Genomic DNA, 113,285 nt, shown 5'->3' with positions numbered 1-113,285 from the left:
CGGGACGACGGGGGCGACCGGAGCGAGCGGCGCGGCCCTTTCCGGCGCGGGAGGCGCGGTATGAGCGCACGCGTGCTGGTGGTCGACAACTACGACAGTTTCGTCTTCAACCTCGTCCAGTACCTCTACCAGCTCGGCGCCGAGTGCGAGGTGGTGCGCAACGACGAGGTCGCACCAGGGCACGCCGGGGCGGGCTTCGACGGCGTGCTCCTCTCCCCCGGGCCCGGGGCGCCCGAACAGGCCGGGGTGTGCCTGGAGATGGTGCGGCACTGCGCGGAGAGCGGCATTCCGGTCTTCGGCGTCTGCCTGGGCATGCAGTCGATGGCCGTCGCCTACGGCGGCGTCGTCGAGCGCGCCCCCGAACTGCTGCACGGCAAGACCTCCGCGGTCTCCCACGAGGGCGCGGGGGTCTTCGCCGGATTGCCCTCCCCTTTCACCGCGACGCGCTACCACTCGCTGGCCGTACGCCCCGACACCGTGCCCGACGAGTTGGAGGTCACCGCCTGGACCGCCCCCGCCGGCGCCTCCGTGGACGGCGGCAAGCTGGTGATGGGGCTGCGCCACCGCGAACTGCCCGTCGAGGGAGTCCAGTTCCACCCCGAATCGGTGCTGACCGAAGGGGGTCACCGGATGCTGGCCAACTGGCTGGTGCGGTGCGGCGACACGGGCGCCGTCGAGCGCGCGGCACGGCTGGAGGCAGGCGCGCCGCGAGCCGGTCTGGGGACGGTAGCCGGGTGACCACCGGCTACGGGGACGGTGCCGAGCGCGGCGCGGACGCACCTCGGACGGAGTCCGGGGGAGGGCAGGAGGACCCGGACTACGACCCTTACCGCGCCGCCGTTGACGCGCTCCACGACCCGCTGACCGACCCCCTGCCGGGCCAGCGCGCGCCCGCCTCCCCGGCTGCCTCCCCGTCCGCTCCCGCGCCCGCCGCGCCCGCTCCGGCATCGTCCCCAGCGCCCGCTCCCGCGCCCACGCCCGTTTCCGCGCCCCCTCCCGCCTCCGCCGCCGCAGCCGCTTCCACGGCCCAGGGAGAGCCGGTGCCGGGTGCGAGTCCGGCTCCGGCTCCGGATCCCGACGCGGATGCCGACCGACCGTTCTGGGCGCAAGAGGCCGCGCAGGAGGCGCCGTTCTGGGCCCACGAGGCCGCGCAGCCCCGCTCCGCCCAGCCCCACGCGGCGGCGCCGTACGCGGCAAGCGGGTACGAGACCCGGGCGTACGAGAGCCCGACGTACGAGGGCTCGCCGTACGGCTCGCACGAGGCGACGGCCCCGGGCGCCCCGGCATCCGCGTCCTTCGGAGCACCGGCCTACGAGCGGCGGGCCCCACAGCAGCCCCAGCCCCAACAGCAGGCGCAGGCACACCAGGAGCAGGCGCAGCAGGATCGCGGGACCGTCGGGCTGCGGCGACCCCGGGAGACGGAGCTGGCACGCCGGGCGGTCTCCCGTACAGCCGCGGCCCCGCCGGCGCCGCCCGGCCGCGCGCTCCCCGAACGGCTTCCGGGGCCCACCCGGCTGGAGGCCCGCAGGGCGGCGCGGGCGCTGCGCCCCGGGCCGGGGATCATCGCGAGTCGCGCCATCGGTGAGGTCTTCATCACGTGCGGCGTGCTGATGCTGCTCTTCGTCGCCTACCAGCTGTGGTGGACGAACGTACGGGCGAACCAGCAGGCGGGCGGGGCCACTCACGACCTCCAGGAGCAGTGGGGCGACAAGAAGCCCAAGAAGAAGGGCATGGATCCCGAGCGCAAGGCGGGCGCCTTCAAACCGGGCCAGGGCTTCGCCATCATCCACATACCGAAGATCGACGTCACCGCGCCCATCGCCGAGGGCGTCTCCAAGAGCGCGGTGCTGGACAAGGGCATGGTCGGGCATTACTACAAGAAGCCGCTGAAGACCGCGATGCCCTGGGAAAAAGAGGGCAACTTCGCCCTCGCGGGCCACCGCAACACCCACGGCGAGCCGTTCCGGTACATCAACAAGCTGGCGCCCGGCGACATGGTCGTGGTGGAGACCCAGTCGAAGTTCTACACGTACAAGGTCACCCGTCAGCTGCCCTCCACCTCGCCGTCCGATACGGGGGTGATCGACCGGGTTCCGCCCAAGTCCGGCTTCACGAAGCCGGGCCGCTACGTCACGCTGACCACGTGCACGCCGGAATTCACCTCGAAATACCGTCTGATCGTCTGGGGCAAAATGGTCGACGAGCGCCCCCGCAGCAAGGGGAAGCCGGACGCGCTCATCGAGTGAACCACCGGCAGGCGGGTGGCAGGAGAAAAGCGGCGGAGGTTGGGGGTACCACCCGGCCGAAGGCTGGGAGGAATGGGTGACGAAGAGCGAGCGGCAGGCCGCCCGGGGGGCGGTCCGGCGGGGCGCCGGGGACGAGGAAGAGACCCCGGGCGGGAAACCGGAGGAAGCGCCCGGGAGCGGCAACGACATCTCCGAGAGCGGAAGTCGGTCCGGAAAGGCCGACGGCGCCGCGGGTGCGGACGACGGCGCCACCGGCAAGGGCGATGACGTCGCGGGCAAGAGCGAAGACGCCCCCGACGACGGCAACGACGCCTCCGAGCAGGGCGCGGGCTCCGCGGGCCCAAGTGGCGGGAGCGGCGCGATACCCGCTGCCTCCGGGAAGCCGGAGCCGAAGCCGGAGCCGGAGCCGGAGTCCCCTCGGGGGCGGGGTGCTGTCGCCACCGGCGTCGGGATCTTCGGCGAGGTGCTGATCACCGCGGGCCTGGTGCTCGCGCTGTTCGTCGTCTACTCGCTGTGGTGGACGAACGTCCTCGCCGACCGGCAGTCCAAGCGTCAGAGCGACCAGATGCGCGAGCACTGGGCCGCCGGCCGGGGGCCGGGGGATCTGAACACGAAGGACGGCATCGGCTTCCTGCACGTTCCGTCGATGTCGTCGCGGGACATCCTGGTCAAGAAGGGGACCAACCCCAAGGAGCTGAACCAGGGCATCGCGGGGTACTACACGAAGCCGGTCAAATCCGGGCTCCCGCAGGACCAGTCGGGCAATTTCGCGCTCGCCGCACACCGTGACGGGCACGGCGCGAAGTTCCACAACATCGACAAGGTGGACAAGGGCGACGCCGTCGTCTTCGAGACCAAGAACACCTGGTTCGTCTACAAGATCTATGCCACCTTGCCGCAGACCTCGAAGTACAACACGGATGTGCTGGACGCGGTGCCCAAGGAGTCGGGCAAGAAGAAGAGCGGGCGCTACATCACACTGACGACCTGCACCCCGGTCTACACCTCGCGCTATCGCTACGTGGTGTGGGGCGAGCTGGTGCGCACCGAGGACGTCGATGACAAGCGCACCCCGCCCCCGGAACTCCGGTAGTTCTCGCGGGCGTTGCGGCCGTGCTGGGGCAGTCACTCAGCCACGGGATCTTCAGCCACGAAGGTCCGTGGCCACGAAGGTCCTCGGCCCACGAAACCATGAAGGGGGTCCTCACCTGCGGTGAGGACCCCCTTCAGCCGTGTTCAGGAGCCGGCGGCTCGGCTCTCAGTGGCGGCCCAGGTTGCCGAACCAGCCTCCGCCGTTGCCGTTGCCGCCATCTCCTCCGTCTCCGCCTCCGCCTCCCCCGTCGCCGGGTCCGGCCGGGCGGGTGATGATGTCGATCTTGTCGCCCTGCTTGCCCTCGGAGTTGGCGGGCGGGGTGGTGGAGATGACGATGGCGTTGCCCCCCTGGTCGCCGTGGACGGTGCCGATCTCGAAGCCCGCGCCCTTCAGCTCGTTCTTGGCCTGGTTGAGCTTCTTGTTGGTGACATCGGGGACGGTGGCCGGCTGGTCGTCGGGTGCCTTGGCGACGGTCAGCTCGATCTCGGTGCCCTCCGCCTGCTTACCGGGGCCGGGGTTCTGGTTGGTGACCGTGCCGGCGGGCTTGGACTCGTCCTCCTCCTCGGTCTTCTTGACCTTGAAGCCGAGGGTGGTGAGCTGTTCCTGCGCCTCGTCGAAGTTCTTGCCGACGACGTTGGGGACGGTCGGCCTGGACTCGGTGGCCACCGTCAGCGTGACCGTCGCGCCGCGCTTGGCCTTCCGCTGGGCGGCGGGGGTCTGGTCCAGAACGGTGCCGGCAGTCTGCTCGGACTCCTGGTTCTTCTTCTTGACCTTGAAGCCCTGCTCGTTCAGCTTCTGCTTGGCGTCGGCGTAGATCTCGCCCTCGACGTCGGGGACGGCGCGCGGTGCTGCGCCCTTGGAGACGATCAGGCTGACGGTGCTGTCCTTGTCCACCTTTTCGCCTGCCGCGGGGTCGGTCTTGCAGACCCTGTTCTTCTGCTCGCCGCAGTACTCGCTCTGGCCCTTGTCGGCCTTCAGCCCGGCGTTCTGGAGCCGGTCGGTGGCCTCCGATACGGAGAGCCCCTTCACCTCCGGCACCTCGTTGGTGTCCGGGGGCGAGCTGAGCAGCGCCTTGCCGATGAAGATCGCGCCGACGAGCACCAGGATCACCGCGAGGACCAGCAGGATCGTGGAGACGGGGCTCTTCTTCGGCTTGCGCCGGCCGCCGCCGCGCTGGTCGTCGTAGTAGCCGCCGTCCTCCGGGCGCATGGGTGGCAGCATCGAGGTCTGCGGGTCCTGCGCGCGCATCGCGGCGGTGGGCTGGTCCTCGGGATAGCCGTATCCGGCGCCCATCGCGCTGGCGGCGACCGGCTGCCCATCCAGGCATGCCTCGATGTCGGCACGCATCTCATCGGCGCTCTGGTACCGGTAGTCCGGGTCCTTGACCAGGGCCTTCATGACGATCGCGTCCATCGCGGGCGCGATCTCGGGGTCGAAGGCGCTGGGCGGCTGGGCCTCCTCGCGGACATGCTGGTAGGCCACGGCGACCGGGGAGTCCCCGATGAACGGGGGCCGAACGGTCAGCAGCTCGTAGAGCAGGCAGCCGGTGGAGTACAGGTCGGAGCGGGCATCGACGGACTCGCCCTTGGCCTGCTCGGGGGAGAGGTACTGCGCGGTGCCGATCACGGCCGAGGTCTGCGTCATGGTCATGCCGGAGTCGCCCATGGCGCGGGCGATGCCGAAGTCCATGACCTTGACCTGGCCGTTGCGCGTCAGCATGACGTTCGCCGGCTTGATGTCGCGGTGGACGATGCCGTTGCGGTGGCTGTACTCCAGAGCCTGGAGGATGCCGACGCACATCTCCATGGAGCGCTCGGGCAGCAGTTTGCGGCCGGAGTGCAGCAGCTCGCGGAGCGTGGAGCCGTCCACGTACTCCATGACGATGTACGGGATGGAGACCCCGTCCACGTAGTCCTCGCCCGTGTCGTACACCGCGACGATCGCCGGGTGGTTGAGCGAGGCGGCGGACTGGGCTTCGCGGCGGAAGCGGGCCTGGAACGACGGATCGCGGGCGAGGTCGACGCGGAGCGTCTTGACCGCGACCGTGCGGCCCAGCCGGGTGTCCTGGGCGAGGTAGACCTCGGCCATGCCTCCCCGGCCGAGCACCGACCCCAGCTCGTACCGGCCGCCTAGGCGACGCGGCTCTTCCATAGTCTCCAGCCCTCTCCGGTCTTCCGTGCCGCGGCGCGTCGATCGTGCGGCCTACGACACGGCGGTGTGCTGCTCGGCATACGGTACCCGGCCACCCCTGCTTGCCCGGTGTGGCGGTGGTGACGAGGGTCACCCGCCCTGCTGGTACGCGTCACTGCTTTCCGTCGAGGACGGCTTCCATCACGCCCTTGGCGATGGGCGCCGCCAGCTTGCCACCCGCGATGTCGCTGCGGAGTGTGTCGGAACTCTCCACCACGACAGCGACAGCGACGGGAGATCCGTCACTCGTCTTCGCGTAGGAGATGAACCAGGCGTACGGATTGTCCTTGTTGTTCTCGCCGTGCTGTGCGGTACCTGTCTTGCCGCCGACGGTGACGCCGGGGATCTGGCCGGCCTTTCCGGTGCCCTGCTTGACGACCGTCTCCATGGCCGACTGGAGCTTCTGCGCGTTCTCGGCCGAGACCGGCTGGCCCAGCTCCTTGGGCTTGGTCTGCTCGACGACGTTCAGGTTCGGCGCGACGAGCTGATCGACCATGTAGGGCTTCATCAGCTTGCCGTCGTTGGCGATGGACGAGGCGACCATCGCCATCTGGAGCGGGGTGGCGCGGTTGGACGCCTGGCCGATGCCGGCCTGGGCGTTCTGCGGCCGGTTGTCCTTGGGGTAGACGCTGACCGCGGGCCGGACGGGGGTGTCCTGGGCGCCGCTGTCCAGCGGCCGGTTGAAGCCGAACTTCTCCGCCTGCTTCATCATCTCGGCGTTGGTCAGCTTGTCGCTCATCTTGGCGAAGACGGTGTTGCACGACCACTGGAGCGCGACGCGGATGCTGGCGTTCTTGCACTGCGGGATGTTGCCTTCGTTGCCCAGGTCGTAGGTGGACTCCGGCAGCCGGTAGGGGTCCTCCGAGTCGGTCTTGGAGTCGATGTCGTACTTGCCGCTCTCCAAGCCCGCCGCCGCCGTGACGACCTTGAAGGTCGAGCCCGGCGGGTAGGTCTGGCGCAGCGCCCGGTTGAGCGTCGGGTCGTCCGGGTCGTTCGTCTTCTGCAGGGCGTTGTACGCCTTGCTGTCCTTCTCGCTGTTGCCCGCGAAGACCGACGGGTCGTAGGAGGGCTTGTTGGCCAGCGCGAGGATGGCGCCGGTCTTCGGGTTGATCGCCGCGACCGCGCCCTTCTTGTCGCCGAGCCCGTCGTAGGCGGCCTTCTGCGCCTTGGAGTTCAGCGTCGTGACCACGTTGCCGCCCTTTTGGGGCTTGCCCGTGAGCATGTCGATGGTGCGGTTGAAGAACAGCCGGTCATCGTCGCCGGTGAGAATCGGGTCGTACAGCTTCTCCAGCTGGTTGGCCCCGAACGCCTGGGAGGCGTAGCCGGTGACCGGCGACCACAACTTGCCGTCCTTGTTGGTGCGCTTGTACTTGAAGTCGTTGCCGTTCACGATCGTCGAGCCGGTGATCGCCTTGCCGTCCACGATGATGTTGCCCCGCGGCTGGGCGTAGCGCGCGATGTCCACCCGGCGGTTCTTCGGGGCGGTCTTCAGCTCGTCGGCCTCGACGAACTGGAGCCAGTTGGACCGTACGAGCAGGGCCAGGACGAGCAGGCCGCAGAAGATCGCGATCCGGCGCAGGGGCTTGTTCATGGTCGGACCACCTGAGTCATCTCGGCATCGGGTGAGGGGGCGGGGGCCGGGGCCGGGCGCCGGGCGGTGTCGCTGATCTTCAGCAGCACCGCGATCAGGGCCCAGTTCGCGACCACGGACGAGCCGCCCTGCGCCATGAACGGGAGGGTCATACCGGTGAGCGGGATCAGGCCCATCACGCCGCCGGCGACGATGAAGACCTGGAGTCCGAAGCCCGAGGAGAGACCGACGGCCAGCAGCTTGCCGAAGGGGTCGCGGGCGGCGAGCGAGGTGCGGATGCCGCGCTCGACGATCAGCCCGTACAGCAGGATGATCGCCATGACGCCGCACAGGCCCAGCTCCTCGCCGACGGTGGCGAAGATGTAGTCGCTCTTGGCGGCGAAGTTGATCAGCCGCGAGTAGCCCTGGCCGAGGCCGGAGCCGAGCGTTCCGCCGGAGCCGAACGCCCACAGCGCCTGCATGGGCTGCTCGGAGCCGTCCTTGAACGCCTGCATCGGGTCCAGCCAGTCCTGCACCCGCTGCTGGACGTGCGGCTCGAAGCTGGCGACCGCGACGGCGCCCGCGGCGGAGAGGGCCAGGCCGAAGACGATCCAGCTGGTGCGCTCGGTGGCGACGTACAGCATCACCACGAACAGGCCGAAGAACAGCAGCGAGGTGCCCAGGTCGGTCTCGAAGACCAGGATCATCAAGCTGAGCGCCCAGATGACCAGGATCGGGCCCAGGTCACGGCCCCGGGGCAGGTACAGGCCCATGAAGCGGCGCGAGGCGAGCGCGAGCGCGTCCCGCTTGACCATGAGATATCCGGCGAAGAAGACCGCGATGATGATCTTCGCGAACTCCCCCGGCTGGAGGGATCCGACGCCGGGGATGGTGATCCAGATCTTCGCGCCGTTCTTGGCGGGGAAGAAGATCGGCGCCGCCAGCAGCACCAGCGCCGCCGCCATGGAGATGTAGGTGTAGCGCTGGAGGACGCGGTGGTCCTTGAGGAAGACCAGTACCAGCACGAACAGTGCGACCGCCAGCGTGGACCACATCAGCTGGGTGGGCGCGGCGGGCCCGCCGGTGGCGTCGTGGGTGATGCTCGGCTCCTGGTCGAGGCGCCAGATGAAGACCAGGCCCATGCCGTTGAGCAGGGTGGCGATGGGCAGCATCAGCGGGTCCGCGTAGGGCGCCCAGCGGCGTACGACCAGGTGGGCGACGCCGGCGAGCAGCCCGAGGCCGAGCCCGTAGCCGAGCATCCCGGGAGGGAGCGAATCCTCCTTGGCCAGGCCCACGTTGGCGTAGGCGAAGACCGGGATGAGGATGGCGAAGACGAGCATCGCCAGCTCGGTGTTGCGGCGGCTGGGAAGCCCGCCGGAGGACACCGTGGTGTTGCTGCCGGTGTTGGTGAGGTTGCTGCTCATGCCTTGTGCCGCCCCCTACGGCGCGGTGCACTGCTTGGCCAGCTCCTGCTGCTTCTCCGTGAGCTCGGGGCTCGGCGACGGAGAGCCGGAGGGGGCGGCAGTGATGTCGTGGGTGAAGGCGGTCCGGGTAGTCGTGCCGGCCGCGGCGGCGCCGTTGCCCGCTCCGCCCTGCCTGCTCGAATCGACCGGCTTGTTCTGGTCCTCCGGGCCGAAGCCCCCGTCGGATCCGCCGGACTTGTCCTCCGGCTTCTTCGGCTTCTTCGAGTCCTTCGGCTTCTTCGGGTGCTGCTTCTCCTCGGCGACGATCTTGCAGACCTTGGCCTGTTCGCCGAGTTCGTCGATCTTGCTCTTGGCCTCGGCCAGGTTGTTGAGGGCGATCGTCTCGCGCACCTGGTTGCGCTGGAAAAGGGGCAGGTACTTGAGTTCGATCTCAGGCCGGTCCTCGTGGACCTTGTTCAGCTTGACGCCCGCCAGCTCCTGGCTGATGCCGCGGTAGAGCGCCACGTGCTCGTCGTTGGAGCCGACGTAGTACTGCGTCTGCGTCCAGCGGTAGCCGCCGTAGAGCCCGCCCGCGACGACGGCCAGCGCGAGCGTGATCCACAACGAGCGCTTCAGCCACCTGCCCTTGGCGCGCGGCTTGGTGAAGTCCTCGTCGCTGTAGGGCCCGAACGCTCCGGCGGGGGAGGCGACCGGATCGCCATTGGGCGGACCGAAGCCCTCCGGATCTCCTGACTGGCCCTGCGGGGGCACGCCGCCCCTGCCCAGCTCGGCGGCGCGGGCCGCCGGGGTGCGCAGGGTGCCGGGGTCGCCGCCCAGCGGCTGCTGGGTCTCGGCGACCGCGCCGACGATCACCGGGGTGTCATTGAGCTGCCCCGCGTGGGTGTCCTCGCTGCCGAGGGTGTCCACGTCGAGGACGTCCGCGATGATGCAGGTGATGTTGTCGGGCCCGCCGCCGCGCAGCGCGAGCTGGATCAGCTCCTGGATGGTCTCCTGCGGGCCGTGATAGCCGCCGAGGGTCTCCTCCAGCGTCTGGTGCGAGACGACCGAGGACAGCCCGTCCGAGCACAGCAGATAGCGGTCGCCGACCCGCACCTCGCGGATCGACAGATCGGGCTCGACGTGGTCACCGCTGCCCAGCGCGCGCATCAGCAAGGAACGCTGCGGGTGGGTGGTGGCCTCCTCCTCGGTGATCCGGCCCTCGTCCACCAGCCGCTGCACCCAGGTGTGGTCCTGGGTGATCTGAGTGAGCTGGCCGTCGCGCAGCAGGTAGGCGCGCGAGTCGCCGACGTGGACGAGCCCGAGCCGCTGCCCCGTCCACAGCAGGGCCGTGAGCGTGGTGCCCATGCCCTCCAGCTGCGGGTCCTCCTCGACCATGAGCCGGAGCTGGTCGTTCGCGCGCTGCACGGTCGTGCCGAGAGAGGTGAGGATGTCCGACCCGGGAATGTCCTCGTCCAGCTGGACCATGGTGGAGATCACCTCGGAAGAGGCGACCTCGCCGGCGGCCTGGCCGCCCATGCCGTCGGCCACCGCGAGCAGCCGTGGCCCGGCATAACCCGAGTCCTCGTTGTGCTCGCGGATCATGCCGTCGTGTGATCCGGCGGCAAAGCGCAGTGACAGGCTCATGCGCACCTCGCCCGTCGGCTCCGGGTACATCCGCACGGTGCCCACCCTCCGGTCGTCATGTCGGTACTACTTCCGCAGCTCGATGACCGTCTTGCCGATACGGATCGGCGCTCCGGGCGGGATCGGCGTCGGCGTGGTGAGCCGGGTCCTGTCGAGATACGTGCCGTTGGTCGACCCGAGGTCCTCGACGATCCACTGGCCGTCACGGTCCGGGTAGATCCTGGCATGCCTGCTGGACGCGTAGTCGTCGTCCAGCACGATCGTTGAATCGTGGGCACGCCCGAGGGTGATGGTCTGGCCCTGAAGGGCCACCGTGGTACCGGTGAGCGAACCCTCCGAGACCACGAGCTTGGTGGGGGCGTTCCGCCCGCCCCCGCGTCCGCGCCGGCCACCGCCCCCCTGCTGCTGGCGCTGCGGCTGGGGCCGCTGCTGCTGCGGGCGCTGCGCTTCGGCGCGCCGCGCGGTGCGCTGGGTCACCCTGGTGCCGAACAGGTCACTTCTGATGACCTGGATGGACACGATGACGAACAGCCACAATACGGCGAGAAACCCCAACCGCATGACCGTGAGGGTCAGCTCTGACATTGCCCCCGCTTCACCCTTCGGCTTGCCGGTAAATGATCGTGGTGCTGCCCACAACGATGCGTGAGCCGTCGCGGAGCGTAGCGCGCGTGGTGTGCTGCCCGTCCACCACGATCCCGTTTGTGGAGCCCAGGTCCGCGATCGACGGGGGATTTCCCGCCCGGATCTCGCAGTGCCGCCGCGAGACTCCGGGGTCGTCGACCCGCACGTCCGCCTCCGTGCTGCGGCCCAGCACGAGGGTCGGACCGGAGATCTGGTGCCTGTTGCCGTTGATCTCGATCCAGCGCCGGGTCTCGGCTCCCGGCAGCGGCCCGGCCGAGCCCGAGGGGCCCGGCGCGTAGGCCGGAGGTGCGCCGGGCGGCCCCGACGGCACGGGAGGCGCCGAGCCGGGGCGGGGCGGGAAGCCCGCGGGCGCCGCACCGCCGGCGGGGTTCGGGGCGCCGCGCTGCCCCGGGGACTGGGCCTGGGGCTGTGAGGTACTGGAGGCGAGGGTGCGGCTGCGCACGCGGTACAGGCCCGTGTCGAGATCGTCGGCCTTCTCCAGATGGACCTTGATGGGGCCCATGAAGGTGTAGCGCTGCTGCTTCGCGTAGTCGCGCACCATGCTGGAGAGTTCGTCGCCGAGCTGCCCCGAATACGGGCTGAGCCGCTCGAAGTCGGGGGTGCTCAGCTCGACGATGAAGTCGTTGGGTACGACGGTGCGCTCACGGTTCCAGATCGTGGCGTTGTTGTCGCACTCGCGCTGAAGGGCACCCGCGATCTCCACGGGCTGCACTTCCGATTTGAACACCTTCGCGAAGGTGCCGTTGACGAGACCTTCGAGACGCTGCTCGAAGCGCTTCATAACTCCCACGGTGCACCTCCTTCCCAGATGCCCTCGGACCTAGTGCCACTTCCCAGTGTGTCGCCCCGGGTGCGGGCACGACGAGTCTGCGGTACTGCTTACTGATCGTATCCACGCGCGGGGAAATCAGCTGGTTCCCCAGTGGAGGCCCCCGGTCCAGTGTTGCCCCTCACAGTGCCTCGCACCGCCTCACACCTTCGCATGGATCGTAGAGGGCCCGCGCCGAGCGTCCGCCCGGGGCTGTGGAAAACGGATGTGAGTCCACCCCCGGCAGCGTGCTAATCTTCTGGATGTCGGCAGGGGCCCGCCACGGGCCAGGCGACAACACCCAATGCGCGGGTGGCGGAATAGGCAGACGCGCTGGATTCAGGTTCCAGTGTCCGAAAGGACGTGGGGGTTCAACTCCCCCCTCGCGCACAGTGAAGAGGCCCTCACCGGGTTCCGGTGGGGGCCTTTTTCGTGGGCTCATGAGCTTCCCTTCTCCGGTCACGGGCTTCGTCCTGTGCTCACGCTCTTCCGGCCGCGGTCTTCTGGCCGCGGTCTTCTGGCCGCGGTCTTCTGGCCGCGGTCTTCTGGTCACGGATCTCGCCGGGCTCGTCACGAACCGTGTGGTGTGTCCTGCCTGCGGCCCGGCGGACGGGACAGGGCGGGGATTCTCCGTGTGCGTGCCCGGTGTTGGTTGTGGCCGGGATTCGGCGGGCACTGGCCGGGATCCGCCGCGTATCTGGCCGAGATGGGCCCGAGACCGGTCCGAGACGGGCCCGGGGCGGGCTGATCGGCTGCGGGGCTGGCCGGTTGGGGTTGCCCGGCTGGGCGGTTGGCCGGTCACACGCCAGTGGATCGGCTCGGACGGGTCCGGCGAGCCGAGCGGGCCGAGCGTGCTGTTGCCCGCGGCCGGCCACTGGGTTGTGGCCGGCCGCAGACATTCGCCGGTGAGGGCGCCGGCGGACAGCGGGCGTGCCCGACGGCCGGGTGGCTACGCGGCGATGTTCGCGGCGAGGGCCTTGGCGCGGCTCTCGGCGGCTTCGTGCGCCTGGGTGCGGGACGCCTTCGCCAGGTCGATCAGCTCCTCCATGCCGGGCGTCGTCTCGGCGAGCGTCAGCTCGGGGACGATGAACTCGACGTCCAGCTTGAAGCCGCCCTCGCCGAGGACCTTGTCGAGGTAGGTCAGCACGAACTCGAAGCTCTCGCGGGGGGTGCCGGGACCGTAGCCGCCGCCCCGGCTGGCGACGACGGTGGCGGGCTTGCCCGCCGCGGACGGGGTGTCGCTGCCGGTGGTGCGGCCGACGACGATCACCTGGTCCAGCCATGCCTTCAGGGTGGAGGGAATCGTGAAGTTGTACATCGGGGCGCCGATCAGTACGGCGTCTGCGCGCTCCAGCTCGCTGATCAGCTCCTCCCGCAGGGCGAAGGCCGCGGCCTGCTCGGGCGTGCGGTCCTCGGGCGCGACGAAGCCGGCCGCGGCTGCCTGGCCGTCCAGGTGCGGGATCGGGGCGTCGGCCAGGTCGCGGTAGATCACCGTGCCGCCGGGGTGCTCGGCCTCCCATGTCTTGCGGAAGGAGGCGGCCACGTCCCGGGAGACGGAGGCTTCCTGCGGGAACAGGGACGAGTCGATGTGCAGCAGCGTGGCCATGGGGGGCTCCTAGTGCAGAGTAAGCAGGGGAAGTTTCCTACGTAACTATTTCTAACACAGGGACTTACTTTTCCGCACCTACTTGTGGAGAGCCAGTACCCTGGAGGCATGTCAGAGCGTGGAGAGCTGCGAGAGCTGCCGCCCGAGCGGTCCCCGGCTTCGGCCTGCACCGCACCCGAGCACGCCATCACCCGTGTCTTCCAGCTGCTGGGCAAGCGGTGGACAGGGGTGATACTGGCCGCGTTGATGAGCGGCCCCGGACACTTCGCCGAGCTGCGCCGGGCGGTCCCCGGCATCAGCGAGCGCATGCTCTCCGACCGGCTGACGGAGCTGTCGGCGGCCGGGCTGGTGACGCGCGCCGTGGAGGAGGGCCCGCCGCTGCGGGTCAGCTACAGCCTCACCGACTCGGGACACGCGCTGAGACCGGCCATGGTGGAGCTGACGCGCTGGGCGGACGGACACCTTCCGCATACTGCGGAAAAGTGCCCGGACGCGTTCAGGGAGTGAGGGCCGGGTCGGGGGCGGGGCGGCCTGGTGGCGGGGTCGGGCAGGGCCTGTCAGGGCTGGGCGAGGTTGGTCAGGGTTGGCCTGGAATGGTCAGTCCGGTTGTAGGCGATCATCCGGGAGCGCGGGGCCGGCTCCGTGGGGGTCGGCCGTAGGGTGGTGGCGATGAATGCCAACTCCCCTACGCCCGCGAGCGGCGAGCGCGAAGAGCCCGGTACCGAGCGGCTCGAAAAGGCGGTGCGGGCCGCGGAGACCGCGCTGATCGAGTACGAGATCGCGGTCGAGACCTTCCGGGTGGAGGTGGAGAACTTCTCGCGGCTGCACCACCAGCGCCTCGGCCCCGTCTACGCCCGCCTGGACGAGCTGGACGCCCAGATCGCCGAGGCCGTCGCCGCGCGTACCGGCGATCCGGAAGACATCCGCAAGGCCGAAGAGGCGCGCGGTGCCGTGTTGCCGATGCCGCAGGTCGAAGAGCTGTTCTTCGGCTGGATCGACTCCGAGGGCATGTTGCCCGAGGCCCAGGCGATGCTCAACGAGCAGCCCGTCAGCCCGCCCAGCCGGGTGCGGCCCAGCGAGGAGGCCCGTAAGGCGTTCCGCGACCTGGTCCGCAAGGCCCACCCCGACCTCGCGCAGGACGACGCGGAGCGCGAGCGGCGCGAGGCGTTTCTCGTACGGGTGAACAAGGCGTACGCGGAAGGGGACGCGGCCACGCTCCACGCGCTCGCCGAGGAGTGGGAGGCCGGGCCGCTGCCGGGGCCGATCGCCGCGCTGCTGCGCAGCGAGGAGTTGTACGCGCGCCTGGAGTGGCTCGCGCGGCGCAAGGAGATGCTTGCGGACGCAGCCGCCGAACTGGAGGGCGGCGCGATCGGCGCCATGCTGAAGATGGCGCCGGACGACCCCGACACGCTGTTGGAAGTGATCGCCGAGCAACTGCTCGGACAAGTGGCCGAGCGCGAGCGCGAGCTCGCCCGGCTGAGAGAGGGAGAGCAGGGATGAACGCCCTTCCCGGACAGGTGCCGCAGACAGATGTGGCCTCGCTGCCGTCCGAAGCGCTGCTGCTGGACGTCCGCGAGGACGACGAATGGGCGGCCGGGCACGCCGAAGGCGCGCTGCACATTCCGATGAGCGAATTCGTCGCCCGCCAGGGCGAGCTGACCGAGCGCCTCGGGGAGGGCGAGCGGGTGTATGTCGTCTGCCGGGTCGGCGGGCGCTCGGCTCAGGTCGCCGCGTATCTGCTCCAGCAGGGGGTGGACGCGGTGAACGTGGACGGCGGCATGCTCGCGTGGGAGAGCGCGGGTCGTCCCCTGGTCGGGGAGACGGAACGGGCGTTCGTGCGCTGAGAGTTGGTGCCGGTGGTGGTGCTGGTGCCGGTGCCGGTGCCGGTTCAGGTGGTGGTGCAATTGCCTGTGCCTGGTGGGCCGGTGGGCTCAGGCGGGCTGGTGGGTGGCGAGCAGGTCGCCCAGGGCTTCCTCGTGGGCGGCTGCCGGGCCCAGGGACAGCTCCCACTGCTTGGCCCAGGCGTGGAAGCGGTGCAGCGGATAGTCGGTGTCGGCTCCCATGCCGCCGTGCAGATGCTGGGCGGTCTGCACCACCCTGCGTACCCCGTCGGACGCCCAGATCTTGGCGACCGCCACGTCCAGGGGCGCCAGCCGCCAGGCGGCCTGCCAGAGCGTGGCCTCCATCGCCCGGACATCGATATAGCGGTCGGCGGTCTGGACGGCCACCGCCTGGAACGTGGCGACGGGAAAGCCGAACTGTCGGCGCTCGCTGACGTATGCGCTGGTCATCTCCAGCACCCGCCCGGCGAGTCCGAGCGCGAGCGCACAGGTACCGGTGGTCAGCAGGCGTTGCAGGTGGTCCGCGGCCTCCGGGGCGTCGATCAGGTCGCGCGCGGGGACGTGGGCCGCGGCGAGACGGATCTCCGCGTAGCGCTCGCCGTTGGTGGACGCCTGCCCGGCCAGGGTGACGCCGGGCACGTCCGGCGGGAGGAACGCCAGTACGGGTGCGCCCTGCGCGGTCTGCGCCGGGATCAGCGTCAGGTCGGCGGACTGGGCCCAGGGCACCGCCGTCTGCGTCCCCTCCAGGGACCAGCCCTCGCCCTCGCGGGTGGCCGTGACGGCCTGGTGGGGCGGTTCGTGCCCCGTGCGGCCGTGTGCTGCCGCCGTCAACGCCAGCTCGCCCGTCGCGATACGGGGCAGCAGCGCGGCCCGCAGCTCCGCGCTTCCGTACGCGCCGACGGTGAGCGCCGCCGCGCTGGTCTCCAGCAGGGGGACGCGGGCGAGCACGCGGCCGGCCTCGCGCAGCAGCAGGCACAGCGCGACCGGATCCAGCCCCGAACCGCCGTGCTCCTGCGGGACGAGGAGGCCGAGCAGGTCGGAGGCGGCCAGCCGTCGCCACAGCGCACGGTCGAAGTCGTCGGCCACGGCTTCCCGTACCAGCGCGGGGCTCTCGACCTCTTCGGGTGAGACCCCCGAGAAGGCGGCCTTCGCCGCTTCCTGGGCCGCCTGCTGCTCCTCGCTGAAGCTGAAGTCCATGGCTTCTCTCCCCTGCGTGCGCTGTCTGCCCGGCTGGTGTGCGGCTGCGCTGCGTTTTCCGGCGGCGACGTGCCCTTTGCTGACGGGGCGTCAGGTTAATGGCGGGGGGCGGACTTTGCCAGGGGGCGGGGTGTGAAGTGGGGGTGGGGGCCCGGCCCCGCTGCGGCGGGCGGATGGGCCCGGGGGTGGCGCGGGGCGTACGGGGCGCGTGTGGGGGCTATGCGTCGAAGTCCACTGTGACCTTCGGGGTGAGGGGGTGGGACTGGCAGGCCAGGACATAGCCCGCGTTCAACTCGTCGGGCTCCAGCGCGAAGTTGCGGTCCATATGGACCTCGCCCGTCAGCAGCCGTGCCCGGCAGGTGCCGCAGACGCCGCCCTTGCACGCGTACGGGGCGTCCGCGCGGTTGCGCAGCACTGTCTCCAGGACCGACTCACCGTCATCCATGGGCCAGGTCCCGCCGCGCCCCGCGAGCGTGGCGCTGACCGTCACCGGACCGGCGGGGACGGCCGTGCCGGGTCCGGCGTTCCTGCTCGTGCCCGGCTGTGTGCCCGCGTGGAAGATCTCCTGGTGGATACGGGATCTGGGCACCCCCAGGGAACGCAGCGCCTTGGACGCGTTCTCCACCAGCCCCAGCGGGCCGCACAGATACCAGCCGTCCATGGCCGGTATTCCGGGCGCGGACAGAAGCGCGGGCAGCAGCGCCGTCAGCCGTTTTTCGTCCAGTCGCCCGGAGGCCAGCCCGCTGTGCTGTTCCTCGCGGGAGAGGACCGTCACCAGCTGGAAGCGGTCGGGGTAGCGGTTCTTGAGGTCGGCAACTTCCTCCAGGAACATCGTCGAGGCCGTCGTCCGGTCGCTGCGGATCAGACAGAAACGGGCCTCGGGCTGCCGTTTCAGCAGTGTCGCCGCGATGGACAGTACGGGAGTGATGCCGCTCCCCCCGACCACCGCGGCGAAACGTCCGGCGCGCGGTTCCAGAATGAACCGGCCGGTCGGAGGCAACACCTCGACCGTGCCCCCCGCGGTCAGCTCCTTGAGGGCGTACGTGGAGAACTCGCCGCCCTCGACCAGGCGGACCCCGACCCGCAGTGTCTCCGGCGCGGAGTCTGCCGGGTCGCACAGCGAGTAGGTGCGGCGGACCTCCTCGCCGCGCTCGTTCGTTCTGCGCAGCGCGATGTGCTGGCCCGGCGCGTAGGCGTACATCGCGCGCAACTCGGGCGGGACTTCGAGGGTCAGCGCCGCGGAGTCGTCCGTGAGCTGCTCGACGGTTGTGACGCGCAGGGGATGGAACACCGCTCACACCTCCTTGAAGTGGTCGAACGGCTCTCCGCACAGCTCGCAGCGGCGCAGCGCTTTACAGGCCGTCGAGGAGAAGCGGCTGAGCAGGGCGGTGTCGGCCGAGCCGCAGTGCGGGCAGCGCACCGGGTCGGCGGGTGGGATGGCCGGGTCGGATGGGGCGGAGGAGGCGGGCCCGGTGCGGCGGGTGGGGGAAAGGGGCACGAGCAACGGGCCGTCGGCGCGGGCGGTGGGCCGTGGCGGGGCCACCCCGTGCTCGGCCAGCTTGCGCCGGCCCTCCTCGCTGATGTCGTCGGTGGACCAGGGTGGGGACAGGACGATCCGCACGGTGACCTGCTCGGCTCCGGCTCGGCGCAGCACGCGCTCGATGTCGGAGGCCATGGCCTCGATCGCGGGGCATCCGGTATAGGTCGGGGTCAGTTGGACGTCGAGGTGGCCCGGCTCGGGTTCGCTGACGGTGCGCAGTACACCCAGCTCTTCCAGGGTGATGACCGGAAGCTCCGGATCCGGGACCGAACCCGCCAGTCTCGCCAGGGTTTCGAGCCGTTCCTCACCGTCGGCCCGCACAGGGGCGGTCACCATGTCGCCCCCGGGTGGCTGCGGTGGAGGTACTGCATCTCGGCGAGCATCCGGCCGAACGGCTCGGTGTGCAGCCCCTGACGCCCGGCACCCGCGGTCCAGGCGCCCGTACGGGGGCTTTCGGGAACGGTCAGCCCGGCGCGGCCGAAGACATCTGCGATGCCGGCGCTCCACTCCTCCTCCAGCTCTTCCCAGCGCACATCCAGACCTTCGACTGGCTGGAACAGCTCACCCGTGAAGCGCCACAGCGCGTCGGCCGCTCGCTGGGTACGCGCGTGGCTCTCCACCGTGCCGTCCCCGAGGCGCAGCGTCCACTGCTCGGCGTGATCGCGGTGGTACGCCGTCTCCCGGACGGCCTTCTCCGCGAGGGGGAGCGCCGGGGCGAGCTGGGTGTAGAGCGGCTGCTGATAGGTGGAGAAGAAGAGCTGCCGCACGATGGTGTGAGCGAAGTCTCCGCGTGGCTGCTCCACCAACTGGCAGTTGAGGAACTCCCGTTCGTCTCTCAGATAGGCGATCTCGTCCTCGGTGCCCAGCTCTTCACGGAGCCCGGCGTAGAGAGAGCGGGCCTGGCCCAGCAGGTCGAGCGCGATGTTGGCCAGCGCCAGCTCTTCCTCCAGCACGGGTGCGTGGCCGGCCCATTCGCCCAGGCGGTGGGAGAGGACGAGCGCGTCGTCGGCGAGGGGGAGTGTGGCGAGGGCGGTCGGCGAGGCCGTGGGCGTCACAGGTTCTTCACCCCCTCCGGGACCTCATAGAACGTCGGGTGGCGGTATGCCTTGTCGGCCGCCGGGTCGAAGAAGGGGTCCTTCTCGTCCGGCGAGGACGCGGTGATCTCACGGGAGGGCACCACCCAGAGCGAAACGCCCTCGGAGCGGCGGGTGTAGAGATCCCGCGCGTTCCGCAGGGCCATCTGGGCATCGGGGGCATGCAGGCTGCCCGCGTGGGTGTGCGAGAGGCCGCGCCTGCTGCGGACGAAGACCTCCCACAGGGGCCAGTCAGCGCTCATCGGGCTCAGCTCCTCTCTGTCCGGTCGACTCGGTCCGCCCGGTCCGTTCGTTCCGCCCAGTCCGTTCGTTCCGCTTGTGCGGGGTCGGCGGCAGGGGCGTGGGCGTCACGGTGTTCGGTGGCAGCGCCCTGTGGGGTGCGGTCTTGCCTGGCGGCGCGTTGCTTGGCCGCGTGGGCGGCGGCGGCTTCGCGGACCCAGGCGCCCTCTTCGTGCGCGGCGCGGCGTTGGGCCAGCCGCTGCTCGTTGCACGGGCCGTTGCCCTTCAGGACCTCGTGGAACTCTCGCCAGTCGATGACGCCGAAATCCCAGTGCTCCCGCTGCTCGTTCCACTTCAGGTCCGGGTCGGGCAGCGTGAGGCCGAGCGCTTCGGCCTGGGGGACGCAGATGTCCACGAACCGCTGGCGCAGGTCGTCGTTGGAATGCCGTTTGATCTTCCACCGCATCGACTGCGCGCTGTGGGCCGACTCGTCGTCGGGCGGGCCGAACATCATCAGCGAGGGCCACCACCAGCGGTCCACCGCGTCCTGCGCCATGGTGTGCTGCGCCTCGGTGCCCCGGCTCAGGGCCAGCAGCAGTTCGTAGCCCTGGCGTTGGTGGAAGGACTCTTCCTTGCAGACGCGGATCATGGCGCGCGCGTAGGGACCGTAGGAGCAGCGGCACAGCGGCACTTGGTTGGTGATCGCGGCGCCGTCCACCAGCCAGCCGATGGCGCCGACGTCCGCCCAGGTCACGGTGGGGTAGTTGAAGATCGACGAATACTTCTGCCGGCCCGTGTGCAGCTTGTCGAGCAGTTCGTCCCGGCCCGCGCTCAGCGTTTCGGCGGCGCTGTAGAGATACAGGCCGTGACCTGCCTCGTCCTGGACCTTGGCCATCAAGATCGCCTTGCGCCGCAGGGAGGGGGCGCGGGTGATCCAGTTGGCTTCCGGCTGCATGCCGATGATCTCGGAGTGCGCGTGCTGGGCGATCTGGCGGATGAGGGAGAAGCGGTAGGCGTCGGGCATCCAGTCCCGCGGCTCGATGCGCTCGTCCGCGGCCACGGCGGCGTCGAATGCGGCCAGGAGGGCGGCCTCTTCCGCCTCACCCGTCCCCCCTGTCGCGTCATTCCCGACCAGCGTCGATGTCCCCGTTGCCATACGAGCCCCCTGATCTCCCGGTGATCTCCCGACGAATCCAGCCGACCGATCGTTCGGTCCAATGGTGTGCCGAGGTCTCGCGAGGTGTCAAGAGCGAATGCCACGGACCCACGGGGCCGGGCTCCCGCACCCCAGTAGTCTCTGAGAGTCTTCGAGGCGGACCGGCCCAGTCATGGGCATGGAGAACATGGGAGCAGGCAGGGCATGGAGCCAGCAGCGCACCAGGTGCCCGGGGCGGCGGACGGCGGAGCGAACCCGCCGGGTGGCGCGCAGGCGGACGGGGCCGACGGGGTGGACGGGACAAGCGGGGCGGACAGGCCGCGCGCGAAGTACGGGGCGGACGAGTCCGGCGCACCCGGCGAACACGGCGAACCTGGTGAGGCCGAAGGGCCGGTAGGAACGACCAGCCCGGAAGAGGCGGACAGGCCGGAAGGCGTGAACAGGCCGGAAGAGCCGACGGGCTCCGGTGAGGGGGCGGGCACAACTCCCCACCGCGACACGGAATTTCACGGGCGCGGTACCGCAACCGCCGCCGACCGGAGCCCGAAGGCTTCTGAAGGCATCGCGGGAGCCCCTGCCGTGGACGCCGGAGCCTCTGCCGTGGGCACGGGAACTCCCGCCGTGGACGCCGGAGCATCCCAGGGCGGCACCGAGGCCCCCGTTGCCGACGGGGCCAGGCCACCCGGCGGCCACGGTGCCGGGCTTCCCGAGGGCGAGGAGGCGGCCGGTATCGCCGCGCTCTCACTGCCCTCGCGGATCTTCGTAGCGATAGCCGTGGCCATCGTCACGGTCGGAATCGCTTTCCACGTGGCGATGGTCTTCTTCCAGACAGCTCCGGACAACACCATCAGCAAGCAGCACGCCGACGTCATCGACTCGTACGTGTACCCCGAATTCGAGCGGAACTGGAAGCTGTTCGCGCCCAACCCGCTCCAGCAGAACATCGCCGTGCACGCCCGCGCCACCGTCGCCAAGGACAGCGGCGACACCGAGACCACGGGCTGGGTCAATCTCAGCGCCATGGACGGAGAGGCGATCCGCGGCAACCCGGCGCCCAGCCACACCCAGCAGAACGAACTGCGGCGCGGCTGGGAGTTCTACGCCGACAACCATGACGAGAAGGGCCGGCCCATAGGGCTGCGCGGACAGCTTTCCGAGGACTACCTGAAGCGCATCGTGATGCGGCGCTTCGGGCCGGAGCTGAACGGCGGCAGCGTCGAGCGCATCCAGGTGCGCTCCGCCGTCACGCCGGTCGCCCCGCCGCCGTGGAGCCAGGAGCGCGTGGACATCAAGACGCAGTACGCCCTCCAGCCCTGGTGGCAGGTCAGCAGCGCCGACCTTCCGGGAGGCGGCCGATGACGGGCCAGGGGCGGTACCAAGCGACAGACCAGGGACGGTACATGGCCATCGGCAGCCCCCGCGCACGCGTCGAACGCGCGGTCTCCCGCGCACTGACCCGGGTCACCGCGCGCGCCCTGGGGCCGTACCAGTCGGCGATCGTACGGATCGGATTCGGCTGTGCCTGGTTCTTCTTCCTGTTGCGCGAGTGGCCGCACCGCCAGGAGCTGTACGGGCCCGACGGGCCCTGGAGCTGGGGGCTCGCCGAGCAGCTGATCGATACGAACCACTCCTTCACGGTGCTGATGTGGTCCAGCAACGACAGCTGGTTCCAGCTCGTGTACCTCCTTGCCATGGCCTCCTCGCTCGCGATGATCCTCGGCTGGCACACCCGGGCCGCGAGCGTGCTGTTCATGGTCGGCGTGCTCTCCTTGCAGAACCGCAGCGTCTTCATGGGCGACGGCGGGGACAACGTCATCCATCTGATGTCGATGTACCTGGTGTTCACCCGCTGCGCGCAGGTGTGGTCCCTGGACGCGCGCCGCCTCGCACGGGAGCGCGAGCGGAGCGGTACGGATGGCCGGACGGATGCTGGTACGGATGCCCGTACGGGCGGTGCCGGCGGGGTGGTGCTGTGGGCGCTGCTCGGCGCCGTGCTGCTCGGCAGCAGCTTCGCGGGCGGCTTCACGGTCGGCTGGGGGATCTTCTACTGGGCGGTGTGGGCCGTCCAGGGCCTGTGGTGGGTGCTCGTGAAGGCGGCGGCACGGAGCGGACGCACGGTGCGCGAGCTGCGGGATGTGTGCGATGTGCTCGCCAACCTCGCGCACAACGGCGTACTGCTCGTCATCATGGTCGAGGTCTGCCTGATCTATTCGACCGCCGGATGGTTCAAGATCCAGGGGACGCGCTGGCAGGACGGCACCGCGGTCTACTACCCGATGAAACTGGACTATTTCACGCCCTGGCCGGAGCTGAGTTCGGTGCTCGCGGGCAGCGGGCTCATGATCTTCCTGGTCACCTACGGAACCGTGGCCACCCAGGTGGCCTTTCCGTTCACCTTGCTCAACAGGCGTGTGAAGAACGTGCTGCTGGCCATGATGATCATCGAGCACCTGAGCATCGCGGCGCTGCTCGGACTGCCCTTCTTCTCGCTCGCGATGATCGCCGCCGACGCGGTATTCCTGCCGACGGTCTTCCTGGTCTGGTCGGGACGCCATGTCTCCGCGCTCGCGGGACGTGCCTGGGGCGCGCTGCCGGGCACGGGGCGTGCGAAAGAGCCCGGCGGGGCGCAAAAGGTCACCTGGGGCGCACGGGGATCCGGCGCACCGGATGAAGGCATACGGGGCGAAGACGTACAGGACGACGGCGTACGGGGCGAAGACGCGCCGGATGGACGGGCACCGGGTGGGCGGGTGCCGGACGGACGGGCACCCGACGGGGGCGTACCGGCCGGGGACGCGGGTCCGGATGCTGTCTCCCGCCACTGAAGGCCCACGTCAGGCGGCCGTAGCGGCCCGTAGGGTAGCCGGGTGACTGGTGGGACGGAATGGGAGAGGTACGCCACCGAGGGCGTGCTGCTGGACGGGTTCCACGCGCTGAAGCACGCGCTGCGCTTCGGCGCGCGGGTGCCCGTCGCGATCGCCAGGGACAAGGCCGCCGCGCTGGCGCTGGCCGCCGACCTGGCGCCCGATCTGACCGGCACCCTTGAGGAACTGCTGAACGAGGTCCCGGGGGAAAGACTGCGGGCCCTCGTGCCCCGCCCGCATCCGACGGGAGTCGCCGCGCTCGCCCTGCGCGACCCCGCACGCGGCGGCGTCCCCCGGGCGAGTACCGGCCGGGACGCGCCTGTCGTCGTCCTGGACAACCCCCGCAACCTCGGCAACGTCGGAGCCGTGATCAGGCTGGCAGCGGGCGCGGGAGCCGGTGGCGTGCTCACCACGGGCGACGCCGACCCCTGGCACCCCTCGGCCGTGCGGGCGAGCGCCGGGCTGCACTTCGCGACGGCCGTCGAACACCGGGAAGTGGCCGCGCTGCCGGAGGGCCCCCTCTATGCCTTCGATCCGGAGGGCGCGGATCTACGGAAGGTGCCGCTCCCCCGGGGCGCGATGCTCGCCTTCGGATCGGAGCGGCACGGGCTCTCGGACGAGGTCCGGGCCCGTGCCGACCATCTCGTCGCGCTGCCCATGGAACCGCAGGTCTCCAGCTACAACCTGGCCACCAGCGTCGCCATGGCGCTCTACCACTGGATGGCCCGCGACACCTGACGCGGCGCGCGGCCGAGGGGCTGACGCGCCGCGCGGCCGGGCATCCGGCGGCCTGTTTCAGTTCACAGGTATCCGGCGACCCGGTTCAGTTCACAGGTATCCGGCGACCCGGTTCAGTTCACAGGTATCCGGTGGCTCGGTTACGGACAGGTGCCTCTGGTCACAGGTAGGGGCCGCCGGTGCGGCCCTGCGCCTCGTTGGCGAGATCCTCCGGTACGGCGCCGGGCGGCAGTGCCCTGCGCATCTGCTCCAACTGCGCGCGCGCCGCCATCTGCTGGGCGAACAGCGCCGTCTGGATGCCATGGAAGAGGCCCTCCAGCCAGCCGACCAGCTGTGCCTGCGCGATGCGCAGTTCGGCGTCGGTGGGGGTGGAGTCCTCGGTGAAGGGGAGGGAGAGCCGCTCCAGCTCCTCGATCAGCTCGGGTGCCAGACCGTCCTCAAGCTCCTTGATCGAGCTTGTGTGGATCTCCTTGAGCCGCGCCCTGCTGGCCTCGTCCAGCGGGGCCGCCTTCACTTCCTCCAGCAGCTGCTTGATCATGCTGCCGATCCGCATGACCTTCGCCGGCTGCTCCACCATTTCCGTCACGGGGACCTCAGCCTGCTCATCGCCATCGCCGTCCCCGCCGCCCTTGGGCGCGGTATTGCTGAGAGCCATCCCGTCGGGGCCCACGACCAGGACCTGGGGGCTCTCCTGCGGCTGTTCGTTGCTGGGCTGTGTCATGCCCCCATTCTGCATCCTGACCCCCTCCACCCGCCGGGCGAGGGCGGGTTCAGCTCCGCCGCATGCGCAGGGCCAGAAAGCCCAGGCCGAGACCCACGAGCGTCATACCGGCGCCGAGCGGCAGCACGGGCAGCACCTGCCCGGACGGCTGGTCGGCGACACGCTCCTCCTCGTCCGCCTTGCCGGGGCGGGCACTGTCGGACTCGTACAGGTTGTGCCGCCCGATGGCCTGTTCGGAGGAGCGGGGCCGCAGGCGCGGGAACCGGACGGACGGGGGAGGTGCGGCAGGCCGCCGGCTCGCCTCGGGCCCCGGGGAGCGGCGGGGCGGGCCGGCGTCGGTGTCCTTGCGCTTCCCGGCCTTGTCCGCGCTCTGGTTCTTGCGTTCTCCGCGCTCTCTGCCGCCTTCCCGGTCGCGTTCCGCTTCGCGGTCTCTGTCGCCTTCTGTGCCGCGCTTCCGGTCGCGTTCCGGGTCGCTTTCCCTGTCCCGTTCTTTGCTGTCCACGTCCCTGTCCGCGTCCCTGTCCGCCCCGCTGTCCGCGTCCCTGTCCGCCCCGCTCTCCGCCGTGCCGGTACTCCCGAAGGGGCCGGGCGTCTTCGAGGGCGGGCCGGGCGGGCCCTGTCGGCCGCCGGGCGGGCGGGTGTCTTCGGACCGTCCCTCGTCCGGGTCAGGAACGCTGGTACGCCGGGGGCGGGGGGATTCGCCGGGTCGCCAGGCCAGCCATTCCTCCCAGGTCTCCCCCGTCTCCCAGCCCTGGTCGGGAGGGTCGAGACGGCCGAGACCGCCGGGGTGTCCGGAGCGGCCGAGCCAGTCGAGACCGTCGGCCTGCCCGGGGCCAGGGGGCCGCGCCTGGGGGCCGAGCCGGGCGGGCCGGGCAGGTGAGGCGGGCCGGTGCGAGAAGCCCGCACCCGGTCCGGCCGACGGCAGCCCCGGGCCGAGGAGCGGCACCGGAGGGCCGGAGTTCTTCCCGCGCGGCGGTGTCAGGTCCGACGGGTCTGACGCGGTTTCGCCCGCGGCCGGCGGGAGCGGAAGCGGCAGCTGCGGAGGCCGGGCCGATCCGGTGCGGCCCGCGCCTTTCGGTGGAGCATCCGGTACGAGGGTTCGCGGCGCACCGGATGCCGGGGACGCAACGGTGCGCGCGCCGGAGGCGCCCGTCCGCCCCGGGGCCGGTTCCGCCGTACGGGGGTGCCGGTCGCCCCTGCCGCTCTCCGGGCCCGCGTCCGGATCCCCCGCCTCCTGGCGGGCGGGCGCCTCCCGGAGGACGCGCACCGCTTCGCCGGTGGCCGGCCACGCGAGCGCGGCGGGTGCGGGGAGAACCAACAAGCCGCAGGTCAGCAGGGAAAATGCCAGGCGCCTGCGCTGAGTGTGCCCCACGGCCGTGACCCTCCCGAGCTGGATGGTCCAGAGACCTCACCAGCGTCACACGGCGTGACAAATGCGGCATTTCGGGCGGACTGGATGGGGGACGTGCCCCTCCTCGGCCTGTTCCCCCACGGCACAGCCCTCTGACCCGCCCGTGCTGCCGGCGGCCCTCGGGCCCGCAGTGCCCGTGTCATCGGCATCCAGCGTCTTGGCGTCGAGGTGCGCGTTCCCGGCGTCCCGGGTATTGGGGCGCCGGGGTACCCCGGGCTCACTGCCTCATGGCTTGGGGAGAACGTTGCTCACAGTCGGTTCACGGCGTCGCTCACGGCTCACGGGGTCACTCACGGTTCCCGGGGTCACTCACGGTTCACGGCGCGGCTCACGGCTTGAGGAGGATCTTGCCGATGTGGCCGCTCGCGTCCATCGCGCGGTGTGCCTCGGCCGCGTCGCGCATCGGGACCGTGCTGTCCACGACGGCCCGCACGCGGCCCTCGGCGATCAGCGGCCACACGTGCTCGCGTACCGCCGCCACGATCGCCGCCTTCTCGGCGGGCGGGCGGGCGCGCAGCGAAGTGGCCGTCACCGCGCCGCGCTTGGCGAGCAGCGCCGCGAGGTTCAGCTCGCCCTTGGTGCCACCCTGCATGCCGATGATGGCCAGACGGCCGTTCACCGCGAGGGACGTGACGTTCCGCTCCAGGTATTTCGCGCCCATGTTGTCGAGGATCACATCGGCACCCTCGCCGTCGGTGGCCGTGCGCAGTTCCTCGACGAAGTCCTGTTCGCGGTAGTTGATCAGGATGTCGGCGCCCAGTTCGGCGCAGCGTTCCAGTTTGGCCGCGCTGCCCGCCGTCACCGCGACCCGGGCGCCCACCGCCTTGGCGAGCTGGATGGCGAGGGTGCCGATGCCGCTGGAGCCGCCGTGCACCAGCAGCGTCTCGCCGGGCCGCAGGTGCGCCACCATGAAGACGTTCGACCAGACGGTGCAGGTCACCTCGGGCAGACCGGCCGCCTCCTCCAGGCCGACGCCCTCGGGTACGGGCAGCAGCTGACCGGTGGGCACCGGCACCTTCTCGGCGTAGCCGCCACCGCCCAGCAGGGCGCACACCTTGTCGCCGACGGCCCAGCCGGACACCCCGGGACCCACGGCGGAGATGCGCCCCGAGCACTCCAGGCCGGGGTACGGGCTGGCGCCCGGCGGCGGATCGTAGAAGCCCTGGCGCTGGAGGAGGTCGGCGCGGTTGACGGCGCTCGCCGCGACATCGACGAGGACCTCGCCTTCCCCTGGCTCGGGGTCCGGGACCTCCGCCCAGACCAGCGCCTCGGGACCGCCGGGTTCGGGAATCGTGATCGCATGCATACGGCCGACGCTACCCGCACGGGTGTCCGCCCGGTGCGCTCAGGCGGCACGGGTACGGCACTCAGGCCGCCGCAGGGGGACGGCGCTCAGGCGGCATAGGTGAAGCGGAGCTTCTGGTCCGGGGTCGGCACATAGCCGTGGTGGCAGCCCGAGCAGAACCAGAACCAGGAGTCTTCCTTGCCCGGTCCCGTCTCGCGGGTGTCCTTCCACAGCAGCCTGGCGGGGCAGTTGGGACAGGTGGGAGGCGGGTCCATCGCGTCATCGTCACGCGTGGCGACCCCGGACACCCGCGAGGCGCGGTACTGCCACCCGAAGGGGTGAGGCCGTCTACCGGAACTCCCCCCGCCGCTCGCCCGGTTCGGGGGTCGTGTGCGAGGCGCGGTGGATGACCACGACCCGGTCGGTGAGCTGGAGCTTGGCGGCCTCCGGGTCGTCGAAGGGCAGTATCCGGTGGCCACGGACGACGGAGACCACCAGGTCGGCGCAGTCGCGCGGCGCGTGGCCCGCCTCCGCCTTGGTGACGGGGCGCTCCTTGAGGTCGAGCCCGGTGCCCTGCTGGATGAGGTCCTCCATGACCGTACTGGCGTACGGGCTGAGCATGGCCAGGCCGAGCAGCCGGCCCGCCGCGCTCGCGCTGGTGATCACCGCGTCCGCGCCGGACTGCCGCAGCAGCGGGGCGTTCTCCTCCTCGCGCACCGCCGCGACGATCTTGATGCGCGGGTTGAGCTGCCGGGCCGTCAGGGTCACCAGGACCGAGGTGTCGTCGCGCTGCGGCGCGATCACGATCTGTTTCGCGCGCTGCACCTCGGCCCGGACGAGCACCTCGCTGCGGGTGCCGTCCCCCTCGACGCCGGCGAAGCCCTCCGCGTTCGCGGCCTTCACCACGTGGGTGTGCGAGTCGATGACCACGACCTGATTGCGGCCGAGCCCCGTCGAAAGGAGCGTCTGGGTCGCCGAGCGGCCCTTGGTGCCGAACCCGACGACGACGGTGTGGTCGCGCAAGGCGGACCTCCAGCGGGAGAGGCGCCACTGCTGCCGGGTGCGGTCCGTCAGAGCTTCGAGAGTGGTGCCGATGAGGATGATCAGGAACAGCACGCGCAGCGGCGTGATCAGCAGGGTGTTGACGAGCCGCGCGCTGTCGGAGCCGGGGGCGATGTCGCCGTATCCGGTCGTCGAGAGCGTGACCGTCGTGTAGTAGAGGCAGTCGAGGAACGACACATGGTGGTCCACGTCGTCGACGTAGCCGCCTCTATCCAGGTAGACCAGCAGGACCGTGATCCACAGGACGGCGAACGCGGCGAGCAGCCGCCGGACGACTTGCAGGATCGGGCTGACGTCGGGGCGCGGCAGCAGGACCTGGCGTTGGGGCTCGGAGGCGCTGTCCTCGTCCTTGGAACTGCGCAGCCGCCTCACCACGGCAACTCCAGAACCGGTACGTCCGTTCCCGGAGCCGCGCCGAGCGGCGGGATGACGGCGAGCGCGTCGGCCGAGGCGATACCGCGCAGCATGGCGGGCCCCGCGAAGCGCAGCGGACGGATGCGGGCCCGGATACCCGAGCCCTCACGGAGGACGGGCACCAGCCGGGTGTCGTGCGGGTGGCCGGGCACCTCCTCGCCCAACGCGGCCTGCTGCGGCACGGGTTCGGCACGTCCGGCGAGCGCGCGCAGCAGCGGAGCCGCAAGGGTCACCAGTCCGGAGAGCGCCGCGAGCGGATTGCCGGGCAGGCCCACCAGATGGGTGCGGCGCGGCTGCCGCTCGCTGCCCTCCGGGGCCGGGCGGCCGGCTTTCCGTGCTTCATCCGGCAGCGCGGCCAGCAGCATCGGGTGGCCGGGGCGTACGCGTACGCCCTGGACGAGCAGTTCGGCCCCCAGCCGCCGCAGCGTGGGCCGGAGGTGATCGACGGGGCCCGCCGCCGTCCCTCCGGTGGTGAGGACCACATCGGCCGTGGTCGTCGCGATCGCCTCGTGCAGCGCTTCGGCGTCGTCGCCCAGCCGCCGGGTGGCGGTCACCTCGGCGCCCAGAGCTGCCAGCCACGGCCCGACCATCGGGCCGAGCGCGTCCCGGATACGGCCGTCGTGCGGGAGCCCGCTGGGGAGCAGTTCGTCGCCGAGGACGAGGATTTCGGCGCGGGGCCGGCGCACGGCATCCAGTGCGTCGTAGCCGGCGGCCGAGGAGAGGCCCAGCACGGCCGGGGTGATGAGCACGCCGCTGGGGAGCAGTTCGTCGCCCTTGCTGCACTCCTGGCCGCGTGGCCGTACGTCGGTGCCCGGTTGGGGCGGGCTCGCGGTGCGCAGCCGCCCGTTGCCGGTCGGTTCGGCGTACTCGGACCGCAGGACGGCGCTGGTGCCGGCCGGTACGCGGGCGCCGGTGGCGATACGGACCGCCTTCCCGTCGGCCAGCGGCGGCGGCTGGGACATGTCGCCCGCCAGGATGCCGTGGCCCTCGGCGCCCTCCGGCCCGTGGACCAACTCCCATGGCCCGGGCCCGGAGACGGCCCAGCCGTCCATCGCGGAGGTGTCGAACGAGGGCAGGTCGGTCAGGGCCCGCAGGGGCGCGGCCAGGGTGTGGCCCAGCGCGCGGTCGAGCGGCAGCGTGGTACGGGGGAGTGGTGCTGCGGCGCGGAAGGCCAGCGTGACGGCCTCGGCCCACTCCGGACGCGGAGGCTTCCATGCATCCGGCCGCATACCGGAGTCTCCCGTTCCGCCCTGGCATCCGGTCGTGCGCGAAGTGGCGCCCGGGTGGGCTCCGCCGTGCGGCTCCGGATGACGCGGGGGCGCATCGAAGGTGTCATCGACGTCGTACACGTCCCCGTCGCGCCGGACGCCGCCGGAGCCCGGGCCCGAGTCCCCTCCGGAGGCCGGGCGGGAGCCGGATCCCGGGCGGGAGCCGGATGCCGAGCCGGGGCCGGGGTCGGTGCCCGATCTGGGCGCGGGAGCGTATCCCGTGCCGGGGGCGACGCGCCGGGAGGCGCGCTCGGCCCCCTCGTCGAGCGCTTCTTGCTGGTCCTCGCTCCACTGGATGCGCCGAATCCGCTTGAGCCGGGGCGCGGGCGGTGCCGGGGGCCGGGTCCTGCCACTGTTGGCCAGGGCGATGGCTTCGTCGAGTTCGTCGGACCCGCTCATCGTTCGTCTTCCGCGTCCTGGGAGTTCGCCCGTTCCGCGCCGGTGTGCTGGGAGCGCGCCGAATCCGATTCCGTGCTCCGGGCGGACGAATCCGTGCTCTGGGCGGGCGTTGGGGGACCCTGGTCCTCGTCCGACCAGCGGCGGGCCAGCTCCGCCGCCTTGGCCGCCGCGCGTGCGACATCTTCCGGTGCGCCACCGGCACGCCCTGCCGCGTAGCCCACCAGGAACGTGGTGAGGGGCGCCGCCGGACGCGCCACCCCGTGCGCGGCGTCGCGGGCGAGGTCGAGCAGCGTCGCGGCATCGACCTCGGTCTCGATGCCCAGTTCGGCCTTGACTGCGGTGATCCATTCATCCAGCACGGTGCCATGCTCCCTGATACGGGCGCGCGCTGTGGCGATGTCGTCCCAGGTGTCGCAGTCCAGCGCGGCGGCCACGGCGGAGGGAGAGGTCACACGGTGAAGCTTCAGCCCCGACAGCAACAAGCGCAACGGCAGCCCCGAAAGGTATCCGTACTCGGTACGCAGCAGGGCGAGTTCGCGGCGCAGCGGCTCGGCGCGGTAGGCGGCCAGCAGCGGCTGGTCGCGGCCGTCATGGACGACGGCGCCCTCGTACCCCGGGGGAATGTCCAGCAACTCGCGCACCGTATCCGCACCCAGGAACGGCAGATCCGCCGAGACGACCAGCACGGGGTCCACGGGGGCCCGGTGGGTCACGGGGATGTGCCCGCCGCTCGCGGCGCGGGCTGCCCCGTCCGCGCTGTCGGCTCTCCCGGCGCCCTCGCGGGCTCCGGGCTCATCGAGAGCGCCGAGGCGGCTCAGACCGGCGTACAGGCCCGTGAGCGGGCCACCGCCCGGCGGGTCCTCGCGCGCCCACGCGACCGGGCGGCAGGTCGGCCGACGCGGGCCCACGACGACCGTCACCGAGGCGTCGGCGCAGGCGCTCAGTACGCGGTCGAGCAGCGGTCGGCCGCCGACCGTGACGGCCGGTTTGTCCGTGCCGCCCAGCCGACTGGCTCCACCGCCCGCCAGTACCAGCGCGCCATAGGCCCGCCGTGGCTCATCCGCGCCGGGCGTTACGGGTGGGGTGCGCGGGGGTCCGGATGCGTGGGTCACGCATCAGAGCGTACGGAGAAGCATCGCCGGCCGCTCCACGCAGTCCGCGACATGGCGCAGGAAGCCGCCCGCCGTGCCCCCGTCGCACACCCTGTGGTCGAAGGTGAAGGAGAGCTGGACGACGTCCCGCACCGCGAGTTCACCCCCGGCCACCCAGGGTTTGCGGGCGATACGTCCGACGCCGAGCATCGCCGCCTCCGGATGGTTGATGATCGGGGTGGACCCGTCCACGCCGAAGACGCCGTAGTTGTTGAGCGTGAAGGTGCCGCCGGTCAGTTCGGCGGGCGAGAGCGTGCCGGTACGCGCGGCCTCGGTGAGCCGGGCCATCTCCATCGACAGCCGCTCGGCCGAGAGCGTGTGCGCGTTCCGCACGACGGGGACGACCAGCCCTCTGTCGGTCTGCGCGGCGAAGCCGAGATGCACCTCGGGCAGGACGACGATCTCCCGGGCCTCGGTGTCCACGGTCGAGTTCAGCTCGGGGAACCGGGTGAGCGCCGCCGTGCAGACGCGCGCCAGGAGCGCCAGCAGGGAGATCTTGGGCCGTGCCGCGCCGTCCGGCCCGCCCGCTTCACCGGATGCCCGTGCGGATGCCGGTCCCGGCGCTGATGCGGATGCCGATGTCGCGGGCGCTCCGTGCCCCGGCGGTGCGTTCATCTCCCGGCGCAGGGCGAGCAGTTCACTGGCGTCCGCGTCCACCCAGCAGCTCGCGTCGGGGATCTCGTCGCGACTGCGGGACATGCGCTCGGCGGCGGTGCCCCGGATGCCGCGCAGGGGGATACGCCGGGCGCCGTGCCGCGCGGCGTACCCGGAAGGCACACCGGGTGCCCCGGCACCCGAGGCAGGCGAGGCATGCGGGGCAGGCATGGCGGGCGTGGCACCGGATGCCGGCTGCGCAGGGGCGGACGCCTCCTGTATGGCGCGTTCCACATCGGCGCGCAGGATCAGCCCGTCCGGGCCCGTGCCCGTCATCTCGTCGAGATCGACTTCGTGTTCGCGGGCCAGACGGCGTACCAGGGGCGAGATGACCGCGAGGGGGCGGCCCGGTGCTGCCTCGGCGCTGTCTCCGGCGCCGTGCTCGCCGCGTCCGGCGGGGGTGGGCGCGGCGGCTGGTGCGGGGCCGGCTGCGGGGGCCTGTGCGGCGTCGTACCGGCCCGTGGCCGGCCGGGACTCCCCGGCGCCCGCTCGCGGACCCGTGCCCGCTCCAGGGCCGGCTGCCGCCCCTGTCCCCACTCCTGTTCCCGCTCCCTGTGCGCGCACGGTGGCCTGGGGGCGCCGTTTCGGGGCCGGGCCGGTGCCGTAGCCGACCAGTACATTTCCGGAGCCGCCCACGTGTTCGGGCTCGGGGGAGCGGCCCGCCCCAGTGCCCGCAGCCGCGCCGGTATCCGTCCCGGTATCCGTCCCGGTGGCCGTTTCGAGGCCCGCCCCGGCGCCTGCCACATCGGCCACCTCGGGGCCGACCGCGACCGTGATCAGCGGGGCGCCCACGGGCACTTCGGCGCCCTCCGCCGCGCTGTGCGAGGTCACCACTCCCCCGTACGGGCAGGGCACGTCCACCAGTGCCTTGGCGGTCTCGACCTCGACGACGGGCTGGTCCACCCGCACCGTGTCGCCCACCGCCACCAGCCAGCGGACAATTGTCGCCTCCGTCAGCCCCTCCCCCAGGTCGGGGAGGGTGAATTCGCGGACCTCACCCATCAGCGCACGCCTCCGTCCGGATGCCGGGTGCCCGGCCCGTTCGCCGGGCCCTCGGTCCATCGGCTCTCCCACTGGAGGCGCGCCACCGCGTCCAGAATCCGGTCCACGCCCGGCAGATGATGCCGCTCCAGCATCGGTGGAGGATACGGGATGTCGAATCCGGCGACGCGCAGTACGGGAGCTTCCAGGTGGTGGAAGCAGCGCTCGGTGATCCGGGCGGCGATCTCCGCACCGGGGCCCGCGAATCCGGGCGACTCGTGGACGATGACCGCGCGCCCGGTGCGGCGTACGGAGGCGGCGGCCGTCTCCTCGTCGAAGGGCACCAGGGAGCGCAGGTCCACCACCTCCAGATCCCAGCCCTCGGGCTCCTCCCGGGCCGCTTCGGCGGCCTCCAGGCAGACCTGCACGGAGGGGCCGTAGGTGAGGAGCGTCGCCGAGGTGCCGGGGCGGCGTACGACGGCCTCGCCGATGCCGGGGACCCGCTCGGGCTCCTCCGGATTCCAGTCGGCCTTCGTCCAGTAGAGCCGCTTGGGTTCGAGGAAGACCACCGGATCGTCGGAGGCGATGGCGGCGCGCAGCAGCCCGTAGGCGTCCGCGACGGTGGCAGGGGTGACGACGTGGATGCCGGGCGTCGCCATGTAGTACGCCTCGGAGGAGTCGCTGTGGTGTTCGACACCGCCGATGCCGCCTCCGTACGGGATTCGCACGGTCACCGGCATGGGGAGGCCGCCACGGGTGCGGTTGCGCATCCGGGAGACGTGCGAGACGAGTTGCTCGAAGCCGGGGAAGGCGAAGGCGTCGAACTGCATCTCCACGACCGGCCGCAGCCCATACATCGCCATCCCCACCGCGGTACCGAGGATCCCGGCCTCGGCCAGCGGGGTGTCGCCGCACCGGTCGGGCCCGAAGCGCTCGGCCAGCCCGTCGGTGACCCGGAAGACCCCGCCCAGGGTGCCCACGTCCTCGCCGAAGACGTGCACCTCCGGATCCTCGGCCATCGCGTCCCGCAGCGCGCGGTTGAGCGCCTGGCCCATCGTGGCGGGCTTGCGGGCCACCGCGCCCGCCTCCTTTGGCGGCCTGCGCACCGCTGTGCTCATCGGGTCTCCTTCCCCGCCCCGGCACGGCCCGCCGACTCCTCGGCCGCCAGCTCGGCGCGCAACTGGTCCTCCTGCTGCCGCAGTTGTGCGGTCTGCCCGGCGTAGACGTGGCCGAACAGCTCCCACGGATCCGGCCGCGGATCCTCGTTCATCCGGTCGCGCAGCGCGGCTGCCTGCCGGTCGGCGGCCTCCTCGGCCTCCCGTACGGCCCTGTCGTCCAGGAGGCCGCGCTCTCGCAGTTCGCGCTCCAGGAGTGTCACCGGATCGTGTGCGCGCCAGGTTTCGACCTCGGCGTCGGCGCGGTAGCGCGTCGCATCGTCCGCGTTCGTGTGCGCCTCCAGCCGGTAGGTGACGGCCTCCACCAGCGTGGGCCCGCCGCCGGCGCGCGCGTGCTCCAGAGCGCCGCTGAGCACCTCGTGGACGGCCGCCGCGTCGTTCCCGTCCACCAGCCGCCCCGGCATGCCGTAGCCGACCGCCTTGTGGGCCAGGGACGGTGCGGCCGTCTGCTTGTCGAGCGGTACGGAGATCGCGAAGCCGTTGTTCTGCACCAGGAAGACCACGGGTGCCTGCCATACGGCCGCGAAATTGAGCGCCTCGTGGAAGTCGCCCTCGCTGGTGCCGCCGTCCCCGACCAGCGCGAGCGCCGCGAGCCGGTCGCCCTTGAGCCGGGCGGCGTGCGCCAGGCCCACGGCGTGCGGCAGCTGGGTCGCCAGGGGAGTGCACAGCGGCGCGACCCTGGTGGCGCGGGAGTCGTACCCGTGGTGCCAGTCGCCCCGCAGCAGGGACAGCACCTCGACGGGATCCAGCCCGCGTGCGACGGCGGCGAGGGTGTCGCGGTAGCTGGGGAAGAGCCAGTCCTCCTCCCGGAGGGCCAGCGCGGCCCCGACCTGGCACGCCTCCTGGCCCCTGGAGGACGGGTAGACGGCGAGCCGGCCCTGCTTGGTGAGCGCCGTCGCCTGCTCGTTGAACCGGCGGCCGTGCACCACCGCGGTGTGCAGGCGCCGCAGCAGCTCGTCATCGGGCCGTGCCCCGCCCCGCGCCGGACGGCCGCCCTGCTCCGCCGCCCGGGCATCCATCGCGCCGAGACCGAGCACGCGGTACGGCACGGCATCCGGGAGGAGGGGCTCCGGGTCCGTGCGAGGGCGCCAGGACGGCGGCGGCGCGGGGGTGTAGGCACCGTGCTGCTCCAGGACCGTCATGTGAGCACCTCCTCGTGGGGCGGGTCGCGGCGTGGTGCACCGGCGAGCCGGGGCAGGCCACCGGCTGGCCGGGCGGGACGGCCCGCCGGGCCGCCCCCTACCGATTGTTCGGTCGCCGGCGCATTTTGGCTATGGGGGGCCCTGGCCTGTGGACAAATGGCCCGCAGGACCGTTCGATGACCGCAGGGCGTCCACCAAGGGGAGGCAGGGGGCTGTGCCGGATGAACAGATGGCCAGTGGACCGGGAGCGCCCGGTGCCGGTGGGGACACCGGCTCCGCCGCGCGCCCTCTCGACTCGATCGACCGGGACATTCTGCGGCTGCTCCGGGCCGACGGCAGAGCCTCGATACGCTCCGTGGCCGAGCGGGTGCACGTATCCCGGGCCAACGCCTACGCCCGTATCAACCGGCTCATCGAAGACGGGGTCATCCGCGGCTTCAGCGCCCGGATCGACCAGGAGCGGGCGGGCTACGGCGCCTCCGCCTACATCACGCTCAAGATCGTGCAGGACTCCTGGCGCAGCGTGCGCGAAAAGCTCGAAGAACTGCCGGGCGCCGCACATGTGGCCCTGGTCAGCGGGGACTTCGATGTCCTGCTGCTGGTGCACACCTCCGACAACAGGGCGCTGCGCGACCTCGTGCTCACCCGCATCCAGTCGATACCCGAGGTGCTGAGCACCCGCACGCTGCTGGTGTTCGAGGAGACGGACCTGGAGCCGGAGCCGTAGCACGCGGCACGCGGCACGGGGGCGGGCCGAGGGGTCGGAAGGGGCAGGGCTCAGTGGGTGCGCAGGCCCGCGAAAGCCGTACGGACGACGGCCTCGGCGACCTCGGCACTGGTGCCGGTGCCCGCACCGCCACCTGATGCTTGCGCTCCGTCACCGCTCGCCCGGTCGGGGCGGTACCACTCCGCGATCGAGTTGATCATCCCGAACAGCAGCCGGGTGGCGAGCCGCGCGTCGATGTCCCCGCGCAGATCCCCCTCGGCTGCGGCCTCCTTGACCAGCTCCGCCACCCGCTGGTCGAACTCCCGGCGGCGGCCCATCGCCCAGACCTCGGTGCCGGTGTTGCCGCGCACCCGCAGCAGCAGCGTCACATAGGGGAGTTCGGTGATCAGCACCTCGACCGTGCGCCGCGTGACGTGCTCCAGCCGTTCCACCGCGCGCCCCTCAAGCGCCGACGGCTCCTCCAGCACCCCGAACAGGCCGTCCAGGGCGCGGCTTATACCCCGGCGGAGCAGCTCCTCCTTGCCGCGCACATGGTGGTAGATCGAGGACTTGGAGATCCCCGCCGCCTGGGAGAGGTGCTCCATCGAGGTGCCGTCGTAGCCCCGCTCATTGAACACCCGCACGGCGACGGAGAGCAGGGAGTCGGGCGTGTAGGTGTCGCGCTTGACCGTGGGCATGCGGCCGATGCTAGTTCCCCTCCCGGTAAGCCTTGCCCTGTCGCGCCGCCCGGCACGCACTCTCCCGAGCTCTACGAGCAGGGGGCGCCCCCAGTGGCGTTGGCCACAAGCCCTGGCAGCTCCTTCCCCAAGCTCTCAACTCCTCCCCCGGCCTTCGGCCGGGAGGTGCCCCCCCAGAGCAGGGGAGACCCCAATCCAGGACTTTCGGCCGCCTTGCGCTCGCACGCTGCCCCACGCTCGGCTCCGCTCGCGCGGGCGGTGCCCCCACGACGACGCTCCTCGACGGGCAAACATTGCCGGTCACGGCACCAGCCCGGCGCCGAGAGGAGTTATCCACAGGTTCACCGACCCCCTTGCACCGAACGATCGGTCGGTTGCAGTATCTATCACACGGGCGGGCACGGCAAAGGCCCCCGACCGTGACCACGCACTCCCCCGCCCGTTCCTTCCTCTGTCCTGTCCACCGTCTTCCCAGCTCAGCGAGGAGTTGGTCCGCGTGACCACCGGTAACGGATCCACCACGGCGCAGCTCATCACCAAGCACCGTCCGACCCTGGACCGCGCGCTGGACGCGATCCGCACCAGAGAGTTCTGGACGCCGCACCCCGAGCACCCGAAGGCGTACGGCGAGGGCGCGCCCGAGGAGGGGAAGGCCGCCTTCGACGCGCTGCGCGGCAGCCGCTTCGAGGTGCCGGGCCAGCCCGTGTCCGGTGAGTGGACCGCCACCGAAGTCTCCCCGTACGGCCTGGAGATGGGCATCTCCTATCCCCGTACGGACGAGGGAGCCATCGACGCACTGCTGCCGGTCATGAGCGGGGGCCTGCCGGGCTGGCGCCAGGCCGGGCCCGAGGGGCGCGCCGCGGTGTGCCTGGAGATCCTGGCGCGGATCAGCGCACGCACCCACGAGTTCGCCCAGGCCGTGATGCACACCAGCGGCCAAGCCTTCATGATGGCGTTCCAGGCGGGCGGGCCGCACGCCCAGGACCGGGGCATGGAGGCGGTGGCCTACGCCTACGCCGAGCAGACCCGCACCCCGGAGCGGGCCGTCTGGGAAAAGCCGCAGGGCAAGCGCGACCCGCTTCGGGTCACCAAGGAGTTCACCGCGGCCGGGCGCGGTATCGCCCTGCTGATCGGCTGCAACACCTTCCCGACGTGGAACGGCTTCCCCGGCTTCTTCGCCTCCCTCGCCACCGGCAACGCCGTGCTGGTCAAACCGCACCCGCGCGCGGTGCTGCCGCTCGCCCTGACGGTCCGGATCGCGCGCGAAGTGCTGGCCGAGGCGGGATTCGCCGCCGACCTGGTGGCGCTGGCGGCCGAGGCGGAGGGCGACGGCATCGCCAAAAATCTGGCCACCCGCCCCGAGATCAAGGTCATCGACTACACCGGGGGCTCGGCCTTCGGCGAGTGGCTGGAGGCCAACGCCCGCCAGGCGCAGGTCCACACGGAGAAGTCGGGGGTCAACACCGTTCTCCTCGACTCCACCGACGACTACGCGGGAATGCTCTCCAACCTGGCCTTCTCGCTCTCGCTCTACAGCGGCCAGATGTGCACCACCCCGCAGAATCTGCTGATCCCCGCCGGGGGCGTCGCGACCGATGCGGGGCACAAGTCCTACGACGAGGTCGTGGCGGACCTCGGTGCCGCCGTCAGCAAGCTGCTGGGCGACGACGCACGGGCGAACGCCCTGCTGGGCGCGATCGTCGGCGACCAGGTGCGCGAGCGGCTGGAGTCGGCCTCCTCGCTGGGCGAAGTCGCCCTCCCCTCACGGGCGGTGGAAAATCCCGAGTTCCCCGACGCGACGGTCCGCACCCCCGCGATCGTCAAGCTGGACGCCGCCAAGCCCGAAGCCGAGGCGGGCTATCTCGCGGAGTGCTTCGGGCCGGTCTCCTTCGCGGTGGCCGTCGGCTCGACGGAGGACGCGCTGACGCTGCTGCGGCGCACGCTGAGGGAGAAGGGCGCGATGACCGTCGCCGCGTACACCACCTCGGCCGAGGTGGAGCGCCAGGTGGAGGAGGTCTGCTTCGACGAGTCGGCGCAGCTCTCGCTGAATCTCACCGGCGGCGTGTACGTCAATCAGACGGCCGGCTTCTCCGACTTCCACGGCTCCGGCGGCAACCCGGCCGCCAACTGCACGCTGTGCGACGGGGCGTTCGTGGCCGGGCGGTTCCGCGTGGTGGAGGTGAGGCGCATGGCGGCTTCCTGACCGGCGCCGGGGCCCTGATCGACTCCGGGGAGAAGCGCCTGACATCCGGAGGCTGCTCCTGACATCTGGAGACTGCTCCTGACAGCCGGAGGCTGGGCCCGGCATCCGGAGGCTGCGCCTGACGTCCGGGAGAGGGGGGTGGGGCCGGCGACGGGGCAGCGCGGAACCCGGCCCCGGCAAAACCGGCCCCGGCCCCGGCAAAGGATGGGCCGGGGCCGGTGGCGGGGGTCAGTTCGCGGGCTGGCCCGAGGAGACCGTCAGATCGACCTTGTCCTTGCTCGGGTCGAAGTCGTCGAGGTCACTCGGGTTCTGGTCCAGCACCGTGTTCTTGCCCCAGACGTTCTCGTCCTCGGTGGTGACATCGCCGAGCTTCCAGCCCGCCGCGCGCAGGCACGCCTTCACCGAGGTGAGGTCCTTGATGGTCAGATTCGGGATCATGACCTTGCTCTTGTCGTCATAGGACTTGGTGGCGTCGGTGCACTTGCTGGAGTCGATGGTGCGGCTCTTGTCCGGGCCCTTGAACTTCTTGTCCGAGCCGCCGCCGTCGCTGCCGCCGGAGGTGGTGTCCCCACCCGGGTCCACGGACTGTGTGCGCTTCTTGTCGGGCTTGTTGTCGGCCTGCTGGCCCCCGTCGTCGCCCCCGGCGTTCACGATCACGAGGACCAAGGCGACGATGACGGCGAGACCGGCGATGCCGATCCCGGCCAGGGCGCCCGGCGACAGCTTCTTGCCGTTGCCGCCCTGCCCGCCGTGACCCCCCTGCCCACCGTGCGCGCCGTGTCCGCCCTGGGTGGGCGCGAGGTTGTAGGGCGGCGGGGTGGCGGGGCCGCCGGACGCGGCATAGGGCGAGGAAGCGGGCGACGGGGTGGAAGGCCCGAAGCCGGGCTGCCCCATCACGGGCTGCGTGGGCGGCGGGGTGGAAGGGCCGAAGCCCCCGCTGTTGTACGGCCCCGGCTGGTACGGCTGCTGTACTCCGCCCTGCGAGGGCGGGGTGCCCGCCTCGACGGGCGGGAAGACCGCCTGGCCCACGCCCGCGCCGCTGTTGGCGGGCGGGCCGCCGCTGATGATGATCGGCGAGGCGCCCGAGGCGACGCCCGAGCCGCCGATGCGGGCGCACTCGTCGTGCATCGCTTCGGCGGACGGGAAGCGCTCGTTGGGGTTCTTCTTCAGCGTGCGCGCGACCAGGGCGTCGAGGGCCGGCGGCACGGACTGGTTGATGGAGGAGGGCGCGACCGGCTCCTCCTGGACGTGCGCGTAGGCGATGGCCAGCGGCGAGTCGGCGTCGAAGGGGAGCCGCCCGGTGAGCAGCTCGAAGAGCATGATCCCGACCGAGTACAGGTCGGAGCGGGCATCCACACCGCGGCCCAGCGCCTGTTCGGGGGAGAGGTATTGCGGGGTGCCGACGACCATGCCCGTCTGTGTCATGGACGTCACACCGGACTGCATGGCGCGGGCGATGCCGAAGTCCATGACCTTGACGACGCCACGCTTGGTGAGCATCACATTGCCGGGCTTGATGTCGCGGTGGACCAGGCCCATCTCGTGGCTGACCTCAAGTGCCGCCAGCACATCGCCGGTGATCTTCAGCGCCCGGTCGGCCGGCATCGCGCCGAACTGCGCGATGTCCTCGTCCAGCACGGTGCGCAGGGGCTTGCCCTCGACGTACTCCATGACGATGTACGGCACCATCGCGCCGTCGATCTCGTCCTCGCCGGAGTCGAAGACGGACACGATGTTGGTGTGCGTCAGCTTGGCCACCGACTGTGCCTCGCGCCGGAAGCGCTCGCGGAAGGACTGTTCGCGGCCCAGCTCCGTGTGGAGTGTCTTGACCGCGACGTGCCTGTCCAGTACGGAGTCGTAGGCGAGGTACACCGACGCCATTCCGCCCGCACCCAGCAGTGAACGGAGCTCGAAGCGCCCCCCGCCGACCATGCGGCCCAAGTAGTTACCGGCCGCCTGTGCGCCGTCCTCGCTCATCTGACTGCTTCCCCCTCGGCGGCGCTGCCCCCGTGCAGGTACGTTGAGTGATCCATAGACCTGATACTGGCCCAAGTTTGCCCGAGGGCTTGCTCACGTCAAGCTCGTTGCCCGTTCCGTGACCGGATGCGCATACGGCCTTCGCGAGCGCCGCCATCCAGCCGCTTCCGGCTGTTTCACCGGGCCGGGCCCCTGGGCGGGAACGGTGCCGAGTGCGCCGTCGCGTAGCGTCTCGCGGGCCCGGCGAGTACGACTCTGCGCGTCCTTCCGTGTACACGCGGTCGCTGTCTGCGAACTTGCGAGGCCGGTGTTCCAACTTGTTGGATGGCCCCTCTTCCTAACTCTTCCGGAATTCCGTCCCCATCCATGTACCCCCCGCGTGCCTGTAGCCTCCATGGGGGGAGTACGCACCGCGTGAACGTCCGCGGATTCGAATCGACGGCGAGGACTGATGGCACAGACGCAAGCCGCCGGGGGCCCTTCGGACCCCGACGCGACGGGCGGCGGCTCCATGCCCGATTCGCCGGAGTTGTGGGGCAACAACGGCCTCGTCGGCGACGGCAGATACCGCCTTACGCACCGCCTCGGCCGAGGCGGCATGGCGGAGGTCTTCGGCGCCGAGGATCTGCGTCTCGGCCGCACGGTCGCGGTGAAGCTGCTGCGCTCCGACCTCGCCGAGGACCCGGTCTCCAAGGCTCGCTTCACGCGTGAGGCCCAGTCCGTCGCGGGTCTCAACCACCACTCCGTCGTCGCGGTCTACGACTCCGGCGAGGAGATGATCGGCGGCAACATCACGCCGTACATCGTGATGGAGCTGGTCGAGGGCAGCACGATCCGTGACCTGCTGATGACCGCCGAGGCGCCGCCCGCCGACCAAGCGCTGATCATCGTCTCCGGCGTGCTGGAAGCGCTGGCCTACAGCCACCAGCACGGCATCGTGCACCGCGACATCAAGCCCGCGAACGTGATCATCACTCACGGCGGCGCCGTCAAGGTGATGGACTTCGGCATCGCCCGCGCGCTGCACGGCGCGTCCAACACCATGACCCAGACCGGCATGGTCATGGGCACCCCGCAGTACCTCTCCCCCGAGCAGGCGCTCGGCAAGACCGTGGACACCCGCTCCGACCTGTACGCGACGGGCTGTCTGCTCTACGAGCTGCTGACGCTGCGCCCGCCGTTCACCGGCGAGACGCCGCTCTCGGTGGTCTACCAGCACGTCCAGGACGACCCGGTGCTGCCGTCGCAGATCAACGACATCGTGCCGCCCGAGCTGGACGGGCTGGTGATGCGTGCGCTGGCCAAGGATCCGGACGACCGCTTCCAGTCGGCCGAGGAGATGCGCGGGCTGACGCAGTTCGCGCTCCAGATGCTGCACGAGCAAGGCAGCCACACCGGCGGCCTGTGGAACACCGGCCCGGTCGCACACGGTGGCGCCTCGACGCCCGCCATGGGGGTCCCGGGCGCCAACGCCCGCCCGCACCCCTCGCACTCCGAAACCTCGCAGATGGGCGCGCCCATGCTGCCGGGCGCGCGGGACGACGACGGCGGCTTCGACGGCGGGAGCCGGCGCGGCGGTGGCGGCGGCAGGGGCGGCAACGGCCTCAAGTACGCGCTGGTTGCCTTCCTCGCGGTCATCGCCATCGCGGGCGGCGTCGCCTTCGCGCTCAAGAGCGACACGGGCGGCGACAACAAGCCGGACAAGCCGTCCCACTCCAGCTCGGAGACCAAGAAGGAGAAGAAGCCCAAGGAGCCGTCGGACACGCCGACCGAGACCGAGAACGAGACCGAGAACGAGAACACCGGTGCCGGCACGGACAATCCGGGCGACTGGCAGCCGACCGAGACGTCGTCGAACTCGGTGCCCGACCGGCCCCGGCCCACCACCTCGCCGACCGGGGGACCGAACGACACCCCGACCGGCAGCGGCCACGGCGGTGGCCGTGGCGGTGCGTCGAACGGCAGCGGGAACGGCGGGAACACGCCGACCAAGCCCCCCACCGAGTCCGGTGACGCGGACCAGGGCGGTATCACCGAGGGTGGCCAGTCGGGCAACAACGACGGCGGCGAGGGCGACTGAGCCGCCCCGCCGGCGCGCTCGGCTCCCCGTCGGCGCCCTCCACTCCTCATCGGAGCCTCCCGGAGCCCCTCGGTGCCCTCGGCCCCTGTCGGCGTCTTCGGCCGCCTCGGCCCGGGAGGGGCTGACCGCGGTGGTCAGTTGGCGGTGCGGTGGCCCGAATCCCCTACGGCGCAGGCGGATTGACCTTGCTCTCGGCCGACTGTCGTACGAGAGTGACGAGTTGACCCGGGCCGGTTGACGGTTTGATGTTCGTCACTCTGGTGCCGACGTCGCGGAGTCAGTCGCTCCGTTTCCTCTACGATGCGGCTCGTGCAGCCGTCATCGCCCGCCCTCACCGAGAGCACCCTCCGCTCCCTGGTGCGGCGGTACGACGTGGGAGAGCCGCTGTCGTGCGAACCGGTGTCGCAGGGGCTGCTCAACCGCGGCTACCGCCTCGCCACCACGCACGGCAGCTATTTCCTCAAGCACCACCTCGACGGCGACCCCGCCGACCCGGCCGGACTCGCCCGTATCGAGGGCCAGCACCGGGCGACGGCCCAACTCGGGGCGCTCGGGCTGCCCGTGGTCTCCGCGCTGGCGTGCCGCGGGGGGCGCACGGTAGCTGTGGTCGGCGGGCGCTGCTATGCGCTGCACCCCTGGGTCGAGGGCAGCCACCGGCACGGCAGTGAACTGTCGGCCGCGCAGTGCCACCGGCTGGGCGCCCTGCTCGGGCAGGTGCACACCCGTCTCGCGCAGGTCAAACCCCAAGTGCCGGACGCGACCCATGAGAGCGCCGACCTGTCCGCGACCTACGAGGTGATCGGGGAGCTGCTCGTCCATGTGCGGGCGCGGCGGCGCCGCGACAGCTTCGACGAACTGGCCGAACACCGGCTCACCGAGCGCCGCGAACTGCTGCGCCGCTACGCCGACGCCCGCCCGCCCGCGGTGCCCGGCACTTTCAGCGGCTGGGTGCACGGGGACTTCCACCCGCTGAACCTGCTCTACGCGACGGCGGGCCGCGAGCCGAGGCCCGTGGCGATCCTGGACTGGGACCGGCTGGGGGTGCACCCGCGCGCGGAAGAGGCCGTGCGCGGGGCGGCGATCTTCTTCGTACGGCCTGACGGAACGCTCGATCTGCGGAAGATCCGGGGCTTCGCACGGGCGTACCGGTTCTTCGCCGGGGCCTCCCGCGCGGAACTCGCCGCCGCTGTGCACCGGGTGTGGTGGGAGCGGCTGAACGACTTCTGGATGCTGCGCTGGCGCTATCAACTGCGGGACGTGCGCGCGGACCCCCAGTTCCCGGCAGCGGCCGCACTGGTGGTGTGGTGGAGCGCCCGCTACGAGGCGGTGCGGTCCGCGTTCTGCGACTGACCGGATGCCTGGCGGGAAGTCCGGCTGGATGGCTCACCGGATGGCTGAACGGGCGCCCGTCCGGATGCCTGCCGGGATGCCTGTCCGGATGCCTGACCGGAGGGGGCTTCGGAGGAGCGGGTGTGCTGGGGCGGGACGCGCGGGGGGCGGGTGTCATCCGGGGCGAAGCTGTCATCCGGGCCGCGGGTGTCACCTGGGCCGTGGCGCGACCGGCCGGGCGGGCCGGGGACGCCGCTGAGCCGGTGGACGGTCACGAACTCGGGGTCGATCCGCAGATACGCCGGGTCGAACCGCTGTCCGTCGGCCCGCTCGGTCAGCGGCCCGAAGCACCCCAACTGCTCCTCGCTGGGCACGATGAGCCGGGCCTGCCCCACGAACTGCACGGACCAGACCTCCGGGGCGCCCGACTCCACGTTTCCCGCCTCGAAGGCGACAACGTTGCCATCGAGCGCGGAGTGGTACTCGAAACCTCGGTGGATGCGTATGAGCACGCTCTCGCCGTCCACGATGTGCCGGGCCACTGTCACGAAGGGCAGCGCGTGCTTGCTCATCGCGACCCGCCCGTAGCGGATGCTCGGCAGCAGCGTCAGCGCCTCTTCGCGTTCCGGATCCGGTGGCATGCCCACACCCTGCCCCTGTCAGCGGTCCCGGACCAGGGTGATCAGCCCCTATTCGAGGGCCCTTCGGCCCCTTGCGCTCCGGGGAGTGACAGCGGCAGGACGGCGGGGGAGACCGGCGGGGCGGGCGCTCTCGCCGGTGCGGGAGGGGCGCGCAATCGCCGTGCGCGGGGGCGGGCGCGCTATCGCCGTCTGCCGGCCTGGAGTCGGGCCACGTACGCCGCGGCCTGGGAGCGGCGTTCCATGCCGAGCTTGGCCAGCAGGCTGGAGACATAGTTCTTGATCGTCTTCTCGGCGAGGTGCAGTTGCTCGCCGATGGCGCGGTTGGTCATGCCCTCGCCGATCAAGTCGAGGATCTTGTGCTCCTGTTCGGTGAGCGCGTTGATCCGCTCGTCCCCGTCGCCTCCACCGTGGTGCCCGTCCACGGCTCGGCTGCTCCGTCCGTTGCCGGAGCCCTGGCCACTCCCAGCTCCCTGGCCGCTCCCAGCTCCCTGATCACTCCCGGAACTCTGACCACTACCGGCTCTCTGACCACTACCGGCGCGCAGCCGGTCCAGTACGCGCCGGGTCGCCACCGGGTCCAGCAGTGACTTTCCGGCGGCGACGTCCCGTACGGCCGTCAGCAGTTCGCTGCTGCCGATCGCCTTGGGCGCGAACCCCGAGGCACCGGCCATGACCGAGTCGAAGAGTGCCTCCTCGTCCGAGAAGGAGGTCAGCATCAGACAGCGGATGTTCTCGTCGCGCGAGCGGATCTCCCGGCAGACCTCCACGCCACTGCCGTCGGGGAGCCTGATGTCGAGGACTGCCACGTCCGGGTGAAGGGCGTCGATGCGAGCGATCGCCTCGGCGGCGGTACCGGCCTCGCCCACGACCTCGATGTCGGATTCGACCGAGAGCATGTCGCGCACTCCCCTGCGGACCACCTCGTGATCATCGACCAGGAATACGCGGATTCTTCCGTTTTCGGCCACCCGTTCAGTCTCACATACTGATCCTCTCTCCACTCTTCCCGGGCTTCGGCACCCCGGGTTAACGTGCGAGGGTCCGCGGCTCGCGAAGCCGTGACCAGTGATGTCCCTGATTCTTCGCGCAAGTGCTTGGACTTCCGTGTTCTTAGTTGGATATCCGAGCAAAGTTGCAGGTCAGGGGCGCCTCGTGCGTCTATGGAGATACTGGCCATGGCTAGGGGCGTTCCCGACTGAGGTCAGGACGAGCGGGCCGCGACCGGGACAGCAGTCACCGCCCGGTGCCAACCGCGACGCTCCCACCCCGTGCGCCGCACGGGATCGGGCGAGCCTCCCCCCGCCATTGGGCGGGGGAGCCCCAGGCCACCGGCAACCCCGGGGGCCGGACAGACGGAGGAGCACACGTGACCGTGGAGAGCACTGCCGCGCGGAGCGACGCGCGCCGCAGCGGCACCGGACGAAAGAGCGCTACCCAGGCGGCGGAGACCGCCGGGACGGGTAAGGCAGCCGCTACGACCAGCACGGGCGGCCCGAGCGGCGCCCGCAGTACGACGGGCGGAGCGAGCGGCGCCGACGGCGCGACCGGCGCACGCGGGGAGGCGGGCGACCGCAGCGCACGCGCTGCGGCCAAACCGCGCAAGGCCGCGGCGAAGACCCCGGCGAAGGGTTCAGCGAAGGGCCCCACCAAGACCCCGGCCGCGACGACGGCGAAGTCCCCGGCCAAGGGCCCCACGAAGGCCCCGGCCAAGACGTCCGCCAAGTCTCCGGCGAAGGCCCCGGCCAAGACGTCCGGCAAGTCTCCGGCGAAGACCTCCGGAACCAAGGCGTCCGCCAAGGCCGCCGCGTCGGCCGCATCCACCGCATCCACCGCATCCACCGCGTCCGCCGGGACCAAGAGTCCCCGGCGCTCGAAGGCCGTGACGGCGGACGCCCCCGTGGAGACCGGCGCGGTCACCCCCGGTGGCCCCGCGAGCACCGAGCTGGTGCAGCTGCTCACCCCGGAAGGCGAGCGCGTCACCCATCCGGACTACGACGTGGACCTCTCGGCGGAGGAGCTGCGCGGCCTCTACCGCGACATGGTGCTCACCCGCCGTTTCGACTCGGAGGCGACGGCCCTCCAGCGCCAGGGCGAGCTGGGGCTGTGGGCCTCACTGCTCGGCCAGGAGGCCGCCCAGATCGGCTCGGGCCGTGCGCTGCGCGCGGACGACTACGTCTTCCCCACCTACCGCGAGCACGGCGTCGCCTGGTGCCGTGACGTGGACCCGACGATGCTGCTCGGCATGTTCCGCGGCGTGAACCACGGCGGCTGGGACCCCAACAGCAACAACTTCCACCTCTACACCATCGTGATCGGCTCCCAGGTCCTGCACGCGACCGGGTACGCGATGGGGGTGGCCAAGGACGGCGCCGACTCCGCCGTGATCGCCTACTTCGGCGACGGCGCCTCCAGCCAGGGCGACGTCGCGGAGGCGTTCACGTTCTCGGCCGTCTACAACGCGCCCGTGGTGTTCTTCTGCCAGAACAACCAGTGGGCCATCTCCGAGCCCACCGAGCGCCAGTCCCGGGTGCCGATCTACCAGCGTGCCCAGGGCTTCGGATTCCCGGGCGTGCGCGTGGACGGCAATGACGTGCTGGCCTGTCTCGCGGTCACCAAGGCAGCCGTCGAGCGCGCCCGCGCCGGCGAAGGGCCCATGCTCATCGAGGCGTTCACCTACCGCATGGGCGCCCACACCACGTCCGACGACCCCACGCGCTACCGCTCCGACGAGGAGCGCGCCTCGTGGGAGGCCAAGGACCCGATTCAGCGGCTGCGCTCCTACCTGGAGAAGGAAGGGCTGGCCGACGCCGCCTACTTCACCTCCATCGAGGAGGAGAGCGAGGCCATGGGCAAACACGTGCGCGAGGCCATCCGCACCATGCCCGACCCCGACACCATGGCGATCTTCGAGAACGTCTACGCCGACGGGCACGCGCTCGTCGATGAGGAGCGCGCGCAGTTCGCGTCGTACCTCGACTCGTTCGCCGACTCGGACTCTCACGAGGAGGGCCGCTGATGGCCACCACCACCGCCGGCCCCGCCCCGAGCCGCAGCGAGGCGGGGCACGCTTCGAGCACCGGGAACACCGCGAACACAGCGGGCGCTCCGGGCCCGAAGAAGCTGCCGCTCGCCAAGGCGATCAACGCCTCGCTGCGCACCGCGATGGAGAACGACTCCAAGGTCCTGGTCATGGGTGAGGACGTCGGCAAGCTCGGCGGCGTCTTCCGGGTGACCGACGGGCTCCAGAAGGACTTCGGCGAGGGCCGGGTCATCGACACCCCGCTCGCCGAGTCCGGCATCGTCGGCACCGCGATCGGGCTGGCGCTGCGCGGCTACCGTCCCGTCGTCGAGATCCAGTTCGACGGATTCGTCTTCCCCGCCTACGACCAGATCGTCACCCAGCTCGCCAAGATGCACGCGCGGGCGCTGGGCAAGATCAAGCTGCCGGTCGTCATCCGTATCCCGTACGCGGGCGGCATCGGCGCGGTCGAGCACCACAGCGAGTCGCCCGAGGCGCTGTTCGCGCACGTCGCGGGCCTCAAGTGTGTCTCGCCCTCGAACTCCTCGGACGCCTACTGGATGATGCAGCAGGCCATCGAGAGCGACGACCCGGTGATCTTCTTCGAGCCGAAGCGCCGCTACTGGGAGAAGGGCGAGGTGGACACAGCCGCCATCCCGGCCCCGCTGCACACCGCCTCCCTCGCACGGCAGGGCACCGCGCTGACGCTCGCCGCCTACGGGCCGATGGTGAAGGTCTGCCTGGAGGCGGCAGCCGCCGCCGAGGAGGAGGGCAACTCGCTGGAGGTCGTGGACCTGCGTTCGATGTCCCCGATCGACTTCGACACGCTCCAGCGCTCGGTGGAGAAGACCGGCAGGCTGGTCGTCGTCCACGAGGCTCCCGTCTTCCTGGGCACCGGGGCGGAGATCGCCGCCCGCATCACGGAGCGGTGCTTCTACCATCTGGAAGCACCGGTGCTGCGCGTCGGCGGTTTCCACGCGCCGTATCCTCCGGCCCGCCTGGAGGACGAGTACCTGCCGAACCTGGACCGGGTGCTCGATGCCGTCGACCGCGCGCTGGCGTACTGAGGAGAGCCGTGACGATGACTGAAAGCGCCAGCAACGCCGGCAGTGCCGGCAGCGCCGCTCGTATCCGCGAGTTCAAGATGCCCGACGTGGGCGAGGGGCTGACCGAGGCAGAGATCCTCAAGTGGCACGTCCAGCCCGGTGACACGGTCACGGACGGGCAGGTCGTGTGCGAGGTGGAGACCGCCAAGGCGGCGGTGGAACTGCCTATTCCGTTCAACGGCGCCGTACACGAACTGCGCTTCGACGAGGGCGCGACCGTCGATGTCGGCACGCCGATCATCACCGTCGATACGGGACCTGTCGGCGCCGGACAGGAGTCCCGGCAGCCGGACGAGTCCGCGCGCGAGGCCGCGTCCGCGCCGGAGGCCGAGTCCGTGCGGGCCGAGGAGTCCGAGCAGGACGAGCAGCCGGCGGGGCGGCAGCCCGTGCTGGTCGGCTACGGGGTCTCGGCCGGCTCCACCAAGCGGCGGCCCCGTAAGCGCCCCGAGGGCGAAGTCCCGGCCCCGGCCCAGCCGCAGACTCCGGCCCAGCCGCAGGCACCGGCCCAGCCGCAGGCACCGGCCCCGTCGGCGGCACCGGGCGTCAACGGGCATGGTGCGGCGGCGTCCGCCGAGGGGGAGCGCGCGGGACGTCCGGAGCGGCCACTGGCCAAGCCTCCGGTGCGCAAGCTCGCCAAGGACCTCGGCGTGGACCTGAACGCGGTCACCCCGACGGGGCCCGAAGGCGTCGTCACCCGCGAGGACGTCCACGCGGCTGCGGCTCCCGCGACCGGCCTCGCGGCGCCCTCGGCCCCGCCGGGAGCCCCGGCGCCGGGCGCGGCCCCGGACTCCGTACGGCAGGCCCCCGCACCCGGGCTCGAACCGGCGGCGGACGCGGCAGACGCGACGGCGAACGGCGCCCGGGAGACCCGTATCCCGGTCAAGGGCGTCCGCAGGGCGACCGCACAGGCGATGGTCACCAGCGCGTTCACGGCGCCGCACGTCACCGAGTTCGTGACGGTGGATGTCACCCGGACGATGAAGCTGGTCGGCGAGCTGAAGCAGGACCCCGACATGGCGGGCGTCCGTGTCAACCCGCTGCTGTTCGTCGCGAAGGCGTTCCTGCTGGCGATCCGCCGCCATCCGGAGGTCAACTCCGCGTGGGACGAGGAGCGTCAGGAGATCGTCCGTAAGCACTACGTGAACCTCGGCATCGCCGCCGCGACCCCGCGCGGGCTGATCGTTCCGAACATCAAGGACGCGCAGGACAAGACCCTTCCCGAACTGGCGTCCGCGCTCGGGGAATTGGTGAGCACCGCCCGCGAGGGCAGGACCAGTCCGGCGGCGATGAGCGGCGGCACGGTGACGATCACCAATGTGGGGGTCTTCGGTGTCGATACCGGCACCCCGATCCTCAACCCCGGCGAGTCCGCGATCCTCGCCTTCGGGCAGATCCGCGAACAGCCGTGGGTGCACAAGGGCAAGGTCAAGCCGCGCCAGGTCACCACGCTCGCGCTCTCCTTCGACCACCGGCTGGTGGACGGGGAGCTGGGCTCCAGGGTGCTGGCCGACGTGGCCGCGGTCCTGGAGCAGCCCAAGCGGCTGATGACCTGGGGTTGATGCCTCGGGCTGATGGCTGACGGCCTGGGGCCGGTAGCCCAGGACCGTTGGCCCGAGGCCCGAGGCCCGAGGCCCTGGGCTGACCTGGGGCTGAGCCCGTTCCGCAGGCTGAAGGCGCCGTCCGTATCGTGGACGGCGCCTTCGCTTGGATCTCTGTTGTATCTATGGTGTGCACATGTCTTCCGCTGCCGCCGTCAGACAGCCCCCCGCCGCCGAACGTGTCTACCACCACGTCAAGCAGGCCGTCCTGGAACGGCACTTCGAGGGCGGCATGCTCCTGACCGAGGGCGAGCTGGCCGAGGCGGTCGGGGTGTCCAGAACCCCCGTGCGCGAGGCCCTGCTCCGGCTGGAGGTCGAGGGACTCATCCGCCTCTACCCCAAGAAGGGCGCGCTCGTCCTGCCCGTATCGGCGCAGGAGATCGAGGACGTGGTGGAGACGAGGCTGCTGGTCGAACAGCACGCCGTACGCCGTGCGGTGCCTGTCTCCGATGCGCTCGTCTCGCGGCTGGAGGAGCTGCTGGAGGAGCAGCGCGCACACGCCGCCACCGGCGATCTGGCGGCCGTCTCCGTGGCCGACCGCTGCTTTCACGCCACCATCGTCAAGGCGACCGGCAACCACATCCTCACCCGGCTCTACGACCAGCTGCGCGACCGGCAGCTGCGCATGGGCGTCGCGGTGATGCACGCGCACCCCGACCGGATCGCCAAGACCCTCACCGAGCACGGCGACATCCTGCGCACCCTGCGCGAGGGCGACACGGAGGCGGCGGCGCTCGCCGTCCACCAGCACGTCAGCCGCGTACGGCACCTGGTGCGCGGCGAGGACGGGCTCCGCGCGGAGGGGCGCGGACTCCGGGCGGACGGGCACGGGCTCCATGACGGGCGCGGACACGGGCACGACCACGGCAACGGGCTCGCGGGCGGGTCCTGGGGCGGTGCGCTGCGATGAGTTCAGCCGACTCGACCGGCATACGCCTGCCCGGCGACCCGCCGGGCGGCACGCGCGCGATGTGGGTATGGGGTATCGGCGTCGCGGTCTACTTCGTCGCCGTCACCTACCGCACCAGCCTCGGCGTGGCCGGAATCGACGCGGTCGACCGGTTCGGCATCAGCGCCTCCGCGCTCTCCAGCTTCTCCATACTCCAGCTCCTCGTCTACGCGGGCATGCAGATCCCGGTCGGCCTGCTCGTGGACCGCTGGGGCACCAGGCGCATCCTGCTGCTGGGCGTCGTGCTGTTCACCGCCGGACAGTTCGGCTTCGCGGTCTCCGGCTCGTACGCCATGGCGCTGGCCTCCCGCGCCCTGCTCGGCTGCGGGGACGCGATGACGTTCATCGCCGTACTGCGGCTGGGCGCACGGTGGTTCCCGGCCCGGCGCGGCCCGGTGATCGCGCAGGTCGCGGCGCTGATGGGGATGGCGGGCAACCTCGTCACCACGCTGGTGCTCGCGCGCCTGCTCGACGTCTTCGGGTGGACCCCGACGTTCGCCGGCAGCGCGGCGGGCGGTATCGCGATCCTGCTGCTGGTGATCTTCTTCCTCAAGGACCACCCGGAAGGGTTCGCGCCCCCTGCCCGCGCCAGGGAGGAGGGCGGTGCGCCCGGGCCGGGCTTCATCCGGCGGCAGATCACCGAGGCGTGGCGCGAGCCCGGCACCCGGACGGGCATGTGGGTGCACTTCACCTGCCAGTTCCCCGGCATGGTCTTCCTGCTGCTGTGGGGCATGCCGTATCTGGTCGAGGCCCAGGGGCTCGATCGCGGGACCGCGGGTGAACTCCTCACCCTGGTGGTGATCTCGAACATGTGCTGCGGCCTCGTCTACGGCCAGGTCATCTCCCGCCACCATGCCGCCCGCACCCCGCTGGTGCTCGGCACCGTGCTGGCGACGGCCGCCGTGTGGGCCGCCACCCTCGCCTGGCCGGGACGGTCCCCGATGTGGCTGCTGGTCGTCCTCTGCGTCGTCCTGGGAGCCTGCGGGCCCGGTTCGATGATCGGCTTCGACTTCGCCCGCCCCGCCAACCCGCCCGAGCGGCAGGGAACCGCGTCCGGCATCGTCAACATAGGAGGCTTCACGGCCTCCATGACGACCTTGCTCGCCGTCGGCGTACTCCTCGACCTGACCGGCGACAACTTCCGTATCGCCTTCGCCGGAGTCTTCGTTCTCCAGGCGCTCGGCCTCGCCCAGGTGCTCCGGCTGCGGGGGCGCGCGGTGCGGCGCGAGCGTGAGCGCGTCGTGGCCAGCAGGGTCGAGGCGGTACACGTGCCGGTGTGAGGCGCACATGAGTCAACGGGGGCACACCAGCCGCGAGGCGTGTGCCGAACCGCGAGGCGTGTGCGAACCGCGAGGTGTGCGCCGTCAGGGCGTGACGGAGAAGTGGGTGAGGATCGCGGTCGCCAACTCGGCGTCCCCCTCGGTCTTGACGCGGTCCGCGACCGCCTCGGCACGCACCCGCCCGGTGGCCAGCCGCAGATACGTCTCCCAGTCCAGCGACAGCGTCGCCTCTGGCCCCAGCGAAGGGCTGCCGCCCACGCTCGCCTTGCCGTTCGCGTCCACGCGCACGGTCCGCATGAACTCCACCGGGCCGCTCACATCGAAGACCACCGCGGAGTTGGGCGGCGCCCCGGCGTCCTTGCCGACGACCTTGGGCAGGCCCGCCAGCAGCACGTCCCGCGCCACGTGCGCGCCCGCCGAATCCAGGTTGCCCGGCGTGTTGAGCGCGCGCCGCAGGTCCTGTTCGTGCACCCAGACATCGAACGCGCGCGTCATCAACAGCCGCTCCAGGGGCACCTTCCGGGGCCCGAACGGCACCACGGTGTTGATCTCGGCCTCCGGCCCCCGCTTCTCGTTGCGCAGCTGCCGGGAGCGGCGGATGAACGTGTACTCGAACTCGCTGGTCATCTCCGGACCGGTGTGGTGCCGCCGGACATCGACCTGGACCTCCATGTGGCGGCTCGTCTCGTCGCGCACGTGATAGATGTCGCGAGGGAGTGTGTGGATCGGGCGGGGGTCGCCGAGCAACTCGCACTCCAGGCCGATGATGTGGGAGACCACATCGCGAACCGACCAGCCGGGGCACTCGGTCCGCCTGTTCCACTCCCCTTCGGCGAGCGGGGTGACCAGCTCGGATATTGCTTCCATGGACTGCGTCCAGGCGTCAACGTAGGGCTGAAGGCTTGGGTGGTCGGTCACGGAACCCCTCGGCGTTACGGATCGTTCGCGGGCTGGGTGCTCTCAAGTTACGCTGCGCGCGGGCACCCGGCAGTGCTTTTGGGACGATGCTAGGCCCAATCGCCCCCCTCGATCGCATGGACGGTGGTACGGTGCGCGCTTCTCTTCTCCAGATCCAGGTAGACCCGGACGAGTCGGTCAATTCCCGCCGCGAGCGGGTCGCTTCGCTCGTACGCGCCCAAAAAGGTGCGGACCTGGTGGTGCTGCCCGAGCTGTGGCCCGTCGGCGCCTTCGCCTTCGACCGCTTCGCCGCCGAGGCCGAGGACGCGGACCCGGCCGCGGGGCCCACCGCGCTGGCCATGTCGGCCGCGGCGCGGGACGCGGGAGTGTGGCTGCACGCCGGGTCGATCGTCGAGAAGGGCCACGAGGCCGGCGCCCTCTACAACACCTCCCTGGTCTTCTCCCCCGCCGGTGAACTGACCGGCACCTACCGCAAGATCCACCGCTTCGGCTTCGACCGGGGCGAGGCCACGCTGATGACGGCCGGCACCCAGCCGGTGACCGTGCCGCACCCGCAGGCCACACTCGGCCTGGCCACCTGCTACGACCTGCGCTTCCCGGAGCTGTTCCGCGCGCTGGTGGACGCCGAGCCGGAGGGCGCGCGGGTGATCGTCGTCCCGGCGGGCTGGCCCGCCAAGCGCGCGGAGCACTGGTCGCTGTTCGCACGCGCCCGCGCCGTGGAGAACCAGACCTTCGTGCTCGCCTGCGGCACGGCCGGCAGCCACGCGGGCGTCGCCCAGGCCGGCCGCAGCGCGGTCATCGACCCGTGGGGCGAGGTGCTCGCGGCGGCCGACGGCGCGGAGGAGACGGTGGTCACAGCCGACCTCGACCTCTCCCAGATCGACAAGGTCCGGGAGTCCTTCCCGGTCCTGAAGGACCGCGTCCTCTGAGCCCTGGGTCCGGTTCCGGTCCTGGTTCTGGTCCCGGCGGGCGCTTCGCCGGGGAGGTGGCAGGCTGGGGGTATGAACGACCCCGCCGCCACACCCGCCCCTGCCGCCACCCGCCGCCCCCGGGTCCGCGCCCCCGAGCTGTCCGGCGCGGGCGGCTGGCTGAACACGGGCGGTGAGCGGCTCGACCTCGCCTCGTTGCGCGGCAAGTGCGTGATCGTCGACTTCTGGACGTTCTGCTGCGTCAACTGCCTGCACGTCCTGGACGAGCTGCGCGAGCTGGAGGAGCGGCACAAGGACACGGTCGTGGTCGTCGGCGTGCACTCGCCGAAGTTCGTGCACGAGGCCGAGCACGCCGCGGTCGTGGACGCGGTCGAACGCTACGGCGTGGAGCATCCGGTGCTCGACGACCCGGACCTGGCCACGTGGAAGCAGTACGCGGTGCGCGCCTGGCCCACCCTCGTCGTGATCGACCCCGAGGGCTATGTGGTGGCGCAGCACGCGGGCGAGGGCCATGTGCACGCGATCGAGCGGCTGATCGGGGAGCTGGAGGCCGAGCACGAGGCCAAGGGCACACTCCGCCGCGGCGAAGGCCCCGCCCTCCCGTCACCCGACCACCACCCCTCAATGAGCCTCGCGCCCCTGATCCCGGAGCCCGCCGCGACCGACCTCCGCTTCCCCGGCAAGGTGCTCGCGCTGCCGGACGGCGGCTACCTCGTCTCCGACACCACCCGCCACCAGTTGGTGGAGCTGGCGGCCGACGGCGAGAGCGCGCTGCGCCGTATCGGCACCGGAGAGCGCGGCATGGCGGACGGCGCACCGGATGAAGCGCGGTTCAACGAGCCGCAGGGGCTCGCGCCGCTGCCCGACGGCACTGTCCTCGTCGCCGACACCGTCAACCACGCGCTGCGCCGTCTCGACCTGACGACCGGCGCGGTGACGACGGTGGCAGGCACGGGCGCGCAGTGGTGGCAGGGCGCCCCCACCGAGGGCCCCGCGCGCGAGATCGCGCTCTCCTCGCCCTGGGACGTGGCCTGGTTCGCCGACCGCGCGTGGATCGCGATGGCGGGGGTGCACCAGCTGTGGACGTACGACCCGGAGAGCGGGACGGTCCGGGCCGAGGCGGGCACGACCAACGAGGGCCTGGTGGACGGCCCGGCGGCCGAAGCCTGGTTCGCACAGCCCTCCGGGCTCGCCGTCGCACCGGATGGAGCGAGATTGTGGTTCGCCGACTCCGAGACGAGTGCGCTGCGCTGGGTGGAGCGCGCCGACGTACCGGACGATGCGGACGCGACGCGGGGCGGCGGTGAGGGCCGGTTCGTCGTCCGTACCGCCGTGGGCACCGGGCTGTTCGACTTCGGTCACCGCGACGGCCCCGCCGACCAGGCGCTCATGCAGCATCCGTTGGGCGTCACGGCGCTGCCGGACGGTTCGGTGGCCGTATCGGACACCTACAACCACGCGCTGCGCCGCTTCGACCCGGCGACCGGTGAAGTGAGCACCCTGGCAACCGACGTGCGCGAGCCGTCGGACGCCGTGCTGGCGGCCGACGGCTCGGGCGACCTCGTGGTGGTGGAATCGGCGCGCCACCGGCTGACCCGGCTGCGGCTGCCCGAGGACGCGGTACGGGTGGCGGGTGTCGCGCACCGCACACAGCGCGCGGCCACCGACGTCGCGCCGGGTGTACTGCGGCTGGACGTGGTCTTCCAGGCGCCCGCGGGCCAGAAGCTCGACAATCGCTACGGCCCCTCGACCCGGCTCATCGTCAGCGCCACCCCGCCCGAACTCCTCGAACAGGGCGACGGGCAGGGCACGGAGCTGACCCGCGAGGTGCGGCTGGCCGGGGGCGAGGGCACGGAGGGTGTCCTGCACATCTCCGCCATGGCCGCCTCCTGTGACGAGGAGGGCGAGTTCCCCGCCTGCCATGTGCACCAGCAGGACTGGGGCGTTCCGGTACGCCTCGACGCCGACGGCGCCGACCGCCTGCCCCTGGTGCTCGCCGGGATGGACGAGAAGGGCCTGGCCGGCTAGCCCGGCCTGGGCGGCCGGCTCCGGGAATCCGTGGGGCGGCTCACTCCCAGTGGTGCTTGTTGACCTCTTCGATCACCGGTGCGCCGGGGGACGGGGGCTGTACACGGCGCCGCTTCAGGATGCTGATGTAGGCGCACAGGCCGATCGTGCCGACGATGAGCAGGATGATGCCCATGACGTCGACGTTGAGACCACTGATGTCCCAGTCGACGGCCAGGGTCAGGATCGCGCCCACGGCCATCATGCCGATGCACACGACGATGCCCATGAATGGTGCCTCCAAGCTCGGTTGAGCCATGCGGCTCGTGCCCCGAACTGGCTCGTTTCCCGGGCCGGTTCGCTTACCGGGCCGCGAGTACCCGGGCCGGGAGCGGCCATTCAGCACACCTGACCCCGGCCGCACGCCCCCGCCTCACTCCCCCAGGAAGGCGGTGAGGCAGTTGGCCAGCAGGAACGGGTCCTTGGCGCCGCACAGTTCGCGGGCCGCGTGCATGGAGAGGATCGCGACGCCGATATCGACGGTGGTGATCCCGTGCCGGGCCGCGGTGATGGGGCCGATCGTGGTCCCGCAGGGCATGTCGTTGTTGGACACGAAGCTCTGCCAGGGCACGCCCGCTCGCTCGCAGGCCGCCGCGAAGACGGCACGGCCCGCGCCGTCGGTCGAGTAGCGCTGGTTGACGTTGACCTTGAGGATCGGCCCGCCGTCCGGCATGGGGTGGTGGCCGGGCTCGTGCCGCTCGGGGTAGTTGGGGTGCACGGCGTGGCCGGTGTCGGAGGAGAGGCAGACGGTCCCGGCGTAGGCGCGGGCCCGGTCCTCGTAGGAGCCGCCGCGGGCGTAGACCGACCGCTCCAGGACCGAGCCCAGCAGCGGGCCCTGGGCCCCGGTGTCCGACTGGCTGCCGTTCTCCTCGTGGTCGAAGGCCGCCAGTACGGGGACGCAGGTGGGCGCGGTGTCGTGCTGGGCGGCGGCGGCCAGCGCGGCGGCGCCCGCGTGCACCGACAGCAGGTTGTCCATGCGCGGCCCTGCCAGGAGTTCGCGGTCGCGCCCCAGGTAGGAGGGGGGCTCCACGCTGTGTGCCATCAGGTCGAACCCGGCGATCTCGTCCGCCGGGACCCCGCTCTCCTCCGCGAGGAAGCGCAGCAGGTCCCCCTCGCGGGGCCGGCCCAGCCCCCAGACCGGGGTCATATGGCGCTGCCGGTCCAGCTTGAGGCCCTCGTTGGCCTGCCGGTCGAGGTGGATGGCGAGTTGCGGGACGCGCAGCAGTGCCCGGTCCACGTTCACCAGGTGGGTGGAGCGGTCACGCAGGGTCAGCCTGCCGCTGAGGCCGAGATCCCGGTCCAGCCAGGTGTTGAGCAGGGTTCCGCCGTAGATCTCCACGGCGATCTGCCGCCAGCCGTGTGCGCCGGTGTCGGGCACGGGCTTGACGCGCAGGTTGGGGGAGTCGGTGTGGGCGCCGACGATGCGGTACGGCGTCGCGGGCGTTGCCCCCTCGGGGACGTACCAGGCGATCAGGGCGCCGCCTCGCAGCACGTACTTGCCGCCCGTGCCCGCGTCCCATGCCTCGGTCTCCAGCACTCGCCGGAAGCCCGCCTTCTCCAGCAGCGCCGCGGCGTTGGCCACCGCGTGGTACGGCGAGGGGCTCGCGGCGAGAAAGGACATCAGACCGTCGGTGTGCCCGCGGTCGAACGGCATGGTTTCGCTCATGTTCCCAGCTTACGGCCGCCCTGGTCACAGCCGATTGCCGCCCGCGGACCGCCCGCGGAGCCAGGCAGAGCCGGGCCGGAGCCACCCCGGGCCGCGCAGCGGGAGCGCCCCGCTCCCGGGGGTGCGGGAGCGGGGCGCGGTGGGGTCACCGGGCCGGGGTCTGGGGCCACCGGGCCGGACCCTCGCGGCTCAGAAGGCGTTCTCGTCCAGGTCCATGACCGACAGATCGACGGCGTCGGCCTGCTCGCGCTGGGCGGAGACGAGGGGCAGGACGTTGGCCGCGAAGAACTTCGCCGCCGCGATCTTGCCCTGGTAGAACGGCACGTCCTTCGGGGCGGCGTCCGCCAGCTTCTCGGCCGCGACGGCGGCGCCGCGCAGCAGCAGGTAGCCGACGACGACATCGCCGGACGCCATCAGGAAGCGGGTGGTGTTGAGCCCGACCTTGTAGATGGACTTGATGTCCTTCTCCGTGGCGGCCAGGTCCGTCAGCATCGTGCCGACGATGGCTTCCAGGTCGGCGGCGGCCTTGGCGAGGTGGTCGCGCGAGCCGGCCAGTTCCTCGCCGCCGCGGGCGTCGGCCAGGAACTTCTTGATCTCCTCCGAGAGGGCGGTGAGGGCCTGGCCCTGGTCGCGGACGACCTTGCGGAAGAAGAAGTCCTGGCCCTGGATCGCGGTGGTGCCCTCGTAGAGGGTGTCGATCTTGGAGTCCCGGATGTACTGCTCGATCGGGTACTCCTGGAGGTAGCCCGAGCCGCCCAGCGTCTGGAGGGACTGCGCCAGCTGCTCGTAGGACTTCTCCGAGCCGTAGCCCTTCACGATCGGCAGCAGCAGGTCGTTGAGGCGCTTGGCCGCGGCGGCGTCCTCGCCGTTGTGCTCCTTGACCAGGATCTCGTCCTGGACGGCGGCGGTGTAGAGGACGAGGGCGCGCATGCCCTCGGCGTACGCCTTCTGCGTCAGCAGTGAGCGGCGCACATCGGGGTGGTGGGTGATGGTGACGCGCGGCGCGGTCTTGTCGGTGAACTGCGCGAGGTCGGCGCCCTGCACCCGCTCCTTGGCGTATTCGAGGGCGTTGAGGTATCCGGTCGAGAGCGTCGCGATGGCCTTCGTGCCGACCATCATCCGGGCGAACTCGATGATCTTGAACATCTGGCGGATGCCGTCGTGCTTCTCGCCCAGCAGCCAGCCCTTGGCGGGGCGGCCGGATGCGCCGAAGGTCATCTCGCAGGTGTTGGAGACCTTCAGGCCCATCTTGTGCTCGACGTTGGTGGCGTAGACGCCGTTGCGCTCGCCCAGCTCGCCGCTCTCCCAGTCGAAGTCGTACTTCGGCACGATGAAGAGCGAGAGGCCCTTGGTGCCGGGACCGTGGCCCTCGGGGCGGGCGAGGACGAAGTGCACGATGTTCTCGGACATGTCGTGCTCACCGGAGGTGATGAAGCGTTTGACGCCCTCGATGTGCCAGGTGCCGTCGTCCTGCTGGGTGGCCCTGGTGCGCCCGGCGCCCACGTCGGAGCCGGCGTCGGGCTCGGTGAGCACCATGGTGGAGCCCCACTGCTTCTCGGCCATCAAGGTAGCCACCTTGTGCTGCTCCTCGGTGCCCTCCTCGTACAGCACTCCGGCGAAGGCCGGGCCGGAGGCGTACATCCACACGGCCGGGTTGGCGCCCAGGATCGTCTCGGCGAAGCCCCACAGGAGCGAGCGCGGCGCCGTGGTGCCGCCGATCTCCTCCGGAATGCCCAGCCGCCACCACTCGGCGTCCATGTACGCCTGGTAGCTCTTCTTGAAGGCCGCGGGGACGGGCGCGGTGTGGGTGTCCGGGTCGAAGACCGGAGGCGTGCGGTCGCCCTCCTCGTACGAGGAGGCCAGCTCGTTCTCGGCCAGCCGGGCGATCTCGCTCAGCACGCTCTTGGCGGTCTCGATGTCCATCTCCGCGAACGGACCGGTGCCGTAGACGGTGTCGCGCCCGAGCACCTCGAAGAGGTTGAACTCGATGTCGCGGAGATTCGACTTGTAGTGCCCCATGGCGACGGCTCCGTTGTGGCTCGCTCGTACTTGTCAGTATTCCCAGTGATGATGCTACCCGTCGGTAATAAGAAGCAACCCCCCGCCCGCATCTGTGACTCGTTACTCTCTTCGGTATGTACGGCTACGACCAGACCGGTGCTCAGGCCGGACAGGGCCACGGCTATCCGCACGCCGGGCACCCCGGCCAGCAAGGGCACCACCAGCAGGCACCGCCTCCGCCGCCCTACGGGGCGCAGCAGGGGGCGCCGCCGTACGGTCAGCCCGGCGGGCAGCAGCCGCTGTACCCCGAGCCGTCGCCGCCCTCCCTCCAGGAGGCGGTGCGGGCCTTCACCACCGGTTCGATGTCGGCCGAGGACTTCCAGGGCGTCTTCTCCGGATCGAAGGTGTACTGCCCGCGCGGCGACAACCCCGGCTTCCTCGCGCTGCACAACACCCAGCAGCCCGTCATCCCCATGTTCAGCACGCTCAAGGAGCTGCGCGCCTACGCGGGCAAGGAGTCGAAGTATTTCGTCATCACCGGCGCCGAGGTCCTCGACCTGCTGCCCTCCGGGTACGGCTTCGTGCTCGACATGGAGGGCGAGCACCGGGTGGTCTTCGACGCGAAGGCGGTCGAGGAGATGGTCGACTTCGCGATGCGCCGGATGTACGGCTGAGGGCTGAAGCCGACAGCTGACGATGTGCGGCCCGGGGCCCTCTGTCCCTGGGGTCTGTGTGGGCTGGTGGTCCTCCGGGGAATCCCCCGGTGCGGTCGGACGTTCACCCTTCAACTAAATTGAACGGTGAACCATCTGGAGGTCGCCATGCCCGCCGTCACCGTCGAGAACCCGCTCGCGCTGCCCCGCATCCCCGCCCCGGCACCGGAGAGCGCGCAACCCCGGCCCGTCCGCACCGTCTCCACGGCGCCCAGCGGATTCGAGGGCGAGGGCTTCCCCGTGCGCAGGGCCTTCGCCGGGATCGACTACCGGCACCTGGACCCCTTCATCATGATGGACCAGATGGGTGAGGTGGATTACGCGCCCGGCGAGCCCAAAGGCACCCCCTGGCACCCGCACCGCGGCTTCGAGACCGTGACCTACCTGCTCGACGGCTCCTTCGTGCACCAGGACTCCGAGGGCGGCGGCGGGGTCCTCAACGACGGTGACACCCAGTGGATGACGGCCGGCTCCGGACTGCTGCACATCGAGGCGCCGCCCGAGGAGCTGGTGGTCAGCGGCGGCCTCTTCCACGGGCTTCAGCTCTGGGTCAACCTCCCGGCCGCCGACAAGATGAAGGCGCCCCGCTACCAGGACATCGGCGGCGGCAACGTGAAGCTGCTGACCACCCCCGACGGCGGCGCGCTGCTGCGGCTCATAGCGGGCACGATCGACGGACACGAGGGCCCCGGCATCACCCACACCCCGATCACGATGATCCACGCCACCGTCTCCCCGGGCGCCGAACTGACCCTCCCCTGGCGCGAGGACTACAACGCGCTCGCCTACGTACTGGCCGGGCGCGGTACGGCGGGCACGGACCGGCGCCCCGTGCACACCGGCCAGACCGCCGTCTTCGGACGCGGCAGCACCTCCCGCGGCGGATCGGGCTCGCTGACGCTGCGCGCCGACGCGTCCCAGGACTCCCACACTCCTGACCTGGAGGTGGCGCTGCTGGGCGGCCGTCCGATCAGGGAGCCGATGGCGCACTACGGGCCGTTCGTGATGAACAGCCACGTAGAACTGGCCCAGGCTTTCGAAGACTTCAAGGCCGGCCGCCTCGGCCGGGTCCCGGCCACCCGGAGGGCACCCCAGAGCTGAGGCGCCCGAAGGGGCGCGGGGAAGGGCGCGCTCAGCGCGTATGCCCCCGCACCCTGCGAAGCACAGCCAGGGGCACCCTCTTATCAGCACCAGGAAAGAGGGCAACAGAAGGCAGGGCTCACCGCGGGCCCGGGCCCTGATCACCCGGCTCCGCCCCCGCCTCCCCCTCCTCGTCTTCCAAGAAGTCGGCGAACTCCGTGGCCAGCGCTCTGTCGAGGGCTTCATCCCGGGCGTCCTGGGCGTCCCTGGCGTCCCTGGCGTCCCGGGCATCGGCGCCGACGGCCTCGGATTCGTCGTCGGCCCGTTTCGTCAGGCCGGTCTCGCGCATCTGGAACCAGATGCACTTGCCCTCGCCCCTGGGGTCCACGCCCCAGCGGTCGGCGAGCATGCCCAGCAGCATCAGGCCGCGCCCCGAGGAGGCCAGCTCGCCGGGGCTGCGGCGGTGCGGCAGTTCGTCGCTGGAGTCCGAGACCTGCACCCGCAGCGTCCGGCCCCGCTCCTCACCGGAGACCGGCGGCACCCCGGATCCCCCGGGACCATCCGCCCCCTGGGCGTCGCCCTCGCCGCCTTGCGGGCCCGTGACCTGCGCGACGAGCACCGCGTCGCCGTCCGTGTGCACGAGGACGTTCGTCAGCATCTCCGACAGCATCAGCACGGCCCCGTCCACCTGATCGGGGTCGGCCCAGTCGTGCAGCAGGTCGCGCAGCTGGTGGCGGGCGGCGGCGATCCGGTCGGGTTCGGCCTGTGCGACGGTCATCACCGTGCGGCGCGAGGAGACGGGTGCGCCCTCCGGCCGCGAGCCGTCGGTGGGCGCGCTCAGCGCGAGCAGCAGCAGGGCGATGTCGTCCTCGTGCCGGTCGGCCAGCGGCCCGGTCACGCGCGAGTGCGGCGGCCCCTCGTCGCCGTGTACGGCCTGTACGAGCGCCTCGGCGACCTGCTCCAGATCGTTGCCGGGGCCCGCGTGGTCCTCGACGACCTCGCGGATGCGTGCCCAGCCGGTCTCCAGGTCGTGGCCGCCGGTCTCGATCAGCCCGTCCGTGCACATCAGCAGCCGCTCGCCGGGCTCCAGCACGAGCCGGGTGGTGGGGTAGTCCGAGTCCGGCTCGACGCCCAGCGGCAGGCCCCCGGCGGTGGGACGTACGAGCATCGGGCCGTCGGGCATCTGCACGGCCGGGTCCGGGTGCCCGGCGCGGGCGATGTCCAGGGTGCCGGTGGCGGGGTCCACCTCGATGTAGAGGCAGGTGGCGAAGCGCGGGTCGGCGTACTCGGGGTCCTCGTCGTCCGTGGGGATCTCAGGGGCCGGGGCCGGAGTCTCCTCCGGCGGCTCGGACGGCGGGGGCGCCACCACCCGCTCCCCGCCGCTCATGCCGTGCAGAAAGCGGGAGGCCCGCGAGAGCACCGCGTCGGGGTGGTGTCCCTCGGAGGCGTAGGCGCGCAGGGCGACCCGAAGCTGGCCCATGATCCCGGCGGCGCGCACATCGTGGCCCTGCACATCGCCGATGACCAGCGCGGTGCGGCCGGAGGGCAGCGGGATGACGTCGTACCAGTCGCCGCCGATCTGGAGGCCGCCGCCGGTGGGGATGTACCGGGCCGCCAGGTCCATGCCGGAGATGGCGGGCTTGTGGGCCGGCCGCATGGTGCGCTGGAGGCGGGCCGACAGCTCGCGCTCGGACTCGTTGAGCATCGCCCGCGACAGCGACTGGGCCAGCATCCGGGCCACCGTCGTGAGGATGGCGCGTTCGTCCGGGGTGAAGGTGACGGGCCGGGAGAAGGCCGCCATCCAGGCGCCGATGGTGCGCCCGGCGACCGTCAGCGGCAAGAAGGCCCAGGCGCGGCGGCCGGGCTGAGCCTCCCCCGGCCGGGCGGTCGGAAAGCGCTCCGCGTACTCGTAGGGGCTGAGCAGGTACAGGGCGCGCCCCGTGCGCACGGCCTCGGCGGCGGGATCGTCGTCGGACAGCCGCAGCCGGGCGCCGCCCGAGCCGAGCCCCGAGGCGTGCCCGAGGCCCGCCGCCGCGCCGCCCTGCGGGGCCCCGTAGACGGTGAGCTGTTCGCCGTAGAGGCAGAAGACCGCGAGCGCGTCGGGGGAGAAGCCGGGCATCGCGAGCGAGGAGGCGACGCGCAGCACTTCGGCGGTGCTGTACGCCTCGGCCAGCGCGCGCCCGGTGTCCAGCAAGAATGCCTCGCGGTTGCGCCGCCAGTCCCACTGGGCCGCCGTGCCGTTCTGCGTGGCCGGGCCCGCCCCCGCGCCCGGCGCCTGCCTGGCGGCCTCTGTCCCGCCGCGCTGCGTCCGGGCGTTCTCCGGTTCGAATACCTCGTAGATGATGCCGGTGATGCGGACCGTGGCATCGGGCGTTCCGGTCCCGTGCGGGAGGGCCGGTGAGGGGTGGGGGGGTGAGGGGTCGGGGGTGGCAGGGGACGAAGAGCCGGAGGATCTGGAAGAACGGGAGGAGTAGGGGGCGCAGGGGCGTACGACGGTGCGCACGGTGCGCGTCACCGAGCCGTCCCTGTCAACCACCCGCATGAGGGCTTCCGCGGTGGTCTCCTCGGCGAGGGCAAGGGTGACAATGCCTTGGAAACCGACGTAGTCGACGGCGTGCAGACGGGAGCGCACCGCGTTGGCCGGGACGGTGAGGGGGGCAGCCGACGTGGCGGTGGGAGCCGACGTGCCGGTGGCAGCGGTGGCAGCGGTGGCAGCGGTGGCAGCGGTGGCAGGGGTGCCAGCGGTGGCGGCCGGGGTGGCGGCAGAGGTGGCGGCGGAGGCGTTCTCGGCGAGTCCGAGCAGGCCCGCCGCCCGCACGTCGAGAGTCACAAGCCCCGTGGCGTTATCCCAGGTCCAGAGCCCAACGCCCAGGGCCGACAGGACGTCATCGGTGCGCATTGCACCACTTTATGCGGACTTCACGGGGTTCCGGAAACGGGGCGAGGGGGTCCGGCCCAGGGCGGTAGTCTGAGAAACATCTCTGACTCCTGAGCCCGACGACTTGGATGAATGATGCATCGGTACCGGTCCCACACCTGCGGCGAGCTTCGCGCAACGGACGTCGGCGCTGACGTCCGACTGAGCGGCTGGCTGCACAATCGCCGGAACCTGGGCGGCATCCTGTTCATCGATCTGCGCGACCACTACGGCATCGTGCAGCTCGTCGTCCGCGACGAGTCGAGCGAGATCAACGACAAGCTCAGCTCGCTCTCCAAGGAGACCGTGCTGCGCGTGGACGGCAAGGTCACCGCACGCGGCGAGGAGAACGTCAACCCCGAACTGCCGACCGGCGAGATCGAGGTGGAGGTCGCCCAGGTCGAGGTCCTCGGCGGCGCCGAGCAGATCCCCTTCACCATCAACGCGGAGGACGGGGTCAACGAGGAGCGCCGGCTGGAGTACCGCTTCCTCGACCTGCGCCGCGAGCGCATGCACCGCAACGTGATGCTGCGCAGCAAGGTCATCGCCGCCATCCGCGAGAAGATGACGGCCCAGGGCTTCAACGAGATGGCGACGCCGATCCTCTCCGCCACCTCCCCCGAGGGCGCCCGCGACTTCCTCGTCCCCTCGCGGCTGCACCCCGGCAAGTTCTACGCGCTGCCCCAGGCGCCCCAGCAGTTCAAGCAGCTGCTGATGATCGCCGGGTTCGACCGCTACTTCCAGATCGCGCCCTGCTTCCGCGACGAGGACGCGCGCGCCGACCGCTCACCCGGCGAGTTCTACCAGCTCGACATGGAGATGAGCTTCGTCGAGCAGGAGGACGTCTTCGAGGTCATCGAGACGGTGATGACCGAGCTGTTCCAGGAGCTGGGCGAGGGCCGCGAGGTCACCTCCCCGTTCCCGCGCATCCCGTTCCGCGAGGCCATGGTCAAGTACGGCTCCGACAAGCCGGACCTGCGCGCCCGACTGGAGCTGACCGACGTCTCCGACGTGTTCAAGGGCTCCGGCTTCAAGGCGTTCGCCGACAAGCACGTGCGCGCCCTGCCGGTGCCCGACACCGCCGCGCAGCCGCGCAAGTTCTTCGACGCGCTCGGCGACTTCGCCGTCGAACAGGGCGCCAAGGGCCTGGCCTGGGTGCGGGTGGGCGACGACGGCGCGCTGAGCGGCCCGATCGCCAAGTTCCTCACCGAGGACGACGTACGCGCGCTGACCGGGGCGCTCGGTCTCAAGCCCGGCCACGCGGTCTTCTTCGGCGCCGGGGAGTTCGACGAGGTCTCCAAGATCATGGGCGCGGTCCGCGTCGAGGCCGCCAAGCGCGCCGGCCACTTCGAGGAGAACGTCTACCGTTTCTGCTGGATCGTCGACTTCCCGATGTTCGAGAAGGACGAGGAGACCGGGAAGATCGAGTTCTCGCACAACCCGTTCTCCATGCCGCAGGGCGGCCTGGAGGCGCTGCGCACCAAGGACCCGCTCGACATCCTCGCCTGGCAGTACGACATCGTCTGCAACGGCACCGAGCTGTCCTCCGGCGCCATCCGGAACCACGAGCCGGAGATCATGTTCGAGGCGTTCGGCATCGCCGGATACTCGAAGGAAGACGTCGAGCGCGACTTCGGCGGCATGCTGCGCGCCTTCCAGTTCGGCGCCCCGCCGCACGGCGGCATCGCCCCGGGCATCGACCGCATCGTGATGCTGCTCGCCGACGAGCCCAACATCCGCGAGACGATCGCCTTCCCGCTCAACAACAACGCCCTGGACCTCATGATGGGCGCCCCCAGCGAGGTCGAGGAGAGCCGCCTGCGGGAGCTGCACCTGTCCCTGCGGAAGTCCGCTTCGCAGGCTTCGCAGGTGAAGCCGACGGCGAAGTAGCGCGCGGAGCACGCCGCACGCCCACGGGCCCGGGTCCCTTTCAGCGGGGCCCGGGCCCGCGGTGTGCCCATGGTCCTGCCCCTCCAGGACGAGCCGCATACCCTGGTTCCAGGTGCCAGAGGGCTGGAGGCCGATCGTGGCGGAGAAGAACGCACTGCTCAGCATGTGGCACGAGCTGGAGGTGCCGGACGGCCTGCACGTGGAGCTGCTGGACGGGGAACTCGTCCTGCGGGCGAACCCCGGGCATCTCCACGACCTTCCGGGCCGCACCCTCGTCCGGCACACCCCGGAACCCTTCGAGGCGTGGTCGGAACGGGGCCTGCTGGTCGCGGACGACTACCGGCCGCGCGCCGACGCCGTCGTCATCCGCAGCGAGGACCGACCCGCCGACGACGCGGACCCGGACTGGCCCGCGCAGATCGCCCACGCCGTGATCGAGACGGTCTCCACCACCCGGACGGCGATCAAGCGGGACTACGAGGACAAGCGCGAGCGCTACGCGGCGGTGGGAGTCCCCGTGTATGTGATCGTCGATCCCAACGACGCCACATGGCACGTGCTGGAACTTGACGGCCGCTGCTACGTGTAAACGGGAAAGGGCATCTTCGGCCAGCCACTGCTCCTGCCCGAGCCGCTCGGCTTCAGCGTCCCGACCACTGGCTGGCACCCCTACCCGGAGCGGTGATCAGAAGGGGACCGGGCCCGGGCGTACCAGGGCGTACTACGTGGCAAGTACGGAGACGAGCTGCTGCCGGCCGCCCCGTTCTCCCGCCCCGTGGACACGGCCTGTCCCCCCGTTACGGCGGCGCCTCATGCCCGCCCTGTCCCCGCCGGGCGGCTCTTCCGGAGACCTTCGGCTACCCGTGAGCCCTCGTTCCCATCCTGACCAGGATGGGAACGAGGGCTCAACGATGTGGTGCCCAGCGCCCCAGGCCCCCGGGGGCTTCCCGTGTGGGTGTCAGTTCCCCTTGGGCTCGTCCAGGCGCGGGCTGTGTTTTCTGGGGGCGGCCCCCAGGCCCCCGGGGGCCTTCCGCGTGGGTGTCAGTCCCCCTTCGGCTCTTCCAGGCGCGGGAAGAGGGCCGACCCCTTGGTGACCTTGGTGCCGGCGGGGAGTTGGCCCCAGCGGGCGGCGTCGGGCAGGGGCTGGTCGGCGAGGGCGCCCAGGGCGGGTTCGGCGCCGAGGGAGTCCCACAGCTTGGCGCTGGAGTCGGGCATCACCGGGTTGAGCAGGACCGCGCAGGCGCGCAGGGACTCGGCGGCGGTGTAGAGGATCGTCGCCAGGCGGGCCTGCGCTTCGGGGGAGGTGTCCTTGGCGACCTTCCACGGCGCCTGCTCGGTGAGATAGCCGTTGACCTGCTTGATGAAGTCGAAGACCGCCGCGATGCCGCCCGCGAAGTCGAGCTGCTCGCCCAGGCGCTCGTCGGCGTCGCGCACCGCCCGCGTCAGCCCGTCCGCGATGGCCTGCTCGGCCTCGCCGTGCGCGGTCGCTGCGGGGAGGGCGCCGTCGAAGTATTTGCCGACCATGGCGGCGACGCGCGAGGCGAGGTTGCCGTAGTCGTTGGCCAGCTCGCTGGTGTAGCGGGCGGCGAAGTCCTCCCAGGAGAAGGAGCCGTCCTGGCCGAAGGCGATGGCGCGGAGGAAGTACCAGCGGTAGGCGTCCACGCCGAAGTGCTCGGTCAGCTGCTGCGGGGAGATGCCCGTCAGGTTCGACTTGGACATCTTCTCGCCGCCGACCATCAGCCAGCCGTTCGCGGCGATGCGCTTGGGCAGCGGGAGGCCGTTGGCCATCAGCATCGCGGGCCAGATCACCGCGTGGAAGCGGAGGATGTCCTTGCCGACGAGGTGGACGTCGGCGGGGAAGATCTCGTCGAACTTCCGCTGGTCGGAGCCGTAGCCCACGGCCGTCGCGTAGTTCAGGAGGGCATCGACCCACACGTAGATGACGTGCTTGTCGTCCCACGGGATCTTGACGCCCCAGTCGAAGGTGGAGCGGGAGATCGACAGGTCTTCCAGGCCCTGGCGCACGAACTGCATGACCTCGTTGCGCGCGGACTCGGGCTGGATGAAGCCGGGGTCGGCCTCGTAGTGCTCCAGGAGCTTGGGGCCGTAGGCGGAGAGCTTGAAGAAGTAGTTCTCCTCCTGGAGCATCTCCACGGGCTTCTTGTGGATGGGGCAGAGCTTCTGCCCCTCGAAGGGGCCTTCGCCGTCGAGGAGTTCGGCGTAGGTCTTGTACTCCTCGCACGCCACGCAGTACGGGCCCTCGTAGCCGCCCTGGTAGATCTCGCCACGGTCGTAGAGGTCCTGGACGAACTCCTGGACCCGGTCGGTGTGGCGCTTCTCCGTCGTGCGGATGAAATCGTCGTTCGCGATGTCCAGGTGCTCCCAGAGGGGCTTCCACGCCTCCTCGACGAGCTTGTCGCACCACTCCTGCGGAGAGACCCCGTTCGCCTCCGCGGTGCGCATGATCTTTTGACCGTGCTCGTCCGTGCCGGTGAGGTACCACACCTTCTCGCCGCGCTGACGGTGCCAGCGGGTGAGCACGTCGCCTGCGACGGTCGTATAGGCGTGGCCCAGGTGGGGAGCGTCGTTCACGTAGTAAATGGGGGTCGAGACGTAGTACGCCGTCGGCCCCGCCTGCTCAGATCCAGTGGCCGCCATACCCGAATCCTAACGGCCGTCGGATCACCGACCCGCCGGGTTTTCCACAGGCCCCGCTCACCGGCCGCCACTGCGGCGCCCTACCGGAGTTCCGGCGTCCGTATGGGGGCCCGGGCCTGGCCCGGTGTCCGGCCCGTGTCCGGCCCGGTGTCCGGTGCGGGCCGGACGGGGGGAACGCGGCGGTCAGCGCGCACAGGGCCCCGCGGGCGGCGGCCACCAGGAATGTTATGGCCTGGGTCTGGGTGACGGGGGTCGGGCTGGTACTGGGCGACTGGCCGCCACCTCGCTGCTCCCGTTCAGCGTGGCCGCCTCGGACAGCTGGATACCGTCGGGCCCGCTGTGGACAGCCGGCGCCGTGGTGGGCACGGCGTGCACGCTGGCGCTCGGGGCCACCTTGCTGACGACCTGGTCCGTGCTGCGGCACCGGCCGGTGGAGGCGGCGGTGGCCGCCGAGTAGGGCCGAGGGCCGCCACGGAAGAGGCGGTGGTGTCGAGGCGGGCAAAGGGAATGGGCGTAGCGGGCCTGGTCCGGGCAACGGTCTGTCAAAAATGGCCAGCAGCAGGCAAGTTGGAGCTTGCTCTGTCGAACGCGGAACTCCCGTCCGGGGGCAGGGAGGCCGGGCCGAGCACATCACGCCCTGGCATGGGACGCGAGCGGGCCGGTGGGGGGTGGCGCGCTGTGTCCGATGTGGCCGTGGACCAACGACAGCGACCGCGAAGGACCGTGAAGGAGGCCGCAGCGTGAATGCCGGAGGGCCCAACCCCGGAATGTGTTGCCGTTGTGGTCTGCGGGTGACGCACCGGGCTCTGATCGCGATCAGCGAGACCGGTTCGGGTCCCGGCGGCAGCGCGTACGCCTGTCTGCCCTGCGCCCACGACTATGCCAAGACCCCGCTCGCCCCCGGCTGGCTGCCCGACGCGATCGCACACGCGGAGGAGATCGGAAAGGGGTGGCAGGCGCCGGAGTGCGAGACATCCGGGACCGGGAGCCCGGACGTGAGCCGGGACGGGAAGGCTGCGCGGACTCCCGAGAGGGGAGAGGGGCCTCGTACGCCGGGGGCAGAAGAGGTTCCCCGGGTATCTGACGACGTTTGTCGAGATATGGCGATCTCTGACGACACCTGATGGCTTCTGAGGGCACATGACGGCATCTGGGGGCAGCCGGCCGGGTTACCGGCCGCAGGTGTGCCCAGGGGTGGGGTTCACGCTGTGTTCATTTGTCCGCTGCCCGGTGGCGTCCGGGCCCGCATAGCGTCGCGGCGGCGTACGGGCGACGCGCGCCCCAGAACCGGAGGACGACGACCATGCGAAAACCGCTGCCGCTGCTCACCTCGCACCCGGGCGGAAGGTCCGCGATGACGTGCCGCTACCGCTGCGGCGACGCGTGCTTCCACGAGGTGCCGAACACCAGCGGGAACGAGTACGTGGGAGAGGTCATCGCCCGTGCGCTCTCGCGGCGTTCGGTGCTGCGGGCCGGCGCCGTGGTGGGCGCGGCGACGGCGATCGGGCCGGGGCTCACCGGGCCCGGTGCGGCCCCGGCCGCCGCCGCGCCCGCCGATACCACCGGGGCCACCGCCGCCGGGGCCGCCCGCAAGGGGCGGGGGAAGCCCGCGAAGGGGCTGCGGTTCTCCCCCGTCGAACCGAACACGACCGACGCGGTGACCGTGCCGGAGGGATACGGCCAGAACGTCGTCATACGGTGGGGTGAGCCGATCCTGCGGGGTGCGCCGGACTTCGACCCGGCGCGGCAGACCGCGAAGGCGCAGGCCGGGCAGTTCGGTTACAACAACGACTTCCTCACACTCCTGCCCCTGCGCTCCGAGCGGGGCCGTCAACTGCTCGTCGCCAACCACGAGTACACCAACGAAGAGCTGATGTTCGCGGGCTACGACCCGAAGAAGCCCACCCGCGAGCAGGCCGAGATCGCCTGGGCGGCGCACGGCCTGTCCGTCGTGGCCGTGCAGGAGGAGCGCCGCACCGGCGCGCTGCGGCCCGTGCCCCGCCACGCACTCAACCGCCGGATCACCGCCACCACTCCCTTCGAGTTCACCGGACCGGCGGCGGGCAGCGCGCTGCTGCGCACCTCCGCCGACCCGCGCGGGCGCCGCGTGCTGGGCACGCTCAACAACTGCGCCGGGGGCACCACCCCCTGGGGCACGGTGCTCTCGGGCGAGGAGAACTTCAACCAGTACTTCGCCAACGCCGAGAAGGTCACCGACGCCGACCGCGCCGCCACGCTGAAGCGGTACGGAGTCGTGGGCGGCGCCAGCCAGCGCCGCTGGGAGGACTTCGACGACCGGTTCGACCTGGTCAAGGAGCCCAATGAGGTGCACCGCTTCGGCTGGGTGATCGAGGTCGATCCGTACGACCCCGACTCCACGCCGCGCAAGCACACCGCGCTGGGCCGCTTCAAGCACGAGGCGGCGCAGCCGAGGCTGACCCGCGACGGCCGTGCCGTGGTCTACATGGGCGATGACGAGCGCTTCGACTACTTCTACAAGTTCGTCTCCAAGAAGGCGATGCGGCGCGGCACCAGCGCGGACGTGCGCCGTCACAACCTGAGCCTGCTGGACGAGGGCACCCTCTACGTCGCCCGCCTCAGCGGGGACAGCCCCCGGGACCAGATCGACGGCGGGGGCACGCTGCCCGAGGACGGGGAGTTCGACGGCACCGGCCGCTGGATCCCGCTGGCCAGCGGGGACAGGTCGTTCGTGAAGGGCATGACGGCCGAGGAGGTCTACGTCTTCACCCGGCTGGCCGCCGACAAGGCGGGCGCCACCAAGATGGACCGCCCCGAGGACATCGAGCCCAGCCCCCGCACCGGGCGGGTCTACGTGGCGCTCACCAACAACACCGACCGCGGCAAGGACGGCAAGGCCGCACCCGATGAGGCCAATCCGCGCAACGCCAACAAGCACGGACAGGTACTGGAGTTCGCCGAGCGCGGCGACGACCCCGCATCGCTGCGTTTCACCTGGCGGCTCTTCCTGGTCTGCGGCGACCCGGAGGACCCCGCGACCTACTTCGGCGGCTTCCCGAAGGACCAGGTCAGCCCCATATCCTGCCCGGACAACGTCACCTTCGACGCGTACGGCAACCTGTGGATATCCACGGACGGGAACGCGCTGGGCTCGCACGACGGCCTGTTCGGGGTGGCGACATCCGGACCGCGCAGGGGCGAGGTGCGCCAGTTCCTGACCGTTCCGGCGGGCGCCGAGACGTGCGGCCCGCTCGTACAGGAGCGCCGCGTCCTGGTGGCGGTGCAGCATCCGGGCGAGTCGGACGGCGCCTCGGTGGAGAACCCGGCCTCGGCCTGGCCCGACGGCCCCGGCAAGTACGTCCGGCCGGCGGTGGTCGCCGCCTGGCCCAAGGACGGCTCGTCCGTCGGACGGTAGACGGCGCTACGGCGGGCGGGCAGCTCGGCGACGAGCGCCCGTCCCGGGCCGGACCGTCCCGGACCGGCCCGGGACGGTCCGGGACGGTCCCCGACCGGTGGCGACCGGTCGGGGCCCGTGGCAGGCTTCGGGGAGCAAGGCGAAAAAAGCCGCAAAAGCTTCAATAACTGTCAAAGCTGAAAAAAGGTGAAGGAGGACGAAGGGAAAGTACGGCAAGGTCTGTCAACCGTTGCGGGTGCATCCATGGAACGAACGAAGGTCCTCATCGTCGGCGGCGGTTTCGCCGGAGTCGAATGCGCACGCGGTCTGGAGCGCGGACTCAAGTCCGGTGAGGCGGAGGTCGCCCTCGTCACCCCGGCCAGCTACGAGCTGTACCTGCCGCTGCTTCCCCAGGTCGCGGCCGGTGTGCTGACCCCGCAGTCCGTCGCGCCGCCGCTGCGCCGCTTGCTGCACAAGACGACGATCGTCCCCGGCATGGTCATCGGCATCGACCCCCACGACCGGGCGTGTGTGATCGAGTTGATCAGCGGCGAGGTGGTCAAACGCCACTACGACCACCTGGTGCTGACCCCCGGCAGCGTCACCCGCAGCCTCGACATCCCCGGCCTGGACGAACAGGCACGCGGCATGAAGACGCTCGCCGAGGCCGCCTACGTACGCGATCACGTGATCGCCCAGCTCGACCTGGCGGCAGCCAGTTCGGACGAGGCGGACCGCGCCCAGCGGCTCCAGTTCGTGGTCGTCGGCGGCGGATACGCGGGCACCGAGACCGTGGCCTGCCTCCAGCGCCTCACCAACGCGGCGGCCAAGCGCTACCCGCGGCTCGACCCGAGCCTGATCAAGTGGCATCTGCTGGACATCGCGCCGAAGCTGATGCCCGAGCTGGGCGAACGGCTGGGACGGCGCGCGCAGCAGATCCTGCGCGAGCGCGGTACGGATGTCTCGCTCGGGGTCTCGGTCGCGAAGGTCGACGAGGACAAGATCACCCTGACCGACAACCGGGTGCTGCCCTCCCGCACGCTCATCTGGACGGCGGGGGTCGCGGCCAGCCCACTGATCGGCATCCTCGACGCGGAGACGATCAAGGGGCGCCTCGTCGTCCACTCCGACCTCACGGTGCCCGGCCACCCGGGCGTGTACGCGCTCGGGGACGCGGCCGCCGTGCCCGACCTGACCAAGACCGAGGGTGCGGTGTGCGCGCCGACCGCCCAGCACGCTGCCCGGCAGGGCCGGCACATGGCCCGCAATCTGCTGGCCACGCTGCGCGGCGAGCCCAGAACCCCCTACCGCCACAAGGACCTCGGCCTCGTCGTGGACCTCGGCGGCACGGACGCGGTCGCGCGCCCTCTCGGCTACGAACTCTCCGGGCTCCCCGCGCAGTTCGTCGCCCGTGGCTACCACCTGATGGCGCTGCGCTCGGTCACCGCGAAGGCCCGTACGGTCGCGAACTGGACCCTCAACGCCGTCACCGGCGACGATTTCCTCCGCACCGGCTTCCTCTCCCGCCGCCCCGCCACCTTGCAGGACATGGAGGCCACCGATGCCTACCTCACCCCGGAGAGGGCGCGGGAGCTGACGCGGTAGCGCGACAGCGCCAGTCGGCGGACTGGGCGGCGGATGGCCGGGGCGGGTCGCGGATCATGGTCCGAGGCGGTCCGCCGGGGTGTCGCCGATGGGGCTGAGGTGCAGCCCGGCCAGGCGCCAGCACCCGTCGGCGGTCGCCGAGGTCAGGTACTGCGTGACCTGGAACCGCCCGTCCATGTCGCGGCCCTCGTAGACGGACTGCTGGGTCTGTACGCCCAGTGCCACGGCGCCGTCGCCGTAACGCCGGACCTGTACGTCCCGCCAGTCGAACGCATCGTGCACCAGCGCCCCGCAGTCGTAACGCTCCAGCCACCGCGGCTTGTCCAGCAGGAAGCCGCGTGGCCCGACGGCCTGGAAGTCGTCGGTCAGCAGCGCGTCCAGTTCCCGGGTGTCGCAGCGCAGTTCAGCACGCGCCCAGCGCACGCCGAACGCCGCGAGCCCGGCTTCACCGTACGTGTCCGCCGTCACCGTTCCCACCGCCTCGACGGCGTCTGCCGCCGCTGTCGCCCCGGCTGTCTTCACCATTCCGGTTGTCTCCGCCATCTCCCTTGCCGCCTCCCCTTCCGTCCTCCGGTTCGGTTCACCCCGGTTCGGCCCGGTCAGCGTCCGTGGCCGCGGCTGTGTCCAGGCTGGGGCCAGGGGACGGGGGAGCGCGTCGGGCGGGAGGACGACGCGGCTTTACTCCACGGAGCGCAACGGTCTGCTCCCGTCCGTACACCGGCGGGAGTACGGGGCGAGGGGGCGCATTCGCGGGGGATTTCGGGGCACAGTTGGTGGAGACCGAACGGCCGAACGGCCGCATGGCCGCATGGCCGTATGGCCGCAGACTGAACCAGTACCGACAGTAATGAAGACGCCCGGGGGCCCGGCCGACGAGGACCAGGCGCCCGCCGTGGCCGTGATGAGGAGCCCCGTATGCCAGCGGTTCCAGGGGTGCGCAGCTTGCGCAGGGTGGTGCGGCAGCGCCGGGGGCGGCCGACGGTGGATCTCGCGCACCCGTCGCGTTCGCCGCTGGGCACCTCCGTAGTGGGCTGCGTCGCCTATGACGCCGAAGGCACTCGGCTGTTGGGCGAGTGCACCGTCACCGAGGCCCACTCGTGCGTACGCAAAGGCGACGAGGGCGGCTTCGTGTGGATCGGCCTGCACGAGCCCTCCGAGGAGGAGTTCGAGGACATCACCGAACTGTTCGGCCTGCATCCTCTGGCCGTGGACAACGCCATCGAGGCCCACCAGCGCCCCAAGGCCGAGTGGTACGGCGGCGAGATGATGTACGCGGTCTTCAAGACGGTCAGCTACGTCGAGCACGAGAAGCTGACCAACACCAGCGAGGTCGTGGACACCGGCGAGATCGTCGTCTTCACCGGCGCCGATTTCGTGATCACCGTGCGGCACGGTCCGCACGGCTCCCTCGGCCCACTGCGCGAGAGCCTGGAGGCCGAGCCGGAACGGCTGGCGCAGGGCCCGGCGGCGGTCCTGCACGCCATCGCCGACCAGGTCGTGGACGACTACCTGCTCGTCGCCGACGAGGTGCAGACCGACATCGACAACCTGGAGGTCGATGTCTTCACCCCTGGCGGATCGAGTGGTTCCGGCGGAACGGGCGGCTCCGGCGGAACGGGCGGCTCCGGCGGGAGGGGCGGCTCCGGCGGGAGGGGCGGTTCCGGCGGAACGGGCGGCTCCGGTGCCTCTCGTGTATCTGGTGACTCTCGTGCCTCTGGTACATCGGGCGCACGGGGCAGGCCGGGCAAGCTGGATGGCGCCGCCGGCTCCGACACCGGGCGCATCTACCAGCTCAAACGCGAACTGCTGGAGCTGAAACGCGCGACCGGCCCGCTGGCACGCCCCCTCGAACTGCTCTCCTCACAGCCCAACAAGCTGATCGACGCCGAGATCCGGAAGTACTTCCGGGACGTCGCGGACCACCTCGCCCGCGTCACCGAGCAGATCGCCGCGTTCGACGCCCTGCTCGACTCGATTCTCCAGGCCCACCTCGCCCAGGTCTCGGCCGCGCAGAACGAGGGCATGCGCCGGATCAGCGCCTGGGTCGCCATCGTCGCCGTTCCCACGATGGTGTGCGGCGTCTACGGCATGAACTTCGCCCACATGCCCGAACTCCACTGGAAGTTCAGCTATCCGGTGGTCCTCGTCGTCATGGCGGCGATCTGCTTCGTCATGCACCGCTCCTTCCGCCGCAACGGCTGGCTGTGAGGCGGCGACATGCCGACGGACGATGAGCCAGGGCCACTTCAGGCAGCGTTTTCCTCGTCCGCCACACCGCTCGGACAAGCGTCCGACCCGCCCCGCCCCGGCGCAGGACTTCCCGGGCTTACTCGGCCTGGCGGCCGAGGTCGAGCAGCGGGTGGCCGAACCTGGCGGCCCGCAGCGTCACCGTGCGGGTGCTTGAACTCGTCGCTGATGGTCAGAAGTTCTCGGACAGGAGACTGCGCCGGGTCCACCCCTGTTCGAGGATGACGCTTCGTAGGGGCCGTTTCATATCGGTGCTGTCGAAGCTGGACGACTCCTGCAAGCGGCGGCGGCCCTCGGAACCTCGCCCGACGGCCCAGCCCTCGGCCCAGGACCGCCCAGGACCACGGCTCTGCTGATGTCCGATCTTCGTTGTGCTCGCCGACCCCGAAGGCAACCGCTTCTGTGTCATCGATACCGGTCACAGCGCAAAGTAGTCACCAGGGCGCACGGTGCATGAGGCGGCCCTGGTGAACGGCGAGCAGGCGTGCTGCGCGGCAGCGCTTCCACGGCCGGGTGGCGCGTCGGGCGGTGTGCCGGACGGTGCGGCGTGCGGTCTCGCGGGCTGCGGCGTACCAGCGCGAGCGCCGCAGGGCCCGGCGCAACCGGGTGCCGTGCAGTTCCCCGAAGAGGTGAATGTACTGCTCTACGACGCGTTCGGGGTCGTAACGGTGGGCGCTCACGAGGGCGGCCTGGGCCATCGCCTGTCGGCGGGGCTCGTTCTCGATGAGTGTGAGCATCCGGCCGGCCAGCGCGGCGGCATCGTCGCGGGGGACGAGGAAGCCGTCGATACCGTCATGGATGATCTCGGCGGGCCCCAGGGGGCAGTCCGTGCTGATGACGGGAACTCCGCAGCGCATCGCCTCCACCAGCGTCATCCCGAACGACTCCGCGTCGGAGGAACTGGCGACGAGGGAGGCCCGTGCGAACTCCGCCTCGATGGGCGAGCGGGTGCCCATCAGCCGTACGCGCGAGCCCAGTCCGAGCCCTTCGGACAGCTGGTGCAGGCGCTGCTTCTCGGGTCCGCCCCCGTAGATGCGCAACCGTGCTTCCGGATGCTTGGCCGCGACGGTCGAGAACGCCTCGATCAGCAGGTCGAACCGCTTGCCGGGGACGAGCCGCCCCGCCGCCGCGATGACGGCCTCCGGATGCTCCGCACCGCCCGTCTGCCGCTGCTCAGCATCCTCCGGGCGCCGCATCGACGGAACGTCACACTCCGCTTCCGCCGCTTGCCATGGTGAAGGAGACGGCTCGGGGACGATGTTGGGGACGGACACGACCCGCACCCCTGGCAGCCGCATACGGTGCCGGTAATCGGCGGCCTCGCCCCCGCGCTCGCCTCCCTGAGCACGGACATGGAGTCGCCGGCCCTGTCCGTACGCGTGCAGACGGCGGACCTCCCGGTAGCGCCCCGCCCACCCGAGGCAGTTGAGACCATCGCCTACTTCTGCGCGGCCGAACTCCTCACCAACGTGGCCCGCCACGCGGAGGCGAGCCAGGTGCTGGTGACCGTCGGAGTACGAGAGGGCGCACTCGTACTGGAGGTCACGGACGACGGGAAAGGGGGCGCGCCGCCGATAGGCCGGGCGGCGACGGGAGACATGACCAGGGCGGAGGCGGCGATGCCACGCCTGGTGCGGGGGTACGCCGATCCGTGGCGGCCGAAGATCTCCGGGCCCTCGTCCACCGGCCTGCAAGGACTGTCGGAACGCGTACGGACAGTGGACGGCACGCTGACCGTCCAGAGCCCGCCCGGCGGTCCCACCAGAGCACACTGGTCCGCCTCCCCCTGTCCCAGCGGCCGGAGCCGGCGCCGGAGCCGCCCCCGCACCCGGCCCCACCTGCCGATCGGGCCCGTGTTCGGCGTCCGGAATCGGACTCATGCGAAGATGCTTGCGGTCGTGACACGGATGGGATGATCCATGAGACCAAGTCGCTTCATGATCCATCGCCTGGGAGCACGGAGCCGCGCGCGATGCGTGCGGTGACCGTCACGGGAAGCCGTACGACCGGGCATCAGGGTCCGGCGCACTACGCGCGGCTGTTCGCGGACCACCTCGCTCCGTTCGCGCACGAGGGGCACTTCTATCTGGGCGGGGCACGCGGGATCGACAGTCTCGCGCTGGAGTGGCTGGCGGTCGAGACGCGGGCGTGGATCACCGTCGTGGTGCCCGGGACGCTGGATCAGCAGCCCTACGAGGCCCGGCTGGCGGTCGATCGGGCCCGGGAGCGGGTCACGGAGATCGTCGAGCTGGGGGCCGAGCCGCTGGACGACGCCGCGTATCAGGCCCGCAACCGCTGGATGGTGGACCGCTCCACGCTCACCATCGGCTTCCCGGTCGGGGAGAGCCGCAAGTCCGGCACGTGGCTGACCCTCGACTACACGGCGCAGCAGGGCAAGGCCCGTTTCATCGTTCCCACGTAGCCCGCGGGGCGCGAAGCGCGTCAGGCGAGGTGAAGAGACCGGCCTGCCCCCGGGAGCCGGGAGGTCGTCCGTCCCGGGGAGTGGTCTGGGTGCCGGGAGGTGGTCTGTGCCGGAGGTGGTCCGGCCTGGGAGGTGGCGCGTCCGGCGGGGGCCGCGAGAAGGCGGCCCGTTCCGGCGGTGCGGGGGTCACCGTGCGCCGGAGGTGCTGGGTACGGCATCTCCCGAGGGCGCGTCGCCGCGGCCGTAGTGGTGGGTGGTGAACATGTACAGCAGGCCCGTCACCAGCACCACCCCGCCGCACAGCAGCACGATGTAGTTGGAGTACCAGGGCTCCTCGGGGGTGCGGGCCCAGCAGATGTTGATGATGGCGAAGAGGCCGTAGGCGAGGGCCGCGCTGTTGACCAGCAGGCCCCAGCGGCCGAGCGTGAACTCCCCGGTAGCCCGCCAGCCCTTCAGCCGGGCCCGCAGGGCGGCGAGGACGACCATCTGGAACGAGCCGTAGATGCCGAGGATCGCGAACGACACGATCTTGGTGAGGGCGTCGGCGGAGATCAGCGAGCCGAAGGCGATCAGTCCGGGGACGACGGCGGCCACCAGGAGGGCCACCTCGGGAACGGCCCGTTTGGGGGAGAAGCGGCGCAGCAGCCGGTGGCCGGCGACCATGCGGTCGCGGGCGTAGGAGTAGATGAGACGTCCCGCGGCGGCCTGGAGGCTGATGGTGCACGAGAGGAAGGAGATGAGGACGACGGCCATCACCAGCCGTGCCCCGACCTCGCCCATGGCGTCGAAGAGCAGGTGGACGACGGGGTTGGTGTCCTTGCCCGAGATGACCGCCCCGTAGTCGGTGACGGACAGCAGCAGCGAGCCGCAGGTGAAGGTCGCCGCGGCGCCGCCGACGTAGATGGTGCGGCGCATCGCCTTGGGGATGACGAGCCCGGGGTGCGCCACCTCCTCGGCCGTGTCGCCGCACGCCTCGAAGCCGTAGTACTGGTAGAAGCCGATGATGGCGGCGGCCAGGAAGACGGGGAGGTACGAACCGTTCCCGGCGGTGCCGTAGTTGTCGAAGATGACGCCGAGGCCGTGTGCGCGGTGGGTGACCAGCAGGTAGATGCCGACGATGAGGGCGCCGACCAGCTCGGCGCTGAAGCCGATGACCGCCGCGAGCGACAGCGCCTTCGTACCGGCGAAGTTGATGAGCGCGGCGACGATGATCAGGATGACGGTGCAGATCACGGTGGTGTGCACGTTCGAGTCGAAGCCGAGCAGGATGGCGATGTAGGGGCCGGCGCCGTAGGCGACACTGGTGATGGTCACCAGCAGCGCCCACATGTAGACCCAGCCCGTCATCCACGCCCACCGTTTGCCCCACAGCCGCCGCGCCCACGGGTAGACCCCGCCCGCGATGGGGTATTGGGCGACGACCTCGCCGAAGACGAGCGCGACCAGGAACTGTCCGCAGCCGGCCAGCGCGAACGCCCAGATCATCGGCGGCCCGCCCTTGGCGAGGGCCGAGCCGAAGAGGGTGTAGGTGCTCACCACGGGGGAGAGGTAGGTGAAGCCGAGGGCGAAGTTCGCCCACGGGCCCATCTCCTTGCGGAACTCCGAGCCGGGAGCACCGTCCGCCCCGCCGCCCTCCGCGCTGCCGCCGATACCGCCTCCGCCCTCCGCGCCGCCCCCGGTGCCGCCCCCCGGGCTGCCGCCGAAACCGCCTCCGCCGCCCCCGGTGCCGCTCCCGGAACCGCCCCCCGCGCCGCCCCCGGGTGTGGCCGCCTCGGCCTGGCTCATCAGCGTTCGCTCCCCTCGGGCGTGGGGCCCGGCCGGCCGGTGATCAGGTCGGCGGCGCGTTCGGCGGCCAGCAGTACGGTCACCATGGGGTTGATGGACGGCATGGTCGGGAAGACCGAGGCGTCCACGATCCGCACCCCGTCCTGCCCGCGCAGCCGCAGCAGCGGGTCCACGACGGCCAGTGGATCGTCGGCGGCGCCCATCCGGCAGGTGCCCGCCGGGTGGTAGACGGTGTGCGCGGCCCGCCGCCCGTACTCCGACAGTCCCTCGTCCGAGCGGATGCCGGGCCCGGGGGCGATCTCGCGGCGCAGCCAGTCCCGCAGCGGCGCGGTGCCCGCGACCTCGCGGGCGAGGCGCAGCCCCTCGACGATGGTGCGCTCGTCGTGGCCGTCGGGGTCGGTGAAGTAGCGGAAGTCCAGGGCCGGATGCTCGGCCGGATCGGCGCTGCGCAGCCACAGCCGGCCGGTGGAGCGGGCGCGCGGCACGTTGGGCGTCATGCACACGCCGTAGGGGGGTGTGGGGTAGCCGAGGCGCTCGGTGTTGACGGTGAAGGGCACCTGGTAGAAGTGGAACATCAGGTCGGGCCGGGGCTGGGTGGTGTCGCGGCGTACGAACAGCCCGGCGTCCGAATCCATGGCCGAGTTCGGCGGCAGCGGGCCGTGCGTCTCCCAGATGATCACCGACTCGGGGTGGTCGAGCAGGTTCTCGCCCACGCCGGGCAGGTCGGCGCGTACGTCGATGCCGAGCGCGCGCAGCTGGTTTGCGGGGCCGATGCCGGAGAGCAGCAGCAGCCGCGGCGTGTCCACGGCCCCGGCGCACAGCAGCAGTTCGCGCTCGGCGCGCACTGTGCCCGTGGAGCCGTCCGCGTACCGCACCCTCACCTGGGTCAGCCGCCCGTCCGCGGCGGGCAGCAGCTGGTGGGCCCAGGTCTCCAGCTTCAGCGTCAGGTTGGGCCGGTCGAGCACGGGGTGCAGGTAGGCGACGGAGGCGGAGGAGCGGTGGTTGGTCGCCGGGTCGTAGGAGAGGGAGAAGAATCCGGCGCCGTCGGGGAAGGGGCGGCGGTTGAAGTCCTCGATCACGGGGACGTGCAGCGCCTCGGCGGCGGCGGTCACGAAGTCCTTGGCGATGGGATTACGGTCCGCCTCGCCGACGGGCACGATCGTGTTCTGGAGGCGCCTGCGGTAGGGCAGTACGGTGACCGGGTCCCAGCCCGCGCAGCCCATCCCCACCCACTCGTCCAGGTCCTCGGGGAAGGGGAGGAAGCTGATGAGGGTGTTGTGCGAGGAGCAGCCGCCCAGCACGCGGGCGCGGGAGTGGACGATGTGCGAGTTGCCGCGCGGCTGTTCGGTGGTGGTGTAGCCGTAGTCGTATGCGCTCTCCAGCAGGTTGATCCAGTTGCGCAGCCGCAGCACGTTCTCGTCGCCGACGTCGCTGGGGCCGCCCTCGATGACGCACACCCGGCAGTCCGGGTCCTCGGTCAGCCGGGCCGCCAGCACGCAGCCCGCGGTGCCGCCGCCGACGACGACGTAGTCGTAGCCGTCGGAGACGTCGTGACCGGAGACGTCGTGGCCGGGGCCGCCGCTCTCGCGTTCGTTCATGCTTGCCTCTCCCACCGTGCTCGTCCCGCTCAGCCCTTGAACCAGCCGGAGGGAGCCGGCTTGAGGTTCTGGTAGACGTGCTTGGCCTCCTGGTATTCGCGAAGCCCGGTCGGCCCCAGCTCGCGGCCGATGCCGGAGCGGCCGAAACCGCCCCACTCGGCCTGCGGCACGTACGGGTGGAAGTCGTTGATCCACACGGTGCCGTGCCGCAGCCGGCCCGCGACCCGCTGGGCGCGGCTCGCGTCGTTGGTCCACACGCCGCCGGCCAGCCCGTAGCGGGTGTCGTTGGCCAGTTCCACGGCCTCGTCCTCGGTGCGGAACCGTTCGACGGTGACGACCGGGCCGAACACCTCTTCCTGGACGATGCGCATGGAGCGGTCGCAGTCGGCGTAGACGGTCGGCAGCAGGAAGAAGCCGTTCGCCAGTTCGGGGTCGTCGGGCCGCCGCCCGCCCGTCACCAGTCGGGCTCCTTCCTCGCGGGCGATCTCCAGATAGCTCTCGACCTTCGCCCGGTGCTCGGCGGAGCTGAGCGGGCCGCTCTCGGTGAGCGGTTCCAGGCCGCTGCCCAGCCGGATGGCGGCGGCCCGCGCGCCGAGCCCTTCGACGAACTCGTCGTGGATGCCCTCCTGCACCAGCAGCCGGGAGCCGGCCGAGCAGACCTGGCCGGAGTGGAGGAACGCGGCGTCCAGCGCGTAGTCGAGCGCGGCGGGGAAGTCGGCGTCGTCGAAGACCACGTTGGGGTTCTTACCGCCCAGCTCCAGGGCGAGGTTCTTGACGCCGGGCGCGACGCTCTCCATGATTTTCCGCCCGGTCGCCAGGCCGCCGGTGAAGGAGACCAGGTCCACCTCGGGGTGCGTGGTCATCGCGGCGCCGACGGTCGTCCCCGAGCCGAGGACGAGGTTGGCGACCCCGGCCGGCGCCCCGGCTTCCGCGATGAGGCGGATCATGGCGATCGTGGACAGCGGCGTCGTCTCGCTGGGCTTGAGCACGAAGGTGTTTCCCGCGGCCAGCGCCGGGGCGACCTTCCAGGACGCCTGGAGCAGCGGGTAGTTCCACGGTGCGATGAGGGAGCACACGCCCACCGGGTGGTGGACGACGCGGCTGAGAATGTCGGGGCCGACGTCCACGACCCGGCCACCGTCCTTGTCCGCGATCTCGGCGAAGTAGCGGAAGGCGCCCGCGACGTCCTCGATGTCGATGCGGGCCTCGGTGAGGGTCTTGCCGGTGTCGAGGGTCTCGGTGCGGGCGATCTCCTCCTGGTCGCGCAGGAGCAGATCGTGCACCCGGTGGAGGACATCGGCCCGCTCCCGGGTGGGCGCGTCGGACCAGCCGGACCGGTCGAGGGCCCGCCGGGCGGCGCGGACGGCCAGATCGACGTCGGTCTCGTCCGCCTCGTCCACGGTGGTCACCACCGAGGCGTCGTACGGGTTGATCACATCCCGCCGCCCGCCCGCCGTGGCCTGCCGCCACTCCCCGTCGATGAACAGCTCAGCCATCGCCCGTCTCCCTCGCCGCCGTCGTACCGGGCGCCAACATCGCGCAGGGCGCTGCCGCTGCCTACGAGACGCACCGGATGGGGGCGGGGACGGGGGCGATAATCGGCACGGATGGGCCAATCCGGTGCCTTGCGCCCTTACGGGCGAATCGAGGCGGGGACTTGGCGAACTGATGCGGGGCCCGCCCGGCGGCGGCCCCTGCGGATCCGGCGGCCCCCGCGGATCCGGAGGCGGGCTCCCCGCGGACCCGGCGCGCGGCCTGACGGAGCAGCCGGTGCGGCCTGACGCGTGAGTGCGCGGTGCGGACCTGACGCGAGTGCGCGGTGCCCCTGGGTGAACGTGTGTGCATGAGCGCGGGAGGCAGGGGCACCCGGGTTCGGGAGGTTGATACGTATGGTTCCGTTGCTACTCGTTCTGCTTTTGGCCCTGATCCTCTTCGGTGCCGGGTTCGCCCTGAAGGCGCTGTGGTGGATCGCCGTGATCGTGCTTGTCGTCTGGCTGCTGGGGTTCCTTCTCCGCTCGACACCCGCGGGTGGCAAGCGCAGCCGCTGGTACCGCTGGTAGCGCCCGTCGCAGGTGGGCACGTCGCCGACCGCACCAGCACCCGTGTTTTCGCACGCACGCCGGAGGGGCCGTTCGCGCCCCTCCGGCGTGCGTCTGCTCCCGGAAGCTGACGGGTCGTAAGGTCGGGATCATGGATACGACGGCACTACTGACCGATTGTTACGACCGGGTGCGCGACGAAGTCCACTCCGTGCTCAGCGGCATCAGCGAGAAGCACCTCAACGAACGGCTCGACGAGGAAACCAACAGCGTCGGCTGGCTCGTCTGGCACCTCACGCGCGTCCAGGACGACCACATCGCCGCCGCCGCCGGACTCGATCAGGTCTGGCACTCGGGGGGCTTCGAGGAGCGGTTCGGCCTGGCCCTCCCCTCCGACGACACCGGCTTCGGCCACGGTCCCGAGGACGTGGCGGCCGTCCGGGTGGACTCGCCGGACCTGCTGCTGGAGTACCACGACGCGGTGCACGAGCAGACTCTCAACTATCTGCGCGGTCTGAGTCCGCAGTCGCTGGGCCGCATCGTGGACGACGCGTGGGACCCGCCCGTCACCCTCGGTGTCCGCCTGGTGAGTGTGATCGGCGACGACATGCAGCACGCCGGCCAGGCCGCGTTCCTGCGGGGCGTCCTGGAACGCCGCCGCTGAGCGACCGGGGGCGCCCCGCTCCGACCTGTCCGAGTGACGCCGAGCCCGAGCCCGGAGCGGCTCCGAGCCCGAGCCCGAGCCCGAGCCTGTGTCCGTGTCCGATCCCGATCCCGAGTCCGAGTCCGAGTCGAAGAGAGGCGCGCACCGTCACCGTGAACTCCCCACAGCGCACCGCCACCAGCTCCACGCTCACCCTCCATGTCAACGGCACCCCCTACACCGTCACCGCCGACCACCGCGCCACCGTCTTGGACGTGCTCCGCGAACAGCTCGGGCTCACCGGCTCCAAGAAGGGCTGTGACCATGGCCAGTGCGGCGCGTGCACCGTCCTGCTGGAGGGGCGCCGCGCCAACAGCTGCCTGCTGCTGGCGGTGGCGCACGACGGCGCCTCCTTCACCACGGTCGAGGGGCTCGGCGACGAGGAGAAGCCGCACCCCCTGCAGGAGGCGTTCGTCGAGCGCGACTCCTTCCAGTGCGGCTACTGCACCTCCGGCCAGCTCTGCTCCGCCGTCGGCATGCTCGCCGAGGCGTCCGCGGGCCACCCCTCGCACGTCACCGCGCGTCCCGCCCTGGAGCGCGCCGCCGCCGGCCCCGCCGAGCTGACCCGCGAGGAGATCCGCGAGCGCATGAGCGGCAACATCTGCCGCTGCGGCGCCTACCCGCACATCGTCGACGCGATCGAGGACGTGACCTTGTGAGGCCCTTCACCTTCGAGCGGGCCGCGGCGCCCGAGCAGGCCGTGGACGCCTTCGCCGCGCACCCGCACGCCCGCTACCTGGCGGGCGGCACCAACCTCGTCGATCTGATGAAGCTGGGCGTGGAGCGGCCCGAACACCTCATCGACGTCAGCGGCCTGGCACTGGACCAGGTCGAGACCACCCCCGAGGGCGGACTGCGCGCCGGGGCCAACGTCCGCAACAGCGACTTGGCGGCCCACCCCGCCGTCCGCCGCGCCTACCCCGGGCTCTCCCAGGCCCTGCTTGCCGGTGCTTCGGGGCAGCTGCGCAATGTCGCCACCACCGGCGGCAATCTCCTCCAGCGCACCCGCTGCCCTTTCTTCCAGGACACCTCGACGCCCTGCAACAAGCGCGAGCCGGGCACCGGCTGTTCGGCACGCGAGGCCGCGAGCCGCGACATGGCGGTGCTCGGGCACTCCGCCGCGTGTGTGGCCACCCACCCCTCCGACATGGCGGTCGCGCTGGCCGCGCTCGACGCGAAGGTGGAGGTGCTGGGGCCCGAGGGGCCGCGCACCGTCCCCGTCACCGGCTTCCACCGGCTCCCCGGCGACAGCCCGGAGCGGGACACGGTGCTGGCACCCGGCGAGCTGATCACGCACGTCACGCTGCCGCCGCTGCCCGAGGGTGCTCGCTCCGGCTATCTCAAGGCCCGCGACCGCGCTTCCTACGCGTTCGCGCTGGCCTCCGCCGCCGCGGTGCTCGTGCTGGACGGCGACGGCGGGATCCGGCACGCGTCGCTGGCCTTCGGCGGGCTCGCCCACCGGCCCTGGCGGGCCACCGCCGCCGAGGAGGCGCTGCGCGGTGCGCCCGCCACCCCGGAGTCGTACGCGCGTGCGGCCGAGGCGGAACTGGCCGCCGCCGAACCGCTGTCCGAGAACGGCTTCAAGGTGCCGCTGGCCCGCGGCCTGGCCGTGCGCCTGCTGACGACCCTCGCCCAGAGCCCCGACGAGAGCCCCGACGACAGCTTCGCCGACAGCCCCGACGGGGCGTGATGAGGATGGCCGTGCATCACACCAGCGACATCAGCGACATCAGCGACGTCAGCGACATCAGCAATGTCAGCGACACCAGCAACGTCAGTAGCGGCAGCAACACAGCCTCCGCCACCGGCGTCGTCGGCCGGCCCGTCGAGCGGCGCGAGGGCCGCGCCAAGGTCACCGGGGGCGCGCGCTACGCCGCCGAACACACCCCGCCGGGCTGCGCGTACGCCTGGCCCGTGCCCGCCACCGTGGCGCGCGGACGCGTCGTCCGGGTGGACGGCACCGAGGCGATGGCGGTCACCGGAGCGCTGGCCGTCCTCACCCACGAGAACGCCGAGCGCCTCAACCGGGCCGACGACGCGATCCTCGACGTCCTCCAGAACCCCCGCGTCCCGCACCGGGGCTGGTACGTGGCGGTGGCCGTCGCCGAGACCATCGAGGCGGCCCGCGCCATGGCCGAGGCCGTGCGCGTCGAGTACGAGGAAGAGCCGCACGATGTCGTCCTCACCCCGGACCACCCCGGGCTCTACCGCCCCGAGGAGGCCAACGGCGGTGCGGCCGGGGGCCGCGAGCGCGGCGACTTCGACCGCGAGTACGGTGCGGCCCCGCACGCCATCGACGTCACCTACACCCTCACCCCGCTGCACAACCACCCCATGGAGCCGCACGCCGCCACCGCGCTGTGGGAGGGCGGGCATCTGATCGCCTACGACTCCAGCCAGGGCTCGACCACCGTCCGCCAGACCCTGGCCGCGCTCTTCGACCTGGACGAGGGACAGGTCACCGTCGTCTCCGAGCACGTCGGCGGCGGCTTCGGCTCCAAGGGCACCCCCCGCCCCAACGTGGTGCTGGCCGCGCTGGCGGCCCGGCACACCGGCCGGCCCGTCAAGCTGTCGCTGCCCCGGCGTGAGATGCCCGCGATCGTGGGCCACCGCGCGCCGACCATCCAGCGGCTGCGGCTGGGCGCCCGCGCCGACGGCACGCTGACCGCGCTGGCCCACGAGGCGGTGACCCACACCTCCACCGTCAAGGAGTTCGTGGAGCAGGCCGCCGTTCCCGCGCGCGTGATGTACGCGTCCACGGCCAGCCGCACCCAGCACCGTGTCGCGGCGCTCGATGTGCCCAGCCCGTCGTGGATGCGGGCGCCCGGCGAGGCACCGGGCATGTACGCGCTGGAGTGCGCGATGGACGAGCTGGCCGTCGAACTGGGCATCGACCCGGTCGAGTTGCGGCTGCGCAACGAGCCGGAGACCGAGCCCGACACCGGCAAACCCTTCAGCAGCCGCCACCTGACCGACTGCCTGCGCGAGGGCGCCCGCCGCTTCGGCTGGCACGAGCGCGACCCACGGCCCGGGGTGCGCCGCCGCGAGGGCGACCTGCTGCTCGGCACGGGCGTCGCGTCCGCCACCTACCCGGTGATCGTCGCGCCCTCCACCGCCTCGGCCGAGGCCCTGCCCGACGGCACCTTCCATGTGCGGGTCAACGCCACCGACATCGGCACCGGAGCGCGCACCGTCCTCGCCCAGGTCGCCGCCGAACAACTCGGCGCACCGCTGGAGGCCGTACGCATCGACATCGGCAGCAGCGACCTGCCCAGCGCCTCCCTGGCAGGCGGCTCCTCGGGCACCGCCTCCTGGGGCTGGGCCGTCCACAAGGCGTGCCGGGAGTTGCGCGCCGCGGGCGGCGGCATCGCCACGGTCGATACCACCTCCGACGTGCAGGCGCAGGAGGAGTACGCGCGGCACGCGTTCGGCGCGGTCTTCGCCGAGGTCCAGGCCGACACCGTCACCGGCTGGGTGCGGGTGCGCCGCATGCTGGGCGTCTTCGCGGCCGGCCGCATCCTCAACCCGCGTACCGCCCGCTCCCAGTTCCTGGGCGGCATGACGATGGGCCTGGGCATGGCGCTGACCGAACACAGCACCCTGGACCCGGCCACCGGCCGCTTCATCGAGGCCGACCTGGCCGGATACCACGTGCCCGCCTGCGCGGACGTGCCCGACATCGCCGTCGACTGGATCCACGAGGACGACCGGTACCTCAACCCCGTCGGGGGCAAGGGCATCGGCGAGATCGGCATCGTCGGCACCCCGGCCGCGATCGCCAACGCGTTCCACCACGCCACGGGCCTCCGCTGCCGCGACCTGCCCCTCACCCCGGACCGTACGGGCCTGCTGGGGTGAGGGGGCCGGTCCCGCGCGGCCGGTTAAGCCGTCCGACGCGCGGCCGGTTCAGCCCTCCGACGCCGCGCCGTCCCCTCCCGGGGCGGCGGCGCGGCAGGCCGCGGTGCGGTGCGCCGTGACCGCTTCCTCGGCGATCCGCACCATGTCGCCGCGCAGCTTCCCGTAGTCCTCCCGCCACGCCTGGGCCTTGACGTACAGATTGGTGGCGTTGTCGTCGCCCGTGTTCTTGGTGCAGGGGACGACGATGCTGGCGGTGTCCTCGGAGGACCAGCTCCGGTCGAAGCCGGGGATGCTCCTGGTCCTGCCATGGCCCGGGCCTGTGCCCACCCGGTCGGGCTTTTTCACCGAGTTGTGCTGCTCGACGGAGACCCGCAGTACCTGCTTGCCGTCCACGGTGACACCGCACTGGGCGTCGTAGCTGTCTGCCGCCCGGGTCAGCCGCTTCCAGCGGTCCGCGGAGCGGGACGCGGGAACGACCCGGTCCACCACCGGTTCCGGCGCCCAGCAGGTCGTGCCCCCCGAGAGGTCGGAGAACTTCGCTGGGCCGTTGCCGTTCTTGCCCTGCTCGCCCTTGGCGAGGTAGCCGCCCAGCGCCCCCGCCGCGACCAGGGCCACGGCGAGGACGGCGAGCAGGGCTGTACGGAGCGGGCGGTTCATGTGTGTGCGCTCCATTGCTTCTCGACTACTTCTCGACGGCCATTTGCTTCACCTGTTCGATGGAGGTCAGGAACGGCGCCGTCGATCCGACCCGGCTGTACCCCTGGCTGAAGCCTTCATCGGAGTACAGCTCCGCCCAGCTCTTCGAGACCTTGACGCCGTGCTCCTTCCCGATGGCCTCCAGCATCTTCTCGTTCTGCCGCACGTCACGCCCGGCCATCTCGTCATAGATCGCACCGGCCCGGTCGGCCGCCGGGGCCGACTTGTTGCTGCTCCAGTACTCCGCGTCGTGGTCGTTGAGGGCCGCGCCCTCGGCTCCGATGATCAGCGACGCGGCGGTCGCGGCCCCGACCGGGGTCGCCGTGAAGGGGGGCAACACGCTGGCGCCCGTCACGACGGTGCCGAACGCTCCGTTGCCCCACAGGCGCTTGCTGAGCGTGGACTTGTCGTAGTCCTGATCCTCCATGACCGCCGGGCCGATGATGCCCTCCTGGGCACCGGCGGCCAGTGTGCCCGCGGTCTCCCCCGAGGTCTTGAGGACCTCGTGCACGATGTCTTCCGGGGGCGCGTCGTACTTCTGGCCCGCGGGGACGTCCCCGCCCAGGTGATGGTCGAGCACCTGGGCGGTGTAGAGCTTCTGCCCGGCGGTGAGTGTGGCGTTGGCGTCGGGGTCCTGTCCGAGCTGCACGAGGAACTTCGTCACGTCGCGGTGGTCCAGCTCGGCTTCTTGCCCGGTCATGGGGAACAGCTTGTCGCCGTCCCCGCCGTCCTTCATGGCCCGGAAGAAGTCCGGCGTGTACTCGGCCGCCGCGTTTCCCAGGCCAGGACGCATCCCCGGGGCCAGCGAGATGTCCGCGTTGCCGTCCTTGTCGACGGTCCCCATGCCCTTGATCAGCTTGGACATGAGATCGGACTGGTCCTTGGTGTGCTCGGCGGGGACGTTCAGCGGCGCGTCCCAGTCGTGGCCGGTCGTCGCGGAGGCGAGCGCGTGCCCGAGAGACACCCGGGGCCCGGTGAAGTCCTTCTCGCGGCCGGAGCCGGGAACCTCTCCGTCCGGCAGCCACGTGCGGTCGCGCAGCACGTGGTCGAAGTTCTCCTTGTCCTGGAAGAAGTCCGTGGACGCGTCGCTGTTGTGACCCAGCGCCTCGAAATATCCGGTGAACGGGTCCTCGCCCTTATCCCATTTCGGGCCGAAGTTGAGGTATTCGGCGGGAGTCATCCCCTGGGTCAGCCACTTGCGGTGGGTGTCCTTGTCCGTCTCCGTCGAGAGGCCGTACGGGACGTAGGGGGCCTTGTCCTTCTCCACGAGCGCGTCGCCGTAGTCGTTCAGGAAGGAGGTGTCCCACTTGCCGGTCCGCATGAGGTTGCTCATGACCTGGAAGCCGTAGGGCCGATCGGAGCTGCCCACGCCGGTGTACGGGAGCTTCCCTATCCGGTCGTCGGCCACTTCGAGGACGTCCTTCTTCCACGCCGCCACCGCCGGGGAGTCCGAACGGCTGGCGAGGCCCATCGTGACGCCCAAATTATCCTGGAGCGCGGCGAGTTGCTTCGTCACTCCGACGGGGCGCTTTTCCGCGACCGGCGGCACGGCATCGGTGTACGACGGCTGCGCCGCGCGGTTCCAGAACTCCATCATGCCCTTGGCGCCCATGCCGGTGGTGAACTGTTCGGCGAACCGGGAGTTGAGGGAGTTCTTGGCGAGCAGGCCGTTCAGCTCGGCGAGTTTCTTCGGGTCCTTCTTCAGGTTCTCGTCGTTGGCCAGCTCGACCGCGGCCTTCGCGTCCGCCTTCGTTTCCTTGTCGACGTCCTTCAGGTGGGCGAGGCCGTCGTCGGTGAAGCCCTTTCCGGCGCCGTTCGGGTCGAGTCGCAGCGCCGTCTTGAGCCGCCGGTCGGCGGTGCCGGCGAACTCCAGGGCCCGTTCGGTCCTCCTGGTGTAGGAGACGATGGCCTCGTGGTAGGACTTCTGCAAACCGGCGTCCGACTTCACGTCATCGGGCGGGTCGAGATGGACCACGCCGTTCTCCCGGTTGACCTTCAGGTAGACCTTCCCGTCGGAAGCGGGCGCCTCGACATCTTCGATGATGGCCTTCAGTTCGTCCTTGGCCCACTGGAAGTCCTCCAGTGCCTCGGTCATGATCCGGCCCACATTGTCGGCCTCACCGGCGGCCTTGGTGATCTGTGTCTTCACCCCGTCGAACCGTTTGACGGCGGCGTCCCGCGCTTCGCCCTTCCAGTTGGAGGTGCGCAGCGGGTCGGCGACGGTGCGGTTGAAGTGGGTCCGCACGGTACGGAACTTCGCACCGAGTTTCGTCCACTTCTCGGCCGCTTCCTTCAAAGGCGTCAGGTTCACATTCCTGACATCCGAGTAATCGAGCGTCATTTACGGGCCCCTTCTCAGGAGTCGGATCCGGAAGAGGGCGTACTGTTCTGGGGAACGTAAGGGCCGTACAGCGGGGGCCCGTAGGACGGATTCGTCCGAGGCGTCGGCCCCGGTGTCGTGTTCAGAAAAGGCGAGTTGCTGCCGGGCCGGAGCAGAGAGGGCGAGTTGGGGTTCAGGAACAGCGGCGGGGTGTCCGGACCGGACGTGCCGCCGTGCGCCTCCTCCCGTTTCTTCTTCGCCAGCGCCGCCATTTCGGCCGCGGTCCGCGTATCGTCGCTCTTGAATTCCTCGGCGGCCTTGCGCAGCGCTTTGCCCATGGAGCCGAACAGCCCGTCCAGATACTTCATCTGGCCGCGCCAGCGCTCCTGGAACTGTTTGACGGCCTCGTCGCTCTCGAAGCCCTTCATGGTGCCGGGTACCTGTTCGGTCTCCCGCATGGTCTCGTTGTCCGCCTTGGCGAACTCGCCGCGCACCGTGTCCGCCTTGCCGGCGTGGCCTCTCAGTTGGCCCGCGTCCACATGAAGGTACTTGCCCCCCTTGCCACCATTTCCGCCCTCACCGTCGCCCGCTCCGGCGAGCCGCATCGAAGTGGCCTGCTCAGCACGGGCGTTGGCGACCAGCCCGGTCCATTCCTGCTCGAAAGACACATTCTCCCCGCTTTCAGTCGGTGAATGTCGCCGACATCCTCGGCAACCTACAAGACGACCGACCACGGTGGCGCCCTCTTTGTGCCGCGACAGTGACCGTGACGCCGCCTCCCGTTTATCTCGCGGCAGTGCCCGTGCCGGCGCTCCCCTTTTGTCACCACCGCGCCGACGATTTCACCGATCTGTCACAGCGGGGCACTAGGCGCGTTCGCAGCGCAACTCCGTGCGAGTGCCCTCGTTGGTGGTGTGCACGATATGCAAGGTGCTGCCGGTGTACTCGACTCTCAGTTCGTCGTCGGAGTCCTCCGAACTGCCGGTCAGGACCTGCCACACCAGCCGCAGCGATCCCGAAGCCCCGATCATGGCGGGGACGCCGTACGCGGCCACCCGGCTGACCATGCGCGGGGTGTAGGGCGATCTGGGACCGCTGAGCTTCAATCTGCTGCCGGACAGCGCCCATGAGCCCTTCCACGGGGCGTCGCTCTCCCACGCGCCCCGCGGGTACGGCTCGATGCTCCAGCGGCCCCCCGTGATCTCGACGGTGAGGCGTATCGGCTCCTCTCCCGCTGGGGGGCTCATCTCCACCCGCCACTCTCCCTTGAGGAAGGCGGCGACCGTCAGCCCCAGAGGCCCGGGGGAGCCGCTGTTACCAGGGTCCTTGCCGCACGCGGCGAGGACCGAGGCCCCCAGGGCCACGGCTGAGTAACGCAGCGTGGCGCGTCGGCCCACCAGCTTCGTGACGGCCCGCACCTGACGAAGACTCGGCATACTGCTCATCACTCGCCCCCCAACCTGTCGAGCACAGCAGGCTTTCAGCGTAGGCGCCGATCGGGCCGAAAGCAGCGGGGCGCTTTACACCACGCGCGCCCCGCTGCCCTGGCGCAGGGCGAGCCGTACCGCCTCCAGCGCACTGTTGAAGGAGACCTCGCTCAGTACGCCGGGCGCCGCGACCTGGTCGCCCGCCACGTAGACCCCGTCGCCCCGGTCCACGGCGGGGCGGTCGCGCCAGGTGGTACCCGGCGGATCGACGGCGCCCGTGCGGCCTTCGGCCACCGCCTCCCTGCGGTGCACCACGCGCTCGCGCCAGCCGGGAAAGCCGAGGTCGAGCAGGTGTTCAGCGCGGGCCAGCGGCTGGGTGCGGGGAGCGCCGGGCGGCAGGGGGAACTGCGCCTGGAGCAGCGACTGCCCCTCCGGCGCCAGCGTGCGATCGACCGCTGTGAAGCGCTCGATCCAGCCCGGCGCGTCCAGGTCGGAGATCACGAACGCGTCGCCGCGCCGTGCCGTCAGTGCCAGGTCCAGCAGCACCGTACGGCCGCTCGGCCAGGTCAGCGACGGGTGCCCGAGCAGGGCGTGCGCCGCCGCCAGCGAGGTGGCCACCACCACCGGGCCGCGCCGGGCGCCGGGCAGCGCGTCCAGGTCGCTCACGCGCGCGTCCGTCTCGATGGTCACGCCCTTGGCGCGCGCCTGGTCCGCCATCCGTTTGACGAGCGCGCCCCAGCCGCCGCGCGGGTAGCGCGCCTCGGGCGGGAGCCGGGAGGCACGCCGCATGCGCGCGTGGGTGAAGGCCGCCGACAGTTCGCCGGGCGCGTGGTGGAAGGTGGCGACGGCGGCGAAGTTGGCCGCCGCCACCGCCGTTTCCTCACCCCACCGTCCGGCCGCCCACTCCAGGTAGGGCACGTCGGACGGCGCTTCCTTCGCGCGCCGCGCCCGCAGCAGCCCGGCCGGCGGCGTCGCGCGCAGCCTGCCGCCGTGGTGGTAGCGGAAGCGCAGCCCTTCGGCGGGCGGAATGCCCGCCAGCGGACGCAGCAGTCCGCGCTCCTTGAGCCAGCGCCAGTGCGGGCCCTTGGCGTAGAGCGCGTGCGGTCCGTCGTTGGTGCGGTGTTCGCCGTCGGCGGTGCGGGCCCGTCCGCCGAGCGCACGGTGTGCCTCGTACAGCGTGACCTCGGCCCCGGCCTCGGCTCCGGCCAGCGCCGCGGTCAGTCCGGCGAAGCCGCCGCCGATCACGGTGAGGGGGTACATACGCGCCTCCGTTGACTCCATGACGTCGTGGTTCGTGACTCGTGGTTCGTGACGGGCGGGAGGGGCCGGATTGTGACACCGCCGGGGCGCGAAACGGCAGAAAAGTTCCTAATCTGGTCTGGGGGTGAGACGAGGGAGGTGCCTCGATGCCCGAGCTGCCCGATGTCGAGGGGTTCCGCCGGGTCCTCGCGGACTGCGCGCAGGGCCGGACGATCCAGCGGATCGAGGTACGTGACAGCGGCGTCCTGCACGGCGTACGCCCCCGGCAGTTGCGGGACGCGCTGGAGGGCCGCCGCTTCGGCGCACCCGAGCGGCGCGGCAAGTGGCTGCTCGCTCACACCGGCGGCCCCACGCTGCTCGTGCACTTCGGGATGACGGGCCAACTGGTGTGCGCCTCCCCGGAGGACCCGTACCACGCGCACGACCGCGTCGTCTTCACCCTCGGCAAGCGGCGCCAGCTGCGCTACCGCGACCAGCGCAAGCTCAAGGGGCTCTGGCTCGCGGACAAGACCGGGGTGGACGAACTCCTCGCCTCCCAGGGGCCGGACGCCCTGACCGTCTCCCGCCACGACTTCGGCCGGGCCCTCACCTCCCACCACCGCACCCTCAAGGCGGCGCTCACCGACCAGTCGGCGGTCGCCGGGCTCGGCAATCTGCTGGCGGACGAACTCCTGTGGCGCTCCCGCCAGCATCCCGCGCGCCAGACCACCGCTTTGACCTCGTCCGACATCGCCCGGCTGCACACGGACATGCGTCAGGTCCTGCGCGCCTGCGACCGCGCGGAACGGGTCCCGCCCAAGTCCACCTGGCTCACCGGCCACCGCGACGAGGAGGACCCCGCCTGCCCCCGCTGCGGCGCGCCGCTGCGCAGGACCCGTACGGCGGGCAGAAGTACCGTCTGGTGCCCCCACTGCCAGCCGCCACCCGGCGAGCGCCGCCGCTGAGGCGGGGGTGTGATCGAAGCGTCACCCCCTGAACCGGTGACGGAATACGGGAGGCCCCCGGGAACTGCCGGACGGAATACGGGAGGCCCCCGGGAACTGCCGTCCGAGTGGCTCGCGGGCCACGCTGCTAACGTTCCCGCCGTACAGCCCCGTCGGCAGAGGAATCCAGCGCCGTGACCAGCGACATACGAGTGCCCAGCAACCCCGACGGCCACGCGCCGCGGGCCTCGAAGCCCAGCTCGCGCCCTGAAGAGGGAATGCCCCCACTCGGAGGAGCCGGGCCGTGGTGGGCGGACCTCGGGGCGATCGGCGGCCTGGTCGTCGCCGCGCTGGGCCTCGCCGCGATCGTGCTCCTGCTGCTGGGCATGCCCGGTTTCCCGCAGGGCTCCTGGACCGACTACTACGGTCTGGCCAAGGTGGTGGCCATCGGTCTGGTGGCCGGCGGCGCCACCCTGTTCTCCCGCCGCCGCGGCAAGCCCGCTCCGCCGCCCTCCGGGGAAACCGGGGAAGCCCCGGACAACGCCCGCTGAGCCGCCCTGCGTTCCCGCACGGCGGCCGGCCGGCTCAGCCCGCGCTTCCCGCGCCCAGCTCGTCCGGCACCACCACCAGGCTGACGATGTGCCGCTCGCGCCCGTCCCCCGGCGAGGTCGCGGCCCGCTTGGTGACCGCCTTCTGCAACTCGTCCACCAACTCGGCGAATTCCTCGTCCGTCAGCCATACCGCGCCCTGCCGGTAGAGCACGCCGTCCGTCGCGGGCTCGGCGTCCTCGCGGGCGAGGTAGCGGTCGAAGTCGCCCATCATCGCTCCGGAGAATGCGGTGAACGCCTGGCGGTGGTCCTCCAGCGTCATCGTCGTCCGCGCGTCCTCGTCCACCAGCGCGCGCTCCTCGCGCACCTGGTAGCTGCGCTCCACCGTGCCGCGCACCTTCTTCTCGCCGACCACCTCCAGCACGTCCGCCTTGGCGAGGGTGGCGATGTGCCGGTACATCGTCGCCGCCGCGACATCGGGAAGCCGCTCGCGAAGCTGTGCGGTGGTCAGCGGACCGGAGCCGACCAGGGTCTGCAGGATGCGCAGCCGGACGGGGTGGAGGAGGAGGTTCGCGGTCGTCATGGTCCCATGGTCTCACATTAGTCTCACGTCTGATAATGTTCTCGATGTTGAGACCAATGCGAGCAGGGCCAAGCGGGCAGGGCCAAAGCGAGCGGAGAGAGCCGAAGTGTGGGGGACATCCGGAACATGCTGAACACGCGCACGACGAGCACCACACACACCACAGGCACCACCCTGGCCACGCGGGACGCACGGGACGCACGGGACACCGAGATGACCGTCATCGCGGACGACGCGGTGCCCCTGGCCGGAACGCTGACCCTGCCCGACGGCCCCGGCCCCCACCCCGCGGCCCTGCTGCACGGCTCCGGCCCGCTCGACCGCGACGGCGACACGGCCAAGCTCCGCATGGGGCTGGGCGCACCGCTGGCCGCCGCCCTGGCCTCGGCAGGCATCGCCGTACTGCGCTACGACCGGCGCGGCTGCGGCGACACCCCCGGCGACTGGCGGACGGCCGGCTTCACCGGCAACCGCCGCGACGCCGCCGCCGCCGTCCGCGCCCTGGCCGCCCACCCGGACATCCGGGCCGACGCCATCGCCGTGATCGGCCACAGCGAGGGCGCCGTCCACGCCATGTCCCTCGGCGCACGGACACCCGAGGAGCAGTCCCCCGGTACGCAGCCCCCCGACGAGCAGCCGGAGATCAAGGCGTTGGTGCTGCTGGCCGGGTTCGCCCGGGTCGGCGAGGACGCCTTCCGCTGGCAGGGCCGCTCTATCGCCCGCACCCTCCCCGCCCCCGCCCGGCTCCTGCTTCCGGCACTGCGTGCCTTGGCCGAACGCCAACTCACCCGCGTCAAGAACACGACCACGGACGTGGCACGGGTCCTCGGCGTGCCGGTGAACGCCCGCTGGATGCGGGAGATGCTCCGCCACGACTCCCGTACGGACCTGGCGGCGATCCGGGCGCCCGTGCTGGCGGTCACCGGGGACAAGGACCTCCAGGTGAACCCCGCCGACCTGGACGAGATCCGCCGCCTGGTCCCCGGCGAGACGGAGGTCCACCGCGTCCGGGACCTCACGCACCTGCTGCGCCGCGACGCCGGGAAGCCGTCGATGCGCTCCTACGGCCGACTCCAGCGCGAACCGGTCGATCCCGACCTGCTGGCCCAGGTCGCCGACTGGCTGGGCCGCCAACTCCACAACACACCACGGGACACGGACGCCGCACAGCGCACGGCCCCGTCCTGACCCGCCCCGCGCCCTGACCCGCGCCCCGCCCTGACCCGCCCGGGCGGCCCGCGCCACCCGGTGCACCGCCACCCGTACCTGCCCCGCGCCCCTCTCCGGGGCCCCTCTCCGGGGCCCCTCCGGCACTCTCTCCCGTTATACGGCTCCGGGCGTCCGGCTCCCGGTCCACAACTACCAGCTTTCAACTCCCGGCTTCCGGAGCGGCCTGCTGTTCGCGGTGAGCACCATTCCGATGGCACTGCTGACGGGGTACGCCTACGAGAGGGCCGGCGTCTTCGCCTCCATGGCGGTGCACTTCGCGGCCGACACGACGATGACGCTGCTCGGCGTCGAGGCCCCCTTGGCGCAGGCCGCCACCATCGTCGTCCAGACCCTGCTCGCGCTGGTCCTGCTGGCCACCCACCGCCCGGCTCACCGGCCCGTCGCCCCGGCGACCGCCCGAGCAGCCGCGTCATCGACTCCGCAGCCCGTGCCGCCGCGTCGCCACAGCAGCCGCTGAACAGCCCAGGGAGCCGCTCGTCCCGCTCGGCGGGCGCGCACACCCGCAAGCGGCGCGTCCGGCTTGCGTCTGACGCCGAAGTGAGGTTTTAACGTACTGGGCGTCGGCGTTCGCCGAACTCTCCGAGAGCTGGTCGGCTCTGCTGCCATGAGCGGCCGACGCCAGGCCATATCAGAAAGGCAGGACATCATGCGGGCAGCCCGTTACCACGAGTACGGCGGCGTGGAGACCCTGGTGGTCGAGCAGGTGCCGGATCCGCACCCGGGGCCCGGCGAGATCCGTATCCGCGTCGCCGCGGCCGGCGTCAACCCGATCGACTGGAAAGTACGGTCGGGAGCGGCGCGCGAGATGCTCCCCGTGGAGCTGCCCGCGATCCCCGGGCGGGACGCCGTCGGCGTGATCGACGAGCTCGGCGACGGAGTGCGGGGGGCGAACCTCGGCGACCGCGTCTTCGGGCTGGGCGGCGTCACCGGCGCGACGGCGGAGTCGGCGGTGCTCTCCGCCTGGGCGCCCGCGCCCGACACGTGGAGCGACGCGGAGGCCGCGGGCGCCGGCCTGGCGTCCGTGACCGCGATGGGCGGACTGAACGCACTCGGCCCCCTCCAGGGGCGGACCCTTCTCGTGGAGGGCGCCGCCGGAGGCGTGGGCAGCGCCGCGGTCGAGATCGCGCTCGCGCACGGCGCCACGGTGATCGGGACGGCCAGCGAGCGCAACCACGCCTTCCTCACCTCACTCGGCGCCGTCCCCACCACCTACGGCACCGGCCTCGCCGAGCGCCTGCGCGCCATCGCCCCGGAGGGTATCGATGTGGTGCTCGACACCGCGGCCTCGGGATCACTGGCCGACCTCGTCGCGATCGTCGGCGACGCGGCCCGAGTCGCCACAGTCGCCGACCACGCCAACGCGCCGCGCCTGGGCGTGCGTGTGGTCAACGCGGAGAACAACCCCGCCTTCCTGACCGAGGCGGCGGAGCTGGGACGTCAGGGCCGCTACACCCCGCGCGTCGAACACACCTACCCCCTCGACCAGATCGCGGACGCCCACGCGTACGCCGAGCGCGGACGCACAAGAGGAAAGCTCGTGATCACCCTCTGAACCCGCCAAAGCCCGACAAAACCCTCCTGAATACGTCCACTTGGCCGTTCTGGCACGCGTCTGGCACGGGCCAGGTGGTTCTACAGGTCGTCGGGCAGAAGCCGAAAGGCGTGGTTGCCGGTGAGCGGGGTGACGGTTCTGAAGTCCCGGCGGCCGAGGGTCAGGATGACCTCCGTGTCAAATGCCTCGGCCAGGATGACGTTCACTGCGTCGGTCAGGTCGAGCCGCAGGGCGGCGTAGCGGTTCTGGACCGTACGGGCCCGGCGCGGTGTGTCGGCGGACAAGGCGGGGATGGTCAAGCGCCCGGTGCGTTCTTGGGCCGGCAGCCAGTCGTTCACCATGTGTGCGGCCTTGCGGTCGACGTTGCGCGTGGTGATGCGTCCGATCTCCAGGATCACCAGCGGCGATACCACCGTGAGCGCCGCTTGGTGCATTGCGGTGCGAGCGGCTTCATGCTCGGGATCCGAGGTGTTGAGAGCGGCCACCAGGCCGGAGGTGCCACCGACGATGATCACTCGGCGTCCGCCACGCCGTCCGAGACCGCTCGGTCGATCTCTTCGGCGGTGACCGGACCGCCGAAATTCAGGCCCGGGATGTCCCACGCAGGCCCGGGACGTCCCACGCCTCGTCCCAACGCCGGGTGCGCAGGGCCGCGAGATGGAACGCCTCCCGGAAGTACTCCGACTCCGGCCGCCCCTCCCGCGCTGCCGCCTCCTTGATCAGCGCGAGGTCCTCCTCATCGACCATGACGGACGTCTTCTTCAAGGCCATATGGTCATGGTGCCTCGACCACAACCGGGTTTCTCGGGCAGATGTCTTGTTCCTGCCCTGTTCGCCCCCTGCGTCGGTTAGGCACTCTCGATTCAATCCCTCCCGCGAGGGCGTGCGTGCGTAGCTCCTTGGAGCAGTGATGGCGTATGTACCGACCCTGAAAGGAAAACGAGGCGAATTCACCGCGCTCGGGCAGATAAAGCCCGACGAACAGGTCGAAGTCCGTCCGATCATGGAAGTGGTCCTTGACGAGCGCCTCCGGGACGTCGTGGAGACCTTCCGTAAGAACGCCTGGAACCAGCTGCCCAAGGGGCTGGACATCGCGGTGGACTGTGGCGGCCTCTGGCATCACGGTGCGGTCGGCGGGGTCTGGACCGGACGGCCGATGAACTGGATCAGCGAGGCGTCCGGAGCCCGGATGCTTGCCTTGATTCCCGCCTTCCGCCCGGACGATCCGCTCGGAGCGCTGGCCCGCGCCTGGGGAGGACACGTCGTGGGGAGACGCCGAGTTGGCGAAGTGCGCGCGCGGGGAGCGGCCGAAGGCCGGTGGCGGAGCGGAATGGCGTGCCTGGGCCACCTCCCACCACTTGGCCGTCACTGTAGAGGCGCTGCGAACCATGGCCCAGCCATGACCTGTCGCCCTCAAAACCAGGCATAGACACTCCGGTATGGGAAGCGTCGTGCGGCTCAACGGGCTCGGTACGCAGGTTGGTGCAGGCACCTGAAAAGCTCCGGGCAACAAACAACCCCAGGTCCATGACCCGGGGTTGTTCTCTGAGCGGGCGACGGGAATCGAACCCGCGCTCTGAGCTTGGGAATCAACGACGCTTGCTTGGCTGATGTGCTGTCTGAGCAGCGAGAATGTGCCCATTCGGGGAGTCCAGCGGAGGCTTGATCGTGTCCCTGTTGACCCTTGGCGACCGCCCTGGAGGGCACGGATGGGGCACGGCGGAGCGTAAGTCGCCGGACAGCAGGCACAGGACGCGGCGGCCTCGCGGCGGTACCTTCTCACGGGCAGACCGGAAGTTCGCATTGCTGTCGCAAGTGCTGTGGCGCCCTGACAGGCTGGGCGCTGTGACGTACGCGGTGACGGTGGATACGCAGACTCCGAGTGGCGCGCCCGAGATGGACGAGCTGCAGCGGGTCGGTGCCGGAGCGCTCCTGGAGGAGAGGCTCGGTGCGGCTGAGTCGGTTGAAGGACCTGACGGCGTGGAGGTGTGGGTCGATGACACCTTCGTGGGGGTCTACCCCGGAGGGGCGCTGCTGAAGGTATTCGTGGACGCACCTGCGCTGGAGTTCGCCGAGCAGGCAGTCCGCGCCCTGGTGGAAGACGTCCTGGAGAACACCGAGCTCCTGGCCGACTGGACAGTGAAGCGGTGCGAGGTCGAGCTTCACCATGACCTTGCCAAGGAGAGCCTTGAGGCAGCTGATGGCCCGGAAGGGCCGCCGTCGGACCTGGCCGACCGACGGGCCAAGCTGGCCGAGCCCGCCTCCGGAACGCCGGTGGACCCGGCGTGGCTGGAAGCGAACTCGAAGGCGGCAGAGGCGAAGATGCGTGCGCTGGCCCCGCGGCTGCGGTCCTTCGGACCTGTGATGTTCGGGACCGTCGACGAAGAGGATGAGGAGTACGACGAGGAGTTCGCCGAGTCCGCGACCTCCGCTGAGGACGCGGAGTTGGCGGCCGGGGCATTGATCTGGGCGACCGATGTGCTCCTGGACCAGCTGTTCGACGACGCCTTCTCGCTGGAGGAGGAGAAGACGAACGTCGCCGAGTGCGACCGGCCGCTGTGGCTCCTGGAGGACTTGCCGCCGCGCTACGCCCTGCAGTACGACGCCCTCTTCGCGCGCCGGTTCCTGGTAACTGCCGTTGCTCTCACCACTCGCTTCACTGAAGGCAGCTTCCGACAACTGAGCTGTGTGGCCGAGGAGCTAGCTCTCCGGATGCTGCTGCAAGCCGCCGAGGTGACGCTGGACACGTTCGGGCTGTTGACCGACGGGCGCAAGGCGGCGCTGGAGTGCTTCGCCGACCTCGTCTATGAGGACATGGACCACGAGTGGCTCTACGACGACTCGAAGGACGGCATCGACGAGAGCCCGGTAGGCGAGTACCTCGGTGTCGCGGCCATGGACCTCGCGAGCTGGTTCAAGCCGTTCAATGACGACCGGTACGTGCACTCGTACGCTGCCGACGAGCCCGAGGACGCAAGCAACGGCGAATGATGGCCCTGCTACCGCCCAGTTGAGCCCTGTGGCGCAGATCAGCATGGAGAGTCCTGATCCGGCATGCTGCGGGGCTCGAATCACGGCCCCGGAACGGGCGGTGGTTGTCCCGTCTGTGCCGCCTAGAGACGCTCCCTTTCATCGGGACAGAGGCTCGCCAAAACTTGCCGCGGCCCCGTGCTGTGACCCGTGCCAGGCTCCCACCCGCGCTTTCGCCGCTCACTGGACCAGACATCGCATTGACGCGCCTGTCTTTCCGCTCATATGACTCAGGGTGCTCCCTCCCTGTCAGTGCCCAGCAGTATGCTGCGGACCGTGGGGCTACGGGAGGGGACGAAGTGGCCAGGAACGATATCGATCACCGCGCGATCGAGAAGCACGTGAAGGCGATCAACAAGGCATACGAGCGTGCCTTTGCCAAGCACCCGATCACTATGCCGCCGGTCCTGGGAAAGGGTTTCACCACTGCTTACGGGATCACGGGTGTAGGAATTGAGCAGGATCCACAGTTGGTCCGGTTTCTCATCTGGTTAGGTGAGAAGCCCCTCGGCTACCGCGGCGATCAGAGCGAATATTCCGAGGATGCCGGAGTGCCGCCGGAAGAGGTGAGCGTTCTCGCCGACGCCTTGGAACGGGATGGCTTGATCGAGATTCTCCGTACCCTTGGTGAGCGCCAGTTCTGCCAGATTAGCGCGGACGGGCGGGTCGAACTGCGGCGGCTCGCGCAGTTGCGGGAGGAGCCCGCTGCCCGGCACCGCTATGCCACAGACGCATTCTTGCGCTGGCTCTATGCCACTGCTCACGACCAGCAGCCCATCGACCCGGCGCACTTCCTGGAAGCCGAGGCGTCCTACTTTGCCGGAGCCACACTGTCAGATACCGAGGTGTGCTACGCCTTGGCGCGCCTCGTCCACTCCGGTCTGGTCGAAGAGGCCACCACCCATCCTCGGACTGTCGCCATCACCATCGATGGCATCGACTGCGTCTTGTCAGGGGCAACCGTGAGCGACTATCTCAACCGAACGCGACCCGGCGACTACTACAGCATCACCGGAACGAATGTGATCGCCGGATCGCAGGGAAAGGTTGAACAACACAACCACAACAACACCTTCGACCCCACCGCCATGCGCGAGTTCGCCGAAATGGTCAAGCAGTTCGCCCCCACCTTCGGTATGGAACCCGCACAGCAAGCTGAACTCATACACGATGCCGAAGTCCTCTGTGATGAGGCCAGCAACGAGGCCCCACAGCCGGGGCGTGTGCGCGTTGCCTTCGACGCTGTCATGAACGGGCTCACGCAAATCGGTGCGGCATCTGCTGGTCTCGGCGCCACGATTCAACATGGGAACCAAGCACTCAACACCGTATTCGGAGGGTGAGAAAATGGTCCATGAGGCAGCTTCCCCTCCGGAAGGGGGGCGAGTTCCTGTCGCCGGGATTTCAGCTAAACGGCGATCGCCTCGATGGCTTCGAAGATGTCGGAGTCGGTTTCCTTTTGCCAGTCGGGGAGGTCGGGCCAGTCGGCGACGTAGGCGGGCTTGGGGTCTCCGAAGTGCTTGTACATCTGGGCGGTCCAGCAGGTGGCGACGAAGCGGCCCTTCTGCTCGCGGGTGAGGCGTTTGGCGTTGCCGGCGCTCAGGTCGAGGAAGTGGCGCACCTGTTCGTAGACGGCTCCGGCGGCTTCGCGTTCCCAGCCAGGGGTGTCTTCCCAGGGCGTGACGTAACTGGCTTTGGGCTCGCCCAGGTAGTGCTTGTTGACTCCCGCGATCCAGGTCTCCCGGAACAGGCGGGCGCCCTCGGTGTCCGACATGCCTACCCCTCTCATCACGTCGCGTGCAGGCTGCCGATGTCGGCGGCCAGTTCGGCTACGCGGCGATCGTGGCCGTAGGAGCGCAGATCGTCCCGCAGCGTCTGGAGTCTACGGGCGACGTAGCCCGAGCCCGATTGCCGTGCGAGCTGGAGTGCCTCGCGGCCGTGGGTGACGGCCTGCTCCGCGTCGTGGCGTTTGGCGCCGATCAGCGCGAGGTCAACCAAGACGGAGCCTCGGCGGCGGTAGGAGGTCCCCTTGGCCAGCGCGTCGGAGTCGAGCGCGCTCTTCAGGGCCTTCTCGGCGAGGTCGAGTCGCCCGAGCTGGACGAAGCGTGCTCCTCGTTCTTCGGGGAGGCGGGAGCCGTCGAAGCGGAGCCATCCGCCGTTGTGGACAGGGCCGGGGAGGTCGGTGACCTTCTGGGCCTCGTCGAGGGCACGCTGGCACGCGTTGAGGTCGCCCAGGTTCGCGTGGGCCTCGGCCTGGACGGAGGCGACCCAGTAGCGGGTGGACAGGGCGGGGTCGCCGCGCGTGGCGATGGTACGGGCGACGTCCAGGGTCTCGGTGGCTTCCGTGAACTGCCGCTCGGACATGTCCACGTAGGCGTGCCGGACGAGCGCGCAGGCCCACAGGTCGAAGGCGTGCGCGCTGTCGCTGGCTGAGGCGGCCACGGAGTAGGCAGCGGCGGCGTCCGTGTAGCGGTTGCTGTCGAAGGCCAGCTCGCCGGAGAGCTGGAAGAGGTCTCCGGCGGCTTCGCACATCGCACCGGCCCGGCGGCTGGCTGTGCTGGTCTTCAGGGCGTCGGCGAGTGCGTCGAGCTGGTCCTGGACGATGCCGTGGACGGAGCGCTTGGAGCGGGCCAGTTGGTAGACCTGCCAGAGGTGTTCGTTCATCCGGCGGTAGTCGTCGGCCGAGCCGCGCTCGACGGCTTCCGCTATGTCGTCGGCTGCCTCGGGTCCCAGGGCGGTCAGGGCTCCGGTCACCGTGAGCAGGCGCAGAAACTTGCGTCGGATCATTTCGTCGGATTCACCTGGACCGTGAACGGGACGGGGTAGGGACTGTGCTGGCTGCGCGTGGTGGGCTGCTGGTGGTGGATCCAGCATGCTGCCGAGTTCGGTGAGGTCCAGGCGCAGAAGCTCGGCCATCTTCGGCCGGTGGACGCATTCGGGCATTGTCTGACCGCGTTCCCAGCGGCCGACCGTTGTGCGGTCCACGCCAAGCGCATGGGCGAATGTCTCCTGACTGTAGCCCATGGCCTTTCGTCTCTCGGACAACCGCATGGCGCTCCCCTTCCCGCCTGACTGGGGCCCTACCCGCTGCGGCGCCCCGTGCATCAGAGGTGCATCAAGACTGCCGCAGGGATGCCGTGGTCCGCAGCGATCTCCGGCGGTTGGCTGGAGCCCTGAAAGTCGGACCGGCTCCCGCGACCACCCCCTGCGTGTGGGGAGGCGGCTCTGGTCGAGTGACCGATCCCGGAGGGACGACCCGTGACCATGACAGCGGCAAGAGCGACGTCGATCGGCGCGCCCGGATACAGCCAGACGTTTCCGTCCGTACCGGAGTCCGCGGGCCTCGCCCGCGAGCTGGTGGTCACGGCGCTGCGCGTATGGCGCCTCGAATCGCTTCTGAACGAGGCGACCTTGGTCGCGACAGAGCTGGTCGCGAACGCTGTGCAGCACGGCTCAGGCCGCTACCTGGTCTTCAGCGCCGAACGGCCCTCGCAGTACCGGGTGCGTATCCGTGTGACCGACCAGTCCCGCGTCCGTCCCGTGCTGCGGTGTCCGGACGAGGAGGAGACGAAGGGCAGAGGGCTGCTCCTGGTCTCCGCCCTCGCCGTTGACTGGGGTATTGATGTGCACACGAGTGGCAAGACCGTGTGGGCGGACTTGGCGGACGAGGCGGGTACGTGATGGCTCGCCACCGGCGGCCTCGCCGCTTCGCTCTCGTCGGCCGACACGAGCCGGTGGAAGGCGCCCCCTACAGCCCTCCGGTGGAACGCCGGACGCCAGGGCAAGCGTGCGATCACGATGTTCCGGCCTTCGGCGAAGTCGCGGTCGAGACCACCGACGACGCGACCCTTCGTCGCTTCCTGGAGGCGATGCGCCGGTGGCAGACCGAAGAGCAGGACGAGCCGCTGGCCGTGACGCCCGAGACCGTTCGCCGCACGGTCAAGTACGTGGTCAGCAGGCACTTCGACGGCGTGGACGGGGGCGACCTGCGGCCGACGACCGACACCCTGCACGCCTACCTGGACGCTCTGGCGGACGCTGCAGAGGCCGAGCTGGACACCGGGCGGATCGTGGTCGTCGAGATGGTGGCCAGGGCCAGAGCCGCTGCGAGCGAAGGCCCCCAACAACTGTCGCTGACCGCAGCGCGCCAGACGGCCAGGACGACAGGGGACCTGCTGTCGCTCCTGGAACGGGAGGGTTGGCAGGGGACGGGGGGTGACGACCCCATGAAGTCGTCGGCAGCCTCCTTCGCTTTGGGGGTGGGCCGCGTGCCCCGGTACGCGAAGCATCCGCGCACCGGGCATTCGGTCCGGGTGCCGTTCGTGGCCATGTGGGACAACGAGAAGGCGGTCGTCGAGGCGGCGCTGGCCGTCGCGCTCGCTCCCACCCCGAAGCTGGCCTACCAAGGGCGGGAGCTTCCTTCTGACCGCGACGGCTTCGGGGTGCTGTGGGCGCGGTGTTCGTACTCGCCCGGGGTCGGCCGGCCGGACTTCGCGTCGATGCATCCGGGGCGGCAGTACGAGTGCATGTACGCGATGAAGTGCCAGGTCTGCGGCGGTCCGGCGGACCGCAACGCGGACGGGTGGCTGTTCTTCGACTGGCGCAACGAGCTGGACCCGCCTTCGTGGCCGGAGGGCGCGTTGAGCGCGATGCCGCCGCTGTGTGCGAAGGACGCGCGGCTGTCGATGGCCGTGTGTCCCAAGAGCGGAACCTTCTCGGCGCTGCGGGTCAGGGCGCCCCGGCTGTGGGGAGTGGGCGGGGTGAGCTACCGCCTCACCCTCGACGGCCGGCGGCTCAACCACGGCGACACCGACATCTGGCTGCCCAAGGACGACCCGGGCCTGCACTCGATACTCGCCTCCAAGCTGATCCGCGAACTGCGCAAGGTCACCCCAGTCGCCCGCACGATCTGCGCACCGCGCTGTGAAGGACGAGATCTTGGTTGCCTTCCCAAAGCTTCGGCGCACTTTGACTCGCTGGTGGAGCCCGAGACGGCAAGCGAGCGTGCCGCGCCCGTTCACCGTCCCGGTGGAGGACCGACTCAACGCGTGGCTGCTCGCCCCCGCACTCCTGCCAGACGCCCCCATCCGACCCCGCACGAGAGGAAGTTGGCACCCTATGCACGTTGTCGAGTACGAGGCCAAGGCCCTGGAGATCGACCCGGAGGCGATGGCCGCGCGCATCCAGTCCGCGGGCGGCACCTTCCACAGCGAGCGGCTGATGCGCCGCTACGTCTACGACCCCATCCCACCGAAGGAAGGGCGGTGGGTACGGCTGCGGGACGCGGGCGGCGCGGTGACGCTGTGCGTCAAGACGATCAGCTCGGACGCGATCGACGGCACCCAGGAGACCGAGACCACCGTCGGCTCCTTCGAGGACACTCACGCTCTCCTCGGCCTCATGGGCCTGTCCCACCGCTCCTACCAGGAGAACCGCCGCAGCTCCTGGCTGCTGGACGGCGTACGGCTGGAGATCGACACCTGGCCCCGCATCCCCCCGTACCTGGAGATCGAAGGCGACGACGAGGAACAGGTCTGGCAGACCGCCGAACGCCTCGGCATCCCCAAGGCCGAGCTGACCAGCGAGAACACCCAGAAGATCTACGCCCGCTACGACATCGACCTCGACACCATCACCGACCTGCGCTTCTGACCCGGCCTGTCGGCGTACTTGCCCCCACGGAAGGCGGAACGATGCACGATCCACTCGACGACGTACCGGTCACGGTCGTTCCCGACCGCACCCTCCGCGTGAAGATCATCGACGCGTGCGGGCTGGCCTGCACCTTCTGCCACAACGAAGGCACCCCCGTCGCCACCGACAACACCGGCCGCCCGCCCGACGCCTTCACCGGCGCCCCCGGCCGCTCCGGCCGCGTCTCGATCTACCTGGCCACCAACGGCGCCGACTTCCTCCCCCAGCGCATCCCCGCCGACCCCGACTTCGCCCTCGCCCTGGCCGCCGTCCGCGGCAGCCTCCCCCTCAACGAGGTCCACTTCACCGGCGGCGAACCCACCCTCCACCCCGACCTGCCCGACCTGGTCCGCATCGCGAGGCGGCTCGACCTGACCGTCGGCCTCACGTCCAACGGCGAGAACGGCGCGGCCGTACTCCCCGAGTGCGCCGAGGCCGGGCTGGACCGCATCAACCTGTCCGTCTTCGGCACCACCCCCGAGGAACTCGCCGCCGTCCAAGCCCCCCGCCTCGCCTCACCCCGCCTGGCCGCCCGCAAGCTCGAAGCCCTCGCGGACACCATCGAGACCGCCACCCGGCACGGCGTGAAGGTCTCGGCCAACATCGTCATCCCCGACCACGACCACGTCGAGCGAGTCCTGCGCATCATCGAGCAGCACGGCCGCGACGTGATCGTGCGGATGCTGGTGAACCTGGAGGACGACGGCGCCTCCCTGGCGGCCATGCGCGAGGTCATCGACCACCTGGGCGCCGTCCCCGACCTCCGCGTCATCACCGCCGGCGCCTCCGACCAGCGCACCCGCTACCGCCTCCCGGACGGCCGCACCCTCTACGCCAAGAGCATCCGCCCCGTCCGCCTCCCCGAGACTTGCACCGGCTGCCGCTTCAACAACGACCGCGACTGCCAAGAGGGCTACTACGGCGTGCGCATGTACCGCGCCAAGAACGGCCCCTTCATGATCGGCGTCTGCATCCAACGCATGGACCTCTGCCTCCCCCTCGGCGAATTCGTCATGAGCCAACGCTGCGCCGAAGTCCGCAACTTCCGCGACGACGAAGCAGCCCGCCTCACCGCCCTACACAGCACTCCTGATCGGGAGCCACCTCGAAGCCGAGCACGCCCCGCTCACGGCCCGGCTGCCGGATAGGCGTGCTTCGGCTACGGGTCCATGGTTGTCGTAGTTCCGCAGGCGGTCTCGTGTTGGCGCTGCATCTTGATCGTCTGAGCTCGTCCGGCTGGCACTTGGAGAGTCGACAGGAGGAGGCCGACGGAGCAAGGTCGGTACCTTCAGGAGAGTCATCTTGAAGAGTTCCACGAAGCGTCGCTCACTCAGTTTTTCGTCATGGCGCATTTGAAGTGCACCGACGGTGCCAACTCCCAGTAGGGAAGCCACGATGACGATCGGAACTGCCCAGGGCGGCGCTACCAGACTGGCGCTGATCGCTGCTGCTGTCGTTACGGCGACGGAAACCAGGTAGAAGGAGCCACTGAGCCAGGGGCCGCCACGTTGTGCTCGGTCCGGTTGCGCTACTTCGCGGTGTGCTCGCAGGACATCCTCAACGCTCGAACCACTGATCCGGCGCACTCGGCCGCGTTTGTCGATCAGGAAATTGCATCCCTCGACACCACAGACACCACGCTTGTTTCTCTCAAGAGCCCGGTCCCGGGGATGGTACGCAGATGCTGGCCCGTGTGAGTGGCAGTAGCGGGGTTCCCTACCTGCTGAGCGTCGCCGTCTCATGTGGCTATGGTGCCCAGCTCACCGATGCCACAGCAGGGGAACGCACAAGGTCTGCGGCCGTCTTCGTGCTGGAGCTGCTTTGGCGCGAGCAATCAGTGGACCTTCTTCTCCTCGGCGGATCGGGTAGCCCGGCCTGCCTGTTCGCGTTGGTGCCCAAAAGGGCCTCAGCCTTGCACGATGCGGGAGCCGGATCGGGGAGGTTTCTAGGCTCTGTCTGGAGTTGCGGAACCGACCGCCTATGCCACGGCGTGCCCCAGCGGCGGCGTCGCTCCCCTGTTGCACTACGGCTCATCGCCCACGGCGTCGCGAGGCGGAGTGGCTGGTGAAGGTATTGAAGGAACGGGACTCTTCCGGTCGTGCCAACCGGCGGGTGGGCCTGGTGGTCCGCGCCTTGGCTGCTTGGGCACGGGGGCTGGGGGCGTGGCGTTCGCCGAGGCGGCGGATGCGCCAGGTTAGGGCGCGTGCGGGGCTGTGGGCGTCGTCCAGTGTGCGCTGGCCGAGTGCCTGGTCGAGGATGGTGGCCGCGTTGTGCCCGGCCCCCTCCGCCTGCGCGAGCACTGTAGTGAGGGCGTTCCAGGCGGGATCGTTGAGGATGCGTTCGGCGTGCTCAGGTACGGCTTGATGGAGGTGCTGGGCGTAGCGGTGTTGGGTCTGTGGGGTGGGCGCGCGGCGGGCCAGGTTGCTCAGCGCGGGTCCGGCGATCTGCCCATAGGCGGTGTGCAGGTGGGCGAGGGCTTGCTGGGCAGCTGCCTCTTGCTGGGCATGCAGACGGGTGCGGTGCCAGTGCATCGCGAACGCGGCGGCAGTGAGTGCGGCGTCGATGAGCATGGCCAGGCCGGAGCCGTCGCCATCAGGTGAGGGGCTGCACCAGATCGTCTGGAGGCTGCGGCGCAGGGTGCGGGCGCTGTTGTGGTCGGCGGTGATGCGGGAGCGGGTAGCGCGCTCGAAGGCCGCAGCGGCCCTTTCCAGTTCGCCCTTCACGGCTGATGGCGCGGTGACGGGGAGCAGATCGAGGGCGGCGCCGAGGGCCGCGAGCTGGCCTTGGGCGATGTGCTCGTCGCTGTAGACGAGGTGGTGGGGGATGCGCTCGGTTGCGGCGCTGGCCTGGTGCCACAGATTGCCCTGCGGGGTGGCCACGGGCTCGGGGCTGGTGGTGGCAAGGCGTTCGCGGATCTTGGGCAGAGAGAGGTCTCCGGCGAGGGTGGAGCCGGAGAACCAGACGGGGTCGCCGTGCTGGTTGACGTCGCCGGGCAACGCGATGCTGTAGCCGGTGACGTCTCCGGACGAGGCCCTCTTCGGGCGCACGTTCACGCCGGTCGCCTCCAGGAACGCGAAGAACTCCGTCTCGCTGGCGGCGGCGGCCACGGCGCGGCGTACACGTTGGCGGAGGATCTCGCGGGATGTGGCGTCCTGGCCCTGGCGCTTGGCCTTGAAGTGCTCCTTGCTGGTGTGGCGTTTGGCAGCGGTGCCAACGCCGCGCTTGAGTTGCCTGAGCCCGAAGTCGGCTTCGATCTGGCGGGCCTGCCTCGTTCTGGACGGCGCGTTGGTCGTAGTCCCGCCGGGGACGGCGGCCGTCTTGGCGTACGAGGGTGGCGGCGATGTGGATGTGGTCGTCGGCGTGACGGACGGCCACCCAGCGGCAGGCTTCCTCGTCGCCGTCGGGGGCGATGCCGGCGGCGGCCACACGATGCGGCGGGCGATGGCGGCCCACTGGGCGTCGGTCAGGATCGGGTCCTCGGGGGCGGCCCGGACCGGGCAGTGCCACACCGTGTGCTTCGGAGCCTTGTCGCCCAGCATCTTCACGGGCTGGTCGAGCTGTGTGACGAGCTGCCTTTCCACATCCTGTGGAGCGCGATGCGGGCTGCGGCCGGGGTCGGGAGCGAAGCCGTTCCAGGAAGCGACCAGGTGCGGGTCGGTGTGCTCGTTGGCCCGGCCGGGTCCGAAGAGGTAGTGGATGGTGCGGCGAGTGGCCCCCGGGCCCGCACCCAGGATGATCTTAGCCTTGATCCACCGGTCGGTTCTGAGGTCGGTTTTTGAGGCTTGTTGGGTCGGGCGTGGGATCGCCGACCGGATGCAGGCACGGGGTATTTGCTGGTCTGTCCAGCTTTTCCACGATTTCGGCTCCGGTTGGGCCCTGGCGGGCGGGGTGGGCAGGGAGGTCAGGCTGGTTCGGGGGGGCGTGGATGGTGTCGAACAGGTGTCTCCAGGCGTGCTGCCAGGGCCATCGCCGGGGCAGGTGCAGAGTGATACGCCGGGCGGAACGCGCGATCCGGGCGGGAGCGTTGACCAGGTGGGCGCGGAGGGTGGCGGTGGTGGCCTTGGCGTGGAAGGCCGAGGCCAGGACGCCGGTGGCCCGCAGCAGGTTGTGGGCCATGGCCCACAGGGTGAGCCAGGCGGCGTTGGCGTGGAAGTGGCCTGAGGGCAGGTGGGCGAAGGCCCCGGCTTTGCTGTCGGCGGTGACCTGCTCGATGACGGCGTGGTGGCGGTGTTCCTGCTCTGCCTGGAGTGTCGGGGCGGGGTTGTCGGTGAAGAAGGGGTGGTGGCGCCAGACCGGGAACAGTTCGCCCTGCTCGCCGATGATGGCGGGTCTGGCCAGGTCACGGACCCGGCGCACGATGAGGCGGGCCGTGACGCGATCTGCTTTCTTGCGGCCGGCGAACGCGGTGTAGGCGGGGATCTCGGCGACCTCGGCATTGGAGATGAGCTCG

Annotated in this window: 95 protein-coding genes, 1 tRNA gene and 3 pseudogenes (1 of these 99 running past the window's edge); 48 read left to right on the top strand and 51 right to left on the bottom strand. The window is 70.9% G+C overall.

Going from position 1 to position 113,285, the window contains the following annotated elements:
- The 4 genes from ABD339_RS12395 to ABD339_RS12380 form a co-directional block, all read left to right on the top strand.
- Positions 1–64: the 3' portion of a hypothetical protein gene (locus ABD339_RS12395; protein WP_344565259.1), read on the top strand. The gene continues 161 nt to the left of window position 1, outside the view; only the last 64 of its 225 coding nucleotides appear in the window; its start codon lies beyond the left edge, outside the window; it ends in the stop codon at positions 62–64.
- Entirely contained in the window at positions 61–738 is a 678-nt protein-coding gene (locus ABD339_RS12390; RefSeq protein WP_344565258.1) for an aminodeoxychorismate/anthranilate synthase component II, read from the top strand. Before ABD339_RS12395 ends, ABD339_RS12390 begins: the two co-directional genes overlap by 4 nt.
- Positions 735–2,246: a class E sortase gene (locus tag ABD339_RS12385; protein WP_344565257.1), complete on the top strand. Its 1,512-nt coding sequence runs from the start codon at positions 735–737 to the stop codon at positions 2,244–2,246. The genes ABD339_RS12390 and ABD339_RS12385 overlap by 4 nt, the downstream gene beginning before the upstream one ends.
- Before the next feature lie 361 nt (positions 2,247–2,607).
- Positions 2,608–3,339, top strand: a complete 732-nt coding sequence (locus ABD339_RS12380; RefSeq protein ID WP_344565631.1) for a class E sortase — start codon at positions 2,608–2,610, stop codon at positions 3,337–3,339.
- A 165-nt stretch (positions 3,340–3,504) separates the two neighbouring features.
- On the opposite strand, the gene pknB is transcribed toward ABD339_RS12380, so the two are convergent.
- From pknB to ABD339_RS12350, 6 genes are all read right to left on the bottom strand, one after another.
- Positions 3,505–5,490 carry a Stk1 family PASTA domain-containing Ser/Thr kinase gene (gene pknB, locus ABD339_RS12375; protein ID WP_344565255.1) on the bottom strand — a complete coding sequence of 662 codons (1,986 nt, stop codon included), beginning with the start codon at positions 5,488–5,490 and terminating at the stop codon, positions 3,505–3,507.
- Between the two features lie 151 nt (positions 5,491–5,641).
- Entirely contained in the window at positions 5,642–7,120 is a 1,479-nt protein-coding gene (locus tag ABD339_RS12370) for a peptidoglycan D,D-transpeptidase FtsI family protein (RefSeq protein WP_344565253.1), read from the bottom strand.
- Positions 7,117–8,523, bottom strand: coding sequence for an FtsW/RodA/SpoVE family cell cycle protein (locus tag ABD339_RS12365; protein WP_344565251.1), 1,407 nt, complete (start codon positions 8,521–8,523; stop codon positions 7,117–7,119). Before ABD339_RS12365 ends, ABD339_RS12370 begins: the two co-directional genes overlap by 4 nt.
- A 15-nt stretch (positions 8,524–8,538) precedes the next feature.
- Positions 8,539–10,176 (bottom strand): Stp1/IreP family PP2C-type Ser/Thr phosphatase, encoded by a 1,638-nt coding sequence (locus ABD339_RS12360; protein ID WP_425575973.1) that lies wholly within the window; start codon positions 10,174–10,176, stop codon positions 8,539–8,541.
- Between the two features lie 36 nt (positions 10,177–10,212).
- Positions 10,213–10,731, bottom strand: a complete 519-nt coding sequence (locus ABD339_RS12355; protein ID WP_344565249.1) for an FHA domain-containing protein FhaB/FipA — start codon at positions 10,729–10,731, stop codon at positions 10,213–10,215.
- Between the two features lie 10 nt (positions 10,732–10,741).
- Positions 10,742–11,581: an FHA domain-containing protein gene (locus ABD339_RS12350; RefSeq protein ID WP_344565248.1), complete on the bottom strand. Its 840-nt coding sequence runs from the start codon at positions 11,579–11,581 to the stop codon at positions 10,742–10,744.
- Between the two features lie 324 nt (positions 11,582–11,905).
- Between ABD339_RS12350 and ABD339_RS12345 the strand changes: the two genes are divergently transcribed.
- Positions 11,906–11,989, top strand: a tRNA-Leu gene (locus ABD339_RS12345).
- Positions 11,990–12,548: 559 nt separating this feature from the next.
- On the opposite strand, the gene ABD339_RS12340 is transcribed toward ABD339_RS12345, so the two are convergent.
- Positions 12,549–13,205, bottom strand: coding sequence for an FMN-dependent NADH-azoreductase (locus ABD339_RS12340; RefSeq protein ID WP_344565246.1), 657 nt, complete (start codon positions 13,203–13,205; stop codon positions 12,549–12,551).
- A 108-nt stretch (positions 13,206–13,313) separates the two neighbouring features.
- Here ABD339_RS12340 and ABD339_RS12335 point away from each other — a divergent pair, with 108 nt between their 5' ends.
- The 3 genes from ABD339_RS12335 (at position 13,314) to ABD339_RS12325 (ending at position 15,049) form a co-directional block, all read left to right on the top strand.
- Complete coding sequence (locus tag ABD339_RS12335; RefSeq protein WP_344565244.1) at positions 13,314–13,712, top strand: winged helix-turn-helix transcriptional regulator; 399 nt, start codon at positions 13,314–13,316, stop codon at positions 13,710–13,712.
- 162 nt (positions 13,713–13,874) lie between these two features.
- Complete coding sequence (locus ABD339_RS12330; protein ID WP_344565242.1) at positions 13,875–14,705, top strand: J domain-containing protein; 831 nt, start codon at positions 13,875–13,877, stop codon at positions 14,703–14,705.
- Positions 14,702–15,049: a rhodanese-like domain-containing protein gene (locus ABD339_RS12325; RefSeq protein ID WP_344565240.1), complete on the top strand. Its 348-nt coding sequence runs from the start codon at positions 14,702–14,704 to the stop codon at positions 15,047–15,049. The genes ABD339_RS12330 and ABD339_RS12325 overlap by 4 nt, the downstream gene beginning before the upstream one ends.
- 87 nt (positions 15,050–15,136) lie before the next feature.
- On the opposite strand, the gene ABD339_RS12320 is transcribed toward ABD339_RS12325, so the two are convergent.
- The 6 genes from ABD339_RS12320 to paaA form a co-directional block, all read right to left on the bottom strand.
- On the bottom strand, positions 15,137–16,243 hold the full coding sequence (locus tag ABD339_RS12320) for an acyl-CoA dehydrogenase family protein (protein ID WP_344565238.1): 1,107 nt from the start codon (positions 16,241–16,243) through the stop codon (positions 15,137–15,139).
- A gap of 217 nt (positions 16,244–16,460) precedes the next feature.
- Entirely contained in the window at positions 16,461–17,534 is a 1,074-nt protein-coding gene (locus ABD339_RS12315; RefSeq protein WP_344565236.1) for a 2Fe-2S iron-sulfur cluster-binding protein, read from the bottom strand.
- Positions 17,535–17,537: 3 nt separating this feature from the next.
- A complete protein-coding gene (gene paaD / locus ABD339_RS12310; RefSeq protein ID WP_344565234.1) occupies positions 17,538–18,119 on the bottom strand; it encodes a 1,2-phenylacetyl-CoA epoxidase subunit PaaD in 582 nt (193 codons plus the stop codon).
- Positions 18,113–18,838, bottom strand: a complete 726-nt coding sequence (gene paaC, locus ABD339_RS12305) for a 1,2-phenylacetyl-CoA epoxidase subunit PaaC (RefSeq protein WP_344565232.1) — start codon at positions 18,836–18,838, stop codon at positions 18,113–18,115. The genes paaD and paaC overlap by 7 nt, the downstream gene beginning before the upstream one ends.
- Positions 18,835–19,119, bottom strand: coding sequence for a 1,2-phenylacetyl-CoA epoxidase subunit PaaB (gene paaB / locus ABD339_RS12300; RefSeq protein ID WP_344565230.1), 285 nt, complete (start codon positions 19,117–19,119; stop codon positions 18,835–18,837). Before paaB ends, paaC begins: the two co-directional genes overlap by 4 nt.
- A gap of 5 nt (positions 19,120–19,124) precedes the next feature.
- Positions 19,125–20,252 carry a 1,2-phenylacetyl-CoA epoxidase subunit PaaA gene (gene paaA, locus ABD339_RS12295; RefSeq protein ID WP_344565228.1) on the bottom strand — a complete coding sequence of 376 codons (1,128 nt, stop codon included), beginning with the start codon at positions 20,250–20,252 and terminating at the stop codon, positions 19,125–19,127.
- A 600-nt stretch (positions 20,253–20,852) separates the two neighbouring features.
- Between paaA and ABD339_RS12290 the strand changes: the two genes are divergently transcribed.
- The 3 genes from ABD339_RS12290 to ABD339_RS12280 are packed head-to-tail and all read left to right on the top strand — an operon-like array spanning position 20,853 to position 23,854.
- The gene (locus ABD339_RS12290; RefSeq protein ID WP_344565226.1) at positions 20,853–21,611 is read left to right on the top strand and encodes a DUF5819 family protein; all 759 of its coding nucleotides are present in this window, start codon (positions 20,853–20,855) and stop codon (positions 21,609–21,611) included.
- Positions 21,612–21,652: 41 nt separating this feature from the next.
- Positions 21,653–23,077, top strand: coding sequence for an HTTM domain-containing protein (locus ABD339_RS12285; protein ID WP_344565224.1), 1,425 nt, complete (start codon positions 21,653–21,655; stop codon positions 23,075–23,077).
- Positions 23,078–23,119: 42 nt separating this feature from the next.
- Positions 23,120–23,854, top strand: coding sequence for a TrmH family RNA methyltransferase (locus ABD339_RS12280; RefSeq protein ID WP_344565222.1), 735 nt, complete (start codon positions 23,120–23,122; stop codon positions 23,852–23,854).
- 160 nt (positions 23,855–24,014) lie between these two features.
- Here ABD339_RS12280 and ABD339_RS12275 read toward each other — a convergent pair whose 3' ends face one another.
- The 10 genes from ABD339_RS12275 to pdhA (ABD339_RS12230) form a co-directional block, all read right to left on the bottom strand.
- A complete protein-coding gene (locus ABD339_RS12275; protein WP_344565220.1) occupies positions 24,015–24,575 on the bottom strand; it encodes a bacterial proteasome activator family protein in 561 nt (186 codons plus the stop codon).
- Between the two features lie 49 nt (positions 24,576–24,624).
- On the bottom strand, positions 24,625–25,521 hold the full coding sequence (locus ABD339_RS12270) for a hypothetical protein (protein ID WP_344565219.1): 897 nt from the start codon (positions 25,519–25,521) through the stop codon (positions 24,625–24,627).
- Between the two features lie 793 nt (positions 25,522–26,314).
- Positions 26,315–27,292: an NAD(P)H-quinone oxidoreductase gene (locus ABD339_RS12265; protein WP_344565217.1), complete on the bottom strand. Its 978-nt coding sequence runs from the start codon at positions 27,290–27,292 to the stop codon at positions 26,315–26,317.
- 86 nt (positions 27,293–27,378) lie between these two features.
- Positions 27,379–27,546 (bottom strand): hypothetical protein, encoded by a 168-nt coding sequence (locus ABD339_RS12260; protein ID WP_344565215.1) that lies wholly within the window; start codon positions 27,544–27,546, stop codon positions 27,379–27,381.
- Positions 27,547–27,619: 73 nt separating this feature from the next.
- A complete protein-coding gene (locus ABD339_RS12255) occupies positions 27,620–28,708 on the bottom strand; it encodes a potassium channel family protein (RefSeq protein WP_344565213.1) in 1,089 nt (362 codons plus the stop codon).
- Positions 28,702–30,414 carry a molybdopterin molybdotransferase MoeA gene (locus tag ABD339_RS12250; RefSeq protein WP_344565211.1) on the bottom strand — a complete coding sequence of 571 codons (1,713 nt, stop codon included), beginning with the start codon at positions 30,412–30,414 and terminating at the stop codon, positions 28,702–28,704. The genes ABD339_RS12255 and ABD339_RS12250 overlap by 7 nt, the downstream gene beginning before the upstream one ends.
- Complete coding sequence (locus ABD339_RS12245) at positions 30,411–31,448, bottom strand: DUF6457 domain-containing protein (protein WP_344565629.1); 1,038 nt, start codon at positions 31,446–31,448, stop codon at positions 30,411–30,413. The genes ABD339_RS12250 and ABD339_RS12245 overlap by 4 nt, the downstream gene beginning before the upstream one ends.
- Before the next feature lie 81 nt (positions 31,449–31,529).
- Positions 31,530–33,221, bottom strand: coding sequence for a dihydrolipoamide acetyltransferase family protein (locus ABD339_RS12240; protein WP_344565209.1), 1,692 nt, complete (start codon positions 33,219–33,221; stop codon positions 31,530–31,532).
- Positions 33,221–34,318: an alpha-ketoacid dehydrogenase subunit beta gene (locus tag ABD339_RS12235; protein ID WP_344565207.1), complete on the bottom strand. Its 1,098-nt coding sequence runs from the start codon at positions 34,316–34,318 to the stop codon at positions 33,221–33,223. The genes ABD339_RS12240 and ABD339_RS12235 overlap by 1 nt, the downstream gene beginning before the upstream one ends.
- Complete coding sequence (gene pdhA / locus ABD339_RS12230; protein ID WP_344565206.1) at positions 34,315–35,517, bottom strand: pyruvate dehydrogenase (acetyl-transferring) E1 component subunit alpha; 1,203 nt, start codon at positions 35,515–35,517, stop codon at positions 34,315–34,317. Before pdhA (ABD339_RS12230) ends, ABD339_RS12235 begins: the two co-directional genes overlap by 4 nt.
- Before the next feature lie 214 nt (positions 35,518–35,731).
- On the opposite strand from pdhA (ABD339_RS12230), the gene ABD339_RS12225 reads away from it, so the two are divergent.
- The gene (locus ABD339_RS12225) at positions 35,732–36,244 is read left to right on the top strand and encodes an Lrp/AsnC family transcriptional regulator (RefSeq protein ID WP_425575968.1); all 513 of its coding nucleotides are present in this window, start codon (positions 35,732–35,734) and stop codon (positions 36,242–36,244) included.
- Positions 36,245–36,294: 50 nt separating this feature from the next.
- Here ABD339_RS12225 and ABD339_RS12220 read toward each other — a convergent pair whose 3' ends face one another.
- Positions 36,295–36,921 (bottom strand): TetR/AcrR family transcriptional regulator, encoded by a 627-nt coding sequence (locus ABD339_RS12220; RefSeq protein ID WP_344565204.1) that lies wholly within the window; start codon positions 36,919–36,921, stop codon positions 36,295–36,297.
- 496 nt (positions 36,922–37,417) lie between these two features.
- Here ABD339_RS12220 and paaN point away from each other — a divergent pair, with 496 nt between their 5' ends.
- The gene (gene paaN, locus ABD339_RS12215; protein ID WP_344565202.1) at positions 37,418–39,124 is read left to right on the top strand and encodes a phenylacetic acid degradation protein PaaN; all 1,707 of its coding nucleotides are present in this window, start codon (positions 37,418–37,420) and stop codon (positions 39,122–39,124) included.
- Between the two features lie 228 nt (positions 39,125–39,352).
- Here paaN and ABD339_RS12210 read toward each other — a convergent pair whose 3' ends face one another.
- Positions 39,353–41,101, bottom strand: a complete 1,749-nt coding sequence (locus ABD339_RS12210) for a protein kinase domain-containing protein (protein WP_344565200.1) — start codon at positions 41,099–41,101, stop codon at positions 39,353–39,355.
- Between the two features lie 451 nt (positions 41,102–41,552).
- Here ABD339_RS12210 and ABD339_RS12205 point away from each other — a divergent pair, with 451 nt between their 5' ends.
- Positions 41,553–43,181: a protein kinase domain-containing protein gene (locus tag ABD339_RS12205; protein WP_344565198.1), complete on the top strand. Its 1,629-nt coding sequence runs from the start codon at positions 41,553–41,555 to the stop codon at positions 43,179–43,181.
- A gap of 309 nt (positions 43,182–43,490) precedes the next feature.
- A complete protein-coding gene (locus ABD339_RS12200; RefSeq protein ID WP_344565194.1) occupies positions 43,491–44,531 on the top strand; it encodes a phosphotransferase in 1,041 nt (346 codons plus the stop codon).
- On the opposite strand, the gene ABD339_RS12195 is transcribed toward ABD339_RS12200, so the two are convergent.
- Positions 44,498–45,151: a pyridoxamine 5'-phosphate oxidase family protein gene (locus ABD339_RS12195; protein ID WP_344565192.1), complete on the bottom strand. Its 654-nt coding sequence runs from the start codon at positions 45,149–45,151 to the stop codon at positions 44,498–44,500. The two genes, ABD339_RS12200 and ABD339_RS12195, sit on opposite strands and share 34 nt — an antisense overlap.
- A gap of 179 nt (positions 45,152–45,330) precedes the next feature.
- Positions 45,331–46,119 carry a response regulator gene (locus ABD339_RS12190; RefSeq protein WP_344565188.1) on the bottom strand — a complete coding sequence of 263 codons (789 nt, stop codon included), beginning with the start codon at positions 46,117–46,119 and terminating at the stop codon, positions 45,331–45,333.
- 911 nt (positions 46,120–47,030) lie between these two features.
- Between ABD339_RS12190 and pdhA (ABD339_RS12185) the strand changes: the two genes are divergently transcribed.
- The 5 genes and pseudogenes from pdhA (ABD339_RS12185) (at position 47,031) to ABD339_RS12165 (ending at position 53,103) form a co-directional block, all read left to right on the top strand.
- Entirely contained in the window at positions 47,031–48,167 is a 1,137-nt protein-coding gene (pdhA, locus tag ABD339_RS12185) for a pyruvate dehydrogenase (acetyl-transferring) E1 component subunit alpha (protein ID WP_344565625.1), read from the top strand.
- On the top strand, positions 48,167–49,237 hold the full coding sequence (locus tag ABD339_RS12180; protein ID WP_344565186.1) for an alpha-ketoacid dehydrogenase subunit beta: 1,071 nt from the start codon (positions 48,167–48,169) through the stop codon (positions 49,235–49,237). Before pdhA (ABD339_RS12185) ends, ABD339_RS12180 begins: the two co-directional genes overlap by 1 nt.
- A gap of 14 nt (positions 49,238–49,251) precedes the next feature.
- On the top strand, positions 49,252–50,835 hold the full coding sequence (locus tag ABD339_RS12175) for a dihydrolipoamide acetyltransferase family protein (RefSeq protein WP_344565184.1): 1,584 nt from the start codon (positions 49,252–49,254) through the stop codon (positions 50,833–50,835).
- A 175-nt stretch (positions 50,836–51,010) separates the two neighbouring features.
- Positions 51,011–51,658 (top strand): annotated as a pseudogene (locus tag ABD339_RS12170) (GntR family transcriptional regulator); the annotation flags it as partial.
- Positions 51,659–51,780: 122 nt separating this feature from the next.
- A complete protein-coding gene (locus ABD339_RS12165) occupies positions 51,781–53,103 on the top strand; it encodes an MFS transporter (protein WP_344565182.1) in 1,323 nt (440 codons plus the stop codon).
- 84 nt (positions 53,104–53,187) lie between these two features.
- On the opposite strand, the gene ABD339_RS12160 is transcribed toward ABD339_RS12165, so the two are convergent.
- The gene (locus ABD339_RS12160) at positions 53,188–54,021 is read right to left on the bottom strand and encodes a maleylpyruvate isomerase family mycothiol-dependent enzyme (protein ID WP_344565180.1); all 834 of its coding nucleotides are present in this window, start codon (positions 54,019–54,021) and stop codon (positions 53,188–53,190) included.
- A gap of 131 nt (positions 54,022–54,152) precedes the next feature.
- Between ABD339_RS12160 and ABD339_RS12155 the strand changes: the two genes are divergently transcribed.
- Positions 54,153–54,950, top strand: coding sequence for a carbon-nitrogen family hydrolase (locus ABD339_RS12155; protein WP_344565178.1), 798 nt, complete (start codon positions 54,153–54,155; stop codon positions 54,948–54,950).
- Between the two features lie 72 nt (positions 54,951–55,022).
- Positions 55,023–56,978 carry an NHL domain-containing thioredoxin family protein gene (locus tag ABD339_RS12150; RefSeq protein ID WP_344565176.1) on the top strand — a complete coding sequence of 652 codons (1,956 nt, stop codon included), beginning with the start codon at positions 55,023–55,025 and terminating at the stop codon, positions 56,976–56,978.
- A gap of 40 nt (positions 56,979–57,018) precedes the next feature.
- Here ABD339_RS12150 and ABD339_RS12145 read toward each other — a convergent pair whose 3' ends face one another.
- From ABD339_RS12145 to ABD339_RS12135, 3 genes are all read right to left on the bottom strand, one after another.
- The gene (locus ABD339_RS12145; RefSeq protein ID WP_344565624.1) at positions 57,019–57,246 is read right to left on the bottom strand and encodes a hypothetical protein; all 228 of its coding nucleotides are present in this window, start codon (positions 57,244–57,246) and stop codon (positions 57,019–57,021) included.
- 144 nt (positions 57,247–57,390) lie between these two features.
- Complete coding sequence (locus ABD339_RS12140) at positions 57,391–58,683, bottom strand: M18 family aminopeptidase (protein ID WP_344565174.1); 1,293 nt, start codon at positions 58,681–58,683, stop codon at positions 57,391–57,393.
- Between the two features lie 189 nt (positions 58,684–58,872).
- Complete coding sequence (locus ABD339_RS12135; RefSeq protein WP_344565172.1) at positions 58,873–60,702, bottom strand: acyl-CoA dehydrogenase; 1,830 nt, start codon at positions 60,700–60,702, stop codon at positions 58,873–58,875.
- A 116-nt stretch (positions 60,703–60,818) separates the two neighbouring features.
- Between ABD339_RS12135 and ABD339_RS12130 the strand changes: the two genes are divergently transcribed.
- Together ABD339_RS12130 and ABD339_RS12125 are read left to right on the top strand one after the other, a co-directional pair.
- Positions 60,819–61,358 (top strand): SseB family protein, encoded by a 540-nt coding sequence (locus ABD339_RS12130; protein WP_344565170.1) that lies wholly within the window; start codon positions 60,819–60,821, stop codon positions 61,356–61,358.
- Positions 61,359–61,505: 147 nt separating this feature from the next.
- Positions 61,506–62,498: a pirin family protein gene (locus ABD339_RS12125; protein WP_344565623.1), complete on the top strand. Its 993-nt coding sequence runs from the start codon at positions 61,506–61,508 to the stop codon at positions 62,496–62,498.
- 118 nt (positions 62,499–62,616) lie between these two features.
- Here ABD339_RS12125 and ABD339_RS12120 read toward each other — a convergent pair whose 3' ends face one another.
- Positions 62,617–65,376, bottom strand: a complete 2,760-nt coding sequence (locus ABD339_RS12120; RefSeq protein ID WP_344565168.1) for an ATP-binding SpoIIE family protein phosphatase — start codon at positions 65,374–65,376, stop codon at positions 62,617–62,619.
- 114 nt (positions 65,377–65,490) lie between these two features.
- Between ABD339_RS12120 and aspS the strand changes: the two genes are divergently transcribed.
- Both aspS and ABD339_RS12110 read left to right on the top strand, forming a co-directional pair.
- Positions 65,491–67,284, top strand: a complete 1,794-nt coding sequence (aspS, locus tag ABD339_RS12115; RefSeq protein WP_344565621.1) for an aspartate--tRNA ligase — start codon at positions 65,491–65,493, stop codon at positions 67,282–67,284.
- A gap of 136 nt (positions 67,285–67,420) precedes the next feature.
- Positions 67,421–67,873, top strand: coding sequence for a Uma2 family endonuclease (locus ABD339_RS12110; RefSeq protein ID WP_344565166.1), 453 nt, complete (start codon positions 67,421–67,423; stop codon positions 67,871–67,873).
- Positions 67,874–68,325: 452 nt separating this feature from the next.
- Here the strand turns inward: ABD339_RS12110 and metG are convergent, their stop codons facing one another.
- On the bottom strand, positions 68,326–69,942 hold the full coding sequence (gene metG, locus ABD339_RS12105; protein WP_344565164.1) for a methionine--tRNA ligase: 1,617 nt from the start codon (positions 69,940–69,942) through the stop codon (positions 68,326–68,328).
- Between the two features lie 301 nt (positions 69,943–70,243).
- Between metG and ABD339_RS12100 the strand changes: the two genes are divergently transcribed.
- From ABD339_RS12100 to ABD339_RS12090, 3 genes are all read left to right on the top strand, one after another.
- Positions 70,244–70,399 carry a hypothetical protein gene (locus ABD339_RS12100; RefSeq protein WP_344565162.1) on the top strand — a complete coding sequence of 52 codons (156 nt, stop codon included), beginning with the start codon at positions 70,244–70,246 and terminating at the stop codon, positions 70,397–70,399.
- A gap of 846 nt (positions 70,400–71,245) precedes the next feature.
- Positions 71,246–73,336, top strand: a complete 2,091-nt coding sequence (locus tag ABD339_RS12095; protein WP_344565160.1) for a PhoX family protein — start codon at positions 71,246–71,248, stop codon at positions 73,334–73,336.
- Between the two features lie 243 nt (positions 73,337–73,579).
- Entirely contained in the window at positions 73,580–74,920 is a 1,341-nt protein-coding gene (locus tag ABD339_RS12090; RefSeq protein WP_344565159.1) for an NAD(P)/FAD-dependent oxidoreductase, read from the top strand.
- A 54-nt stretch (positions 74,921–74,974) separates the two neighbouring features.
- Here ABD339_RS12090 and ABD339_RS12085 read toward each other — a convergent pair whose 3' ends face one another.
- Positions 74,975–75,463: a nuclear transport factor 2 family protein gene (locus ABD339_RS12085; protein WP_344565158.1), complete on the bottom strand. Its 489-nt coding sequence runs from the start codon at positions 75,461–75,463 to the stop codon at positions 74,975–74,977.
- A 372-nt stretch (positions 75,464–75,835) separates the two neighbouring features.
- On the opposite strand from ABD339_RS12085, the gene ABD339_RS12080 reads away from it, so the two are divergent.
- Complete coding sequence (locus ABD339_RS12080; RefSeq protein WP_344565157.1) at positions 75,836–77,128, top strand: magnesium and cobalt transport protein CorA; 1,293 nt, start codon at positions 75,836–75,838, stop codon at positions 77,126–77,128.
- Positions 77,129–77,601: 473 nt separating this feature from the next.
- Here the strand turns inward: ABD339_RS12080 and ABD339_RS12075 are convergent, their stop codons facing one another.
- Positions 77,602–78,363 (bottom strand): glycosyltransferase, encoded by a 762-nt coding sequence (locus ABD339_RS12075; RefSeq protein WP_425575967.1) that lies wholly within the window; start codon positions 78,361–78,363, stop codon positions 77,602–77,604.
- Between the two features lie 105 nt (positions 78,364–78,468).
- Here ABD339_RS12075 and ABD339_RS12070 point away from each other — a divergent pair, with 105 nt between their 5' ends.
- Both ABD339_RS12070 and ABD339_RS12065 read left to right on the top strand, forming a co-directional pair.
- The gene (locus tag ABD339_RS12070) at positions 78,469–79,083 is read left to right on the top strand and encodes a sensor histidine kinase (protein WP_425575966.1); all 615 of its coding nucleotides are present in this window, start codon (positions 78,469–78,471) and stop codon (positions 79,081–79,083) included.
- Positions 79,080–79,589 carry a DNA-processing protein DprA gene (locus tag ABD339_RS12065; protein ID WP_486388540.1) on the top strand — a complete coding sequence of 170 codons (510 nt, stop codon included), beginning with the start codon at positions 79,080–79,082 and terminating at the stop codon, positions 79,587–79,589. The genes ABD339_RS12070 and ABD339_RS12065 overlap by 4 nt, the downstream gene beginning before the upstream one ends.
- A gap of 186 nt (positions 79,590–79,775) precedes the next feature.
- On the opposite strand, the gene ABD339_RS12060 is transcribed toward ABD339_RS12065, so the two are convergent.
- From ABD339_RS12060 to ABD339_RS12050, 3 genes are read right to left on the bottom strand one after another with little or no spacing between them, the layout of a single operon-like run.
- Positions 79,776–81,374, bottom strand: coding sequence for an APC family permease (locus ABD339_RS12060; protein ID WP_344565151.1), 1,599 nt, complete (start codon positions 81,372–81,374; stop codon positions 79,776–79,778).
- Complete coding sequence (locus ABD339_RS12055; protein WP_344565150.1) at positions 81,374–82,972, bottom strand: GMC family oxidoreductase; 1,599 nt, start codon at positions 82,970–82,972, stop codon at positions 81,374–81,376. Before ABD339_RS12055 ends, ABD339_RS12060 begins: the two co-directional genes overlap by 1 nt.
- Positions 82,973–83,001: 29 nt before the next feature.
- Positions 83,002–84,468: an aldehyde dehydrogenase family protein gene (locus ABD339_RS12050; RefSeq protein ID WP_344565149.1), complete on the bottom strand. Its 1,467-nt coding sequence runs from the start codon at positions 84,466–84,468 to the stop codon at positions 83,002–83,004.
- Positions 84,469–84,861: 393 nt separating this feature from the next.
- On the opposite strand from ABD339_RS12050, the gene ABD339_RS12045 reads away from it, so the two are divergent.
- From ABD339_RS12045 to ABD339_RS12025, 5 genes are all read left to right on the top strand, one after another.
- On the top strand, positions 84,862–85,032 hold the full coding sequence (locus ABD339_RS12045) for a hydrophobic protein (protein WP_344565148.1): 171 nt from the start codon (positions 84,862–84,864) through the stop codon (positions 85,030–85,032).
- Between the two features lie 130 nt (positions 85,033–85,162).
- Entirely contained in the window at positions 85,163–85,675 is a 513-nt protein-coding gene (locus ABD339_RS12040) for a mycothiol transferase (RefSeq protein ID WP_344565146.1), read from the top strand.
- Positions 85,676–85,827: 152 nt separating this feature from the next.
- Entirely contained in the window at positions 85,828–86,373 is a 546-nt protein-coding gene (locus ABD339_RS12035) for a 2Fe-2S iron-sulfur cluster-binding protein (protein ID WP_344565144.1), read from the top strand.
- Entirely contained in the window at positions 86,370–87,404 is a 1,035-nt protein-coding gene (locus ABD339_RS12030; protein ID WP_344565142.1) for an FAD binding domain-containing protein, read from the top strand. Before ABD339_RS12035 ends, ABD339_RS12030 begins: the two co-directional genes overlap by 4 nt.
- Before the next feature lie 56 nt (positions 87,405–87,460).
- A complete protein-coding gene (locus ABD339_RS12025; RefSeq protein WP_425575972.1) occupies positions 87,461–89,572 on the top strand; it encodes a xanthine dehydrogenase family protein molybdopterin-binding subunit in 2,112 nt (703 codons plus the stop codon).
- Between the two features lie 48 nt (positions 89,573–89,620).
- Here the strand turns inward: ABD339_RS12025 and ABD339_RS12020 are convergent, their stop codons facing one another.
- From ABD339_RS12020 to ABD339_RS12000, 5 genes are all read right to left on the bottom strand, one after another.
- The gene (locus ABD339_RS12020) at positions 89,621–90,229 is read right to left on the bottom strand and encodes a hypothetical protein (protein WP_344565138.1); all 609 of its coding nucleotides are present in this window, start codon (positions 90,227–90,229) and stop codon (positions 89,621–89,623) included.
- Between the two features lie 25 nt (positions 90,230–90,254).
- A complete protein-coding gene (locus ABD339_RS12015) occupies positions 90,255–92,609 on the bottom strand; it encodes a hypothetical protein (RefSeq protein ID WP_344565136.1) in 2,355 nt (784 codons plus the stop codon).
- A gap of 14 nt (positions 92,610–92,623) precedes the next feature.
- Positions 92,624–93,256 (bottom strand): WXG100 family type VII secretion target, encoded by a 633-nt coding sequence (locus tag ABD339_RS12010; protein WP_344565134.1) that lies wholly within the window; start codon positions 93,254–93,256, stop codon positions 92,624–92,626.
- Between the two features lie 198 nt (positions 93,257–93,454).
- A complete protein-coding gene (locus ABD339_RS12005; RefSeq protein WP_344565132.1) occupies positions 93,455–94,033 on the bottom strand; it encodes a hypothetical protein in 579 nt (192 codons plus the stop codon).
- A 75-nt stretch (positions 94,034–94,108) separates the two neighbouring features.
- Complete coding sequence (locus tag ABD339_RS12000) at positions 94,109–95,275, bottom strand: FAD-dependent oxidoreductase (RefSeq protein WP_344565130.1); 1,167 nt, start codon at positions 95,273–95,275, stop codon at positions 94,109–94,111.
- Positions 95,276–95,421: 146 nt separating this feature from the next.
- On the opposite strand from ABD339_RS12000, the gene ABD339_RS11995 reads away from it, so the two are divergent.
- Complete coding sequence (locus ABD339_RS11995) at positions 95,422–96,219, top strand: Fpg/Nei family DNA glycosylase (RefSeq protein ID WP_344565128.1); 798 nt, start codon at positions 95,422–95,424, stop codon at positions 96,217–96,219.
- A 173-nt stretch (positions 96,220–96,392) separates the two neighbouring features.
- Positions 96,393–96,749 (top strand): hypothetical protein, encoded by a 357-nt coding sequence (locus ABD339_RS11990; protein ID WP_344565126.1) that lies wholly within the window; start codon positions 96,393–96,395, stop codon positions 96,747–96,749.
- A 34-nt stretch (positions 96,750–96,783) separates the two neighbouring features.
- Here the strand turns inward: ABD339_RS11990 and ABD339_RS11985 are convergent, their stop codons facing one another.
- Positions 96,784–97,329, bottom strand: a complete 546-nt coding sequence (locus ABD339_RS11985) for a helix-turn-helix domain-containing protein (protein WP_344565124.1) — start codon at positions 97,327–97,329, stop codon at positions 96,784–96,786.
- A gap of 213 nt (positions 97,330–97,542) precedes the next feature.
- Here ABD339_RS11985 and ABD339_RS11980 point away from each other — a divergent pair, with 213 nt between their 5' ends.
- From ABD339_RS11980 to ABD339_RS11970, 3 genes are all read left to right on the top strand, one after another.
- Positions 97,543–98,517: an alpha/beta hydrolase family protein gene (locus ABD339_RS11980; protein WP_344565619.1), complete on the top strand. Its 975-nt coding sequence runs from the start codon at positions 97,543–97,545 to the stop codon at positions 98,515–98,517.
- Between the two features lie 217 nt (positions 98,518–98,734).
- Positions 98,735–99,016 carry a hypothetical protein gene (locus tag ABD339_RS11975; RefSeq protein WP_344565122.1) on the top strand — a complete coding sequence of 94 codons (282 nt, stop codon included), beginning with the start codon at positions 98,735–98,737 and terminating at the stop codon, positions 99,014–99,016.
- 189 nt (positions 99,017–99,205) lie between these two features.
- Positions 99,206–100,111, top strand: a complete 906-nt coding sequence (locus tag ABD339_RS11970) for an NADP-dependent oxidoreductase (RefSeq protein ID WP_344565617.1) — start codon at positions 99,206–99,208, stop codon at positions 100,109–100,111.
- Between the two features lie 80 nt (positions 100,112–100,191).
- On the opposite strand, the gene ABD339_RS11965 is transcribed toward ABD339_RS11970, so the two are convergent.
- Together ABD339_RS11965 and ABD339_RS11960 are read right to left on the bottom strand one after the other, a co-directional pair.
- Complete coding sequence (locus ABD339_RS11965) at positions 100,192–100,626, bottom strand: type II toxin-antitoxin system VapC family toxin (protein WP_344565120.1); 435 nt, start codon at positions 100,624–100,626, stop codon at positions 100,192–100,194.
- 67 nt (positions 100,627–100,693) lie between these two features.
- Complete coding sequence (locus tag ABD339_RS11960; protein WP_344565119.1) at positions 100,694–100,882, bottom strand: ribbon-helix-helix protein, CopG family; 189 nt, start codon at positions 100,880–100,882, stop codon at positions 100,694–100,696.
- A 139-nt stretch (positions 100,883–101,021) separates the two neighbouring features.
- On the opposite strand from ABD339_RS11960, the gene ABD339_RS11955 reads away from it, so the two are divergent.
- The 3 genes from ABD339_RS11955 to ABD339_RS11945 all read left to right on the top strand — a co-directional run bounded on the left by ABD339_RS11955 (position 101,022) and on the right by ABD339_RS11945 (position 104,484).
- Positions 101,022–101,540 carry a hypothetical protein gene (locus ABD339_RS11955; RefSeq protein ID WP_344565118.1) on the top strand — a complete coding sequence of 173 codons (519 nt, stop codon included), beginning with the start codon at positions 101,022–101,024 and terminating at the stop codon, positions 101,538–101,540.
- Between the two features lie 416 nt (positions 101,541–101,956).
- Positions 101,957–103,102: a hypothetical protein gene (locus ABD339_RS11950; protein WP_344565116.1), complete on the top strand. Its 1,146-nt coding sequence runs from the start codon at positions 101,957–101,959 to the stop codon at positions 103,100–103,102.
- A 338-nt stretch (positions 103,103–103,440) separates the two neighbouring features.
- On the top strand, positions 103,441–104,484 hold the full coding sequence (locus ABD339_RS11945) for a hypothetical protein (protein WP_344565114.1): 1,044 nt from the start codon (positions 103,441–103,443) through the stop codon (positions 104,482–104,484).
- 65 nt (positions 104,485–104,549) lie between these two features.
- Here ABD339_RS11945 and ABD339_RS11940 read toward each other — a convergent pair whose 3' ends face one another.
- Together ABD339_RS11940 and ABD339_RS11935 are read right to left on the bottom strand one after the other, a co-directional pair.
- A complete protein-coding gene (locus ABD339_RS11940; protein ID WP_344565112.1) occupies positions 104,550–104,915 on the bottom strand; it encodes a hypothetical protein in 366 nt (121 codons plus the stop codon).
- A gap of 14 nt (positions 104,916–104,929) precedes the next feature.
- A complete protein-coding gene (locus ABD339_RS11935; protein WP_344565110.1) occupies positions 104,930–106,192 on the bottom strand; it encodes a helix-turn-helix transcriptional regulator in 1,263 nt (420 codons plus the stop codon).
- 213 nt (positions 106,193–106,405) lie between these two features.
- On the opposite strand from ABD339_RS11935, the gene ABD339_RS11930 reads away from it, so the two are divergent.
- Entirely contained in the window at positions 106,406–106,822 is a 417-nt protein-coding gene (locus ABD339_RS11930; RefSeq protein ID WP_344565108.1) for an ATP-binding protein, read from the top strand.
- 718 nt (positions 106,823–107,540) lie between these two features.
- Here ABD339_RS11930 and ABD339_RS11925 read toward each other — a convergent pair.
- Positions 107,541–107,843, bottom strand: a complete 303-nt coding sequence (locus tag ABD339_RS11925) for a hypothetical protein (RefSeq protein ID WP_344565106.1) — start codon at positions 107,841–107,843, stop codon at positions 107,541–107,543.
- 416 nt (positions 107,844–108,259) lie between these two features.
- Between ABD339_RS11925 and ABD339_RS11920 the strand changes: the two genes are divergently transcribed.
- Positions 108,260–108,793, top strand: coding sequence for a class IV adenylate cyclase (locus tag ABD339_RS11920; RefSeq protein WP_344565104.1), 534 nt, complete (start codon positions 108,260–108,262; stop codon positions 108,791–108,793).
- Between the two features lie 41 nt (positions 108,794–108,834).
- Complete coding sequence (locus ABD339_RS11915; RefSeq protein ID WP_344565102.1) at positions 108,835–109,983, top strand: radical SAM protein; 1,149 nt, start codon at positions 108,835–108,837, stop codon at positions 109,981–109,983.
- 882 nt (positions 109,984–110,865) lie between these two features.
- Here the strand turns inward: ABD339_RS11915 and ABD339_RS11910 are convergent.
- Positions 110,866–112,584 (bottom strand): annotated as a pseudogene (locus ABD339_RS11910) (relaxase/mobilization nuclease domain-containing protein).
- Between the two features lie 163 nt (positions 112,585–112,747).
- A pseudogene (locus tag ABD339_RS11905) lies at positions 112,748–113,285 on the bottom strand (transposase); the annotation flags it as partial.

It is taken from the genome of Streptomyces axinellae, assembly GCF_039532135.1.
Lineage (GTDB): Bacteria > Actinomycetota > Actinomycetes > Streptomycetales > Streptomycetaceae > Streptomyces > Streptomyces axinellae.
This window is presented reverse-complemented; position numbering and strand designations above follow the sequence as displayed.

What these genes read in the sequence shown, in the direction of transcription:
- pdhA (WP_344565206.1), bottom strand. Translation starts at nt 35,517, where the DNA reads ATGACGGTCCTGGAGCAGCACGGTGCCTACACCCCCGCGCCGCCGCCG.
- ABD339_RS12220 (WP_344565204.1), bottom strand. Translation starts at nt 36,921, where the DNA reads ATGCCCACGGTCAAGCGCGACACCTACACGCCCGACTCCCTGCTCTCC.
- aspS (WP_344565621.1), top strand. Translation starts at nt 65,491, where the DNA reads ATGCATCGGTACCGGTCCCACACCTGCGGCGAGCTTCGCGCAACGGAC.
- ABD339_RS11955 (WP_344565118.1), top strand. Translation starts at nt 101,022, where the DNA reads ATGGCGTATGTACCGACCCTGAAAGGAAAACGAGGCGAATTCACCGCG.
- ABD339_RS12065 (WP_486388540.1), top strand. Translation starts at nt 79,080, where the DNA reads ATGATCCATGAGACCAAGTCGCTTCATGATCCATCGCCTGGGAGCACG.
- ABD339_RS12355 (WP_344565249.1), bottom strand. Translation starts at nt 10,731, where the DNA reads ATGTCAGAGCTGACCCTCACGGTCATGCGGTTGGGGTTTCTCGCCGTA.
- ABD339_RS11940 (WP_344565112.1), bottom strand. Translation starts at nt 104,915, where the DNA reads ATGTCGGACACCGAGGGCGCCCGCCTGTTCCGGGAGACCTGGATCGCG.
- ABD339_RS12045 (WP_344565148.1), top strand. Translation starts at nt 84,862, where the DNA reads ATGGTTCCGTTGCTACTCGTTCTGCTTTTGGCCCTGATCCTCTTCGGT.
- ABD339_RS12120 (WP_344565168.1), bottom strand. Translation starts at nt 65,376, where the DNA reads ATGCGCACCGATGACGTCCTGTCGGCCCTGGGCGTTGGGCTCTGGACC.
- ABD339_RS11920 (WP_344565104.1), top strand. Translation starts at nt 108,260, where the DNA reads ATGCACGTTGTCGAGTACGAGGCCAAGGCCCTGGAGATCGACCCGGAG.
- ABD339_RS12335 (WP_344565244.1), top strand. Translation starts at nt 13,314, where the DNA reads ATGTCAGAGCGTGGAGAGCTGCGAGAGCTGCCGCCCGAGCGGTCCCCG.
- ABD339_RS12000 (WP_344565130.1), bottom strand. Translation starts at nt 95,275, where the DNA reads ATGTACCCCCTCACCGTGATCGGCGGCGGCTTCGCCGGACTGACCGCG.
- ABD339_RS12325 (WP_344565240.1), top strand. Translation starts at nt 14,702, where the DNA reads ATGAACGCCCTTCCCGGACAGGTGCCGCAGACAGATGTGGCCTCGCTG.
- paaB (WP_344565230.1), bottom strand. Translation starts at nt 19,119, where the DNA reads ATGAGCGCTGACTGGCCCCTGTGGGAGGTCTTCGTCCGCAGCAGGCGC.
- ABD339_RS12180 (WP_344565186.1), top strand. Translation starts at nt 48,167, where the DNA reads ATGGCCACCACCACCGCCGGCCCCGCCCCGAGCCGCAGCGAGGCGGGG.
- ABD339_RS12140 (WP_344565174.1), bottom strand. Translation starts at nt 58,683, where the DNA reads ATGAGCGAAACCATGCCGTTCGACCGCGGGCACACCGACGGTCTGATG.
- paaD (WP_344565234.1), bottom strand. Translation starts at nt 18,119, where the DNA reads ATGGTGACCGCCCCTGTGCGGGCCGACGGTGAGGAACGGCTCGAAACC.
- ABD339_RS12145 (WP_344565624.1), bottom strand. Translation starts at nt 57,246, where the DNA reads ATGGGCATCGTCGTGTGCATCGGCATGATGGCCGTGGGCGCGATCCTG.
- ABD339_RS11915 (WP_344565102.1), top strand. Translation starts at nt 108,835, where the DNA reads ATGCACGATCCACTCGACGACGTACCGGTCACGGTCGTTCCCGACCGC.
- ABD339_RS12020 (WP_344565138.1), bottom strand. Translation starts at nt 90,229, where the DNA reads ATGAACCGCCCGCTCCGTACAGCCCTGCTCGCCGTCCTCGCCGTGGCC.
- ABD339_RS11995 (WP_344565128.1), top strand. Translation starts at nt 95,422, where the DNA reads ATGCCCGAGCTGCCCGATGTCGAGGGGTTCCGCCGGGTCCTCGCGGAC.
- ABD339_RS12275 (WP_344565220.1), bottom strand. Translation starts at nt 24,575, where the DNA reads ATGACACAGCCCAGCAACGAACAGCCGCAGGAGAGCCCCCAGGTCCTG.
- metG (WP_344565164.1), bottom strand. Translation starts at nt 69,942, where the DNA reads ATGGCGGCCACTGGATCTGAGCAGGCGGGGCCGACGGCGTACTACGTC.
- ABD339_RS12250 (WP_344565211.1), bottom strand. Translation starts at nt 30,414, where the DNA reads ATGAGCGGGTCCGACGAACTCGACGAAGCCATCGCCCTGGCCAACAGT.
- ABD339_RS12360 (WP_425575973.1), bottom strand. Translation starts at nt 10,176, where the DNA reads ATGTACCCGGAGCCGACGGGCGAGGTGCGCATGAGCCTGTCACTGCGC.
- ABD339_RS12040 (WP_344565146.1), top strand. Translation starts at nt 85,163, where the DNA reads ATGGATACGACGGCACTACTGACCGATTGTTACGACCGGGTGCGCGAC.
- ABD339_RS12205 (WP_344565198.1), top strand. Translation starts at nt 41,553, where the DNA reads ATGGCACAGACGCAAGCCGCCGGGGGCCCTTCGGACCCCGACGCGACG.
- ABD339_RS12240 (WP_344565209.1), bottom strand. Translation starts at nt 33,221, where the DNA reads ATGGGTGAGGTCCGCGAATTCACCCTCCCCGACCTGGGGGAGGGGCTG.
- ABD339_RS12090 (WP_344565159.1), top strand. Translation starts at nt 73,580, where the DNA reads ATGGAACGAACGAAGGTCCTCATCGTCGGCGGCGGTTTCGCCGGAGTC.
- ABD339_RS12175 (WP_344565184.1), top strand. Translation starts at nt 49,252, where the DNA reads ATGACTGAAAGCGCCAGCAACGCCGGCAGTGCCGGCAGCGCCGCTCGT.
- ABD339_RS12365 (WP_344565251.1), bottom strand. Translation starts at nt 8,523, where the DNA reads ATGAGCAGCAACCTCACCAACACCGGCAGCAACACCACGGTGTCCTCC.
- ABD339_RS12055 (WP_344565150.1), bottom strand. Translation starts at nt 82,972, where the DNA reads ATGAACGAACGCGAGAGCGGCGGCCCCGGCCACGACGTCTCCGGTCAC.
- ABD339_RS12195 (WP_344565192.1), bottom strand. Translation starts at nt 45,151, where the DNA reads ATGCCACCGGATCCGGAACGCGAAGAGGCGCTGACGCTGCTGCCGAGC.
- ABD339_RS12015 (WP_344565136.1), bottom strand. Translation starts at nt 92,609, where the DNA reads ATGACGCTCGATTACTCGGATGTCAGGAATGTGAACCTGACGCCTTTG.
- ABD339_RS12150 (WP_344565176.1), top strand. Translation starts at nt 55,023, where the DNA reads ATGAACGACCCCGCCGCCACACCCGCCCCTGCCGCCACCCGCCGCCCC.
- ABD339_RS12130 (WP_344565170.1), top strand. Translation starts at nt 60,819, where the DNA reads ATGTACGGCTACGACCAGACCGGTGCTCAGGCCGGACAGGGCCACGGC.
- ABD339_RS12370 (WP_344565253.1), bottom strand. Translation starts at nt 7,120, where the DNA reads ATGAACAAGCCCCTGCGCCGGATCGCGATCTTCTGCGGCCTGCTCGTC.
- ABD339_RS12265 (WP_344565217.1), bottom strand. Translation starts at nt 27,292, where the DNA reads ATGCATGCGATCACGATTCCCGAACCCGGCGGTCCCGAGGCGCTGGTC.
- ABD339_RS12075 (WP_425575967.1), bottom strand. Translation starts at nt 78,363, where the DNA reads ATGCGGCGCCCGGAGGATGCTGAGCAGCGGCAGACGGGCGGTGCGGAG.
- ABD339_RS11960 (WP_344565119.1), bottom strand. Translation starts at nt 100,882, where the DNA reads ATGGCCTTGAAGAAGACGTCCGTCATGGTCGATGAGGAGGACCTCGCG.
- ABD339_RS12060 (WP_344565151.1), bottom strand. Translation starts at nt 81,374, where the DNA reads ATGAGCCAGGCCGAGGCGGCCACACCCGGGGGCGGCGCGGGGGGCGGT.
- paaA (WP_344565228.1), bottom strand. Translation starts at nt 20,252, where the DNA reads ATGGCAACGGGGACATCGACGCTGGTCGGGAATGACGCGACAGGGGGG.
- ABD339_RS12095 (WP_344565160.1), top strand. Translation starts at nt 71,246, where the DNA reads ATGCGAAAACCGCTGCCGCTGCTCACCTCGCACCCGGGCGGAAGGTCC.
- ABD339_RS11980 (WP_344565619.1), top strand. Translation starts at nt 97,543, where the DNA reads ATGACCGTCATCGCGGACGACGCGGTGCCCCTGGCCGGAACGCTGACC.
- ABD339_RS12235 (WP_344565207.1), bottom strand. Translation starts at nt 34,318, where the DNA reads ATGAGCACAGCGGTGCGCAGGCCGCCAAAGGAGGCGGGCGCGGTGGCC.
- ABD339_RS12080 (WP_344565157.1), top strand. Translation starts at nt 75,836, where the DNA reads ATGCCAGCGGTTCCAGGGGTGCGCAGCTTGCGCAGGGTGGTGCGGCAG.
- ABD339_RS12260 (WP_344565215.1), bottom strand. Translation starts at nt 27,546, where the DNA reads ATGGACCCGCCTCCCACCTGTCCCAACTGCCCCGCCAGGCTGCTGTGG.
- ABD339_RS12330 (WP_344565242.1), top strand. Translation starts at nt 13,875, where the DNA reads ATGAATGCCAACTCCCCTACGCCCGCGAGCGGCGAGCGCGAAGAGCCC.
- ABD339_RS12210 (WP_344565200.1), bottom strand. Translation starts at nt 41,101, where the DNA reads ATGAGCGAGGACGGCGCACAGGCGGCCGGTAACTACTTGGGCCGCATG.
- ABD339_RS11930 (WP_344565108.1), top strand. Translation starts at nt 106,406, where the DNA reads ATGACAGCGGCAAGAGCGACGTCGATCGGCGCGCCCGGATACAGCCAG.
- ABD339_RS11985 (WP_344565124.1), bottom strand. Translation starts at nt 97,329, where the DNA reads ATGACGACCGCGAACCTCCTCCTCCACCCCGTCCGGCTGCGCATCCTG.
- ABD339_RS12320 (WP_344565238.1), bottom strand. Translation starts at nt 16,243, where the DNA reads ATGGACTTCAGCTTCAGCGAGGAGCAGCAGGCGGCCCAGGAAGCGGCG.
- ABD339_RS12005 (WP_344565132.1), bottom strand. Translation starts at nt 94,033, where the DNA reads ATGAGCAGTATGCCGAGTCTTCGTCAGGTGCGGGCCGTCACGAAGCTG.
- ABD339_RS12135 (WP_344565172.1), bottom strand. Translation starts at nt 60,702, where the DNA reads ATGGGGCACTACAAGTCGAATCTCCGCGACATCGAGTTCAACCTCTTC.
- ABD339_RS12085 (WP_344565158.1), bottom strand. Translation starts at nt 75,463, where the DNA reads ATGGCGGAGACAACCGGAATGGTGAAGACAGCCGGGGCGACAGCGGCG.
- pknB (WP_344565255.1), bottom strand. Translation starts at nt 5,490, where the DNA reads ATGGAAGAGCCGCGTCGCCTAGGCGGCCGGTACGAGCTGGGGTCGGTG.
- ABD339_RS11935 (WP_344565110.1), bottom strand. Translation starts at nt 106,192, where the DNA reads ATGCGGTTGTCCGAGAGACGAAAGGCCATGGGCTACAGTCAGGAGACA.
- ABD339_RS12285 (WP_344565224.1), top strand. Translation starts at nt 21,653, where the DNA reads ATGGCCATCGGCAGCCCCCGCGCACGCGTCGAACGCGCGGTCTCCCGC.
- ABD339_RS12340 (WP_344565246.1), bottom strand. Translation starts at nt 13,205, where the DNA reads ATGGCCACGCTGCTGCACATCGACTCGTCCCTGTTCCCGCAGGAAGCC.
- ABD339_RS12125 (WP_344565623.1), top strand. Translation starts at nt 61,506, where the DNA reads ATGCCCGCCGTCACCGTCGAGAACCCGCTCGCGCTGCCCCGCATCCCC.
- ABD339_RS12050 (WP_344565149.1), bottom strand. Translation starts at nt 84,468, where the DNA reads ATGGCTGAGCTGTTCATCGACGGGGAGTGGCGGCAGGCCACGGCGGGC.
- ABD339_RS11970 (WP_344565617.1), top strand. Translation starts at nt 99,206, where the DNA reads ATGCGGGCAGCCCGTTACCACGAGTACGGCGGCGTGGAGACCCTGGTG.
- ABD339_RS12390 (WP_344565258.1), top strand. Translation starts at nt 61, where the DNA reads ATGAGCGCACGCGTGCTGGTGGTCGACAACTACGACAGTTTCGTCTTC.
- ABD339_RS12165 (WP_344565182.1), top strand. Translation starts at nt 51,781, where the DNA reads ATGAGTTCAGCCGACTCGACCGGCATACGCCTGCCCGGCGACCCGCCG.